Origin of the sequence: Corynebacterium sp. HMSC072A02, from assembly GCF_001810085.1 — a bacterium.
Lineage (GTDB): Bacteria > Actinomycetota > Actinomycetes > Mycobacteriales > Mycobacteriaceae > Corynebacterium > Corynebacterium hesseae.
The window spans coordinates 57,672-172,235 of the sequence record NZ_KV799873.1 but is presented as its reverse complement, the minus strand read 5'-3'; the positions used below and the strand labels follow the sequence as shown (position 1 = coordinate 172,235).

Below are 114,564 nucleotides of genomic sequence, written 5' to 3'. Positions count from 1 at the left end.
GCGGCCAAAAGTACTTCAGCTGACGGCGCGCCGCGGCGTGAAAGGTTTGGGCCTGCACTCCCCCGACGCCCATGTGATTGAGACGCTCACGCATTTCGCTTGCGGCACGAGTAGTAAACGTGACGGCCAGAACGCGTTGTGGGTTGACGAAGCCCTGGTCCACCATGTGGGCGATGCGGTAGGTAATCGTGCGCGTCTTGCCCGTACCGGCACCCGCGAGGATGCAGACCGGACCGCGCGGCGCCGTGGCTGCGGCCCGCTGGTCTTCATCGAGCAGGGACAGATCCGGTCTCATCACCGTGGAACCACTCCATAATCATCGTGTGTGCAATTGAGCCCTTGCGGGCAATGGTCAGTTCTGGCAGCTCAGCGCGGGACACCCACCGCACTTCCGCGAGCTCTCCGTCAATATCGCACACGGGCCGGACATCCTCCGTGACCGCGGAAAAGCCCACCATCAACGAACCACTCGGTGGCCAGGGTTGCGAGCCCCAATAGGAAACTGATTCAACGCGGCGACCGGTTTCTTCCAAAGCCTCGCGGACCATGGCCTCTTCGAGGGTCTCGCCGGGATCGACATAACCGGCAATGAGTGAAAAGAACCCTGAACGGTGCCGGTTGCGAGCCAGAAGAATACGGTCCGTTTCTGGGTGGCGGATGATGCCGATGACGGCCGGATCGAGGCGCGGGAAAACGAGGCGCTCGCCGTCGTGGCCCACGGCCCCCGGGGCAGGATAGGACAGCTCACGCCCAGTGCGCGGATCAAAGCGCGCTTCACGACGGTTGCGAATCAGGTGCAGCGCTTTGAGGATATCGCGCTGCCCGTTGAAAAAGGTGGCATCGCGCAACGTCCCGAGCCGCTCGGCGGACTCAGTGCCCACGAGGAAAGCATGGATGGACCCGGCTGTCACCACGATATCCCCCGCCGGCTCAGCCAGGTAAACAGGTTGCCCTTGAGGCGTTACCGGAACGCGGCCGGCTTCGGTGACGGGCAGGAACATTAGTTGCCTTCGTCCTCATCTTCATCGGTATCTTCCGCGGCTTGCTGCATCTCGTGCTTGATGTAGAGCAGGCGGTCACCGGGCTTGAGCGCGTAGGCATCTGCCGTGTCGACGCGGTGCAGCTCGTTATTACGCAGGACTGCCAAGACGATGTCCGCGAGGTGGCGCGGGTTGGAGCCCACCTCGAATTCGCGTACAGCGCGCTCGGCCACGGAAAAGCCCTCATTCGGAGAGAGGAGGTCCTCCATCATCTCCACCACCGTTGGGGTGACGGTGGCAAGGCCCAGGAGGCGGCCGGCCGTTTCCGCAGAGGTGACCACCGAGTCGGCACCGGACTGCAGGAGAAGGTGGCGGTTTTCGGATTCACGCACAGACGCGACAACCTTAGCCTTCGGATTGAGCTCGCGCACAGACAACGTGCACAGCACCGCGGTATCGTCCGTGGACGGCGTCACCACCACGGAGGAGGCGTGCTGCGCTCCGGCGATGCGCAGGACATCCTGCTTGGTTCCGGAGCCATAGATGGTGACAAGGCCATGATGCTCGGCGCTAGCTAGGGCCGCACGGTTATTGTCTACGACCACGATTTGGGAGGCTGGGACGTCATCGGCGATAAGCGCGGCGACCGCACCGGCGCCCTTGGTGCCATAGCCGATGACGACGGTGTGGTTACGCAATTGCTTTCTCCAATTCTGGATTTCAAACGTGCGACGGGCTCGATCCGTCAGAACCGACAAGGTAGCACCGACCAACAAAACAAGGAAGAGCAGGCGGGCCGGAGTAACAATAACGAGGTTGATAAAGCGCGCCGTGGGGGTCACAGGGACGATATCGCCGTAGCCCACAGTGGTCAACGACACCGCTGAATAATAGGCAGCATCGAGGAAGGACAGGTCTTCGCTGTAGCCATCGCCGTCGAAAAAGACGACGATGGTGACGAAGACCAACAGCCCCATGGCCCAAATAACGCGGCTTGCCAGCTGTTTCCACGGGCTGGTGCTCTGCGTGCGCGGAATCGTGATGACGTCGATCAGCGCATGATCTGGCTGCGAGGTCAGCTCAACCTGCGACAAGAAACGCGATGTAAAGCGTTTACCTAAGTGCTTAGGCACGAAGTGCCAACCTCCCTAGACAGTGCGGATTTCCTCGTGAGACTACCTTAGACTCAACCCCGGTGGCGTGGAAACTGCGGAGCTTAAAAGCTCAGCCAACCGTGCTCCGGTGGGCAAGTCATCCGGCTCCAAGAGATAATTCTCATGCACGTAGAAGAACGCCGCGCGGACGGTCTCCACGCCGTGGATGCGCCGCCATGCTTCTGCGTATACAGCCAGCTGAATCTGCGCCGAGGCCAATGCGGCGCCCTGCGGGCGGCGGCCGGTCTTCCAGTCCACGATGAGCCAGGAGCCATCCGGCTGCTGGAACACCGCGTCCATGCGGCCGCGGACAACCGAGTCCCCAATGGTGATCTCGAAGGGGGCCTCGACATAAGCGGGAGTGCGCTGTGCCCACTCGGAGGCCAAGAAAGACTCCTTGAGGGATTCCAAGTCATGGTCCGGTTCGTCGTGCGAGCCTGGCAGCTCGTCCTCCCCCAGCAAGGCTGGAGAACCGAAACGATCCTCCAGCCAGGCATGGAAAGCTGTGCCGCGCTTGGCATAGGAATTGGGCTTGAAGGGAATGGGGCGACGCTGGCGGCGTGCGAATTGAGTGGGATCCGCCGACATAGCCACCATGTCGGAGGCCGTCAGCTCGCCAGGCAGTTCAACATCGACCACGGGGGCTTGAAGGGCCTTGTGTTCTTCGATGAGTGCACTCGCCTCCTGCTCCCAGAGCCCAAAGACTTCGCCATCACGCAGCGCCGGTAAGTCTTCCATCGCCGCGCGCACCGCGTCTGCTGCTTTCAGCGCTTCCGCTTGCGGGGTCAGCGAGGGGAAAGACGCCTCTTTAACCGCGCCTTCCGCTTCTTCTTCCGGAACCTCGGGGACCTCCCAATGGACCACCAGATCTGGGTGCTTATCCGCCAGCAACTGCAGGTAGGAATAGGGTCCCTTCTTATTCTTTCCCTTCATCCTGTTGGTGCCGGAGCCCGTCACCGTCAACGTGGACTCGGTACGGGTCATGGCCACATAGAAAAGACGAGCTGCTTCCTCTGCTTGGAACTCGCGGTTTAGTTCTTTGAATGCTGTGCACGCCTTGTCGAAGTCGGTGCGTGTCACCGCATCCTCGGGGACATCAATGACGTCCTCATCGCCCGGGGCCTTCTCGATCTTGGTCAGGAAGGTTTCCGCCTGCGCCTTGTAGCTCGAGGAATCCGCATGTGCCACGCAGACGTGCTCCCATTCCAAGCCCTTGGCCTTGTGCACCGTCATGATCTGCACGCGGTTGCGCACAAGCGGGACCTCTCCCAGCTCGAGTCCATCTTCCTTCTCCTTCGCCAGCTCAAGGTAGTCCAAGAGGCCCGCCAGGCCATCCCCGTGGAAGCCCGCGACGAAGTCAGCGAAAGCGTCGAGGTGCGTAGTCCCACCAGCCTTACCGGAAGCGAGGACTTCGGTGCGCAGGCCGAAGAGCAGCTCAATGTCGGCGATGATGTCATTCAATGACTTCCCCAGGGAATAGGTGCGCAAGTAACGCAGCTTGGAGGAGACCTCCTCCATGCGTTCTAAGCCTTCCGCGCTGTAGCGATCGCGCTCGCCGAGGTCTGCGAGGGCGTCGGCAAGCCCCAGCACCTGGTCCGGGCCCTCCGCAGTGATCTCCTCGACCTGGATAGCCAGGTGCTCCAAAGGATCACCGCCCTCCCACCGCATGCGGCCCTCGGTGGCGCCTGCCAGGTTACGCTGACGCGAATGCAGCGCCTGGATATCGGCGATGCCCAAGCCGCACATCGGACCGGTCAGCACACGCAGTGCCGCCGCGCTGTCCTGTGGACGCACCAAGAGCGTAGCCACCGCCACGAGGTCTTGGATCTCTGGCTGCCAGAGCAGGCCACCCAGGCCGAAGATCTCATTAGGCACGCCAGCCTCATCCAAGGCGGCGGCGATCAAAGGCGATTGCCTATTGGTGCGCACGAGCACGGCGGCGCTGAAATCCTCGCCTTCCGGCGTGGACTCATAGAGCTGACGAAGGTGCTCAGCGATGAAGGCGCGCTCCTCGTCCTCAGATGCGAAGTAACCCAGCTCAACCGTGCCAGCCGGTGCCGTGGGCTTGGGCGACAGCTCATCCACGGGGCGCTCGCCGGGGCTTGAGGAGAAGAGCTCCGAAGCCACGTCATTGGCCAGCCCCAGCACCGCCGAAGGGTTGCGCCAAGAGGTAGTGAGCTGATCCTTCGGCGCCGGGGTGCCATCAGGCTGCGGAAAGTCCGTGACAAAAGCCTCCAGGTTTTCGGCCGTCGCGCCACGCCAGCCATAGATGGACTGCATGGGATCACCAACCGCAGTAACAGATAGTCCCTCGCGCTCGCCACCAAAGAGGGAGCGCAATAGGATGCGCTGCGCGTGGGAGGTGTCCTGGTACTCATCCAACATGATGACGCGGTAGCGCGCGCTTTGTTGCTCACCCAAAAGCGGGAACTTTTTGGCCAGGGTGGCGGCGATGGACATCTGCTCACCGAAGGTGATCACCCCGCGCTCCGCTTGCTCTTTCTTGAGAGCTTCCACCAAGGGCAGGTACTCCAAGCGCAGGCGCTGGATATCCAAGTACTTCTGCAAGTCTTTGCCGAACTCACCTTTAGTCCGGTTGCTCTTTTCTAGATCCTCAGCGGTCTTTCGGAAGATGTCCTCGTGCTCATAGAGATCCTGCGGATCCTTGAGCTCCCCGTCCATCGTTTCCGCGAGCTTGAGCAAGGTCGCGGTCACCGTGGCCACCGCGTTATCGGTGCTCAGCGAGCCCGTGTAGTTGCTGACCACCTCGTGGGCGATGGCATAGCGTTCCGCCTCCGTGATGATGCGGGCATTCGGCTCCACTGGCATGAGCAAGCCATACTCGCGGACGAGATCGCCTGCATAGGAGTCATACGTGGACACGTTGGGGGCGATATTCTCCACGGCCTCAGCCGCTGGGCTGCCTGGGGCAAGGATTCCAGAAGAACGCAGCGTCAACAGCTGGCGGCGGATGCGTTGCTCTAGTTGCTGGGCGGCCTTGCGGGTAAAGGTGAGGCCGAGGACCTGCTCCGGCCGCACCAGACCATTCGCCACGAGCGAGACCACGCGTGAGGCCATCGTTTCCGTCTTACCGGCGCCGGCGCCGGCCACGACGAGTTTCGGACCGAGCGGACCATCGATAACAGCGGCCTGTTCCGGGGTGGGAGGAAAAGGCTTGCCCAGCGCGGCAGCAAGCTCCTCAGAGCTGAAGTGTTGAGCCGGATTCTTAGGCATTGGTCACCAGACCTCCTTCATTCATCACGGGGCAAATAGAGCGAATTGGGCAGCGATCACAATCGGCATTCTCGCGCGCGGTCAGATCCGGTCCGCGCAGCTCAGCCACGAGTGCGGGCAGCATTTGTGCAAATTCCGCAAGCTCTTCTGGGGGCTTGGTGGCTTGTTCTCGGGTGGGCACGGAGGCAGCGCTCGACCGCGGGAACACCAGAACACCACCGCCTCGCGACAGGCCATCACCGGTCCGGATGGACACGTCATGAGATTCGCTACCTGGTTCTGCTGCAGCCCCGACGAGCTGGCCGTGTGCTAGCGCCAACTGATACGTCATGAGCTGAGTGTTGTCCTGGGCACTGGTCGCCGACGGGACTTTTGTCCCCGTCTTGAGATCCACCACAACATAGTCCTCGCCGGCTTTTGCCAGCCGGTCGATGAACCCACGGATGGTGACATCAGGACCGATATCCACGGTGACGGGGACCTCGACGCCCACGGGCTCGAGCGAGACTGAACTCGAGAGCACCCAGCCATGGGTGCGGTCGATGAGGCGTTCAAAGTCTGCACGCTCAGCCTCCCGGTGCCACGCGGGGCCTTCGAGGAGCGCGTCGAAGGCATCGAGCACCAGCTGCTTCGCAGGCTCAGCGGCCGCGCCGCGGCCTAAAGCCTCCAAGAAGGCATGCGCCAGGTTGCCCCGCACGAGGTTGATGTTCGAGGAATCATCTTCCACCAGCTGCCCCAACACGGCGTTGAGCGGGCATGTGAGCAGGGCATCGACCCGGGACGGCGATACTGTGCTCGAACCACGCAGCGGAAGCTCGGAGGCCACGCCGCGCGCGGCCCACCAGTGATCCGGATGCGCCCCTGGGACCCCAGCCTTTGCCAAGCGTGCCAACTGCCGTACCGCTTGGGAGCGCTCCGCCTCTCCGGTTTCCGGATCGGTAGCGCAGCGGCGTAGCTGCGCCACGAAGGAAGGCACTGACAACACCGAGACATCGAGGGGATCCACTTCCTCATCACCACGTGAACCGCTGTGCAGTGTGACCGGGCTCGGATCCGGAACCTCGAGGCCCAACTCGCGCGGCCAGGCCTGGCGCGCCAAGCGCTGGCCGGCCTCCCGGCGCGCTTGTGCACCGGGAACATCGACTCCGCGTGCAGAAAGGAATTCGTCGATGAAGCGGGAGGGTTCCTCCACCACATCGCCCTCCGGCGAATCCACCGCCACGATGAGCAGGCGGCTCAAGTGGCGGGTGGTAGCCACGTGGAAGAGGCGGCGCTCCTCCGCTAAGCGCCCGGACACGTGGCTCACCGGTGTGCCGGGCGTAATGTCGCGGTCGATGAGATCAATGAGGTCTTCTTGTCCAAAGAGGGAGCCGGTCTCCCCCACCGAGGGCCATGTGCCCTCTTGAACGCCCGCCACAATGACGGTGTCCCACTCGCGCCCCACCGCGCCGTGCGCAGTGAGGATCTCTACAGCATCGGGCAAGGCCGCGCGGCGGTCGCGCACGCCAGTAGGCAGCTCCTGCTCCGTGATGTGCAAGATGAAGGATTCCAACGATGCCGCCGGACGGCGCTCGGCGTAATCACCGGCAGCGTCGAACAGCGCCATCATCGCATCCAGGTCGCGATCTGCCTGGGAGCCCGCGGCACCACCGCGCAGAGCCGCTGCCTGCAGGCGCGTGTCCAAACCGGTGGCCTGCCACACCTCCCAGAGGACTTCCTCAACGGCAGCTCCCGCACGCAGGGCCGCACGCCCAGCAGACAGCACCCCGCGAATGCGCGCCAGAATCGCTTCCTCGCGCTCCGTGAGAAGGTTATTGAAGTCCGGCAACTCACCGTCCAGCAGCTCACGCAGCGATTCCATTCCGCGCTGCTCCGGCTTCCAACGGCGCAGGCCGCGGATGAGTCGGCGCAATGTTACCGGGTCAGCTCCACCGACAGGCCCAGTAATCAGGTCCTCGAGCTCTGCAGGATCGAGTTCATTCTCCAAGGCGCGCAACGCCAGGAGCACTGCTTTGACCAAGCGCTGCTCAGCAAGCACGACGTCCGTGGGATTGATATGTACCGGCACGCCAGCGCTAAGCAGTGTGCGACGGGCGGGACCAATATCCCCGGTGGAGCGCACTATCACCGCGATATCGCGCCATTGCACCCCGTCTTCGAGGTGGCGGCGGCGAACCGTATTAGCCACAACATCACGCAAAGTACCGCGGGAATCCACAACGCTGACGCACGCCGGGGAAGGCGTGCGGTGCGTAGAGCTCAGACGCAGCTCGTTCTCTGCCTCCCAAGTGGTGAGGAATTCCGAGTTGGCACCGCGGAAGGCAAAGACCGCTTGGTCGGGGTCACCACCAATCACTGTGAGTCGAGCGGTCTTCGCCAGCTCAGCAATCAATTGCCCTGAGGTCGGGTCCAGCAGCTGGGCATCATCAACCACGATGGTGTGCCATGGATGCTCACGCAGCAGCTCCGGGCGCAGAAGAACCTGGCTAACCAGCTCCGCAGCGGAGTAGGAATGCGAACCCGCCAGCGCCTGGGTGCGCTCATATTCGCGCAGGAACTCGCCCGCTGCCGCCCACATGGGCCGGGAGTAGCGCTGTCCCAGCTCCTCCAAATCTGAAGGCCCCAGGCCGCGTTCGATGGAGCGCAGCAACAGGTCACGCAGTTGGCGCGCAAACCCCACGTACTCAAGGGCTGGGCGCATCTCCTCCGGCCACGCGCCCCTGCCATCGGCAGCATGCCCCTGGAGCAATTCACGGATCACCGCATCCTGCTCAGCACCGGTAATGAGGCGCAGCTCTTCCTCGCTGCCTTGGCGCAGGAGCGCAAAAGCCAGCGAGTGTACCGAGCGCACCATCGAGGTCTGCGCGGCGTAGTCATCGAGGTTTTCAGCTAACTCGCGGCGCAGCAACGAGCCGGATTCCTTGGACGGGGCAACGACAAGGATGCCGGAGGCATCGGCGCCGGCGTTCAGTTGTGCCAAGACAACGTCGATAAGCAGGCTCGATACTCCCGATCCCGCCGCTCCCAGGACTCTCCACGTGCCCTGTTGCGGCAATGGCACGTCCCACGTGCGCGAGGCAGCACGACGTCTTCGGGGAATAAGGCGGACATCCGGCGAGGGGGGAAGCGTGACGCCGGTACGTGTGGGGGATTCGCTGCTGTACTTCACGCCCTACAGTCTGTCAGATGTTGCGGACACGAGGGCCGCTTCTACCCTTTCGATGTTCGAACGCACGGTCGCCTTTGACCGCGGGTGCAGGATATTGACGTAACGGCGGTATGCCACAGCACGCAAGAGCAACTGCTGTATACCGGGCACTGACGCAAAGCGAGCACAAATCTCATCGTCCACCGCCCCCGCAATGAGGCCATCCACCATGACCACCGCGGCGGACCAGCCCGCCGGGCGCGGGGCCGCGGAAGGCACAATATCAGTCAGCGCCGGCGGGTTAGCCCCGGAGAACACCGTGGTCCCCAGGACATCCACGTGCGCGGTGACCAGCGGAAGCCCTGCAAGCTCAGTATCGGAATAGGCCTCACCGCTCTCCTCCCAGGCAGCCCTCTCCGCCCGCGCAAAAACATCTTCGCGCCTATCCAGCGTGGGCAATGGCGCCAGCGCTAGGGCCTCATCGAGCCGCAGCGCCAACTGGGCAGTCTCATCAATGCGCCCGCGCAACTGCCCCTCCACGAACTGCGTGGCCTTCCACCCGGCAGCCGTGTAGCGCCCATCCGCCGTCAGCACCGGGCGGGCAATGCGCGCTCCCGGCAGACTGAGCTTCTCGCGCACCTTGGCGGACCAGCCAGTCCACGGCCGAGCCTCGGCGAAGACAATATCGCCCACGCGGATCCCGTTATCCCACGCAGGGCCCACAAGCTCACCCTGTGTTCGGCGCGGGTGAAATTCGGCGTTGAAAGCGGCAAGAACGGGCTCAGGTGGCAATGGCATGGGAAAATAATCCTTAGGTTTGGGGCGACCTACTCGGGCTTAGCGTGATCAGAATTAGCCGGGTTCGGGTAGGGCCACGGGTTCGGCTCGCACGTAACGTCCTCGTCCGGATAAACCTCGTTGGGTTCCTTCTCAAAAAGCTTGGCGTTGTTCAAGCTCAGCGTTTGCTGCATCATGACCGGCGCGAGTTTACCGTCCCCGCCACAGGGCTGGTGGGACGCAAAACCAATGGCATGGCCAAATTCATGGTTGATCAGGTACTGGCGGTAGTTGCCCAAGTCCCCCTCAAACGGCGCCGCACCGCGCACCCAGCGCGATTCGTTGAGGTTCACCGTGGACTCCCCGGTAATGGTGGTATGGCACGAGGTTTCTGATTCCAACTGCGCGCCGCACAACTTCGCCGTAGTCCCCAGCGAGGTGAGGCGGATGTGCGTATCGGGATTGTCATCAGCCTTGACGTGGATGAACTCAAAGTCGCCGTTGGCGGTCCACCCGCGGGGATCGGCCAGGGTGGCGTCGACCAGCGCTACGACAGCACTGTCACCACCATATGCGGAGGTGTCGATGCCATTTTCAATCTCGACGGAAAAGCGGATGGTTTGCTTCCCGCCCTTGCCCGCATGCATGGAGGACGGCCCTGCATCGCGGTAGGTTTCATCCCCCTGCTCGGTAAAGTCACCGCCGGCGGGCAAGCCATCCTTGGCCGCGGCAACTGCACTGGCATTGGCGGGATCAGGCCCCTTGGGGGAGGGTGCGTCAGCAGCCGCAGTGCTTGCCGACGTCTCCCCTGCCGCCGACACCTCCGCATCCTGGGCTGGGGAACGAAAAACATCAACCAGCACCCACACCGTGATGACGACCATGACGGGGATCGCCACCACTCGCCACCAGCCGTACTCGCGAGCGAAACGCTCCACCGCCGAGACGAACTGTGGGCGCTGCTTAAGTTCCGCGGGATTATCCATGGCCATTTAGGCTACCCGCTGAGGCAGCGAGCGCGTACTTAGCCTGCGAATCCAACGGTGTGGGCGCGCACGGTGCCGATTTCCACGTAGACCACACGCTCGGTCCGCACGATATAGGTGCGGCCCTTGGTGTCCTTCAATTCGAGAGTGGAGTTCTCCCCCAAGGCGTTGTTGATGGTCTGGGTCAGCTCTTCTCGCTCACCATCCGCGTGAATGACCAGTTCGCGGGCGGTATCGGCGAAGCCAAACTTGATGTCCATGTGGTGTCTACTCCCTTAAATCGTGTTCTTTAGTCTGTGCCGTGAGGCCTGCGCCCCCGGCGCTCTAATGGCCCCACTATAGCCACGTCCTCTACTATCAAGGTGTGCTTGCCCCGAAATCATCCCGCGATTCCCGTGAATCCCCTACCTTTGCCGAGCTCGGCGTCGCCGTAGAGATCTGTGATGCCCTCGCTGAGAACGGGATTACGCACACCTTCGCCATCCAAGAGCTCACCCTGCCCATCGCCCTGAATGGCCACGACCTCATTGGCCAAGCGCGCACCGGCATGGGCAAAACCTATGGTTTCGGTGTGCCGTTGCTGGATCGCGTTTTCGATGACGCCGACATCCCGGAGCTCGACGGCACTCCCCGCGCGCTGGTCATCGCGCCGACCCGTGAGCTGGCCATCCAGGTCAGCGGGGACCTCAAGGTTGCTGCCGCCAATCTTCCGCTCAGCATCGTCACCCTGTGCGGCGGGCGCCCCTATGAAGAGCAAATCACACAAATCAAGAGGGGCGCGGACGTCGTCGTGGGCACTCCGGGCCGCCTGCTCGATCTCTGCCAGAAGAAGCACCTGTCCTTCGAGCAGGTCAGCGTTCTGGTTCTGGATGAGGCCGATGAGATGCTGGACTTGGGCTTCCTGCCGGATATTGAGAAGATTCTCTCCCTCCTGCACGGCAACCCGCACCAGACCATGCTCTTTTCCGCCACCATGCCCGGGCCCATCGTGACGCTGGCCCGCACCTTCCTCACCAAGCCGGTCCACATTCGCGCCGAGTCCGGCGATGCCCAACAGACCCACTCCTCCACGCGCAAGGTCACCTTCCAGGCACACCGCATGGACAAGATCGCGGTCTTGGGAAAGATCCTGCAGGCAGAAGGCCGCGGGCGCACCATCATTTTCACGCGCACCAAGCGCTCGGCAGCCGCCGTCGCAGACGAGCTGGCGCAGCGCGGCTTTAGCGTGGGCGCGGTCCACGGCGATTTGGATCAAAAGGCTCGCGAGCGCTCGCTCTCGGCTTTCCGCGAAGGCACCGTGGAGATTCTGGTGGCCACGGATGTTGCTGCTCGCGGCATCGACGTCGATGATGTCACCCATGTCATCAACTATCAGGTGCCGGATGACCCCATGACCTTTGTCCACCGCATTGGCCGCACCGGCCGCGCTGGCCACACCGGCACGGCGGTAACGCTCGTTGGCTACGATGAGCTGAGCAAATGGCAGGTTATCAACGATGAGCTTTCTCTGGACCAGCCCGAGCCGCCACAGTGGTTCAGCACCTCTCCTGAGCTTGCGCAAGCGCTCGATATTCCCGAGGGCGTTTCTGACACCGTTGGTCCGCCCACCAAGGTGCTGGGCGCAGCGAAGCGTTCGGGCTCGCGCGGGGAATCGCCGCGTGGCGGCTCCTCGCGTTCCTCGGCGGCTTCCGCCCGCGCCTCTCGCCGCACCCGTTCCCGCAAACGCAATCCCCGTCAAGGAGGGCATCGATGAGCACCGAGCACACCCAGGAAGCCCAGCTGGATAAGGCCCGGGCAAAGGTCGACTCGTCGAAGAAGGCTCCCATTCTGCGCTCCACGAAGGCGGACTGGATTGCCGTGGGCGCCATCAGTGCGGTCTGCGCCATCGCCATCGGCGGCGCGGTCATCACCGCACCCATTCATAAGGCGGAGCTCACCCCGGCGGTGGACGCCGCGTCCGGCGATGAACCGGCGCTTCTCGATGCCATCCCGAGCTCCCTCACCGAAGCCTTCAGCCTTCCCAATACTCTCGTGCCGGGACAGGCTCGCGCGGTGTCCTCAAACGGCCTGTTAATCACCCATGACGGCGATATGCTCAGCGCCTCGAACGCCTCCGGCGACGAAGTGTGGACCTATCAACGCCGCGATGCCGACCTGTGTTCGCTCACCACAGCGTGGAACAAAATTGTGGCTTCCTATGACGCAGGCAATGGTTGCGGCGATGTAGTGGCGATCGATGCCGCCACCGGCCAATACTCCGATACCCGCAGCGCCCGCAATTCCGAGGAGGTGGTCCCCATCATGTCGAATGACCGCGTGGGCACCGTTTCCGCAGAGCGCGTAGAACTCTGGCGCTCGGATCTCGTGCGCTCGGTTGAGTACGGTGATGTCGACGCCAAACAGGAGCCAAACCTCCAGCCCCACGAGGACTGCGCCATCACCTCAGCGCTGACCCGCACCGAAACACTGGGTGTCACCGAAACCTGCCCAGATTCCCCGGACTCCACCTGGCTGCGCATTCAAAATACCACCCCTGAGGATTCCCGTTCTCCGGAAATTACAAAGGACATCGAAATTGAGGACCCTGGTGCGCGCCTCATCGCCTACGGCCAGGAGGCGGCCGCAGTCTTCCTCCCTGGCGATTCACCGCGCATCGTTTCTTATAGCTTTGAAGGTGAAACACTGTCTTCCACGGACGTTGAGCCTTCGAAGTCCATCACCAACGCCGCGTCCCCCTTTGCGCCCGCGATTGCGGACCTGCCGCACCACATGTCGTGGTTCGACGGCGAGCGTCTCTATCTCTTTACCCCTACCGAGCTCAAGGTGGATCACATTCTCGAGCAAGCGGTGGGAACCGGCGTCGCAGTCGACGAACGCCTACTCGTCCCCACTGAGGAGGGGATCGACGTGGTGAACTGGTCTACCGGGAAAACCGAGAAGACCATCCCCGTTGACCGTGACGGCTATTCCGGCCCGATTTCGCTAACGCTAGCGGGCACGGTCATCGTTGAGCAGCGCGGCGACACCGCTGTGGCGCTCACCGCCGCCTAGGCGTGCCCTACTAAAAGTGGCTTTCAGCCCACTGCGCCGTCTCGGGCCGCGCCATAAGCAGGTATAGGACGAGCCCGGCGCTTGCCAAGGTCACGATGCCTAGCAGCGCTGAGCCGCCGCTAAACATCTGAAAAGCCATGGCGCCCAGGATGAATTCCACCAGCACGATGGCTCCGCGGCCCCAGCGTTTGCCTTTGACGAAGGCCCACGAGCCGACGATGACAAAGCCAAACACGATAAAGATGAAGATGGCAGTGCCCAGGCCCACGAAGCTCGATGCGCCGGAATCAGACACCATGGAGCCGTTCTCAGCGCCAGCAACCTCACGGACTATGAGGAAGATGCCGAAAATGATAACCGCGATGGATTGGACCACGGCGATGCCGGCAGCCGCCATCACCGTACGCGGTGCACGGTTTTCGGCAGCTCGGTCAGGTGTCGTTGAGGGCTGGTTCTTCTTCTTATTCACGGGCGTTTAGTCTACTTCCCTGCCCCATGGTTTAGGCAGTCTCCACGCCAAAGCTTCACCCACTGCCAATTCAATTGCCCAATTCAATTGCCGCAGTACTCGCACGTCCTGTACTCAGCTTCGACTTTCCTCCTGCTGTGTTTTCGGGGGCAGCGAGGAGGTTGATGGATTTGACGCGATCCAGGTCACCACACTCACCCCAATCTCCCCGTCGCCGCAGGTAGGGGAACTACTGACAGGCTTCTTACAGCCGCCCACCCATTAGAAAAGTGCAAATTGGAAGAATTTATTTAGTGACGTTGGACACTTTTCGCCCTTTACCCCTAGCGGACTTTGAGTAAACGTGTCATTATTCTCAGGTAGCAAAAACAACGAGCTGTTAAATCAGTTCTTAACTCGGAGAATCCTTCGAGTTAACAGAAAGTGAACCACGGCGGCGTCGACGCTGGCCCTAACTCGAGACAGGGCCCCACTGACCGCAGACCAGTCCACTTACACCCAGTAGCACTCAGTTCAGTTCACCACCGTGGACTGCCCTTGGTGCGCCTACTTCGCCCACTGCTGTCAAAAATTTGTTAGGAGATTTCAATCATGGATTGGCGCCACGAAGCCGTTTGCCGCGACGAGGACCCGGAGCTCTTCTTCCCTGTCGGTAACTCCGGCCCCGCACTCACCCAGATCGCTAAGGCCAAGCTGGTCTGCAACCGCTGCCCAGTTGCCTCTTCCTGCCTCAGGTGGGCCCTCGAGTCCGGCCAGGATGCCGGCGTGTGGGGCGGCCTTTCTGAGGAGGAGCGCCGCGCTATCAAGCGCCGCAACCGCAGCCGCGGCCGTGCCCGTGTATCTGCCTAAACAGACACACCCCCGATTAACCCCCAGGCATACCCTGCCGCTACAGTTGAATAAGTTCATTTACCCTTAACAGAAGGAGTACGCGATGAGCAAGCGTGGCCGTAAGCGCAAGGATCGCCGCAAGAAGTCCGCTAACCGCGGCAAGCGTCCTAACGCATAACGTCAGCATTCAGGGCTCGTTCCTCACCCCACCACCGTGGGCGGGAACGAGCCCTTTGCTTATCCCCAGGTAATTTCAGTCCTCGTAATCTGCACGCTAATGCGCTGGCGCAGCGACTGCGGCGCGGCCTGTCCCCCACAGCACTTGCGTACGAGTGCTCGAACTACTTCCTCGCTCTCAAGGCGTTGCTGGCAGGCATCGCACTGCGCAAGATGCTCGCGGATTGCCATAGCCCGCGCGTAGCTCGTCGATTCATCGAACAGTTCCCTAAAGAGCGCTTCAACCTCCGGAGAGTTACACGCACCGCAATTGCGTCCTGTTGCGCGTTCCATTACTTCTCCTCCATCTCTGGGTGGTTGCGACCAATGCCTTTTTCTCGTGCTACGTCCTTCAACGCCGCGCGAAGCAGTTTTCTTCCGCGGTGGAGGCGGCTCATCACCGTTCCCAACGGTGTACCCATCACATCCGCGATTTCCTTATAGGCCAGGCCCACTACATCCGCGTAGTACACCACCATGCGGTAGTCCTCCGGTAGGTCATTCATGGCCTCGGAAATCTCCGAGTCCGGCATCTGCTTGAGGGCCTCGACCTCCGCCGATTCCAAGCCCGTGGAGTCATGCCCGGCCGTGGTATACAGCTGAAAGTCGCTCAGCTCATCCGCTGAGGATTCCAGCGGACGGCGCTTGGCCTTCCGGTAGGAGTTGATGTAGGTATTCGTCATGATGCGATACAGCCAGGCCTTGAGATTCGTCCCCTGTTTGAAGGAATCAAAATTGCTATAGGCCTTGAGGTAGGTCTCCTGGATGAGATCCTCTGCATCCTGGGGGTTGCGCGTTAGGCGCATCGCTCCGCCATACAGTTGATCCAGCAAGGGCAAGGCTTGCTCCTCAAACAATCGCTGTTTCTGAAGCGTCTCGCTCGTCGTTTCGGTGGCCATGCTCACCATCCTAGCGCTCCGGACTAGGGTGGATTCTATGGCCAAGAAGACCCCGCACGCCGCTACCCCCGCTCTCAAAATCCTCGAAGAGGCAGGAATCGACCACAGTGTCTCCACCTTCGACGGTGGCCGCGAGCACTTCGGCGACGCAGCCGCGGCGGCGCTCGATGTCGAGCCTGAGCGCATCTTCAAAACCCTCGTCATTGATCTGAGCGCCGGCAAAGGCCCCAAGCGCCAGCTCGCCGTGTGCGTCCTTCCGGTTACCAACCAGCTCAGCCTAAAGAAGGCCGCCGCTGCCTTCGGCGCTTCTAAGGCCACGATGGCCGCGCCTGCCGACGCCTCCAAATCCTCCGGCTACATCCCCGGCGGCATCTCCCCGCTGGGACACAAGCACATCCTCCCGACAGTGGTTGATGAAACGGCGCTGCTTTTCGACACCATCTTTTTCTCCGGCGGCAGACGTGGCCTCGACATCGAGATGAACCCGGAGGATCTCCCTCGTGTGCTCGACCTTTCCTTCGCTGACGTGCTCGCCGCCTAAACCTCACGCGCTAGAACTGTGATGTCTAGTGGCTTTTTGGACGTTTACGGCAGTGAAATAGCCGTACTAGTCAAAAATCTTGACATCACGGGGACGTGCCACCTATAGTCAGAGTCAGAAAGTAAGGACATGGTCCCTTGCTATGACTAAAAAGGGTCTTCTGGACGTATGCGCCAGATGGCTCTTTTTTATTGACCAGGACGCTTATTAAATACCTTTGATACCTGGCTTCGGGACGACACCCACGTTGCAATTTGGTGATCCATCGAATCAATCAATTCAAACGCTCTCCGCGATTCGACAATCACGTTCACATTCAGAAGACTGTCCATGTGAGCGACTTTATTACGCAAATCGTTACAGTGCGATACGTTCCAATACGTAATCGATCCGTCGGGGTCGGTCACATTAGGGAACGCAGACTTAATAGCCTGATTCCATAAAACTTGTCGTCCTACATTCTCGGGTGCAGCGTGATTAGCGTTAGGGTGATGATTCGGTAGTAGCGTACGCCAAAGACCGAAAGTCGTATGGGAAAGCACATCATCATGAGTGATAGCACAACCGTGACGAGGATGAGATGAAGGACGGCAATCTACCGCTGCTTGTGCACGCCTAATCGCCGTTTCCCTCTGGGAGCCGACAATCGAACGCAAGGGGCGAGGAGGCGGATCAAGTAGCCAGCTTTGAGGACCATTATTACGGGCGTTCCAAGCAAGCAATTCCTTGTCAATTGCGTTTCTCAGAAAGATTTCTGTTAACGCCAAAACATCTTTAACAGCAGACGATAACTCTGCATGCCATCCATATAACGCCAGCGCGCGCTTACAGTTCCCGCCACACTCATCCAAAAACGGTTGCATGCGAGCATCCGACAATCGGTCGACAATATGCCTTCTATCCATGCCAGTATCCAACCACATGTCTGGCAGATTCCACCGGCGTTAGCCGGTCGCCTAACACTCACACGCTAGGACTGAGTAGCTAGAACAGGGTGGTTGACGGTGGTTCGTCGATAAGCTCTGCGTAGTCGTTGCGCACATTACCCACCGCCGGGTCCGCGGGGCGTGCCTGAAAGCCCCGCACGGTGCTCGGCTCCAGAAGCGCCTCCCCCGCCAGCCAGGGCGCGATTTCCTCCGTGGTCAAAAACTTGGGCAGACGGTGGTGCAGCCATGCCATCTCCTCCGTGGCATCCGTAGTCACCATCGTGGCCGACAGCCTATCCATACCCGTGGCCCACAGCCCTGCTGCCCACAGCAGGCCATTAGGGCCGGTGACGTAATAGGGCTGCTTCTTGGATTTCTTGTCCTCCCCGGCCTTCCACTCGTAATAGCCGTCCAGCGGGATGACGCAGCGCTGTGCCTTGAAGGCATCGCGGAAGGAGGGCTTCTCCGCCACGGTCTCCGCGCGTGCGTTGAATAGCGGCGGGCCGTCCAGATCTTTTTTCCAGTGCGGAATCAGCCCCCAGCGTGCGGGCTCCACGCGAGCGGTATGCTCCTCGGTTCGGACGATGGCGATGGGCTGGGTTGGGGCGATGTTATACCGCGCCGGTGGCAAGCCTTCCGGCGCGTGGACCTCCGTGATGGACCCCCACGCGCCTACTTCCTCCAGTAGGGACTCGGTGAACAGAACAAATCTTCCGCACATGCCCTTTATTATGGACTACATGTCTGATTTCTGGAGCGCACCCCAACCGTCTGGGCCCTTGTCCTGGACGCAAAACCTCCCCGGGTCAAAATCGATGACCAACCGCGCCCTCATCCTTGCTGCGCTGGCTGACTCCCCGTCTATCGTCTATAACCCGCTGGTCTCCCGCGATACCAACCTGATGAAGGAGGCCTTGCAGGCCATGGGCGTGGGTATCTCCGAACAAGGCCCGCATCTTCATGTGACTCCCGGAAAGCTGCATGGAGCGAAGGTAGATTGCGGCCTGGCCGGCACAATTATGCGCTTTTTACCACCGGTGGCAGCGCTAGCGGATGGCCCCGTTGTCATCAACGGTGACCCATATGCCCGCAAGCGCCCTATGTCCACGATGACCGCGGCTCTGCGTGAGCTGGGCGTGGACATTGTGGGCGACAGCCTGCCGCTGACCATCACCCTCCACGGCGTTCCGGAGGGCGGCGAGGTCACCATCGATGCCTCCGCCTCCTCCCAGTTCGTCTCCGGTCTGCTCCTGGCCGGAGCACGCTACCGCAAGGGACTAAGCGTGCGCCACGAAGGCGGCACAGTGCCCTCCCAGCCACACATCTTGATGACCGTCAGTATGCTGCGCGAAGCCGGTGTCCGCGTCGAGGTGGGCAAGGACACCTGGGACGTGCACCATGGTGAGATTGAGGGCCGTGAGTGGCGCATTGAACCGGATCTTTCCAATGCCACTCCGTTCCTTGCCGCTGCCGCCGTCTCTGGCGGCAGCGTGAGCATTCCGAACTGGCCGGAGGAAACCCACCAGCCGGGTGACGCCTTCCGAGGCATCCTGGAGCAGATGGGCGCGAAGGTCGAGTATGTCCCCCAGGCTCCCGGCGAGGCGTCTTACTTAAAGGTGACCGGCCCGCAGGAAGGCCCGCGCAGCCTGCGCGGCATCGACCTCGACATGGGCGATATCGGTGAGCTCACCCCCACCGTGGCTGCGCTGTGTGCTCTGGCCTCAACGCCATCGACGCTGACTGGCATCGCACACCTGCGTGGCCACGAGACGGACCGCCTGGCGGCTCTCGCTGCGGAGATCAACGCCCTTGGTGGCAACGTCACCGAGCTTGACGACGGCCTCCGCATCACCCCTGCCCCACTCCACGGCGGGGTATGGCATTCCTACGCGGATCACCGCATGGCGACAGCCGGAGCCATTATCGGATTGGCCGTTGACGGCGTCCAGGTCGAGGATATTGATACCACGTCCAAGACTCTGCCTGGCTTTGCTGATATGTGGGAGGCCATGATCCGTGGCTAGGCGCGCAAGTAGCTACGACGAATCCGACGTCCGCATCCGGCCCGGAAAGGGGTCGCGACCGCGCACGAAGGACCGCCCGAAGCACAAGGATGCCAAGTTTGGCATGGTCATCACCAAAGACCGCGGGCGCTGGGGTGTCGCGCTTGATAACGACGGCCCCGTGGTTACCGCTATGCGCGCCCGCGAGATGGGCCGCACTCCGGTCGAGGTTGGTGATCGGGTCGGCGTCGTAGGCGATACCTCGGGTAAGAAAGACACCCTCGCACGCATCGTGAAGCTCGAGGAGCGCCGCTCCGTCCTCCGGCGCACCGCAGATGACACCGACCCTTATGAGCGCATCGTGGTAGCAAACGCCGACCGCCTACTCATCGTGAGCGCCGTGGCCGATCCGCCGCCGCGCTCCGGGTTCGTGGAGCGTGCTTTGATCGCTGCCTTTGCCGGAAATATCCAGCCGGTGCTGTGTCTGACGAAGACAGACCTCACTGATCCCACCCCGTTTGCACAGGAGTTTGCGGATCTGGATGTCACCGTGGTGGAGGCTGGCGTCGACGACGGGCTGGAGCACGTCTGTGCGGCCATCGACGGCCACGTCACCGCTCTCATCGGCCACTCGGGCGTGGGAAAGTCCACCCTGGTGAACCGGCTTGTCCCCGATGCCAACCGGGAGACCGGCGAGGTTTCCGCCGTGGGTAAGGGAAGGCACACGTCGACGCAGTCGGTGGCGTTGCGTTTGCCCGCTGAAGGAAGCACGCCACACGGCGGCTGGATCATTGATACCCCCGGCATCCGCTCCTTCGGCTTAGCCCACATTGACGCGGAGAACGTCATCGAGGTCTTCGACGATCTTGCCGAAGCCATCGAGGACTGCCCGCGTGGCTGCACGCATGCTGGGCCACCTGCGGACCCCGAATGCGGGCTCGACCTAAGCATCGAAGAGGGCACGGCTTCTGCGCGCCGTCGCGATGCAGTGCGCACCCTGCTGGCGTCCCTGCGCACCAATGTTGACTGGGCTTAAGGCCCAAAGGGCCTTAAGCCCGAAGCTTCCTAAAGGAAGGGGCTTGCGCGTTCTTTAGGCACCGAGGCTTTAGATCGGGAGCATTGCCGTCAGCTGCGGCGGCAGGACGGTCTTCAGGTAGGGGCCTGCCGCGCGAAGAGCCATGAGGATCACGGCCAAGCCACCGGAAACCCCGAGGATGACAGCGCCGCCCGTGTCAATGTTGGAGGAGGTGTTGCCACCGCCTTCTTGTTCCTTATTGAGCTCTTCTTTCTTCGCACAGGCGTTGAGAGCTTTAACGTAGTCGGGTGCAATCTTGCGGAAGGTCTCCGCCACCGCAATGTTGTTCTTGGCGCGCTTGGCGGATTCCTCACCACCGAGTTCAGCATCTACCTCATAGCCAGCTAGGGCACGGTAGAGCTCTTCCGACTGATTCTCCACGTCACGTGCACGCTTTTCGGCGTCCTTGGGAAGAATCTTAAGGCCATCCTTCAGCAGGCTGCTATCGACATCGTTGTCCTTCGACTCCGCATTCTTAAGATCGCTCGCCTCCTCCTCGCTCAAGGTAATGGTGCACTTTTCATCCTTGATGGAAGTGGTCACGGCTCCGGCCGTGGGGGCAACGACACCGCTGGCTAGGACAGCAACAGACACGGTAGAGACGGCAACTACCCGGCGAAGACGAGAGGAAGACATGCTGAGGGGACCTTTCGATCAGGCTGACTATTACCCCTGCAGGCTATCAGCATTTAGCCCAGCTTGGGCAGGTAATCACCGAACTCCTTGTACGCGGCCAGACCGATGCTCACGATGCCGAAAAGGATGGCGATAATAACGCCTGTCGGCCCCTGCGAAGAGCCCTCAAGAATTCGCAGCCACGGAGTCTTAGGCATCACGGCCATGTCGGGGTCCGGATTGCTGGGGTCCGGTTTGTTGTTAGCAGTTCCTTGAAGAGAGCTCCCCTGCGCGGTCTGGTTAGTCTGCACTGTTGGCGCTACTGCTTCCTCAGCTCCGGCAGCTGGCACTGAGACGAGAGATGCGGTGCTCAGGGCCGCAGCGGTGACAAGGCTAGCTAAGCGAGTTGCCTTCATGGTGGTGCTCCTTTTCTGGCGACGACAATAAAGGCTCAGATTAGCACCATGCATGAACCCACGGCGATGAAAGCCCAGAAAATACTTAGAGAAGCTCCACGAGGATAGGCAGTTCAGTCGGGTCATAGAAGGCCATGAAATTATCCAGGGCATCACCGACGGCGAGCTCAGCATCTTCGTCACCAAGGTCGGCGTTATCGATGGCGTCGATAGCCTTGGCAGTAGTGGCTTCGGACTCTTCGATGTCCACGTGGATGGCCTGAAGATTGTCCTTCGTGATGGTCGCGGGATCCAGCGCCACGACCGGTTCCCCCATGTCCGGCTTCGGGGTCACCACGGACTCGTCCACGTCGACGGAAATGACGACTCGGCGGTGCGGAAACTTCTCCTCATCACCGATAGCCAAGAGCCTCAGCGAAGCCATAGATGCTTCGAGGAAAGCGGAGTATTCGATCTCTTCCTCGTCACCCTCGGTGTAGAACTCGCGCAACGCGGGGGTTAGCGCAAAACCCCAGCCGCTGCGGGCAGTAAGCTGGCCGGTTTCCTCGAGCTCAGCCAGCATGGAAAAGGTTGCCGGCAGGAAGACGCGCACATCCTTCGACACTTAGAACTCACCTTCAATGTCGAAGACTGCCTGAACCTCTACGCTCGTGCGGTCGAAGACGGTGTAGAGCATGCCGACCATGCCGTTTTCCACCGCCGCACGTACGTTAACGATGGAGTCATCCACCATGACACAGTCATTAATCGGCAGATCAATGGCATCCGCTGCGGCTTGGAAAGCAGCGCGCTCCGGCTTCTCAGCGCCGACCTCACCAGAAAGCACAACGGCATCAACGATGCCGCGGTATTCCCACTCACGAATGTGCTCAGCGCCCGGGCCGCCCGGATCGTTGGAAAGGATTGCGGTGGCAACTCCGTTTGATTTCGCGGCGGCGAACAGATCCCGCCAGCGCTTGACGTCTTCTTCGGTGCCGTCAAGAACGCCTACAAAATCGACGATGAGTCCACGCATATTATCTACCCTTCGCATTGAACTGTGTTTATCGTCCGAAAGTATAGCGAACATACCGCCCGCCCGCTCTCACCGGCTTATGCACTGCAGTGCTCTGGCCGCATATAGGCCTACCGTGGCACAATGAACGTGCGTCCACCTTCCTTCACCGCGCCCGCCCCGAACCTAGCCTTCGCGCACTCCTCCGCCCCGCTTATCGCGGAAGAGGACGCGATCCCCATGTACACCCCCATCCCTGGGATGAGCCATTTGCAGCTGTATGTTGCCCCACAGCGTATCCGTTACGAGCGTCAACCTACTGCGGGTGACCTCGCTACGCGGAAAGAGATCCACGGGCTTGTAGTCATAGTTCTAGAAGTTGCCGCCGCGCTGCGGCCTTTAAGCCACCTCAACAACCCACGTTTTGCACCGGAAATTGCAAACCATGTCCGCGCTTGGCGGAAGGCCCAGGCGTCCTCGGAGTGGCGCGGAGGGATGGCGCTGCGTAGCTTGCATGCGCGCTCGAATGGCGAGTTCTTCGGCTCGGTGCTCATGGGATCGACGCGACGCGCCTTTACCGGCGCCGCCGTTGGACGGCACCTGAGTTCCTTCCGGTTGCTTTCAGTCGGCATACATCCCCACGGCAACGGGGAGCCGGAAGTTTAGAAAAGCGACCCCAGCTTGATCAAGATTGGCGTCCAGTCGATGCCCGCGAATGCAGCGGAAGCACTCACCAAAGCCAAACTGATACCGCCGAACATCGTGGCCCCCACTACCGGTGATTTCTTGGTGGTTTCTTCCGCACTTTCCGGCGTGGCCACTGCGCCACACTCGGTGGGAACAATGTCCTGGGAGCTGAGTACCGTGTCTTTGGCGGATTCATCTCCATGCGAGCTCAAAACGGAAGAGAGCTGGCACTGTTCTTCGGGAGCAAGCTCCACAGCAGATGCAGCCGCGCCGCCACCCAGCAGGGTGGCAGATGCGAACACGGATAGACCTACTCGCACAGACAAGCGGCGCATACTCACTCAACCTCCGAAGAATAATAATTACTAATTTGCCAGTATATACCTAAGTGCCTCCAATAAAAAAGACGCCGCGGGGAGCACTTCCCACACGGCGCCTCGCTGCACCTCAGCGCTCAATAACGCTGTGGTGTTGGCATTTACTAGGCTTCCGCCTCGTCCGCGGCGTTCGCCTCTTCCTGAGCCTTGAACTGTTTACGCAACATAAACAACTGGCGCACAGTTTCTTCCTTCACAGCTTCGTTCATGGCGTTGAACATGTCGCCGCCCTCCTTCTGGTATTCCACCAGAGGATCACGTTGTGCCATTGCACGCAGTCCAATGCCCTCCTTGAGGTAGTCCATCTCATAGAGGTGCTCACGCCACTTCTGATCAATGATCGGCAAGATGATCATGCGTTCTGCATTGCGCATCTGGCTCTCGCCGCCGATGGCGCTGACGGACTCTTCAAGTTTGTCGTACTCGGAGTTGGCATCAGCCACCAGTGCATCGCGCAGCTGCTCGGCGGAGATTTCGCCGGCGGAGCCGTACTCGGTACCGTCGACAAGCTCCTCATGCGTCTTGGTCGGCCCATACAGGGACTCCAAGGCATTCCACAGCTCGTCGAGGTTCCAGTCCTCCACATAGCCGGTGGCCGTAGCACCCGCCACGTAGGCAGACACGGTGTCGTCGATCATCTCACGGATGTTGTCCTTGATGTCGCTGGCCTCAAGGATGTCGTGGCGGGTAGCGTAAACCACCTTGCGCTGTTCGTTCAGCACCTCGTCGTACTTGAGCACGTTCTTACGCATCTCAAAGTTCTGGTTCTCAACCTGCGCCTGTGCGCCCTTAATAGAGTTGGACACCATCTTGGCCTCAATTGGCACGTCATCCGGCACGTTGAGGCGGTTCATCATGTTCTCCATGGACTGGCCCACGAAGCGCACCATGAGCTCATCACGCATGGACAGGTAGAAGCGGGTCTCGCCCGGGTCACCCTGGCGTCCGGTACGGCCGCGCAGCTGGTTATCAATACGACGCGACTCGTGGCGCTCGGTACCCAGCACGTACAGGCCGCCGGCCTCGCGGACCTGGTCACCCAGCTTCTTGGAGTGTTCCTTTTCGCGATCGATTTCGGCGTCCCAGGCCTCTTGGTACTTCTCTTCATCTTCGAAGGGATCGAGGCCGCGATCGCGCAGCTTTTCATCCAGGATGACCTCGGGGTTACCGCCGAGCACGATATCGGTACCACGGCCGGCCATGTTGGTGGCTACGGTAACGGTGCCGGGGCGGCCGGCACGGGCGACAATCTGGCCCTCTTCCTCGTGGTGCTTGGCGTTAAGCACCGAGTGCTTGATTCCGCGCTTGCTCAGCAACTGGGAGAGGTATTCGGAGCGCTCCACAGAGGTTGTACCCACCAGCACCGGCTGACCTGCGGCGACGTGTTCCTCAATGTCATCAACCACCGCGGCGAACTTCGCCTCTTGGGTCTTGTAGATACGGTCGGAGTGATCGATACGTTGGTTCGGCTTGTTGGTCGGAATCGGCACCACATCGAGACCATAGATGGAGTGCAGCTCGGCTGCCTCGGTCTCTGCGGTACCGGTCATGCCGGAAATCTTCTCGTACAGGCGGAAGTAGTTCTGGAGCGTAACGGTGGCCAGAGTCTGGTTCTCGTTCTTAATCTCCACATCTTCCTTAGCCTCAATGGCCTGGTGCATGCCCTCGTTATAGCGACGGCCAGCAAGCACGCGGCCGGTGAAGCTATCCACGATGAGAACCTCGCCGTTGCGGACGATGTAGTCCTTATCGCGGGTGAAAAGCTCCTTGGCCTTCAGGGCGTTGTTGAGGTAGGACACCAGCTGGGAATGCTCTGGGGCGTAGAGGTTCTCAATGCCCAGCTGATCCTCAACGAATTCCACGCCTTCCTCCAGCACACCGATGGTGCGCTTCTTGTGGTCCACCTCGTAGTGGATACCTTCGCGCATCTTCGGCGCCAGCTGGGAGAAGACGCCGTAGAACTGGGAGGAGCCGTCAACCGGACCGGAAATAATGAGCGGGGTACGGGCCTCATCGATAAGGATGGAGTCAACCTCATCCACGATGCAGTAATTGTGGCCGCGCTGGACCGTGTCATTCAGCGAGCGGACCATGTTGTCGCGGAGGTAGTCAAAGCCCAGCTCGTTGTTGGTGCCGTACGTAATATCGCACGCATATGCTTCCTTGCGATCCGCAGGGCGCATCTCAGAAAGGATGACGCCCACGGTAAGGCCTAGCCAGCGGTGGACACGGCCCATCATCTCGGCGTCACGCTTGGCCAGGTAATCGTTGACCGTCACGATGTGCACGCCCTTGCCCTCCAGCGCGTTGAGGTAGGCCGGCAGCAAGGAGGTCAGGGTCTTGCCCTCACCGGTGCGCATCTCGGCGACGTTGCCGAAGTGCAGGGCTGCACCGCCCATGATCTGCACCTTGTAGTGCTTCTGGTCGAGCACGCGCCAGGCTGCCTCACGCACGGTGGCAAATGCTTCGAGAAGAATGTCATTCATCTTCTCGCCGTCCGCCAGACGCTTCTTAAACTCGTCAGTCTTAGCCTTTAGCTCATCATCCGACAGCGCCGCGAATTTATCTTCTAGGGCAATAACATCATCTGCAATTTTAGCCAGGCGCTTGACGGTGCGTCCCTCACCGGCACGGAGCAGCTTGGAAAGTCCAAACACGTCTAGATAATCCTTCTTGTCGCGACAAATAAGTTAACTCGTCGCCATTGTACTCACTAGCTTTTCTGTAATGATTCGCCACCCAACCCAAAGTGCGAATCCGGCCACTGCCCGGCACCCCTCTTGCGGCCGCCTCCTCCCCACGCAAAGCTCAGCAGACAGGGATTAATGGATGTTAATAGAGACTTAAGAAAGCTCCCTGTCCCCGCTGCGCGCGTGCGCTGCGGGGCAGGGAGCCTGTGGGTTAGGGCGCTAAGGCCCTTGGAGGCTTAGGCCTTAAGCATCAGCATCCGTCAGGGAGATGAGACCGTAGTCGAATGCGTGGCGGCGGTAGACCACGGAAGGCTTGTTGTTCTCTTCGTTGATGAAGAGGTAGAAGTCGTGGCCAACCAGCTCCATCTCACTGAGTGCATCATCAACAGACATCGGGGTGGCGGGGTGCTCCTTGAAGCGCACAACCTGGCCCGGGCGAACATCCTCGACGGTCTCTGCGTAGGGGTCGATGTAGCGCTCTTCCTTGGCCGGCTTGGCTGCTTCAGCCTCGGCGACCAGCTCAGCGGCAATCTCACCAGTACCCTTCTGAGCGCGGTGGCCGGACTTCACGTTCTCGCGACGTACCTTGACCTTGCGCAGGGAGCGCTCCATCTTGCCCAGGGCGGTTTCGAGCGCGGCGTAGAAGGAATCTTCCTTAGCCTCGGCGCGTGCGATGTGGCCCTTACCAGTGGCGGTGATCTGCAGGCGCTCAGCCTCGGACTCGCGGCGCGGGTTCGGCTCGTGCTGCAGCTCCACGTGGAAGAACGTCAGGGTCGGATCAAGACGCTCGATCTTGGCCAACTTTTCAGTGACGCGGTCCTGGAAGTGCTCCGGAACCTCCACGTTGCGGCCGGTGATGGTGACCTGAGCGTTGGTCTGCTGGGACATGAAATGCCTCCCTATTCTCGTGGGGACTGAATGACTGCACATTCTGCGGACGCTCACAGCCCTGTGATGAGGGGCTTGATGCCCGCTTCCCTGTGACACCCCTCATGCTACCACTGGTCATAACCAACCCTGTCAGTGGCCCCCTCTGCGCATGCTTGGCGACGCCCCTCCCTACGCATCTGCCAGCACAATCGCGCCGGCCACATCACCCCCGATGGCCCACACGCGAGCGGCGCTGGCGCGAAGAGTTGCGCCGGTCGTGATGACGTCGTCGACAAGCAGCACACTGCGTCCCACCAGTTCGCGGGCACAGGGCCGCAAGAGCACTGCCCTGCGCATATTGTCGGCGCGTTCCGCCGCGCCGAGCTGCGACTGGTCCGCACTACCTTCGGCTGTGCTCAAGGCATTGACCACGTCCCAGCCCGGAAGCCGGGCGGACGCCGCCTGGCACAGCGCAGCGACGGGATCACCACCGCGCTGGCGGGCCGACGACGCGCGTGTGGGTGCCGGCACGAGCAGCGCGGTCTCCGGAATATCGCCGCGTGCGCGCAGGTACTCGATGCCGGCAGCCAACACCGCACCGAGGTGAGCTCGCACCGCCTGGTGCCCGCGTTCCTTCATAGCGATGATGACCCCACGGCGAGTATCGGAATAGGGGCCAAGGGCCCAGGCCGGGAAACCTAGGGGTTGCGGGCGTTCCACGCGGCGTGGCACCTGTCGAAGGTGTTCCTGGCAGGCCGTGCACAGCACCCCGCCTTCGGTGGTCTCACCGCCACACCCCGCGCACGGGCGCGGCAGGAACAGTTCCAGAAGTGCGGCGGCGGCCTCCCCTATCCCCCGGTTTTTCGGCATGCGCCCCACTCTAGCGCGACTCTAGCGCGCGATGATGGGTGAGGAGCGCACGCCCTGCAGACCTTCGACCTCACGCCAATAGGAGCGCTCGGACCCGCCCGCAGGAAGCTGCAACAGGGCGTGCGCATCGGTGACGTAGTGCGTCGACGGTGAGGACGCCACCGCCACCACGGGCGCGGTAATGTTTCCGGTAGGCAGTGTTGTTGCCGAAGAACCATCTTGCTCGATGCGCCACACCGGAGAGTTCGAGGCGGAGGTACCCACGAGCAGGGAGCCGTCCGTCTGCCACTCCACCGACAGCGCCGAACCGGTCAGCTCCGGGCCTACTTGGTGGACGTTGACTATGCGGCGCTCTCCCGACGTCGCGCGGGCAACCACGCCGGTGTACACGCTGCCGTCGATAATCATGGCGATGCGCGCTCCCGTGAGTGACAGACGGATGACCGAAATCTCTCCCTCCACGTTCTCCAACGCGGAGGTGTCAACCTCGGCGGTGCTCAGCTCTCCGGTGGCCGGAGAACGCGTCACGCGGACCACGTGTTTGCCGTCGACGACGGTCCACGCCACCTGGCCGCCCACCTCAAAAGTGGGGCGGGCCAAAGTCTCGCCCTTGATCGAATTCTCGAGCTCGTGGCCCAGCTCGCCCATCGTTAGCTGCGACTCCTTCTCGGAGCGCTTGCGCACGGCGGCCACCATCCCCTCATCGGAGATATCGGCGGACTGAATGTCATGAATCTGTCCGGCCATGCCCGGCACCTCGGCGCTGCCTTCACCCTTAACCTCAAGCAGCGAACCATCGTTGACTGCATAGAGCTTGGGCACCGATTGGGCGGCTACCTCGGGGTTAAACTCCGCGAAATCATCAATGGTCATCTCCTCCATGCCATCCACGAGCGGGCTGCCATCGATGGTGGCGCGGACGGAGTTCGTGATCTCGGCGTTGTTGAGGGTCCACACCAGCTGGGCGGCGAACTTAAGGCGCTCCTCCTGAGTCATCGAGGCCATGCCGCTGAACTCATAGACTCCATCATTGATTCCCAAGAAGGTGGCGTCCTTGGGGATCAGGCTGGAGGTTGCTGGCGCGATATCGGAAGATGGCCCCTGCAGCAAAAGCGTGACCAGCTCCGAGGCAATCGAATCCTTTCCCGAATAAAGCCAGCGACGATCCGCCACAAGCAGGCGTTGAGTCGTATCGAAAAAGTACAGCGACTGCGGGCGATAGCGATTGCGCAATTCGGTGCGCTCAATCACGGCACCGGTAGGCAGATCCGTAATGCGCCATTGCCCATTGAATTGGCGCAGCCGAACGGTCGCCTCAAGACGCGAGTTATCGGGGACATAGGCCCCGCCGTTGGCCAGACGGCCGATGATATTGCCACGCACCGAATACTCCAGGGCACCGTCCTCCATGTTCGAGGTCACCAGATCGATGGAATCCACCACGAGAACGGTGTCAGTAGGGTCCCAAGAATTGGCTATCTCAGAGGAAAGGAAGGTGCGTGCGGCAGCGTAGTTTCCGGTGGGAATCGCCACGGCCGAATAAAAGTCACGGACAAGCAAATCAGGTTCGCTATCGGCGCGCGGCTCGACGACGGCATCGTCGGCCCGGTCATGCGGTTCGAAGGTACTAATCACCTGCGGATCGGTGTTATGCGGCAACGTCGAACAACCAACGAGAGCGGTGAGTGCGACGCAACTGAGTACTGCGAGCGGGCAGCGGGCTGGAATCATCGCTGAGCCTCCTCCTCGAAGTCGGACACGCTGTCTTGGTTAAAAGGCGGATCCACGGCGCGGGCCTCACGCTCGGAGGGCCACACAATCCCGTTGTCCGTTTCTGCTTTAACCGCAGGAGCCTCCGGATCAGCGCTCAGCTCAAGAGCGAATTGTTCCTCTGCTTCTATGGGCTTCGGTGCCCCCGGCACTTCCAGAGCAATGGGCTCGGACTCCACCTGCTGCCCCGGAGTGCGTGGAAGGATCAATCGGAAGCGCGAACCGACGCCGTAGTAGCCGATGGCGTCGAGCGTGCCCCCATGGAGCACGGCATCCTCGCGAGCGATGGCAAGGCCCAAGCCGGTTCCACCAGAATGGCGCTTGCGCGAAGAATCCGCGCGCCAGAAGCGGTTGAACACCAGCTCTTCTTGGCCTTCCTTGAGCCCCACACCGGAGTCGGTGACGGCGATGCCGACGGCATCCTCAGTCGCGCCGACGTCCACGATGACGGGATTGCCCTCAGAGTGGTCGATGGCGTTCGCAAGCAGGTTGCGCAGGATGCGCTCGACGCGACGCGAATCGCATTCCACGGCGACGGGTTCCTCCGGCAAATGAAGGACGACCTCCACTCCGAGCTCCGAGGCGAGGTGCTCCACTTGGCTCAGCGCGGAGTCCACGCAGGAGCGAATGTCGATGGAAGCCGTGGAGAGGTCAGCCACGCCGGCATCGTGGCGAGAGATCTCCAACAGGTCCGCGAGCAAGTCCTCGAAGCGATCCAGCTCCTTGATGAGCAGCTCCGCCGAGCGCTTGGTGTAAGGGTTGAATTCATCCGCATCTTCCGCGATGACATCCGCCGCCATGCGCACCGTTGTCAATGGCGTGCGCAGCTCGTGGGACACGTCGGAAGTGAACTGCCGCTGGAGATCGCCATACTCCTCCAGTTGGGTGATCTGCTTAGACAGCTTATCTGCCATGTCGTTAAAGGAGGAGGCGAGGCGGCCCATTTCATCGTCTGAGTTGACCACCATGCGCTCACGCAGGTGGCCGGCAGCAAAGCGCTGCGCAATGCGCGAGGCGGAGCGAATCGGGACGATCACCTGCTGGGTTGCCAGCCAGGCGATGCCGACGAGGAGGACAACCACCACCACTCCGGCAGCCGAGAGCAAACCACGCATGAGAGCCATCGTGGATTCCTCAGATTCCATGGACAACACGAGGTAGACCTGGGTATTCGGAATGTCGCTTTCAATGGGCGTGCCCACCATCAGCGCGTTATAGGTTGCTCCCGATTGCTGGTCCACCGTGGCGTATTGCTGCACGACTTGGCCCCGGCCAACGAGCTCGCGCATCCCGCCGGGGATGCGGTAGCCCTCCGGGGACGTTGTGGCCGTGCCGTCGGAATTCTCCACGACGATGACCGGTTCATACACGGCCTGGGCGTCGGGTTGTTGCGCCGATAATTGGCCCAAGGCGGCGCGTGCAGAATTGATGCGCACCTGCGTTGAGTTTGCCGTACCGGTGGCATCGATCTGCTGTTCCACGGCCACGCGGGCGCGATCAAGCTCCTGAAGCGCCGTGTCCTCCTTCTGGCTCACCAGCTGCTGCGTCAGCACCGACACCAGCGCGTAGGCCAGGATGATCATGACCACCGTGGAGGCCACCAACATCATGCCCAGGACACGTGTCTGCAGGGAGGTGCGCCAGCGCTCGACGACGCCATCCCGGACTCGCCTTAACCAACCAAAAATAGCGGCAGTCCTTTACTCGGCGGTTTTTCCAGTCTTGTACCCCACGCCGCGCACGGTGAGGACGATACGCGGATCCTCGGGGTCGTGCTCAATCTTCGCGCGCAGGCGCTGGACGTGCACGTTGACAAGGCGCGTATCGGATGCGTGGCGGTAACCCCAGACAGATTCAAGCAGCGCCTCGCGAGTATGCACCTGGCCGGGCTTGCGCGCCATCTCCAGAAGAAGGTCGAACTCCAGCGGAGTCAGCGAGATTTCCTCGCCGCCCTTGCGGGTAACGGTGTGCTCGGGGACGTCGATAAGCAGGTCCCCCACCTCAATAATTTCTCCCGTGCCCCCATCGATTCGACGCAGGCGCGCGCGGATACGGGCGATGAGCTCCTTCGGCTTGAAGGGCTTGGTGATGTAATCATCCGCACCCGATTCGAGGCCGAGAACCACATCAACGGTGTCTGTCTTCGCCGTCAGCATGACGATGGGCACCGAGGACTCAGTACGAATGGCGCGGCAAATATCCACGCCATTCATGCCCGGAAGCATGAGATCCAACAGGATCAGATCCGGGTCATGCTCGCGGAAGGCCGGGATCGCCTCATTTCCATCGTTAACGGCAATAGGCTCCAGCCCTTCTGCCTCGAGCACGATGGTGAGCATTTCGGCGATTGCCGGGTCATCATCCACGACCAAGATTTTCGGTGCCACTTTATTGTTCTCCTACAAGCTCCTTGACAGCTTGGATAATCATATCGGCATCCGCGGTGGCGATCCACCGCCCTGCCCACTGCTGCTCTGCTAAGCGACGGTAGGCGGCCGCCGTGCGAGACTGCAACGCGGCATCGCGCTCATAGCGGTCGCGGTTGCGCCCTTCATCCTCTGCTGCACGGGCCACGGCACGCTGACCGGCAAGGGCGACGTCGGTATCCAAAAAGATCTGCAGCTGCGGCACCGGCAGGCCGAAGCGTTCAAACTCGAGCTCATAGATCCAATCGACGATGAGCTCACCGCCGACCCGCGCGGCGGAATACGCAGCGTTGGACGCCACATAGCGATCCAAGATGAGCAGGCTATCCGTGGACTCAGCGGCGGCAAGGAGCTGCTCTTTGGCTCCGTGCCGATCCAGCGCAAAGAGCGTAGCCATTCCATAGACCGAATCGGTCAGATCCCCCATACGCCCATACAGGGCCTCCTGCGCGAGCTGCGCATGGATGGACTCTTCGTAGCGGGGAAAGCTCAAGACTTCGACATCGCAGGCTAGTTCTTCCCGCAGGCGCTGGGTAATGGTGTTTTTACCCGCGCCATCGATTCCTTCAATACTGATCAGCATGCTGTTATATCTAGCGTGTACCTAGTGCTGCCGTTAGGACAAGGCCTCGATGAAGGGCTCGAGGTCGTAGTCTTCCTCGACCTCTTCGAGCAACTCCAGGGCATGTTCGTTGAGGTTTTCGCTGCCGGATCCGGCGAGATCCCGGATGAAGGGATAGTCTTCGACGACTTCTCCGGCGCTGAACGGGGCGCCTGCCCAGATCGCGGCTATCGTGGCCGCCGCCAAGGCGTTACGCTGCTCCTCCTCGGTCTGTTCTTCGCCCGAGACCGCAAGCGCGCAGGCATCATCTACCGCGGCAACGATTTCTTCATCCTCAAGGTCTGCCAGTTCATCCAGGAAGTCGACGTTGACCTCGTCGGCGAAGATGTCCTCATCCCATGAGCTCATTGCTTTCTCCTTCATCCTTAAGTGAATTAGGGGTCTGTGTTTTTATCCGCGTTCGTGTATCCACGGTGGGCCGGTGCAGCTTCGCGGGCGGGCGCTCCGCGCAGCCGGTATCTAATCCAATTTCTACCATTCTTTAGATGCCCTCATGCAAGGCTTCGGTCAAGAGCGCGGTTTTATTACGGTCACATCGCTCCGTGCCGTCTTCCGACTGCCTCTCCTCCTGTCCTCCTCCATATGCTGCATTTCGCCCACTGCCCTATGCCACGCCTAAACGGGGAATTTTGCCCAGGCCATTTACTATCTCCGGATTCGTGTTATCGTTGTTACCGACTTGTGACATTTACGCAGGCTTTTGTGCAGGAAGGAGAGCACCCCGCATGACGAGCAGTTCACGCCGCATCTTGGTCTTTGTCGCGGCCGGCCTCCTCTGTGCCGTCGCCGTAGGCGTCGCAGTGTGGCGCATGAGCGCGCCCGAATCCGTCGTGTCTAAGCCCTCCGCTGCCACCGCCGTGTCGAGCACCGCGTCTTCCGCTCCCTCGACAACGCATTCCTATACCACCACGGCTGCCCCGACATCCACGCAACCGAAGCAATCGAAAACTAATGTCGCCGCGCCGGCGGAGGATCCCTACCTGGCACCGAATGCCGTGGTGAACCGCACGGAGCCGGTTGGCCCCACGGCCGTCTACCGCCCGGACAATGTTTCCTCACTGCAGAACCAGCAGCCGCAGGCAACTCCGAACAATCCGTACCCGCAGGCGCCGGTCAGCACGGCCCCTGCCGTGCCGCCAACGGACGGCTCTACTCCGGCCTCCGAAACACCGATTCCGGGTACTCCTCAGCAAAGCTCCGAGCCCACTCAGCCGTCGGCCACGCCGGAATCTCAGACCGCCGTGCCGCAAGAGGGCCCAGTGGAGGACCAGGACGGCAACCAGCCCGCTGAGCAGCCGCAACCCAAGGAACCTACGCCCTCGCAGAACACTGGAGTTCCTGAACCGCTTGGCTCCTTCATCCCGCACCCCGCCGGGTTCACTCAGAACGCGCCCGCGCCTGATGCGGAGCCGAAAGCGCAACAGGGCGAGCCTATCGATGCCGCTCCACAGGGCGGCGAGGTACAAGGCGCCGATGTAGTGGAAGCAGTGGAGCGCGAATCCGCGGCTTACCGCACCAACGAGGCCGCCCCGACTCCCGCCGCGCCGACGGATGATGCTCCCGCGGCGGAAGAGCCTTCCGCAGCGACCCCCACCGCTGCTCATTTAGCCGACAACGGCGAAACTACCGCCGCATCAGCATTGACGCAGTCCGCCTAATACCCGCGCCGTTAACTCAACGGCAGCAGAGTTAACGAAACAGCCGCAGACTAAACGCGGGCGATAAACACCTCGGCGTCTTCGCCACCGGTGGAACGAACGATGGCGGCCGGGTCGCTAGCGGGAATCCACGCCGCGTGACCCGCGCCAAGGCTGACGTTTTCTGCCTCGGCATTGCTCAGTGCCACCGAGCCGGAGGTGCACAACACAATCATGGGGCCATCGCTGTCGACCTCGACGCTCTCCTCACCAGAAAGCTCGACGCGATCCAGCAGGAACTCCTCAATCGGCACTGGGTAGGACCATGCCTCTGCACCCTTTATGCCTCCTGTCTCGGCTGCGTCTTTCAGGTCCACGCGCGGATCTTCTGCCGCCTGGTAGGTGAGGACTTTAACCAGCTCGGGGACGTCAACAAACTTCGGGGTCAGGCCACCGCGCAGCACGTTATCGGAGTTAGCCATGATCTCTACACCCAGGCCAGAGACATAGGCATGCAGCTGCCCAGCGTCAAGGTAAATCGCCTCCCCCGGCTGCAGGACGATGTGATTGAGCAGCAACGCGCCCAACACGCCGATATCCCCCGGATATTGCTCGTTGAGCTTGGCCACGGTTGCCATCACGGTGGCCATCCACGGCTCGCCCGCCTGGTTGCCGCGCAGGCGCTCGCCCGCCGCTACCACCGCGCTGATCAGCTCCTTGCGCTTGGCACCCGGGATCGTAATCCACGTGGTAAACAGCGCGCGGAGGCTGTCGCCTTCAGCGGCAGGATCGGTGTCGAGCATGCCCTCGTAGTGAGCCAGTTCTTCGCAGTCCAAGGCCGCAAAGAGGCTGCGGGTCTGCGCTAGCGGACGGAAACCCGCCATGGCGTAGAACTCCGTGAGCGCCACGATGAGCTCTGGCTTGTGGTTGTCATCCTTGTAGTTGCGGTTTGACGCCGTGAGGTCGATTCCCGCCGCGTTCTCGCGGGCGAAACCTTCCTCGGCCTGCTGCTTCGAAGGGTGCGCCTGCAGCGACAGCGGCTCTGCAGCCGCCAAAATCTTCAGCAAGAAGGGAAGGCCGGCGCCATACTTGTCAGCCACCCGCTGCCCCAGCTGGCCTTGCGGATCCGCCGCGATGATCTCATCCAGCTTTTCTCCCTCAATCGTTGAGGGATCCGCCGGGTGCGCACCAAACCACAGCTCAGCAACCGGGCTTTGAGCCTCGGGCTCGCCGAGCAGCGTCGGAATCAGCGTGCGCGAGCCCCACGAGTAATTGCGGGCAGCACTGGTGAGCAACTTCATTGACTTCCTCTATTTCACGTCGTAGGCGGTCGCGGCATAACTGCGCGTAATCAACTGCAGCGCGCGGGCCAATTCCCCACAGGAGGTATCGGCGCTCGCCGCTGCGAACGAGTGGGGAAGGTTCGCCTCTTCCTGTCCCCATAAAACAATTTTCAAGGGTACCAAAGGCTCTTCCGATTCAAACGGGTCATAGAAGATGTCCGTCGGATTTGTCTGCAGAATCGGCCCTAAGCCTTCCGCGTCGACGACGGTCCCGCCTAGCCCATGGACTGCCCACAGCGTGCCCGCCATGCGGGCAACGAGAGCGTCGAGGTGCACCCGCGTGCGCTCCTCCGAGAACGCATAGGGATCGGGTCCACAGCTGTGGATGATTCGTCCGCCTTCCACAAATTCACGCAACGCGCGCCCGGGGTTCGTCGTGGAATCGCGCTGCGGTGACAGCGCTTCCAGCTCGCGGTCCACGGCATCGGCAACGTCCTCCAACCGGCGGGAGACCAACACCGGGTCTTCGCTTAACACCGCGCTCACCGCATGCACTGCCGTGATGGCGCGCACCGGTGAAATCCCTTCGGCCGTGGGAAGGGTGTCGATGACGACGGTGTCCTCGGGAGCATCCTCGATCTCATTCAGCAGAATCGTCGACGCCCCTCGGCGCGCGGCGTCGTGCAGCGCGCGCTCTGCCCATGGGCTATCCCCCGCCACCACCACGACGTCGAGGGCACCGACAAAGAGCGGCAGCGATTCGCTGACCATGATGGGAACCTCAGCGGGCTCGGCTAGGCCCACGGCAACGTGGGCAGCGGCGCGGGAAACCTGGTCCGCGGCAAGGACGACGATACTGCGCGGGCGCAGCCCACCCAACACGCGAGCCAGCTCCGGTACGGCGGCGGCCACCACGCGAGCTTGGGCACCTTCGTGGGCGATGTCGAAGAAGCTCACGGATTCGGGGTCATAGAAAGTCATAGGCCCGAGCATAGCTAGGATGAGTGGCCATGAGCATTCATCCGGTAGTCCTTGTCGGCGGCGGCCCTGGCGCGTGGGATCTCATCACCGTGCGCGGCATGCGGGCGCTGCAGGAAGCCGAGGTCATCGTGGCTGATCACCTCGGCCCCACCGCCCAGCTGGATAAGCTGTGTGATGTTGACGCCAAGGAGCTTATCGACGTCTCCAAGATCCCCTACCGCGCCCAAGTGGCCCAGGAGCGTATCAACGAGATTCTCATCGAGCACGCCCGGGCAGGCCGCCGCGTGGTGCGTCTGAAGGGCGGCGATCCTTATGTATTTGGTCGCGGCTTCGAAGAGCTCACCGCCCTTACCGCCGCGGGTCTCCCGGTGGAGGTCATCCCCGGCGTGACGTCGGCTGTGGCCGTCCCCGCGCTGGCAGGAACGCCGGTGACCCACCGTGGCGTCGTCCATGCCTTCACTGTAGTCTCCGGGCACCTGCCGCCAGGCCACCCCAAGTCCTTGGTGGATTGGGCAGCACTCGCGCGGTCTGGGGCCACGCTTTCGGTCATCATGGGTGTGAAGAACGCGGCGGCCATTGCCACCGCGCTGATCGACGCCTCCCTTTCCCCCCACACCCCCGTGCACATCATCCAGGAGGGCTCCCTCGATGGTGAGCGGGCCTTCCACTGCGAACTCGCCGAGCTAGGCGCAACCATGGAGGAGAACTCGGTGGCTCCCCCAGCGGTCATCGTTATCGGCAAGGTCGCCGGACTCTAGTCAACGCCAATACGGCACGTTCCTAGGATCGCGGCGAGCTCACTCCGACGGGTTCTGAGTCCTCCGCTGGAGTGCCGGCCGGAAAGCCATCGCGTCCGGTCGGCTCCGTGGTTTCGACAACGCGGCTGCCGCCCCGCTGGGGCGCGGTGCTGGAACCGCTGTGCTCGTTTTCCTTGCCGCTAGCGCGGCGCGCACGGCGGGCATTTCCCCACACGGTCACCGCCACGCCCAGAACGAACGCGATGGACTGCACGATGAGAGTCTGCGGGTGCTGCAGGGCCCACCCCAAAGCTTTGGGGATGTTGAGCGCCACGATGGCAGTTCCGACGAATCCACCGAGGAGTGTGGGATTGATGCGGGAAATGAGCCACGCCGCAACCGGCGCAGTGATCGCCCCGCCGATAAGCAGGGCCACGACCGCGGCAGCGTTGGCCACGATTTCTTCCCAGAGGCCAACGATGAAGCCTGCCGTCGCGCCAAAGGTAACAAGGAATTCTGCGGTGTTGACGGTGCCGACAATGCGCCGCGGTTGTTCGCGGCCGACCGCCAACAGTGTCGAGGTGGAAATCGGGCCCCATCCGCCGCCACCCGAGGCGTCGACGAAGCCTCCCAGCACTCCGAGGCCGGCGAGGAAAGGAGTCGAATGCGGCCGGGATTCTCGCGGTGCGGCGCTGCGCGTTCGCGAAAAGCGCCAGACCAGGTTGATGCCCAAGACGATGAGGATGGCGGAGGTTACGGGCGCGGCTGCTTCCAGTGAGAGGTTGGACAGAACCGTCGCCCCGACGAAGGCAGACAGGCCTCCCGGCACACCGAGCTTGAGCACGGTGGGCCAGTGCACGTTGCCGAAGCGCCAGTGGCTGATTCCGGAGACCAGGGTGGTGCCGAGCTCCGAGGTGTGTACCACGGCGGAGGCCGTTGCTGGGCCCAGACCAGCCAGCAGCAGGATGGTCGTGGAAGTTACGCCAAAGCCCATGCCGATGCCGCCGTCGACAAGCTGCGCGGCAGCACCCGCCAGCGCGATGAGGATGAGGCTACGCATGGGCCACCTCCGCATAGCGGTGCGACACAATTCCGGCGAGCGCCTCCCCCAGGGGCGGGAGCACACACCTAGACTGGCCGCCGCCATCCCCGGAATCCGTGTCGAGTCGGTCTAGGAGCAGTCCTGGGCTCACGAAGAGCGGCACGACGACTTCCTGATTCCCCTCCGGCCCCACGGGCCGGCGCTCGCCGCGCGTAGCAAAAGAGACCTCCGCCGCGCAGCCGGTGAGCTCGCCCACGCGCCGCGCCAGATCAGCTACCGCAGCATTAGCACGCTCATCGGAGGAACCGACGGAGTACACCACGACGGTATCCGTTCCTTCCGGCACCTGCTGCGCGAGCAGCCTTGCCATATCCTCCCCGGTGCCGAGGCCGCGTGCTTGGCGGAGGGTGACTCCGGAGGCCGCGGAGGCCTGGGCCAGTGCAGCGGGGACGTCGACGCGCTGGTGGTAGCCCTCTGTAAAAAGCAAGGGCACAACAATCGCCTCGCGCACGCCTTGTTCAGCAAGGTTGTGCGCGGCCTCTTCGAGGGGAGGATCGTTGAACTCGAGGTGCGCGGCGGTGGCTGGCGCACCGGCAAGCTCGCCGGCAGCGCGGGTCAGGGCCGCCACGCTCGCTGCGGCCGCGGGATGGCGCGAGCCGTGCGAGAGGGTCAGCAGTGCGGTGGTGGAATTCGGGGCTGTCATGACTGGGCGGTGTCCTTTTCCTAGGCGGTGGCGGTGGAGTGGCCGCGGCGAGCGAGGGAGCGCTGCAAAGCCTCCGTTGAGGACACCGCCAGCGCGGGCGCTACCGGGGCATCGTCTTGGCCGTGGAAGCGTACGGAAAAGATGCGGAGGCATTCTTCGCACTTCCAGGCGAAGTCATCTTCTTCATCGGGGAACAGGTTGGTCCCAGCGCAATAGGGGCAGTAGGCGGGATGGTTGCGGTTGGGGTTGGGCTTGCGGCGGAAATTCATTGCAAGTCCTCCTCGTCCGCGCGCAGCACCCAGTGGCGGAACTGCTCGCCGTCCTCGCGCTGCTCCTTGTATTTATTGACCAAGCGGATGACATAGTCGGGGACTTCATCGGCCACCACCTTGTGCCCGCGCAGCTTGCGCCCCCAGTCTGGGGATAGGCCGAGGGCACCACCTAGGTGAACTTGGAAGCCTTCAACGCGATTGCCATCAGAGTCAGTGACTATCTGTCCCTTCAACCCAATGTCCGAAACCTGCGAGCGAGCGCAGGCATTAGGGCAGCCGTTGAGGGCGATGGACAGCGGCACGTCAAGGTCGCCAAGGGTATCTTCCAGGATATCGACAAGCTCGATGGCGCGGGCCTTGGTGGTCACGTGCGCGAGCTTACAAAACTCCAGGCCGGTGCAGGAGATGACGCCGCGGCGAAACTCCGAGGGCTGTGAGTACAGGCCCGTCTCATCCAAGGCACGGGACAGGGCGGGGATATCCTCTTCTTCTACGTCGAGGAAGAGCAGCTCCTTCATCGGGGTCGTGCGGATGCGAGTGATTCCGAATTTCTCGGCCACGTCGGCGATGGCGATGAGCTGCTCGCCGGTGGCATGCCCCACGGTGGGTTTCACGCCGACGTAGAACTTGCCGTCCTGCTGGCGGTGCACGCCCACGTGATCGCGGTTGCCGGGTGCGATGGGGAGCGGGAGGCCGTCGAGAAGCGGCGCGTCCAGATACTCCTCTTCTAGGACTCTGCGGAACTTCTCAATGCCCCACTGCGCCACGAGGAATTTGAGGCGCGCGCGGTTGCGGTTGCGGCGGAAGCCATAATCGCGGAAGATGCGCGCGACACCGGCCCACACCTCCGGGACACGCTCAAGCGGGATCCATGCGCCGAGGGATTGCGAGAGCATCGGGTTGGTGGACAGGCCACCGCCCACAAAGCAATCGAAGCCTGGGCCATACTCCGGGTGCTCCGTACCAACGAAGGCGACATCCTGGATCTCGTGGGTCACGTCCTGACGCACATTGCCGGAGATGGCGGACTTGAACTTACGCGGAAGGTTGTGGAATTCATCGCGCAGGAGGTAGTCATTCTTGATCTCCTCGATGGCCGGGGTGGCGTCGATAATTTCGTCAGCAGCCACTCCCGCTACCGGTGAGCCCAGGATGACACGGGGGACGTCGCCGCAGCCCAGCAAGGTATCCAAACCAACAGAGCGCAGTTTCTCCCAAATGGCGGGGACATCCTCAATCTGGATCCAGTGCAGCTGGATGTTCTGGCGGTCCGTAAAGTCCGCGGTGGAGCGCGCATAGTCGCGCGAAATCTCTCCTACGGCGCGCAACTTGGCGGGATCGGCGCGGCCGCCGTCGAAGCGCACGCGCATCATGAAGTATTCATCCTGCAGCTCGGTGTTGCTGAGCTTGGAGGTCATCTCCCCGCCCAGGTTCTGGTTGCGCTGGGTGTACAGGCCCAACCACTTGAAACGGGGAGCGAGATCCTCGGCGGGGATGGAAGAAAACCCCTGCTTGGAATAGATATCGATAACGCGCTGGCGCACGGCCAGGGCATCGTCGGCCTGCTTGATCTCCTCGTCGGAGTTCAGCGGCGCGGTGCCATCAATCTTCCACTGGCCTTCTGGCTTCTTTGCGCGGGCTGGCCGCTTCGTCGCGGTGGTCATAATCTGCTGCCTTTCGTCGGATACTGAAAACCTACCGGTCTAGCTAAAACAGACAAAGCAGTCTTTTTTATTTTCTCCCGAATATGCAAAGCACGCTGGGTTTATGCCACAATGTTCTCCGAATGTAATTAGGCCCAGTTGCCCTACAGCAGACAAGCCGGTTCAATGAAACCCACGCTTGTTTAGACCTAAGCTTTCGTTAGTTACTACAACATTCCGAAAGGCCATCATGACCCAGCAGCCCCTGAAAGTAGCCGTCATCGGCGCCGGCCCAGCCGGCATCTACGCCTCCGACATCCTGGTGAAGAAGACCGGCGGCAACGTTCAGATCGATCTCATCGAGCAGATGCCAGCCCCCTTCGGGCTCATCCGCTACGGCGTGGCTCCGGACCACCCGCGCATTAAGGGAATCATTAACTCCCTGCACCGCGTGCTTGACACCGACCAGATCCGCCTTCTGTCCAACATCACCGTGGGCCGCGATGTCACCGTCTCCGAGCTTGAGGAATACTACGACGCCGTCGTCTTCGCCACCGGCGCCGTTGGTGACCGGGGCATGCAGATCCCGGGCTCCGATCTCGAGGGCGTCCACGGCGCCGGCGAGTTCGTCGGCTTCTACGACGGAAACCCGCGCTTCGAGCGCTCCTGGGACCTGTCCGCCACCGACGTCGCCGTGATCGGCGTGGGCAACGTGGGCCTCGACGTGGCCCGCATCCTGGCCAAGACCGGCGATGAGCTTAAGGAAGCCACCGAGATTCCCGATAACGTCTACGAGTCCCTGGCCAAGAATCAGGCCACCACCGTGCGCGTCTTCGGCCGCCGCGGTCCGGCACAGGCTAAGTTCACGCCGCTGGAGCTCAAGGAGCTCGACCACTCCCCCACCATCAACGTGGTGGTGGACCCGGAGGACATCGACTACGACGAGGCCTCCCTCAAGGCCCGCGAAGAGGCCAAGTCCTGCGATCTGGTGTGCCAGACTCTAGAAGGCTACGCCATCCGTGAGCCCAAGGATGCCCCGCACACCCTGCAGATTCACCTCTTCGAGCAGCCTGTCGAGTTCATCGGTGAGAACGGCAAGGTCACGGCGGTGAAGACCGAGCGCACCGCCCTCAACGGCGATGGCTCCGTCACCGGCACCGGCAAGTTCACCGAGTGGCCGGCACAAGCCGTCTACCTGGCCGTGGGGTACCGCTCCGATGCCATCGAGGGCGTTCCCTTCAATAAGCAGAAGAACGTCATCAACAATGACGGCGGCCACGTCATCGACCTCGACGGTGACGTCGTGCCTGGCCTCTACACCACCGGCTGGATCAAGCGCGGCCCGGTCGGGCTCATTGGCAACACCAAGTCCGATGCCACGGAGACCATCGGCATGCTGCTTGCCGACGCCGATGCGGGCAACCTCTCCCACTCCCGCGAGGAGGACATCGTGGAACTCTTCAAGTCCAAAGGCTTGGAGCACCTGACCTGGGAGGGCTGGAAGAAGCTCGACGCCGCCGAGCGCGCACTGGGTGAGGCCGAGGGCCGCGAGCGCAAGAAGTTCGTCGAGTGGGAAGAGATGGTCACCCACTCGCGTGACTAAGGGCCAACCCACGGCTGGGCCACTCGGCCCAGCCCCCATGGCCCGGCCCCTCTCTACGGCTGAGCGCCCCACGGCCCCCAACCAGACCAACTAAAACTGCCCTATCTGACGAAGTTATCGCTCTCGCCGCAATGAACGCGGGGAAAATCGTCAGATAGGGCAGTCTTTCTTCAAGGAATTAGTGCGTCACACGCTAGGCGCGGATGATACCGAGGACCTCGTCGACGATGGCCTGCACCTCGTCAGCGGTCTTGGCCTCAACGTTGAGGCGCAGCAGCGGCTCGGTGTTGGAGGCGCGAACGTTGAACCAGGCATCGGTGCCCTTGAGCTGTACGGTCACGCCATCGAGCTCGTCGACGGACTCAATCTTGTCCGCCAACTCATCGAGCACGCGCTGCGTCGTAGCCTTCTGGTCATCCACGGTGGAGTTGATTTCACCCGAGGCCTCGTAACGCGAGTACTGCGCCATGAGCTCGCTCAGCGGCTTGTCCTGCTCGCCCAGAGCAGCCAGCACGTGCATGGCAGCGAGCATGCCGGAGTCCGCATTCCAGAACTCCTGGAAGTAGTAGTGCGCGGAGTGCTCGCCACCAAAGACCGCCTTCTCCTTGGCCATCTGGGCCTTGATGAAGGAGTGGCCCACGCGGGTACGCACGGCCTTGCCGCCCTTCTCCGCGATGAGCTCCGGAACGGTCTTGGACGTAATCAGGTTATGGATGACGGTGGCACCAGGGAACTTGTCCAGGTAGCGCTCCGCCACCAGCGCACAAATAGCAGAAGGCGAGACCGGCTGGCCCTTCTCATCCACCACGAAGCAGCGATCCGCATCGCCGTCGAAAGCAAGGCCGATATCCGCCTTCTGTTCGACGGTGAACTTCTGAAGATCCACCAGGTTCTTCGGATCCAGCGGGTTAGCCTCGTGGTTGGGGAAGGTGCCGTCGAGCTCAAAGTAGAGATCCCGGACGTCGAAAGGCAGGCCCTCAAAGACCGCCGGGACGGTGTGGCCGCCCATGCCATTCGCGGCGTCGACAGCCACGACCAGTGGGCGGGAGTTCTCCAGCGGCACCAGGCCGCGAAGGAATGCCGCGTAGTCCGGAAGAACCTCACGCTCAGTGACGGTGCCCGGCTCACCGTCGAAGGCCGGGGTGCCGTCGATCAGCATGTCCTTGATCTGCTCCAGCCCCGTCTCCTGCCCCACCGGAACAGCGCCCGCGCGGCAGAGCTTGATGCCGTTGTACTTAGCCGGGTTGTGGGAGGCGGTGAACATAGCGCCCGCGCAATTGAGGTGGCCGGCGGCAAAGTACAGCTCATCGGTGGACGTGAGGCCGAGCTGGATAACATCAAGGCCCTGCGCGGCAGCGCCCTCAGCAAAGGCGGCTGCCAGCTGCGGGGAGGACGGACGCATGTCGTGGCCCACTGCCACGGTGGTCTCCCCTTCCCCGCGGAGGATGGCGGCGTAGGCCGCGCCAGTATCGCGCACGAGGGTTTCGTCGATGTCCTCACCCACGACGCCACGGACGTCATAGGCCTTGATCACTGCATTGAGCTGTTCACGAGTTCGCATAGCCCACAAGCATACCCCCGTCAGTCGCGGTAATCCGCGTGCGACGAACTAGTCGGCGTCCGGAACCACCGTCAGGTGAGCGCGGCGGCGCTGGCGGGCATCGTGGACGCGGCGGGTTCGGAACACGGGGTGGTTCGAATTCCGCGGATCCGCGCCGTCGAAAGTAGCGGAATAGTCAATGGGATCGGCGCCGGAACCAGCAGTGGAATCATCCACCAAGCCAGTGGTCACGCGCCCAGCCTCACGGACCGCCTCGGCGAGAGCTGTAAGGTCATCATCCTCATCGAGCTCGATGCGGTCAACGCGCACCATTTCCCATCCTTGCGGGGCGGTAATTCGTGCGCTGTGCTTTTCGCACAGATCCCAGGCATGGGGATCGGTTTCTTCGGAGAGCGGGCCCACGACGGCGGTTTGCTGCGCATAGGCATAGGTCAACGTCGCCACGGCGGGACGGCCGCAGCCGGGGCGGGAGCAATGGCGAGAGCTATTCACGGGCCCAAGTCTAAACCCTAACTTGAGATTTAGATAGTTCAGCGCGGCGCGTCTCGCCGCGAGCCCACCTCGATGCGGCTTAGACTAAGCCGCATGACCACGCCTCGCCCGCATATTCGCCCGGCCCGCCACCGCCATGGCCGTGGTGCCCGCGGGCCGCTGTTGCCGCAGAATACGCCGCGCTACCGCAGCAGCGCCGAGCGCTTCGACATGGCCGTGCTCGAGGCCTACTCCCCCATTCACAATGCCTTTGCCGAACAGCTCACCGGACTCGATCTCGCCGTTGATACCGTGCCCCGCATGCGCCTCTCAGTTGATATGACTGTGTTGCCGGATGAAATCATCGCGGATGGCCCCGTTCCGCTCGGGCGCATCGTCCCGGCGGGCGTGGATTCCGAAGGCCAACCCACGCGCGCCCGACTCGTCATTTTCCGCATGCCCGTGGAGGAGCGCGTGCACTCCGCGCAGGAGCGTGAAGAGCTACTGTCCACGGTGCTAACCGCTCTGGTGGCCAATTACCTCAACGTCGATCCCGGTGATATCGATCCGCGTTTTACTTGGTAAAGGCTAGGGGTGCAGAGCGCCCCTGCCCTAAAACCACTACTCCCCCTCACCGCCGAGACCCGAGCCAAATGACATAGGACTGTGCAGTGAGGGGGAGCACTGATGCTGGTTAGTAGCTGCTTTGAGCTCTAACCAATCTCACGCTTGAGGCGGCGACGCTCACGGTCCGAAAGCCCGCCCCAGATACCGAAGCGCTCGTCATGCTCCAAGGCATACTCGAGGCATTCATCACGCACCGCGCAGGCCTGGCAGATACGCTTAGCCTCGCGGGTAGATCCTCCCTTTTCCGGGAAGAATGCTTCTGGATCCGTCTGGGCGCACAGCGCCTGGTCTTGCCACTCCTGCTCGACGGCACCAAAGAGTTCATCGAGCGACATCTCTGCAGCAGCACCGCCACGGAGAATAGCGCTGTTATTCGTTGTATTGTCCACGCCGCTTCCTTTCTCCGAGGTCGTTTCTCTCTTAATTCGATGGCACCGACCCTACACCGAAAAGATTTTTCGGTGCCGTGCCCGCCGTGCCGTTGATTACACTGATGTCATTTCACACCGAATCACTAAATATCGTCAACCTGTCGCGAGAGATTTTTCGGCGGCTCCAGCGAAAACGCTGTACAGCATCCCCAACTTTCACATCCGTCACAGATCGCCCATCTAGGGGGCAATCATCGGGGGTACTACATGTAGTGGCCACCCCCAACCCTGTGAACAATTCTAAGGTTGCTTCGGCGTGTCGCCACCCAGTTGGGCAAAACACATGGATCTCATTCGCACCATGAAAACCATGCGTCACGCCCAAAAGATACGGAAAGCACCGAGAAGGTTCCTTCCTCCTCGGTGCCTTTTCCTCCTTTTACGGCGCAGCGCTTAGGCGTCGGAGCTGAAACGCACGCCAGCGTCCGGAATGCTCACGCCCGGGAAGACGCGCATGCCGCCCTGCAGTTCGCAACGCGCGCCAATGGTGGCGCCTTCACCAATAACGCAACCATCAATATGCGCGTTGGCACCGATGTGCGCGCCCGAGGCAATGATGGAGTTGTTAATGATGGCACCCGGCTCAATGGTCACGCCGTCAAAGACCACCGTGCCGTCCAAACGCGAACCCGCCCCAATGACAGACCCGCGACCCACAGCCGTACCCGACAGCAACAGCACGCCACCGGCAATACCCGCGGACTCATCCACCACGGACTCGCCCGTGCGGCCCACCAGCAACGGTGAATGCGCAATGCCGCGCACCAGATCGGAAGAACCACGGACGAAATCATCCGGGCGGCCCATGTCGCGCCAATAGGAGTTGTCCACATGCCCAACCACTAGGCGGCCAGACTCCAGCAGCTGCGGGAAGGTCTCGCGCTCCACGGAAACCACACGGCCCTCCGGGATGGTCGCAATAACATCCTTCTTAAACACGTAGCAGCCAGCGTTAATCTGGTTCGTCGGCGGATCCTCGGTCTTCTCCAAGAAAGCGGTCACCCGCCCGTTGGAATCCGTCGGGACGCAGCCAAACGCGCGGGGATCGGCGACGTTGAGCAGGTGCATCGTCACGTCGGCATCCTTCGAGTGGTGAGTATCGAGGATGCCGTTGAGGTCCATACCGGACAAAACGTCACCGTTGAACACCATGACCGTATCCTGACGCAGCTTGTCGTAGACATTGCGGATACCGCCGCCCGTACCCAGTGCGGTTTCCTCCACGACGTACTCGATCTCCAGACCCAGATCTGAGCCGTCCCCGAAGTACTCCTCAAAAACCTCCGCCTTATAGGAGGTGGAGAGCACCACGTGCTCAATCCCCGCGTCCTTGATGCGGGCGAGGAGGTGCTGAAGGAATGGGTAGTTGGCCGTGGACAGCATCGGCTTCGGTGTGCCAATCGTCAGCGGGCGCAGGCGAGTGCCGCGACCTCCCACCAGAATGACGGCATCGGCCGTCGATCCCCACTGGGGCGCTGATTCAGTCATATCGTTCCTTAATCTCTTTTCAGATAAGCCACCGTTAGTGTATAGGCGCACCTAGCTCAGGAGCCGTCGCGGCACGCGCTTAATACCAGCCCACGTACGCGCAGCCCCAGCCACAAGGCCACGCGCAGGGGCGCTTGGTACCAGTGCGGGTGCCTGTCCGCCTGGAAGCGATAGGCCGAATCATGGTGCGCGCGCAGCATTGCGCCGCGGTGCGCCTGCGTCGAATGGCCTTTGGCGTGGGTAATCACCGCCGTGGGGCAGAAGATATTGCGCCAGCCGGCGCGGACGAAGCGGTCACCTAAGTCCACATCCTCCAAATACATGAAGTAACGCTCATCAAAGCCGCCAATCTGTGCAAAAGCCTCCCAGCGCACCAACAGACAGGAGCCGGATAGCCAGCCGGCGGGGCGCTCGCTGTCCATGTCGGCGTCATCGCGGTAGGCGCGCGACCACGGGTTGGAGGGCCAGATCGTTCCGAACAGCGCATGGCCAATTCCCGTGAGCAACGTGGGCACTGCGCGCGCCGAAGGATAGTTACTGCCGTCCGGCTCCACGATGCGCGGCCCCACCGCCGCGGCATCCGGGTGACGGCGTGCGCACGCAATCAGCTCATCCAGGGAGCCTTCGCTAAAGGTCACGTCCGGGTTGGCGATGAGGAAAAATTCGTCATCGACCCCACGCGCACGCACAAAGCGCGCGCCGGCATTCATCCCCGCGCCGTAGCCGATGTTGCCGCCGGTATCGAGGAATTCCACGTCCACGTGTTCCCGCGCGGCGGCTTCCGGCACCCCGTCGGTCGAGCCGTTGTCGGCAAGGATGGTGAGGGTAGGGCGGGACGTCGCCAAGCGCAGCGATGCCAAGAAGTCGCTGAGGTAACGGCCAGGAGAAAAGGTCACGGTGACCACGGCCAGGGGTTTCTGTAAATTCTTCACGATGAATCTGAGCGTACCCAACGCCAACGCGCGCACGCGCCCGCGACACTGCTTCACGTTTTTGCAGCGAGCTCACCTAAACTAGTCCCGTGACTTCCCCGAACTCCCCGCGCGCCGCCCGCCATATCCAGGCCGCGCCCTCGCAGTCCGCGCCCACCGCCCAACGAGGATCGACGCCGGTGAAAGCCATCGTCGCTTTCTTGTCCGCCGTTGTCCTCGTGGTCTCCGGCGTGGGTTACTTCACCGTGGGCAAGCTGGGAAATGACATCTCCTCTGCGTCGAACCTGGCACTGGGTAACCAGGGTGGTTTCAAGGACAGCAGTCTCGATGGCGCGGTCGATATCCTGCTCGTGGGCAAGGACTCCCGCACCGATGCCAAGGGGAATCCGCTTTCCGAACAGGAGCTGGCAGATCTGCATGCCGGCGTGGACGAAGGTGAGGAAAACACGGACACCATCATGGTGATCCGTATTCCGAACGACGGCTCGCGCGCGACTGCCGTGTCTATCCCGCGCGATACCTATGTCCACGACAGCGAGTTCGGAAACACCAAGATCAATGCTGTCTTCGCGCTCCACAAGTCCGCCAAGATGGAGGAGCTCCAGCAGGAGAACGCTGAAGCTGAGGCAGCAGGTAAGAAGCCTCCCTACACGGAGAAGGAGATGGAGAAGGAGAGCACGGAGGCCGGCCGTGCTGGGCTCATCTCGATGGTGCGCACGCTTACGGATGTCAGCGTTGATCACTACGCTGAGGTGGGGCTCTTGGGCTTTGTGCTGCTTACCGACGCCGTCGGGGGCGTCGATGTCTGCCTCAACAATGACGTGGATGATCCGATGTCCGGTGCGAAGTTCCCGAAGGGGCGCCAGACCCTCAAGGGCTCCGAGGGCTTGTCCTTCGTGCGCCAGCGCTATGACCTGCCGCGCGGCGACCTTGACCGCATCGTGCGCCAGCAGGCATACATGGCATCCCTGACCTCGCAGGTTTTGGATTCGGGAACGCTGACGTCCCCGGGCAAGCTCAACAAGATTGCCGATGCCGTGGAGCGCTCCGTTGTCATCGATGATGGCTGGGACATCATGGGATTTGTCACCCAGCTGGCCGGGCTGGCCGGCGGCAACGTGACCTTTACGACGATCCCGGTGACCTCAATTACCGGCGTGGGTGACTATGGCGAATCGGTGGTGACCATCGATACTGCGGAGGTACATCGCTTCATGGATGATCTGGCCAAATCCCAAGAGAAGGCTGAGGAAGAAAAGAAGTCTGAGGATGCCCCAGCCGACCAGGAAGGTGAAGACGGCGAAAAGCCCGTGGCCGAGGACCTCAACCTCCACGTCCTGAATGCAGGCACCGTCGACGGCATGGCCGGCGGAATCGGTGCGTGGTTGAAGAACGTGGGCTACACCGTTGAGCGCACCGCCAACGCGCAGTCGGGCCTGTATACCGAGTCCCAGATTGTGGCCGCGGATGCCAACGATGAGCGCGCCCAGGCCTTGGCTGAGCAGCTCGGCGGCCTGCCGGTCACGGCCAACGAGGAGCTCGAGCCGGATACCTTCATCGTGGTGGCTACGGATGATTACTCTGGCCCGAAGGATGACTCCGCGCAGGAAGAGGAGGCTTCCGCCGAGACGAGCGAAGGCGGCGACACCCAGCAGGTGGGTACTCCGGGCGATGACTTCGGTACCGCGGAGGTGGCACCGGAAATCGACGCCGGCGGCGACGGCCCGCGCTGCGTGAATTAACAGCGTCGTGGCGGGCTGAGCGCCCGCCACCTACGATGGGCGGACATGGAACTCCTTCAGCATCTCTTGACCGCCGATGCCTCCGCTCCCCGCCTCAGCGTCTACAACGAAGCTGACGGCACCCGCATGGACTTCTCGGCGCAAACGCTGGAGAACTGGACCTCCAAGATTGCCAACATGCTGTTGGAAGAGCTCGACCTTGAGCCCGGCACCGATGCCCGCATCCTCATCGACCTTCCGGTGTCGTGGCAGGCTGCCGTCATTGCGCTTGGGGCACTAGCCGCGGGCATCCCCTTTGACATTACGGATGGTGCGGCTGCCCCAGAGCCGCACGTCGATGATGTCGCCGTAGTTTTCACCTCCCCGGAGGCCTACCTCGAGGCCACCGCCGGCTCGGCTTCTACCCCACTGGTCGACACGGTGCTGGTCACGCGAGATCCTTTTGGCCGCGGCGTTGTCGAAAGCGGCGGCGAGTTGCCGCTCGGCACCATCGACTTCGGCCCCACGGTGCGCTTTTATGGCGATCACTTCTATGGTTCTACCACTCCGCTTCCGAAGCTTTTCCCCACGGATTTGGGCGCTGAGCGCGTGTTGTCTCCAGGGTGGAGCGACACCGCCTCCTTCCAACGTGCTGTGTTAGAGCCACTGGCTGCGGGTGGCTCGGCCGTCATCGTGTCCGGATTGTGCTCGGCGGACCGCTTGGAGGAAATCGCGGCCAACGAGAAGGTCACTGTCCGCGCTTAAAGCTTGTCGTGAGATAGTAGAGCGATGTTCAGCTGGCTCTACGTCTTCATCGGCCTACTCATCCTTGTGGGCACAATCTGCCAGGGAACCATCGGATTCGGCCTGGGCACCATCGCCACCCCAATCTTGGCGCTGATTAAGCCGGAGCTTGTTCCCACGCTTATCCTCCTGCTGGCCTTCGTCATTTCAACCACGACAATGCTCAAGTCACGCTCAGCGGTGTCGTGGGACATCGTGGCCATTTCCTCCATCGCGCGAATACCCGGCTCCCTGCTCGGCGCGTGGGCCATTGCCTCCCTCTCCCACCGCGGGCTCTCCCTTTTCATCGGCTGCGCCGTCATCTTTGCCATGACCTTGTCTAGTCTTGGCTGGTCGCCGAAGCGAACCACCACCAACATCGCGGTCGCGGGTGCTGCTTCCGGGCTCCTGGGCACGTCCACCTCCATCGGTGGTCCACCCATGGCGTTAGTACTCAAAGGATACGACCCCACCCGTGTGCGCGGCACCCTGTCGGGCACGTTCATCATCGGCTCCACCATCTCGCTAGCCACCTTGGCCTTGAGCGGGCAAATCACCAGCCTGCAGCTCACCGCGGCCGCGGCCTACCTTCCGGTAGCCATCGTCGGCCTCATCGCTGCCGGATACCTCAACCGATTCATCAACGCCACGGTGCTCAACCGCATCGTCATCATCGTGGCCATCAGCGCGGCTGTGGCGCTCATTGTTGAGGGGCTGGTTGCTGCCTAGCGTCCGCGGCCTACTGCCACGACCACGCTCCGCACTGCCCGTTCTGCCAAAGTTCTCGCCTCCGACTCAAGATCTGGCAATAACTTTGTCAACTAGGGCAGTTGGGTGGCTCCGGGAAATCTGGCGGTTCCGGGTAATCGGGTGGCTCAGGCAAGTCGGGCGGCAGATACCCTAAGTGCTCGCTGTATTCCCAGGGCTTTGGCTTGGGCGGCAACACTCCCTCATGCCAGAAGCCGATGAATTTGAAGTAGCGCTTCTCGAAGTCCGGATTCCTGGCATTGGCTATCTGGTCGATGACATAGTCCAGATGATGTGCCACGCAATGACCTGTGTAGCGCAACGTGAGCCACCCAATCAGCGCACCCTCGTTGTTCTTCCAATGGTCTCGTAGCCATGCCTCTCGCTGGGAATGGAATTTCATCCCGTTGATTTCTACCGCAACCTTGAGCTCTGGGAGCACGATGTCCCAGGTGTAGTGGCCGATAACAACGTTGCACTCAACTTTGAGCCCACGCCTCTTCAGTCCCTTCGCCACCTTGACCTCCGCACCGGAATCCGTGAACAGGGCGGCTTGCTCCAGCATCCGTTGGCTTGCAACAGGGATGACATTGAGTGCTTCGCGGTGGCTGTCCAAGCGAGCACGCCCCGACTTCGAAGAATAGATAGATTCGAAGACGCGAATCCCCAGATCAGGACTAACGGACTTCATAGCGACAAGAGGATTAAGAATCCGGATCCCCGACAAAGTGACAAAACTAGTGACGCTCACCCGCGAGTGCACATAAAAGGTCGATGTCGGCATCCTCTCTGCACTAGCGAGCCTCAGCGGAAAAGTGACAGGCTCGCCAAGGAGTACCTGGGCAGCCGTTGTACCTGTCGCCTTAAGGTATGGACGGTGCTCCTGCAACAGCTTCAAAGCTCTAAAGGCTCGGGCCTGCCCCAGACGTAGATTCCCTTGGCGATTCTCGCAATCTCCCCACGGCTCACGCGAGTTGCAAGCGCGCCTTTAGATAGGCCGCGCACAACGCCATGGTTCATGTTATTCCCCCCGGAAAGTTTGGCCTTCACGCTAACATGGCGCGCTGCCACATGCCGAGCAACTGCCCGTTCTGCCAAGGTTATAGCCTCTGATTCAAGATCTGGCCTGATCTTTGGCAACAACGGCAGTTATCCCCAATGCAAACTAAGCAGGCCCTAGCGAAGCGACCCCTCAATAAAACTGCGGAACCGCCGAGCAATCTGCTCTATCTCCTGCCCCGCGAAGTGGCCCGGGGACCATGCCGCCACCAGTGGCACACCGCCCAGCGCGCGCTCGCCATCAACGACATCAAAGCCCACCAGCCGCGCCGGCTGCAGCTCCGTCATTAAAGCTACAGCTCGCCCGGCACGCGCCAAGGCGCATAACGTCGCCGTATCATCGCACTCCACGTGCGAGCCCAGGGCATAGCCAGCCGTGCCCACGAAGGAATCCACCACCCCGCGGGACACGCTGCGCCGCGAGGGCAGCGCCACATTTTCCTGCAGCAAGCGCTCAACCTCCACGCTTGTCGAACCCGCGCACTCGAGCGCCAGCGGGTGCGTTGGCGGCACCCAGGCGCGCACCGGAATCGTGCCCAGCGGCAAGGAAGCCACGTCATTGCCCGGCGGGATGGTAGCAATCACCACGTCGGCGGTTCCTTCCAGAGCGTCGAAGACGTCGTAGTGCGAGACCGGAGTCGTCGTAAGCAGAGGAATCGACGAGCCGGCGGCCTCTATAAACGGAGCGAGAAGCGTCGACATCGTCGTCGGCGTGGCCGCCACGCGCAGCGCCGGAATTCTGCCAGCCCGAAGTGCCTCCACCGCCTGCCCGGCGCGCGCGGATGCAGCGAGGAGGCGGCGGCAGGTAGGGATGAGGGCATGCGCTGCGTCGCTCAGCACAAGCGCAGATCCAGCCCGCACGAAGAGCTCAAGGTCCAGCTCCTTTTCAAAGCGCCGCAGTTGGCGGCTCAGCGCCGGCTGAGTAATTCCGAGGCGTGAGGCGGCAGCGGTCACCGTCCCGGCCTCAGCCACCGCGAGGAAATATTTGGCCTTCACCATGTCCATTCCCCTACTTTTACCAGCCCCCATGCCCTATATGCATGGCTTTAGAGCTTTAGCAACATTAGACAACATGACATCACCAAAGAATAATGAGACCACTACCACAACGAAGTCAGGGAGGTTCTCCATGTCACATGTCGGCGCCGCCATTGCCGCATCACTTGCCGCGCACAATGTGCCCCGCGCATTCCTCGTACCCGGCGAAAGCTTCCTTCCCGTGTTGGACGGACTCTACGATTCCCCCGTCGAAGCCATCGTCTGCCGTCACGAAGGCGGCGCCACCTACATGGCTGAGGCCCACGGCAAAGCCACCGGCCAGCCCGGCGTAGCCATGGTCACCCGCGGGCCCGGCGCGGCCAACGCCTACGTCGGCATCCACACCGCTTGGCAGGACGCTACCCCGCTCGTCCTCTTCGTCGGCCTCATCCCTACCTCGGACCGCGACCGCGAATCCTTCCAGGAATTCGATCCCAAGGCGTGGTTCGGCACCCAGGCCAAGCAGGTCTTCGTCCTCGACGATCCGGAGCGCGCCTCTCGCGTCGTGGCCGAAGCATTCTTCCAGGCCCAGCAGGGCCGCCCCGGCCCCGTCATCGTAGGGTTGCCGGAAGATGTTCTCCACCAGGAGTTCACCGGCACCATCCACTCACCCATCCCGGTTGCGGAAGGCGCGCTTTCCGACGATCACCTGGACCTCCTCTCCCGCGAACTGAGCCGCGCAGAGCGACCACTCATTTTTGCCGGCGGTCCGCGCTGGACCCCGGAGGCCGCGGAGAAGATCACTCGCTTCGCCGAAGAGCACCGTATCCCAATCATTCAAGACTTCCGCGCCGCCGACCGCGTGCCTTTCGACTCCCCCGCCAACGCCGGCTGGCTCGGCTACGGCCGCGACCCCCGCGCGGCACAGCTGCTCGAGGACGCCTCCTTGGTCATCGAGGTGGGCGCAGTGCTTGGCGACGTCCCCACAGACGGCTATACCTTGCGCCAGTCACCGCAGGCGCGCAACATCGCCATCAACCCCGATACCAGCCTGCGCGGCCACTCGGTGGCGCTGCTAGAACACATCGTGGCAAGCCCGGCCGCCTTCGCGGAGGCCGTGGACCGCCTAACCGTCGAGGGCACGGAGCAGCGCGGCGAGTGGTTTGATTCCGCGCACGCGAACCACCTCGACTTCGCCACCCTTCCCGAGCCGGCGGACTACCGCCCGGGCAAGGAGGGCACCGCCCACATGGAGGCCATCCTCGCAGCGCTCCACGAGCAGTTGCCCAAGGATTCCATCTACACCTTTGGCGCCGGCAACCACTGCATCTGGGCCCAGCAGTTCCTGCGCTCCTCGGTCTACCCGTCCCAGTTCAGCGTGCGCAACGGCTCGATGGGCTACTCCATCCCGGCCGCAGTTTCCACCAAGCTGCAGTTCCCGGAGCGCACCGTGGTCACCATTGCTGGCGATGGCGAATACCTCATGAACGGCCAGGAGCTGGCCACCGCGCTGCAGTACGGCGCGCCTTTCCTCATCATCGTGATGTCCAATGGCGAGTTCGGAACCATCCGCGACCACCAGAAGAAGCACTTCCCCGATCGCGTCTCCGGCACGCAGCTGGTGAACCCGGACTTTGCTGCCGTCGCCCGCGGCTTCGGTGCCCACGGCGAGCTCGTCACCGATGACGCACAAGCCCCGGAGGCCGTGGCCCGCGCTTTGCACGCCATCGCCAACGACAGGGTACCGGCACTGATCAACGTCATCACCGATCAAGAGCATTCCCTGCCTATTCCGCCCACCAACTAAAGGAGGCTCACCATGAGCTCTACCAACACTCCCCCAACAACCACGCCACCCACCACTGAGCTGAAGGAGGGCGAGCACATTGTGGGCGATGGGGTCGTCGCCAAGCAGCGTCCCGCCGCCTCCACCGCATCGTGGATCATTACGCTCTTCGGTACCGCCGTGGGTGCCGGCATCCTCTTCCTGCCGCTCAACGCCGGTGGTTTCGGGTTCTGGCCGCTGGTCTTCGCCACGGTCTTCATTTTCCCGCTGGTGTATTTTTCACACCGCACCTACGCGCGCATCGTCGCGGGCGCGCCCAAAGAGGACCACGGCAAGGACATCCTCGAGCTGGTCTCGCAGTACCTGGGCAAGGGTCAAGGAATCGTCTTCGCGGTGCTGTATTGGATCACGGTCTTTTCCACCGTCCTGATTTACGGTGTCTCCATCACTAACGCGGTGGATAGCTTCATCGTCAACCAGCTGGGCGGGCCTTCGCTCGACCGGTGGCTACTGGCCATGCTCTGCGTCGGCGTCATGACCGGCGCCTTCGCCATCGGCCGCAAGCCCATGATTTGGCTGGCCCAGGTGCTGGTGTACCCGCTGATTATTGCGCTGGCAATCACCTCCATTTACCTCATCCCGCGCTGGGACCTGCAAAGCTTCCTTCACTTTGATGACGGCTCGGATGGCTACGGCGGCATTTTCAAGGGAATTTTCCTCATCCTGCCGGTGCTGGTCTTCTCCTTCTCCCACATGGCAGCGCTGTCGCAATTCGCCCTCGATATGCAGCCGCAGTACGGCGAGAAGACCGAAAAGCGCGTCTCCCGCACGGAGTTCTACACCTCCATCCTGCTCGTGGTCTTCACCATGTTCTTCGTGTGGTCCTGTGTCCTCGCGCTCGGCGCCGACGGCATGAATGAGGCTCTCGAGCAAAACATCCCGGTGCTCTCCTACTTCGCCAACGTCACCGGCACGCCGTTCATGGCCTACATGGCCCCCATCGTGGTCATCTGCGCCATCGTGTCTTCCTACTTCGGCCACATGCTCGGCACAGAAGAGGGCACGGAGTACCTGCTGAAGAACGCCGCTCCACAGCTGGCGGAGAAGGTCTCGCACCGCACGCTGCTCAACATCATTTATGTCATCGCCTTCGTGTGCACCACGCTCGTGGCGATCTTCAACCCCTCCATTATTTCCATGATTTCCGTGGTCTCCGGTGTCTTCGTGGCGTTCATCGTTTACCTGGTTCCGGTGTACATGTTCAAGAAGTTGGACGTGTACAAGCACTTCCGCAATGACCCGTGGAACTACTTCGTCTTCGGCATGGGCCTGCTGATTATGGCCGTGACCATCTGGGACATGATTTAGAAAGGACGTGATTATGCTTCGCAATGATCTCTCGAGCTTCCCCGAGTACAAGGTGGGCAAGGACTTCCCCAACGCGCTCAAGCTCTCATCCAATGAGGTCCCCTTCCCGCCAGCTGAGGACATCATCGCCGCGGTTGCCGACGCCGCCCGCACCACCAACCGCTACCAACAGCCCGGCAGCCTGGAGCTCACCAATGCACTGTGCAACTACTTGGGCGTGCCAGCGGATCATATCTTCGTCTCCGCGGGCTCCACGCCCATCCTGCAGGCCACCATCTTGGCGTCTTGCCACACCGGCGATGAGGTCATCGTGCCCTGGCGCAGCTTTGAGGCCTATCCCCTGTACGTGCGCATGGCCGGCGCGGAGCCGGTTCTGGTCCCACTCACGGAGGATTACCGCGTCGATCTGGAAGCAGTACTCGAGGCGCTAACGGAGAAGACCAAGCTCATCATCCTGTGCAACCCCAATAACCCGACGGGCACCGTGATTACCCGCGGTGAATTCCGCGCCTTCATGGACAGGGTGCCCAAGGACGTGGTCGTGCTGCTGGATGAGGCTTATTGGGAGTACAACGACGCCCCCAATACCCCGGATTCGGTGGAGGAATACCAGCGCTACCCCAACCTGCTCGGCGTGCGCACCTTCTCCAAGGCGTGGGGTTTGGCCGGCATGCGCGTGGGTTACGCGGTGGCAGGCGAAGAGATCATCAATGCTCTGCGTCTGCTCTCCCTGCCGCTGACGGTGACCGCCATGGCGGAAACCGCGGCCGTGGAAGTGCTCAAGCGCCACGACGAGCTTGCCGACGCCGTCGAGATCACCAAAGCGCAGCGCGACCGCGTCTGCGCGGAGCTAGGGGCCGAGAAATCCTACGGCAACTTTGTGTGGCTGCCGCGTGCGGATGCCTCGGAGGTAGAGACGAAGATGCTCGATGAGGGCGTGGTCATCCGCCGCTACCTCGACGAAGGCGTGCGCGTGTCCATCACCGATGAGGCCGAGACCACCCAGTTCTTGGAGGCCTGGCGCCGCGCGGGCATTGAGCCTTGGAGGGATTAGCCGAGGTTTCCCGCAACAACTCTCGCTAGAACCATCCCTAACGTGAGATTCGCTCCATAGATTTAATAATTGTTGCCATACGTCACACTCGTCCGCATAATGGGACGTGTTCATATACGCACACCACAAACTGGAGGATGAATAATGTCCGGAATTCGCGTAGAAAACCCTGCAACTGGCGAGGTACTCGAAACCTTTGATCACGTCACCGAGCAGGAAGCCCTTGCCGCTGTAGATACCGCGCACGAGGCATTCCTCAGCTGGCGAGAGACCCCGATTGAGGAGCGCGCCAAGGTAGTTACCCGCGTTGCTGAACTCTTCGAAGAGCGCAAGGACGAGCTCGCAGAAATCATCGCTACCGAAATGGGTAAGCCGATCTCCGAGGGCCTTGAGGAGGCCGAGTTCAGCAGTGCCATCTTTGGCTACTACGCAGATAACGGCCCGAAGTTCGCCGCCGACGAGGAAATCCCGGTGGAAATGGATGGCAAGGGCTATATTCAGCGCCTTCCCATCGGCGTCCTCCTCGGCATCATGCCGTGGAACTTCCCCTACTACCAGGTAGCGCGTTTCGCCGCTCCCAACCTGATGCTGGGTAACACCATCATCCTGAAGCATGCAGAGATTTGCCCGCGCTCCGCACTCGCCATCCAGAAGATCATGGATGATGCCGGCGTTCCCAAGGGCGTGTACACCAACATCTTCGCAACCCACGACCAGGTAGAGAAGATCATCGAGCACAAGGAGCTGCGCGGTGTTTCGCTCACCGGCTCCGAGCGCGCTGGTGCTGCGGTGGGCGCTATCGCTGCGAAGAACCTTAAGAAGGCAGTTCTCGAACTGGGCGGCTCGGATCCTTACGTCATCCTTGACACGGATGACGTCAAGCAGGCAGCCAAGGATGCGTGGGAAACCCGCATTTACAACACCGGTCAGGCTTGTAACTCCAACAAGCGCCTCATCGTCATGGAGGACATCTATGACGAGTTCCTTGCAGAGCTGGTTGAGCTGGCTAAGGCCATGAAGCCGGGCACACCGCAAGAGGCTTCCGAGACCATCTACACCCCGCTGTCCTCGCGCGGCGCTGCGGAGAATCTCAAGGACCAGATCGATCGCGCCGTGGCCGCCGGAGCAACCCTTCACGTCGGCGGCGAGCTCGTGGATGAGAAGTCCTCCTACTTCAGCCCCGCCGTGCTGAGTGACGTCCCTGTTGGTTCGGACATCTACTACGAGGAACTCTTCGGTCCCGTCGCCACCGTATACAAGGTCAGCAGCGATGAAGAGGCGCTGAAGCTGGCCAACGATACCCAGTACGGCCTCGGTGGATGCGTCTTCTCCAAGGACGTCGAGCGAGCAGAAAAGGTTGCTCAGCGCTTGGAGGTCGGCATGTCCAACGTCAACACCTACGCGGCTGAAGGCGCCGAGGTTCCGTTTGGTGGCGTCAAGAACTCCGGCTATGGCCGCGAGCTGGGTCCCTACGGGATGGATGAGTTCGTCAACAAGCGCACCTACTTCGTGGCCAACTAAGGAGATTTCATGACTTCACTAGGAAACTTTGTTCTCGAGGTTCACACCGCGCTTTTCGACGGTCACGATACCTCCGTTCTGGACAAGCACTTCGCCGATAGCTTCGTGGAGCACTCTCCCCTCATCGCTGACGATGCAGAAGGGCTCAAGAAGTTTGTCGCGGATCTGGGCGAGGGATTGAAGTACACCAACGCCCGAGTGATTGCGGATGAAGCCAACGGCCTCGTCGCACTGCACGGTCGTTTTGATGGTATCGAAGATGAACCCTTCGTCGGCTTCGACATTTACCGCGTCGAGGGTGACAAAATTGTCGAGCACTGGGACAACCTCGTTCCCAAGGCAGAGCCAAATGAGAGCGGCCGCACGCAGCTCGATGGCACCACCGAAGTGGGTGATGAGAGCCTGACCGAGCAGAACCGTAAGTTCGTCATCGAATTCTTCGAGCGTTCGCTCATCGGCGGTGACTACTCCGGCTTCATCGACAACACCCGCGATGATCAGTTTGCCCAGCACTCCCCCGATATCGCCGACGGCGCCCAAAACTGCGTCGACTTCCTCACCAAGCTGAAGGAGGATGGCGAAGGGTTGGAGTATGAGCGCATCCACCGCACGATTGCGCAGGGACAGTTCGTTCTGACGCATTCCGAGGGAAGCATTGCTGGTGCGCGCCACTCCTACTGCGAGCTGTGGCGCGTTGAAGACGGCAAGCTCGTCGAAATGTGGGATGCCATTTCTGAGGTCCCCTCCGATAATGAGGCGCTTCATAGCCACGGCATCTTCTAGGAAATAACCTAGGTTGCACGCCTAAAGGCTGGGCCGCTCCCGAAATGGAGAGTGGCCCAGCCTTTTGTGTTTTCGGCACCAGCTAGAACTGGGTCTGGGGCGCAACTGCCCGTTCTGCCAAAGTTGTCGTCCCTGCCTCAAGATCTGGCCGGAACTTTGGCAACAATGGCAGTTCACCCTTAAGAGCTGCCCCCCACACCATGTTCGAGGCCGCTGGCTGCAGGCTTTAAGCCCAACCCGCCGGCACCAGCCCGACGATAGAAATGATCGAATAGATGAAAGCCAGGAAGTACACCACGATGATGGTGCCCTGAATAACCGGGTGCGCAAGACCACCCACGGTCCAGCCGGGATCGCGGTCGCCCTTCTTGCGGGAGGCGTGCAGCAGCATCACCGGGATGACGGACATGATGGCACCCGCAAAGCCGCCCGCATAGGACAGCGCCGCAACGAAGCCACCGAGGCCTGCAATCGAGATCACCAGCGGCGGTACAACCGTCAGCGCCACCGCGACGATGCGCTGTCCCTTCACGCCTTCCCAGTGGAAGATGTCTAGGACGTTGCGCATGGTGGTAAAGCCAATCGCCAGGAATGACGTCAGCATGGCGGCCAAGGCAAAGATGTTGGCCAGGTAGTAGGCAACCGGGCCCAATGCCTCACCCCAGGCAATGGTCACCACTTCGGTGACTTCCATACCGAGCAAGCCGAGGGCTGCAAAAGGCACCAGCGCCAGGGTAAAGCCCGTGATGACCATGCCCACGACGATCGCACGCGCGGTCTCCTGCGGCTTCGACGGATCCATGCCTTGGACCAGCTCCGGAACCACATACTGCGCCAGGAAAGAAAACACTGCCAGGTTCAGAATCGGGACGATGAAGAAGGGGTGAAGAACCAAAAGGTTTTCCACCTTGATGCCTGGGCCCAGGATGGTCCATCCGCAGAGGACAGCGATGATGATGGCCATACCGGCGGTAACGGCGCCCTCAGTGGCACCTGTGGTGTGCAGACCGCGGTACATCACCCATGAGCCAAACCCAAAGAAGATTAACGTGCCCAGAAGCGGCGGCAGGCCGAAAATGTTGTTGATCAAGTCACCGGAGCCGGCAGCATAGGCAATGAGCGCACCGATACCGTTGACGATGATGGCAACGAAGACCAGCCACCGCCCCCACTGCCCCAGGTAATGCTCGGCCAGTCCCGAGACTTGCAGCTTGGCTTTGGTGCGCATGGCGGACTCGGCCACGTACAACATGGAAATGGTCGTGAGCGTGCCAGCCACGAGCAGGGCGATAACGAGCGCGAGGAATCCACCGTTGCGAGCGGCATAAGGAATGGAGAGAACTCCAGCGCCGATGTTGGTGCCGAAGATGAGGGCAATGCCCTGTACGAAGGACAGCGCGGGCTTGAATTCCTTCGTGGATTCATCCTTCTGCGGCACAGTAATGTTGTTGGACAAAGACTTCTCCAATGACTACTAAATGGCTATTAAAACGTGAACTCACCCGGCCATCGCCGGGTGAGAACTGCATTCGCCTTACTTGTATTCGTTGAACTGCTTGACGACGACCTGCAGCGCCTCACGCCACAAGTCCTCCGGGATGGACAGCGAAGGCAGGAAGCGAATGACGTTGTGGTCCAGGCCGCAGGTCAGCAACAGGACGCCTTCGGCCTTGGCACCGTCAGCAATCTTGTGCACCAGCTCGGAGTCCGGCTCGCCCTCAGCGGTCACGAACTCGAGTGCGAGCATGGCGCCGCGGCCACGGAAATCTGCGACGCGCTCATCGCCCAGGATGGGCTCCAGCTCCTCGCGGGCGACCTTCTCCAGGTTCTGAGCACGCGCACCGAAGTCCTTCTCCTCAAACTCCTTGAAGGTTGCCAGCGCAGCCGCGCACGCCACCGGGTTACCGGTGTAGGTGCCGCCCAGGCCACCAGGCTGCGGGGTATCCATGATTTCCGCGCGGCCGGTTACTGCGGACAGCGGCATACCGGAGGCAATGCCCTTCGCAATGGTCACCATGTCCGGCACGATGCCCTCGTGGTCGGAAGCGAACCAGGTACCGGTGCGCATCATGCCCGCCTGGATCTCGTCGATGATGAAGACGACGTCATTGTCGTTGCACCACTTCTGGATTGCTGCGAGGTATCCCTCCGCTGGGACGACGAATCCGCCCTCGCCCTGAATCGGCTCTGCAACCACGCAGGCCAGGTTGGCCGCGCCGACTTCCTGCTCGATCATGGTGATGGTCTTCTTGGCTGCCTCGGCGCCGCTCAGGCCATCGCGCAGCGGGTAGGACATCGGTGCGCGGTAGATCTCCGGGGCGAAGGGGCCGAAGCCGTTCTTGTAGGGCGACTGCTTGGCGGTCATCGCCATGGTCAGGTTAGTGCGGCCGTGGAAGGCGCGGTCCATGACCACCACACCACGCTTGCCGGTGTAGTTGCGGGCAATCTTTACTGCGTTCTCGACAGCCTCAGCGCCGGAGTTGAACAGCGCGGTCTTCTTCGGATGGTCACCCGGGGTGACCTCGTTGAGCTTTTCGGCCACGGCCACGTAGGACTCGTAAGGAGAAACGGTGAAGGAGGTGTGGGTGAAGTGCGCGACGGCCTCCTGGACCGCGGCCACGACGGCCGGGTTAGAAGCGCCAGCGGAGGTCACGGCGATGCCGGAGGCAAGGTCGATGAAGCGGTTGCCGTCGGCGTCGGCAAGAATGCCGCCATCCGCATCCACTACGTAGCCCGGAAGCGAGGGCGCCATGCCCGCGGGGAGGGCGTTCTTGCGACGCTCATCCAGGGCGGCGCTCTTCGGGCCCGGGACCTGCTGGCCCAGGTGGCGGGACTGCTCAATGTGGTACTGAAGTTCCTGCATGGTCTTCCTTTTGTGCTCGGATGAATAGTGTGCCCCTTAGTGTGGTCTCCACCACCCACTGCGCACTATGGACGCAGTGTATAAATTTTCTCCGCTTAACTGTGTACTCTGTCCACCATGCGTGAGATTTCCTTCCGCTGGCTGCTCAACCAGCGCTCATTGAACCTGCGAAGCATCGTCACCGGTAGCGCCACATTCAACACCATCCACGCTTCCGAGCTCGCGGACCCCAGCGAGTTCACCTCCCCCGGCGCGCTCATGCTCACGTTGGGGCTTGCCTTCCAGGAGGAACCGGAGGGCTTCGAACGCTATGGTGCGGCCCTGGCCGCGGCCGGCGTGCAGGGCATCGGCTTCGGCACCGGACTGGCCTTTAGCGAGGTCCCCACCGCGCTCATCCATGCCTGCTCCCAGCACAATCTCACCCTCTTTGAGGTCCCACGCGCCACCCGATTCGTCTCCATCACCACGGCCGTGGCTCAAGAACAGGCCCGCTTGGACAACAACGCGCACTTTGCACTCCACCGCCAGCAGGAGCGCCTCAACCAGGCCGCGGCCACGAGCATCGGGGCGCTCGTCATGCAAACCAGCAAAGAACTCGGCGCCGCAGTGGCGGTGGCCAGTTCCTCCGGAGCGGTGGTCAGCCGCAGCGATCGCGGTCAGCTCAATGCGGCCGACGCCGCGGTGGAGGCCGCGGAGCAGACGGGGCGCGGAACGGGGACGTCGACAACCACAGGCGCAACCATCACCAGCATCTTCGGCTCGGCGGGACGGCGCTGGGCCATCGCGGTAACGCGTGCAGAGAAGTTCGATTCCTACTCCCGCGCGCTCATCCGGCACCTCGCGGGCCTGGCCAGCCTGCTCTTAGATCATCCCGACACCACTGCACACACGATCCTCGGGGCGTTGGCGCTTGACGCCCAACTGGCCGGGGTTGACTCCCCGGCCTTACAGGCGGCCTTCCATACGGTCGATAGCCACGACCTCGTGGATGTTCTGTTTCTCACGGCACCATCACCCTCCCGCCTCGCGCGGGCATTAAGCGAGATTGGAAAAGCCGAGCCTCTCAGCCTCATCCGCCCGGAACACGATTCCGCGCTTATCGCTCTTCCCCCGGGCACCGCACACCCGAACTTGAGCGGGAAACACACCCGCTACCTCCGGACTTCCATCCTGCAGCGCATCCAATGGCAAGCGTTGACCCCGACGCTCTTGTCCTCTCTCCAGAGCCACGCGCGCAGCCTGCCCCTCGGTACTGTGGCGACCTTCGATTCGGCTGCCCCTACCTGGCTGGCAGAACCCGGCGTACCCGAGGCCCTCGCTGCCCGGCGCGCGGCGACGGTCAGCCTTCTTGCCGAGCACGATGCGCAGCACAACACAGAGCTGTGCGCCACGCTGCGTTGCTTCCTCGTGGGCAACGCCAACTTGGCCACCGCCGCCGCGGAGCTCGGCGTTCACCGCCACACGGTGCGCGCCCGCTTGGACAAGATCGAGCAACTCTGCGGCGTGGACCTGAGCAATCCCGTCACCCGCGCGGAGTTGCTCTTGCTCAGCCTTGATTCTTAAGAACTCAGTCCGGAACGCTCACGCCCAGGATGAGAAGCTCCGCCGCCACGAGAGGATCCTTAAGATCAACCTCCAATAATTCCTCCAAGTCCGCGATGCGCTTGCGCACGGTGTGGCGGTGCGAATGCAGCTCCTCAGCGGTGCGGCTTACATGCCCGCCGGCGCGCAAGTAAACCTCCAGTGTTTCCGCCAAGTCGGTGCCGTGCTCGGCGTCAAAGGAACGCACCTTGCCCCAGGTCTCCTTCGCGCGGTTGTGCACCGCTCCTTTAACCCGGGGATCCCTAGTCCAGCTCAAGGTGCGCGATTCCGGCCCCGCGAGCATCCCCGGCTGCAGCCCGAAAGCGAAAGACTCCAGCTCGTGGACAATCCCCACCCCCAGCTCGGCCCACGGCATGGGTTGGCCCACGACGATGCGCTTGCTCCCGCGAATATCGCGCAGCAAATCCTGCAGGTTTTTCATCGTTCGGCTTCCCCTAAAGAGCAGGAGGCTGGAGGACTTATCCAGCGCGTACTCGAAGAGCAAACGCCCGTGGTCTTGGAGGCGGGCATCCAGGGCCTGGATGAAGCGCTGATGGGCGCGCTCGCCTTCAGATTTCACTAGGACTGGCCGTACCCTCCCCTGCGCATCGCCCACGAGGTGGAAGATGCGCCGCATGGGATCTTCGGGTTCGTCCAACCCCAGCTGAATGGCCAAAGCCATGGAGTTGAGCTCATTCTGTGTGCGCCGCAGCTCTTGTGGGCGCTTCACGCTAAGCTCCGCTAGGCCCGCGGCCTGCTTGAGCAGCGCGCGCTCGTTCACACCGAAGCCATCACGCGACACTGCCAAGAGCCCGAAGGAGCGCGCACCGTGGTCGGCCAAGCGCTGGGCCAAGACACTCCACCCGCCCACGCGGCGCGCGGCGTAGAAGTTCTGGGCGCGCGTATCGGCGATCACCGGCGCCCAATCCACCGGGGGCAGTCCCGGGTAGCTCGACTGCGCAAAGACGCGCCCGTCTTTATCGACGAGACAGGAATGCGCGCCTAGGAGGCGACTGGTCTTGTCCACGAGGGCATCGAGGCCGGCCACGGCAGCGTCGTTCAGCGCGCCCTGCTGAGCAATGAAACGCTCCAACCCTTCCTCGCGCTGGCGCTGCAGCTCGTCGTGCAAACGCGCGAGCACCGAGACGAAGGGAACGCGCCGCGCCACAGTGAAGAGCGAAATATCGCACTCCCGGGCGGCCTCCACCATGGCGGGTGGGACCTCAGCAAAGGCAAGGCCAACGCCGAAGCCCACCCCCGTTACCCCACCCTCGGCCACCCTGTGGATGTACTCCGTCAGCTCTTCCGGCTTTCCTTCAAAGGCCATGCCCGTGAGCAAGATGACCACCCCAGAGCCCACAAACTCACGGGGATCGCGCAGCTCACACGGGTGCATCACGGAAAAAGTACGCCCACAATCGTGCAGAATTTCTATCCCCAAATCAGGCTGATTAGCCAACCATCTCAGGGAAACGCTTCCCTCTTCCAGCCCGACCGCTACTCCCGTATCCAATGTGGACAAATTCTCACCATTCTTTCACCCAGTTGTCTATGGCCCTTATGAAGTTTAGCCGCCAGAATGACCTACGTCATAAAAAATCCCGAGTATTAAGGAGCAGACAGCATGCAGGATCTCAAGCACCGCCTCCCCCAGGAGCGGAATGTCTCCAGCGCAATCCCTGGCCCCCGCAGCCAGGAGCTGAATGCCGCCCGTGAAGCAGACGTCGCCGCTGGCGTCATCCCGGGCTACCCCTCCTACATCACTGACGGCGACGGTGGCGTGCTTGTCGACGTCGACGGCAACACCATCGTCGACTTCGCATCCGGCATCGCCGTGACTTCCGTCGGCGCCTCCAACCAGCGCGTTGCCAAAGCCGTCGCCGAGGCTGCTAGCCACCTCACCCACACCTGCTTCCTCAACGCTCCTTACGAGGGCTTTGTCCAGGTAGCCAAGAAGCTCAACGAGTTGACCCCGGGCACCCACGAGAAGAAGTCCTGCCTCTTCTCCACCGGTGCTGAGGCAGTGGAGAACGCCATCAAGATCGCTCGCCGCTACACAGGCAAGAACCGCGTCGTGGTTTTCGACGGTGCCTTCCACGGCCGCACCAACCTGACCATGACCATGACCGCCAAGAACAAGCCGTACAAGTCCGGCTTTGGCACCCTGGCCGCTGACATCTACCGCGCGCCGATGTCCTACCCGCTGCGCGACGGCCTCGACGGCAAGCAGGCAGCAGCGCGCACCCTGCGCTACATCGAGCAGTACGTCGGCACCGAAGAGTTGGCTGCCGTCATCATCGAGCCGGTTCAGGGCGAGGGCGGCTTCGTTGAGCCGGCCAAGGGCTTCCTCCCGGCACTGCAGGAATGGTGCACCGACAACGGCGTTGTCTTCATCGCCGATGAAATTCAGGCCGGTATCTGCCGCACTGGATCCTGGTTCGCCTGCGACGATGAGGGCATCATCCCGGACCTCATCACCACCGCCAAGGGCGTGGGCGGCGGCATGCCGCTGTCCGCTGTGACCGGCCGCGCCGAGATCATGGATGCCCCGGACCCGGGCTCCCTGGGTGGCACCTACGCCGGTAACCCGGTGGCCTGTGCTGCTTCCCTGGCAGCTTTCGAGGAGATGGAGGAGCTGGATCTGGCTTCCCGCGCCCGCGAGATCGAGGCCATCACCCGCGAGGAGCTGGAGCCGCTGCTCGAGCTCACCACCGTCGCCGAGGTCCGCGGCCGCGGCGCCATGATCGCCATCGAGCTGGTAGACGACAACAACCAGCCGAACGCTGACCTCACCGCCAAGGTAGCCAAGACCTGCCGCGAGCAGGGCGTGCTCATCCTCACCTGCGGCCTCGACGGCAACGTCATCCGCCTCTTGCCGCCGCTGGTCATCAACGAGTCCACCCTGCGTGACGGCCTCCAGGTCCTGGCTGAAGCCATCCGCGCGAACTAACCCGAACCACCAACGTCTTAAAGGAGACCCACCACTATGAAGATCTACGATTGCATCATCCTCGGCACCGGCTACGGCGGACTGGGCATGGGCGCCCAACTTGTTCGCGACGAGCAGCAGGACTTCCTCATTCTCGAAGCAGCCGACGAGGTCGGCGGCGTGTGGCGCGACAACACCTACCCGGGTGCTGCCTGCGATACCCAGGCTCTGATCTACTGCTACTCCTACTTCCTCAACCTTGGCGTCTCCCGCATGTTCGCCGGTCAGGACGAAATGCAGGGCTACCTCAAGGCTCTTGCTGAGGAATTCAACCTCTACGACCACATCAAGTTCAACCACCGCATCACCAACGCCGAGTGGAAGGAAGACCTCAAGGCATGGGAGATCGAGGCCAACGGTGAGACCTACTACGGCCGCGTCTTCGTCGGTGCGTGGGGCCAGCTCTCCAAGCCGAAGGTTCCGAACTTCCCGAACCGCGAGGCATTCCAGGGCGTGCAGTTCCACTCCGCCGAGTGGAACCACGACGTTGACCTGGCCGGCAAGAAGGTCGCCGTCATCGGAAACGCGGCTTCCGCTGTTCAGCTGGTTCCGGAGGTAGCAAAGGTGGCGGAGAAGCTCTCCGTGTTCCAGCGCTCCGCTAACTACATCCTGCCGCGCAACCAGGTCATCTTCACCGATGAGGAACTTAAGGAGTTCCAGGAGAACCCGGATTCCTACCGCGCTATCCGCCAGGAGATCCACGAGGTCCGCGAGGAGGGCTTCGACCGCACCCGCAAGGGCACCGATTCCGCTGCTGAGGGTGTCGAGCAGGCCATGGAGCACCTGCGCTCCCAGGTCAACGACCCGGAGCTGGTGGAGAAGCTCACCCCGACCTTCGCCTTCGGCTGCAAGCGCATCCTGCGCTCCGATGACTTCTACCCCACCTTCAACCGTGACAACGTAGAGCTCATCACCGCTGGCATCGAGAAGTTCACCGAGACCGGCATCCGTACCGATGACGGTGCAGAGCACGACTTTGACGTGGTCATCTACGCCACCGGCTTCCACTCCCAGGAGTTCCAGGGTGATTTGCCGATTGCTGGCCGCGATGGCGTCGACCTGCGCGAGCGCTGGGGTAACTCCCCGGAGGCTTACCTGGGCATGACCGTGGACGGCTTCCCGAACTTCTTCATGCTCTATGGCCCGAACACCAACCTCAACCACCACTCCGTGGTGGCCATGCTCGAGGCACAGGATCGCTACATCTCCCAGGCCGTTGCTTACCTGCGCGAGAACCCGGAGGCAGCCCTCGACGTGAAGAAGAACGTCATCGACGAGTTCAACACCAAGATCCAGAAGGAGCTCGAGGCATCTGCGTTCTCCGCTGACTGCTCCTCCTGGTACAAGAACGAAGAAGGCCGCGTCATCAACAACTGGTCCGGCAACGTCGCTGAGTACTACGAGCTGACCGACAAGCTCGAGCTCAACGACTACGAGCTGGTCTAGGAGGTAGTTCACAATGCACACTCTGCACGACGATTTTTCCGGGCGTCCCGTCGCTGAGGATGCGTGGAAGGCGCTGAAACCTTTCCGCGATGGTGGGGCGAAGTCCTTCCATAACTTCCCCATCCCGCAGGTGCGTGAGAACTACGTAGCCTCGGCCCACGCCAACCCGCTCCACGAGGAGAAGGAACCCGCGACCACGGATTTCCAGGTTGACCAGTTCCAAGTTCGCCTCTACGACCCCCGCCCGGAGGCGGAGCGCGGCCAGGAGACCCCAGCGGTGCTCTACATGCACGGCGGCGGCTGGCTCATGGGCAACCTGGAGACCCACCACTCCTCGGTACGCCGTATCGCGGTGCTGACCGGTCTCCCGGTCGTTGCGGTGGACTATCGCCTTGCCCCGGAGCACACCTACCCGGCGGCTATCGACGATTGCCGCGCTGCCTACCGCTGGTTGTCCAACCCTGAGGCCGAGCACGGCCTGACCGTGACCTCCATCGCGGTAGCGGGTGACTCGGCCGGCGGCCAGCTCGCCGCTACCCTGGCGAACGAGTTCGTGGGCGAAGAAGACGTCGCCAAGCTCAGCTCCCAGATCCTGCTCTACCCCATCACGGATTGCTCCCGCGAGCGAACCGAGAACGGTGCCTCCTACAAGCGCTTGGAGGAGGGCTTCCCGCTGGCATCTGACACCATGCGCTGGTTCATCGATACCTTCGTCACGGAGGAGGCACAGCGCACGGCAACGGATCTCTCCCCGCTGTTGCTAGAAGAGCTGCCGGAGGGCCTGCCCCCGTCACTCGTGATCACGGTGGATAACGATCCGCTCGCGGACGAGGGCATCGAGTACGCCGGCAAGCTGGCGAAGGCGGGCGTCGACGTCACGCACAAGCACCTTCTGGGCTACCACCACGGGCTGTTCACCTCCGCCGGTGTCATTGACCGCGGCGAGGAAGAGCTCGCAGTCGTCGCCGAGTTCATCAAGGCGGCAGCGAACTAGAAGCTTCCGCTCCATCACGCACGGGGCAGGCACCTTCAAAGGCAGCCTGCCCCGTTTGCATAAGTAGCTATTTCTGTCCACCTAAAGTTAGGTTCACCATGCTTAAACGCTCATTCGGCATCGCGATGGCCTTCATCGGCGTACTCGCGGGTGCCTCCTTCGCTTCCGGCCGCGAGGCCCTTCAATACTTCGTTGCCTTCGGCAACATGGGCATCGTCGGTGCCATCGTTGCTGCACTGGCCATGACCATCTCCGGTATCACTATTCTCCAACTAGGTTCTTATCACCGTGCCAAGGAGCACACCTCCGTCTTCAACGCGGTGTCCACCCCCATTGTGTCGAAGGTCCTCGACTTCGCCACGCTGACCTGTCTTTTTTGCATCGGCTTCGCCATGTTCGCCGGTGCCGGCGCCAACCTTAACCAGCAGTGGGGCTGGCCAGTATGGATCGGCGCGGTTCTCATGCTCGTGCTCACCCTGCTAACTGGCCTGCTTGACGTGGACAAGGTAACCATCGCCATCGGCGCTATCACCCCGTTCATCATCGTCCTGCTCACCATCGGCACGGTCTATACCGTGCTCACGTCCAACCCCGATTGGTCGCACCTCAACGAGCAGGCACAGCAGCTGCCGACGACGCTGCCGAACTGGTGGGTCTCCTCTATCAATAACCTGGGTCTTAACGTCATCGTCGTGGTCTCCATGATGATCGTTATTGGCGGTAACTTCCTCGATGCTAAGGAAGTGGGCTACGGCGGCATCCTCGGCGGCCTGTGCTTCCTGTTCCTGCTGGCGGTCCTCGTCGGTGGCCTCTACGTCTCCGTGGGCCCGATCACCGAGGCTGAGATGCCAACGCTGGCCATGATTGAGCAGATTCACCCGTGGCTTGGTGTCGCCATGTCCGTTGCTATTTACGGCATGATTTATAACACCTCCATCGGCATGTTCTATGCCTTTGCCAAGCGCCTCACCCGCGGCAAGCCGCAGCACTTCTACAAGGTCTATGTCATCTCCGTGCTCATCGGCTTTGTCCTCTCCTTCATTGGCTTCTCCAACCTCATCGGCTGGGTTTACCCGATTCTGGGCTACATGGGCATCGCCATCATGTTCATCATCGGCTTCGCCTGGCTGAAGAACCGCGGGGAGCTGCAGTCCGAAGCGGACCTGCGCCGCCGCGCACGCGAGCTCCTCAAGAAGCGCTTTGAGAATGACAACCACCTCTCCGATGAGGAGATGCGTGAACTCGTGGCCATTGCTCGCAACTCCTCCATCCCGGAGTCTGACTTCATCAAGGAAATCATGACGGAGGTTGATTCCGCGGATCTCCCGGAGGACATGCAGATTGGCGATGGCAAGCTCCACGCGCTCATTACCGGCAAGCCCATCCCACGCAGCAAGAAGAAGGTGTAGTTCTCTCCCCTCCCCCTCTCACTCTCTGCCCTCACACCTTCTCCGTGCCCCGCATCCAGCCGCCTAGCGCTGCATACGGGGGCGCAGCGCTTTCCACAGCGCCCACAGGACCAGGTCTGCATCGGAGAAGCGGATGCGTTCCGCCAGTGCCTCCAACCGGTGCCGGACCGTATTGGCATGTACACCCACGACCTTGGCCGCGCGGGCGACGGAAAACCCTTCGGCCTCATAAGCATGGAAGATTTCTTCCCCATCTTTAATGGAGCCGATGGCGCGGTCGAGCTGCCCCACTGCATCTTCGAGGCCGCGCTGCCCCAGGTAGGCCGCTGCCTTCTCAATGGCACTGCACTGAGAAAACTCCATGCTCTGCAGGTGCAAAGAATGTTTCCGTTCCACCCCCACAGCGGCAAGCAATGCCTGCAGCCACGCCTGCGGGCCTTCCTCGACGGTATCGAAGCCGTCGGAAAGCCCCACTGAGCCGAAGAGCACATCCGCAATCTTGGTCTCAGTACCCGATTGCGTCGTCAGTACGCAGGTACGACCAGCCACATATCCCAGCACCAGTGGCACGCCCGCATCTTGGGCCACGGCGAAAGCTTTGTCGCGCACATCACTGCGATAGGAATCCTTGATGGAATCGGAAACGATGAGGCGCATTTTCGCGTGTTCCGAAAAGCCCCGCCTGCGCAACGTGGTGGCCACTTCTTCCCTATTCGAATTCTCATCGCACAACGCCACCATCAACGCGCTCGATTCGGCAACGTGGTTGCGCAGGATGTTTCTCTGCGCCATGAGGGAAGCGGTGAGTAGTTCCTCCAGCGCTGCGAAAGCGGGGTCATCGAAATCTGCATCCTGACTGGTCTGCCGCCCCCGGATCAGCCAGTAGCCATGGTCGAAGGAGGGGCTCTCACCAGCAATGTCAAGCCACCGAGCAAAGACCTTCCAACGCCCCACGTGCATGCTCGTGGTGCTGTGGTTGACCACCACCGACAGGGAACGTGCAATACTCCGCGCAGGCAGTTCGCCGGCGGCGGCAATAACCCGACCATCAACGGTCAACAACAACAAGGAATCTCCACTAAACCTAGCAAATCGCGCGAGGATCTCGGACTCCGGCGCCGGGTTAACCAACCCGGGGCTTAATTGCCCGATGGTGCTGAGCTTGCGCCAGGATGCCAGGTTGGGTTGGCGCCGCAAAAGCTCATCCACCGCGCGCCGGATATCTTGGCGCGTGATCCCATCGGTGCCGTACAGGAGGGCGCCGGTTCCCTCTACCGAGTCCAGGACTTCCTGCTCATCGAACTCGGAGTCGAGGAAGATGACCCCGGCGGCGTCGACCAGCCGGCGCTGGATGGCGCGTGGGCTTCCCTCCGGCTGGGGAAGGACTAGCCAGCCCGCCACGTCCCCATCGCCCTCGGCGCACAGCCCCACAAAATTCTCATCCTCGAGCGTCTTGCTCAAGCGGCGCAGCCGCGGCTCCATCACGACGAGATCGGCGATCCGCAGCACCGGACTTTCATGTGACGCCACTTAATCCTCCGAAAAATAGTGTCCTATCTTACTTTTAATCAGGTAATTCTAGCGCCCTTCAACCTGGCTTTTTGGAGTTTCCTCCACCGTTTTCCATCTTGATTCACCGTTTCTCCATTGCTCCCCTCCTCGTGCCATATCAAGATTCCTCTCAACCGAATTCACCATCTTTTGAAAGAGAGGTCCACACCATGACGGAGACCAAGCCTTTTCGCGTATCCGTTGACGTCGGCGGAACGTTCACCGACGTCGCGATTGTTAACACCGAGACCCACGAGTTGTCGGTAGCCAAGGTTCCCTCCACCCCGGATGACCCGATGAAGGCGGTGATGAACGGCCTCAAGTCGGCCGACGTCCAGCTCAACCAGGTCGAGGTGTTCTCCCACGGCACCACAGTGGCCACGAATGCGTTGATCCAGCGCCGCTTCCCGCCGGCAGCGCTCATCACCACGAAGGGCTTCCGCGATGTGTTGGAGATCCGTGACGGCACCAAGGATGAGCTCTGGGATGCCTACCACGACGTTCCGGAGCCCTATATCCGCCGCCGCGACCGCTACGAGGTCGAAGAGCGCATCGACTTCGACGGCGCAAAGGTCACCCCGCTCGATGAGGCAGAGGCACGCCGCATCGCCGGCATCCTGCGCCGCAAGAAGATTGAGACCGTGGCGATCTGCTTCATCAACTCCCACGCCAACGCCTCCCACGAGGAACGCATGGCGGAGATCCTGCGCGAGGAGCTTCCCGACGCCGCTATCTCCACCTCCTCCGAAATCCTCCCAGAGATCTTCGAGCACGACCGCTTCTCCACGACCGTCGCCAATGCGGTCCTAGCCCCGCTCGTCTCCGGCTACGTCAACCGCCTATCCCGCCAGCTGGAGGAAGGCGGCTACGACGGTGACCTGCTACTCCTCCACTCCGGCGGCGGTTCCATGACCCCGGAGATGGTCTCCCGCTACCCGGTCCGCCTGGCCGCCTCCGGTATCGCCGCCGGCGCCATCGCGGTGCAGGACATCGCTACGCGCTGCGGCTACTCCAACGCCATCGGCCTGGAGATGGGTGGTACCTCCACCGACATCGCCTTGGTCTACGAAGGTGATATTCGCATTACCAAGCAGTGGCAGGTCGAGTACGGCTTCCCCATCTGCTTCCCGTCCATTGAGGTGGGCACCATCGGTGCCGGTGGCGGTTCGGAGGCCTGGATCGATGAGGCAGGATCCCTGCGCAATGGTCCGCAGTCGGCCGGTGCGGATCCGGGGCCGGTCTGTTACGAGCGCGGCGGCACCGAAGCCACGAATACCGATGCCAATGTCACCCTCGGCCGCCTCGGCACTGAGCTCATCGGCGGCGCGCTGAAGCTCAACCCGGATGCCGCGCGTGAGGCCGTCAACAAGACCGTCGCCGATCCTCTGGGCCTCGATACCGAGACCGCCGCGGAAAACATCGTCCAGGTGGCCAACGCCAACATGGCCGACGCCGTTCGTCTGCTGTCCATCCGCCGCGGCTACGACCCGCGTGACTTCGTCCTCGTCGTCGGCGGCGGCGCCGGCGCACTGCACGGTGCCGAGGTGGCCCGCGACCTCTCCATCCCCCCCGTCGTCGTCCCGCCGCACCCGGGCGTTACCTCCGCACAGGGCTGCCTGCTCGTGGATATCCGCCACGACATCACCAAGATGTACCAAGCACCCGTGGACGAGGTAGACACCGCGGACCTGCGCAAGGAATTCCAAGCGCTCATCTCCGAGGCCCGCGAGCGCCTCCACAAGGAGCACGTGCCTGAGGAGCGCATGAAGTTCAAGCTGACTGCGTCCATGCGCTACCGCGGCCAGTGGCGCTCCCTGACGGTGGAAATCCCCGAGTCCGATAACCCGCTCGATGATGCCGTCGCCATGTTCCACGATGAGCACGAGCGCGAGTACTCCTTCGCCGACCGCGAAGGCGCTGTGGAGTTCTACCAGATTGGCCTCATCGCTATCGGTGAGCTGGAGAACCCGCCTTTCAAGCACTATGACGTCGAAGAGCACGAGGCAGAGCTCCCGGAGACCACCCGCCCTGTGTACTTCTCCGCGCACGGCGGCTGGGCCGATGTCCCGATTTACCACCGCCCGGATCTGAAGGCCGGCGCAAAGCTCAACGGCCCCGCCATCATCGATCAATTCGACGCCACCACCGTCATTCCGCCTGGTGACCGCGCAGAAATTGATGAGTGGTCCAACATCCGCATCCACATCGGCAAGGCGACCAACGCCTAAGACGCTCGCCTAAGACTCTCCTTTGAAAGGAATCGACATGACTACTACTCAGACACAGCCACAGAAGCCGTCGCCGTCTTCTTCCAGCCGCCGTACGCTCGACCCGGTTACCTTCGAGGTACTCAAGAACGCCTTTGCCACCTCGGTCAACCTCATGTCCGAACAGATTCTTCGCACCTGCTATTCCTTCGTTATTTATTCGCGCGACTTCTCCTCCGCGCTCTGCGACGCCGAAGGCAACACCGTCATGCAGGGTGACCAGGACATCGCCGTCCACGTCGGCACGCTGCACTTCCAGTGCCAGGCCGTGCTCGAGGAATTCGGCGATGACATCCACGAAGGCGATGTTTTCGCCATCAATGACCCCTACCAGGGCGGCACGCACATGAATGACGTGTCCTTCCTGCGCCCCATCTTCTACGAGGGCACCCTGCTGGCCTTCGCGCAGAACAAGGGCCACTGGGCTGATGCCGGCGGCTCCGTCCCGGGCTCCTTCGATGTGTCCGCCACTAACTACTACACCGAGGGCCTGCGCATCACTCCGGTGCGCGTGTGGTCCAAGGGCGTGTTCCTCAAGGACGTGGCCAAGCTCCTAGCAGGCAACACCCGCAGCCCAGAGATCGTCATGGGTGACCTCAAGGCTCAGGCTGAGGCGACCGCAGTCTGTGAGCGCGAAATCCACCGTCTCGTGGACAAGTACTCGGTCGACATCGTGCGCACCGCACTGCGGGAGGTCCAGGACTACGTGGAGGACATCGTCACCGCCCGCGTCGCCGAGCTTGACGACGGCGAGTGGTCCACCACCGACTACCTCGACCTCGACCCGGCAAAAGAAGAGGGCTTGGTTCCCATCAAGGTCACGATGCGCATCAAGGGCGGGCGCCTGTCCTACTCGCTGGATGGATCCGCGCCGGCAGTCGCCAGCTTCCTCAACGCGGGCTATGGCTCCGCGTTCTCCGGAATCGTCGCCGGTACCAAGACCTTCTTCCCCGACGTGCCGCTGAACTCTGGCCTCTACCGCGCCATGGACATCGACCTGGGTCCGGAAGGCACCGTGGTCAACGCCGGAATCCCGCACGCTGTAACCGGCTTCTGTTCCGGCCCCTTCGAGAAGATCATGAACGCCGTCTTCGAGCTGTGGTCCCAGCTCATGCAGGAGCGCGCCATGGCTTGTGCCTTCAACCTGGAATACCTCCTCATCGGTGGTTGGGATACACGTGATGCGAAGAAACCGCAGGATAAGGGCGATTTCTTCATGTGGTACGACTGGATGGCCGGCGGCTGGGGCGGGCGTGTCGACCGCGATGGTTCCTCTGCCACAGCACCGGTCTTTGGCCCGGGCCTGGCGGTCCAGCCGGTAGAAGGCCAGGAGCGCCTCTCTCCGGTCCTCACCAGCCACCATGCTCTGGTCACCGACTCGGCCGGCCCCGGCAAGTACCGCGGCGGCGTCGGCGTATCCAAGGGCGGCGTGCTCACGGATGCAAACCAGACCGTGATGAGCTACTGCTGTGATCGCGCGCGCTCCGTTACCTGGGGCATCGACGGCGGGCTGCCGTCCATCCCGCAGGGCGTCTGGCTCAACCGTGGAACCCCGGATGAGAAGTTCCTCGGCGCGCTCTTCTCCAATGTTCCGGTGGGTCCGGGCGATACCTTCGAGCGCCCCTCTGCCGGTGGCGGTGGATTCGGCGATGCCCTGGAGCGTGACCCGAAGGCTGTACTGGAGGACGTCATCGACGGCTACGTCTCCGTGGGCCGTGCCGCCAAGGACTACGGCGTTGTCATACACGCCATCGATCCGGAAATCGACGAGTACGAGCTCGATGAGGATGCAACGAAGACGCTGCGTGAGGAGCTGCGCTCCACCCGCCTGGACAAGCTGGCGGAGTCCCCGGAGTCCGTGGCTGAGCGCTACAACGCGGGCGAGCTGGACCAGCTCGACCTGGTCCGCCACTACGGCGTCATCCTGGACTGGGCCACCGGTGAGCTCCTGCCCACCACCACCCAGCAGTACCGCGAGCAGATGACCAAGCGTTCCTCTTCCCACTGGAAATAGTAAGCGCCCTGACTGCCCCCTAAACTAGGGGCATGTCTCTCCTCGGCACCGTACTCTCCCACCTCGCCAGCGGCACCCGTGTCCCCGACGAGCTGCGAGAGCAACTGGATGCCGAGGAGCTCAGTTCGCTTCGGGCCGTTGAGGAGACCATGCGCGCCAACCACACGTGGCGGGTGATGTCGACCAAGCTGCTCGATGTTTCCCAGATGCTCAACTCGGGCCGCGAATCCACTGATATCTTCCACGCCATCGTGCGCCACGCGCGCACCACTATTGGCACGGACGTGGGCTACCTCAGCCTCAACGATGAGGACACCGGTTTTACCAAGGTGCTGGCCACCAGCGGTGTCGTCACTGAGGAGTTCCGCACCATCAACATGCCGATGGGATCTGGAATCCTCGGCATTGTGGCCGCCACCAACCGCCCGGCGTGGACCTATGACCATTCCGCCGACCCCAACGTCACGCACGTGGATTACGTGGACCGCGCGGTGGAGGCCGAAGGCATCCGCGGTATCCTTGGCGCTCCGATTCGCATTGCCGGGCGCACCATCGGCGCGCTCCTTGTGGGCGACCGCCACCCCCGCCACTACACTCACGAGGAAATTGCCGCGCTCGAGGTGCTTGGCTCTATTACCTCTGTGGCATTGGAGAATGCGCAAGTCATCGAGAGCCAAGGCGAATCCGTTGCCGAGCTAACCCGCTCGCAGATAGCTCTGAGCCGCCATGTGGAAGAGCTGCAGTGGCTCAATGAGGTCAACGCGAAACTGCTCCACGTGCTCATGAACAATGCCAGCTTCGAAGAGCTGGAACGCGTGCTGGCTGAAAGCCTCGATGCTCCGGTGATGCTGTGGACCACGGAGGATGCCCCGGACACTTTCCCAGCAAGCACGTTCCCTGTGGAGTTTAATGGCCGCGCACTAGGAACGATTGGTGTGGACAAGCAGCTCAGCGACGCCGAATTGCGCGTCATCAGCCATGCTTCCGCAGCCTTTACGTCGATCGCCCTTTTTGCTGAGGCGCTTGTCGACGCCACCGCGCGCAAAGTCGATGACCTGGTCTATGCCGTAGCCCTCGGCAATGCCGGGCGCGAAGAGATTGCCCGCCTGCGACATCTGACGGGTATCAGCCTGAACTCCTCAGCACAGCTGTATTTCGTCGGCCTGCACTCAGCAAAGGGCCTGCCCACTCGTCCGCAGCTGGAACACCTCTTGCCGGGTAATGCCGCTATTACGCACCACGATCAGCACGTGTGCGTGCTGTACCAGCCGGATCGAGGTATCGATGCGGCGCTGGCCCCGCTGCTATCTGAGTTCCCCGATTTAGCGGTCTCCGCCATCGGCTTTGATGGCCTGAGTGAAGCACGCAGCGCACATGATTCCGCCATGTCTTACCTGGAATCAGCGCTCGCCCTGGGAGTGCGCGGCCGTCTGATCACCGAGGACTCCCTGGGCACGGTGGGCCTCATTTTAGGCGCGGACCCACACGCATTGAACGCTCTTTCCACACGCACCATCGGCCCGCTGCTGCGTTATGACGAGGAGCATTCCACGGAGCTGACCGATACCGCCCACCACTACCTGCTCTCTGGACACAGCATCCCGCAGACCGCCCAGGCGATGTTCATCCACCCCAATACGGTGCGCCAGCGGCTCGACCGGATCTCGGAGTTGATGGGTGATGAGTGGGCCGTCGGCCAGCGCGGGCTCGATGTCTTCGTGGCGCTGCGCGCCCACACGCTCAGCAAGTAGAGAATTCCCTATCTAAATAGCTGTCTGATGTAGATTCCCCCATACCGTTCCCGCCCTCACCGACATCCTGTGGCGTACATTACGTTGCATTAACCCCACCCGATGTCTGGAGGTAGATATGTCTGACACGATTACCATTCGCGGCGCCGTCCTGGAGCGCTCCGGCGATGAGCGTCCCTACGCCGACTCCAAGCCCATTACCGTGAGCGAGCTCGAGCTCACCGCCCCCGGCGAGGGCGAGATCCTGGTCAAGATCACCGCCGCTGGCCTCTGCCACTCCGACCTCTCCGTGGTCAACAACAACCGCCCCCGCCCGCTGCCGATGCTGCTGGGCCACGAGTCCGCAGGCATCGTCGAGGAGATTGGCCCGGGCGTTACCAACGTCAAGGTCGGCGACCACGTGGTCATGACCTTCCTGCCGCGCTGCGGCGAGTGCGCTGGTTGCAAGACCGACGGCAAGATGCCGTGTGAGGTTGGCTCCAAGACCAACAACGAGGGCACCCTCATCCGCGGTACCCGCCACCTCACCCGCAATGGTGAGATGGTCCAGCACCACCTCGGCGTTTCCGGCTTCGCAACCCACGCAGTGGTTTCCGAGCTCTCCGTCGTACCGGTTGGCTCCGATGTCCCGGCGGACATCGCCGCTATTCTCGGCTGCGCCATCCTCACCGGTGGCGGCGCCATCCTCAACGAAATCGATCCGAAGCCGGAGGACAGCATCGCCGTCGTCGGCCTCGGTGGTGTGGGCATGGCCGCCATCATCACCGCCGCTGCGCTCGGCGTAAAGGAGATCGTGGGCATCGACATGCAAAAGGACAAGTGCGAAAAGGCCCTCGAAATCGGCGCCACTTCCGCCATGACCCCGCAGGAAGCTGAAGAGTCCGGCAAGAAGTTCACCGCCGTCGTGGAGGCCGCCGGCCACCCGAAGGCATTGGAGACCGCCTACAAGGTCACTGCACCGGGTGGCCTGACCGTCACCGTTGGCCTGCCGGCACCGGGCTCCACCATCACCATCGACCCGCTCGTGATGACCGGTGAGGCACGCCGCCTGCACGGCTGCTACCTGGGTTCCTCCGTTCCGTCGAAGGACATCCCGAAGTACGAGCAGCTGTGGCGCGAGGGCAAGCTCAACGCCGAGGCCCTGATCTCCGACCACATCAAGCTCGAGGACATCAACACCGCCATGGACCGCCTGTCCGACGGTGTGGCGCTGCGCCAGATCATCGAGTTCGACTAATCAAGACTCGTCTAAACCTCAACCACTTCACCTTTCCTCACCAAGCCCTGCGCGGTTCGCGCCCGTAGGGCTTGGTCCCTTTTTCTTTGAAAGGAGGCCGTCATGGCCGCAACCACCGAAGCCGCCGAACCCGAAGAACAGGGAATCGGTCAAGCTTCGCCCCACTGGAAGATGGGGCCATTTGATGTCCGCTTGCCGTTCGTGCACTACCGCATTGAGTGGCCGGACTTTGCCCAAGGCCTGTTCATGTGCGTGGTCGATCTGGGCGCTATCCCCCTGATGACTGAGGCCCTCGGCATGCCCTATGAGGCGGCACTGGCCGTCGTCATGCTCAACGGCCTTCTCTACCTGACTCACCACCTCTTGGGTGACCCGGTTGTCCCGGGCTGGATTACCCCAGCTATTCCGCTGCTGACGGTCTACATCCAGACCTTCCCGGAAGGAGAGCAGCGAATCTGGGCGCTGATCAGTTTCCAGCTCTTGCTGGGCATATTCTCCTTAACACTGGGTATAACTGGGTGGGCGTCAAAGGTCGTTCGCCTCATTCCTTCAGGTCTGCGCGCCGGTATCGTGCTTGGTGCCGGTATTGCAGCGATTATCTCGGTATTTCAAGAAGACGGACGTTTCCACTCCTTCCCTATCACCATCACCATCGCGGTGGCCGTGGCCTTCTTCCTCATGTATTCGCGCGGCTTCCAGGCACTGCGGCAGAAGGCCGCCGGCTGGCGCTTCCTGGCTTCGCTAGGCATCCTGCCTGCAATCTTCGTCGCGGTTTTCGTCGCACCGCTGGCCGGCGAGGCACCGTGGCCGGACGTGGAATGGGGCTTCTCCAAGCCTGACTTCATCACGCTGTGGTCTGAGTACACGGTCTTCGGCGTTGGCTTGCCGCCGGCGCACATGTTCCTTACCGCCATCCCCACAGTGTTGGCTGCCTACATCGTCGTCTTCGGTGACGTCCTGCAAGCCAACGCCGTTCTCAAGGAAGCCGACCATGTCCGTACGGATGAGGCCGTGGTCTACAGCCCGTCGCGCGCACACCTCCTCTTCGGCGGCCGCAACATGCTGATGTCCATCATCGGCCCAGACATCGCCATGTGTGGTCCACTGTGGGCGGCGATGCACGTGGTCATCGTTGAGCGCTACAAGCAGGGCAAGCGCGCCATGCGCACCATATTCGGTGGCGCGGGCTCCTTCCGCTGGGGCACCAACACGGGCCTCCTCCTGCTACCGATTACCTCTTTCGTTGAGCCTATCCTGCCGGTGGGCTTGGCACTGACGCTCATCATCCAGGGCTTCGTATCCGTGCGTGTGGGCATCATGGAGGCCAAGAACCAGAAAGACCTCGGCATCGCAGGCATAACCGCTGGCGTGCTGGCCACCCAGGGCGCCGCGTGGGGATTCGCCGCCGGCATCATTATGGTGCTGGTCATCTACGGCAAGGACATGTTCAAGGACGAGCGCGACGGCACCATCCGCAACTTCGATGAGATCGATCCGGAGGAAGGCTTCGCCGACGCGCAGGCGGATTTCACGGAGCTGGCAGAACTCAATGATCTAGACGCTGACGGGCACCCGATCGATCCGAACGCCCACCGCACAGGATCCAAAGAATCTCCAAAATCTAGCGAGACCTAAGCTCAACCAGCTTATTCCCCAAGGTGCTTCCCTCCCCAATAGCAGTTCACCCCTAGCTGCAGGGGAGGGTTTCGCATTTCATCCTTCTATGTCAGCTATTCGAGAGGCTGCTGGATGGAATCCGTTTTATCCGTGGGGCTGTATTCTCTAAATAGACGTCACAAATTTAAGCCTCATTTGATGATAGGAACTGTTCCAACAGGGCTTCCAAACCAGTTTCAAACGACTTGTCCGCACGAAGTTTAGATTGTTCGCTCTCCTCCGAAGACTGCTCTCGGAATTGAGCCAAGTAGATGTCATTCATCTTGTTCAATGGACTATCTCCAGGCCCAGGCGATTCAAAAATATTCAAAGGCGCATGAACGTCGTAAGCAGAACCAAAAACAAGAGACTCTACTGCGACAAGCCTCGTAATAACTTCCGGTTCGGGAACTCCAGCGAGTGCAATTACTTGGACGAGCAATTCGTACATCGAAATCGTTTGGGGCGAACCATAAAGTGGAAGCTCAGTAATTACGCGAATCAGCGGAATATTATCAGCCAGAATATCCCGATACGACCATGCCCATTGCCGAAGCGCATCAGCTGCTGGTAGTTCCCCTGCAAGGGCGTGCTTCAGCGACGAAGTATCGACCTTTGCAATGATGTCATCTTGTACCAGAGCCAGCAGTTCTTCTTTATTCGAAATGTGATTATAGAGCGCTGCGGTACTGACCTTCATTGACCGAGCTACCGCTGACATCGATAGGGCTTCAAGCCCCTTGCGCTCAACAATTTGCAGTGCGGCTGATGCTATTTTTTGCCGGTTCACCAGCGCTTTCACTGGCCGCCCTTTGGGGCGCGAAACATTTACCACTGTGATCCCTACAATTCTTTCCGCGCGTTTGTTACTGTAGTCACAACGTTAAATTAAACCCTTTAATTTAACGTTGAAACACCATCGTCCATACGAAGGTCTCACTCACCGCATACCTACTGCACGCGAAGGAGAAACGCTCCAATGGTCACGCAACGTAATGGTAATCCCAACGCCGAAGAGCGCACAGTCGATGTTGTAATCATCGGCGCCGGTGCTTCAGGGCTAATGGCTGCCCGCACTCTCAAGAAAGCAGGAAAATCAGTCTGTGTTCTCGAAGCCCGCAATCGCGTGGGCGGCCGTACCTGGAACGGAAAGGTACTCGACGACCAAGGTACTGAACACTTCATTGAGATCGGCGGCCAGTGGATTTCCCCCGATCAAACGCGCCTCACCGAACTCGTCCAAGAGCTCGGACTCGAGACTTTTGATCGGTACCGCGAAGGAAAATCAGTCTACGTGTCCCCAGACGGCACGCGCCACGAATTTGAGGGAGATACCTTCCCAACGTCAGAGGAAACCGCCTCCGAGATGAATCGATTGATCGCTGAGCTCAATCAGCTGGCCGAGGAAGTCGACGCTAACGCCCCTTGGGAGCACCCACGAGCCAAAGAACTCGATAGCCAATCCTTCCGTGACTGGTTAGAAAGCCTATCTGACGATTCTGAGGCAATTGACAACATCTCGCTTTACATTTCCTCTGGAATGCTTACTAAGCCTTCCCGCACCTTTTCCGTACTTCAAGCAGCTCTGATGGCTTCATCTGCTGGTTCTTTCGACAACCTTGTTGATGAAAACTTCTTGCTTGATAAGCGAGTTGCCGGCGGCATGCAGTCAGTTTCCATAACGATGGCAGAGGAACTCGGCGATGACGTCATTCTCAGTTCACCTGTTCGCACTCTCGAATGGGCTACGCCAGATCCTTCTACGGCAGACGCCCCCAACAATGTTGAAGCGGACGTCCGCAATGGTGTGGACAACAATGGTGGACCGGGAACCGTAACTGCCTATTCTGATCGCGCTGTTGTCCATGCTAAAAACGCTATCCTTGCGGTTCCGCCAAACCTCTATAATCGCATTTCCTACGTGCCTCCCCTGCCGCGAGAACAGCATGTTGCCCATCAGCACATTTCCATGGGTCTCGTCATCAAAGTTCATGCAGTCTATGAAACTCCCTTCTGGCGTGAAGAGGGACTGTCCGGTACTGCATTCGGTGGCGATCGACTCGTTGCCGAAATCTATGACAACACCAATTACGGCAAAAACTTCGCAGGCGGTGAGGAAGGAAAAGAAGACGCATTCGGCACATTGGTTGGCTTTGTTTCCGACGTTTACGCCGAAGAGATGTGGGCTCTCCCCGCTGAAGAACGCAAAGAGCGCATCCTCGATGCAATGTCCATTTACCTTGGTGACAAGGTGAAGAAGCCAATCGCATTCTTCCTCTCTGATATGGCGGCCGAAGAATGGACTCGCGGAGCCTACGCAACGTCATACGATTTGGGTGGACTATCGCGTTGGGGCCATCTTCAGAACAAACCAACCGGCCCTATCTATTACTCCTCTTCTGACATCGCTGGTGCAGGTTACCAGCACGTCGACGGCGCGGTGCGTATCGGTGAAGCCGTTGCGAAACAGATTCTTGGGCAGGGATAAGCGGTGACTGTTCATGAATCCACCCACAGATTTTCCGCGCCGCAGGGCTAACGGCTCTCTGCTAGTCGCATACATCGACACCTCTGACGGTCATGATGCTCTCCATTTAGGAATTGCTCTCGCGCGTGAGCGCCAGGTCAACCTGAAGATAGTCTCGGTTATTCCTCCTGTTAGTCCTCAAGGTTTTGGTGTTCAGACTCAAGATCCTGGTTACAACGCGATTGTGCGAGAACAAACCGAACAGCGTCTCGCCAGTGCGTTAAATAGTCTTCCCGCTGACATTTCTGCGACATGGCACGTCGTCGAGGGGACAGAACCCGCTCTTGCCTTGAATGATGCCGCGCAAAAACTTGAGTGCGATTTAATCGTCGTCGGAGCACGCTCAGGCGGACTTTTGAACCGATTCCGCATCGGTACAGTACCCAGTTCATTGCTATACACAGCACAAACACCAGTAGCGCTAGCTCCTCAAGACTATTCATATCCAGGACCGATAACGAGTATTTCTGCCCTTGTTGGCCCGCGCCGAGGACGATCAGATGTCGCGGCAATCGGACTGGACCGCGCAAACCGCCGAGAGATTCCATTACGCATCATTACCTTGAAGATCTCCGGAGAAGATGCCGGGCACGGATTTGAGCTCCCACTCTCGGAGGCAATCGAAGAAGCGGTTTCCAAGGGACAAGCGTCACGCATCACTACTTCGGGATCAAGTGTCCAGTCAGCGCTGCGAAACCTTAGCTGGGAAGAGGGCGAAGTGGCAGTTCTTGGTTCTGCGCGTATTGCCGGCGATGGTCGGCTCTTCCTTGGCACAACTGCTCATCGAATCCTCAAGCACTTACCAGTTCCAACCATTGTTGTCCCTTCGGGCTACATGTCGCTGAAAGGAGGTGCTCCCTCATGAGTGAACAACCAGCAGTTTCAGAGAAAGGATTGGCAGTCGGCAAAGTCGGTTTGCTCGGAGCTGTCGTCATTGGCATTAGTTGTTTGGCGCCAACTTACACACTCACTTCGGGAATCGGTCCTGCCATCTCGGCCGTGGGCGTCTTCGTTCCAGCCGTTCTCATTCTGGGGTTTATCCCCATGCTGCTTGTGGCCTTTGCTTACCGCGAGCTCAACAACCGTGCTCCTGATTCAGGAACCACTTTTACATGGGCGACCAAAGCCTTCGGCCCGTGGGTCGGTTGGATGGGTGGCTGGGGTCTGATCGCCGCCACGATATTGGTCCTATCGAACCTTGCCGCAGTGGCCGTTGACTTCTTCTATCTGCTCATCGCACAGCTTGCCGGTAGACCAGAGCTCGCTGAACTCACACGCAACCTCTGGGTAAATATTCCAACCACACTTGTGTTCTTAGTTGCTGCAGCTTGGGTCGCGTATCGAGGTATGGACACAACGCAGAAGATGCAATACATCCTCGTTGCAATTCAAATCATCGCAATTGTCTCCTTCGATGTCGCAGCATTATGGAGGGCTTACAACGGAGATGGATTCGATTTCACCCCGATCCAATTCAGCTGGTTCAACCCATTTGAAATCAAGGACTTCTCGGTGGTTGCTGCCGGAATCTCACTATCCATCTTCATGTTCTGGGGCTGGGATGTCACCCTAACTATGAATGAAGAAACGAAAAACCCAGAAAAAACTCCTGGCCGGGCGGCTACCGTCGTCATCGTCATCACGATCATTTTGTATGTACTTACAGCGGTAGCCGTTATGGCATGGGCGGGCATCGGCGAAAGCGGACTAGGCGCCGGTAACCCAGACAATCAGGAATCAATTTTTGCAGTGCTTTCTTACCCGGTTATGGGCCCATTTGCCATCCTTATCTATATCTCGGTTCTAGCTAGCTCTTTTGCATCCTTGCAATCCACGCTGGTTAGCCCCGCCCGCACGATTCTGGCGATGAGCTATTACAAAGCTCTTCCCCCACAATTGGCTCGAATCAGCCCACGATTCCAAACTCCAACCGTCGCAACGATTGTCGCAACCGTCGTTTCTGGAGCCTTTTACGCCATAACAAGAGTGCTCTCAGAGAATGCACTTTGGGACACAATTGCTGCTCTTGGTCTCATGATTTGTTTCTATTACGGCATCACAGCAGTTGCCTGTCTGTGGTATTTCCGAAAAGAACTCTTTACTTCAGTAAGGAACTTCCTGTTTAAGTTTCTATGCCCGTTGCTGGGCGGTGGCTTCCTTCTATTAATGTTTTTCATCACCGCTTATGACTCCATGGACCCGAGCTTTGGTTCCGGTTCTTCTCTTGGAGGGGTCGGAATCGTCTTCATCCTGGGCGCCAGCATCCTCGTGCTCGGTTTAATCCTCATGTTCATTACCCGACTCCGCAACCCAGATTTCTTCACGGGCTCAGTAATCAGCCGTAGTGAATCCAGTTCAGATACAACAACCCCAAACTTTTCCTAGGAGGAAAAATGTCTCAGTACCGTGTACAGAATCCAGTCAACAACAAGATCATTGAAACTTTCGATGCTCTCGATGATGCTGCTATTGAGCCAATCCTCGAAGCTTCTTCCGTAGCTTTCACCGAATGGTCTGGAACTCCAGTCTCACAACGAGCAGAAATTGTGGCCAAGGCAGCTTCACTCTTTGAAGAACGCAAAGAAGAACTCGCTGCCATCATTGCTGAAGAGATGGGGAAGCCACTTCCGGAAGGCGTTGAAGAAGCCGAGTTCTCATCTGCCATCATCCAGTACTATGCGGACAACGCGGAGAAGTTTCTCGCGGATCAAGAGATCCCTACGGAGGCGGACGGTAAGGCATTCATTCGCCGCCGCCCATTCGGGCCTCTGCTCGGCATCATGCCGTGGAACTTCCCGTACTACCAGGTAGCGCGATTTGCAGGACCCAACCTTGTCGCAGGAAACACCATCATCCTTAAACACGCGGAGATTTGCCCGCGTTCTGCTCTGGCGATCGAAAAGATCTTTCTCGATGCCGGCCTTCCGGCAGGGGTGTACACCAATGTTTTTGCTACCCATGAGCAAATCTCTACCTTGATCGCAGATCCCCGCGTTCAAGGAGTTTCTCTTACCGGATCCGAGCGGGCCGGAGCTATCGTTGGTGCACAGGCTGGCCAGCACCTCAAGAAAGCCGTACTCGAGCTTGGAGGTTCAGATCCATATGTCATCCTCGACACGGATGATGTTAAGGCTTCAGCCGAACTCGCTTGGGGTACGCGTATCTACAACACCGGCCAAGCCTGCAATTCAAACAAGCGGCTTATTGTCGCAGAAGACATTTATGACGAGTTTGTTCAAGAACTAGTTAATCTTGCACAACAAATGGAGCCAGGACTACCGGATACTGCCGGGGAAACTGTGTATGCCCCGCTATCTTCCCGTAGCGCTGCAGAGAACCTCAAAGAACAGCTCGAGCGCGCTGTTTCTGCTGGAGGCCAGCTACTGGCGGGTGGTGAACTCTCAGAGGAGGGCGCCTACATCTCCCCTGCAGTAATCACAGATATCCCTCGAGGTAGCGATTCCTATTATGAGGAATTCTTTGGACCGGTCGCCACGGTCTACAAGTTTAAGACTGATGAGGAAGCGCTCGAGATAGCTAACGACAATGTCTTCGGCCTTGGCGCAGCAGTGTTCTCTCAAGACTCCAAGCGAGCCCAAGCAATTGCTGAGCGCATCGAATCTGGCATGAGCAACGTCAATACACCAACTGGTGAAGGTCCTGAACTCCCCTTTGGTGGTGTCAAGCGTTCAGGTTTCGGTCGCGAGCTTGGTTCACTTGGTATCGAGGAGTTCATCAATAAACAGATGTACTTCATCGCCAACTAAACACAGCTAGGCCCGAAGCCTCTTCATCAAGGGACTTCGGGCCACTTTTAGCTAAACGCCTGCTCCCCCGTCAGCACGCGCCCCAGAATCAGCGTGTGGATCTCATCCGTGCCCTCGTAGGTGCGCACCGATTCCAGGTTGGCGACGTGCCGCAGCGGCGAGTAGTCCGCGGTGACGCCGTTGCCGCCCAAGACGGTGCGAGCTTGGCGGCAGATCTCGATGGCGGTGCGGCAGTTGGCCAGCTTGCCCACCGAGATTTGGTAGGGCTCCAACGTTCCCGCGTCCTTGGCGCGCCCCAGGTTGAGCGCCAACAGCTGCCCCTTGTTCAGCTCCACCGCCATATCGACCAGCTTTTGCTGCGTGAGCTGGAAGGATGCCAGCGAGCGGTCGAATTGCTTGCGCTCCTTGGCATACTTCAGCGCCACCTCCAAGGAATCGCGCGCAGCGCCCAAAGCACCGAAGCTGATACCGAAGCGCGCCTCATTAAGGCACATGAACGGCCCCTTGAGGCCAGGGTGCTTGGGCAGCAGGGCGTCACCAGGCACGGTCACACCATCCAGCGAAATATCGCACTGGATGGACGCGCGCATCGACAGCTTGCGGGTGATTGGCGTCGCCTTAAACCCCGGCGCGAACGTCGGCACGATGAACCCGCGCACGCCCGCCTCCACCCCGGCGGCGGAGGCATCCTCCTCGGACACCTTGGCCCAGATGATGGCCACCCCGGCCACGCTTGCCAGGCCAATCCAGCGCTTCGCGCCATCCAGAACCCACTCGCCTGAGCGGTAGCACGCCACCGTCGCCATGCCCGCCGGGTCCGATCCGGCGGTCGGTTCCGTTAGCCCGAAGCAGCCAATGACGTCACCGGCGGCCATCTTAGGCAACCATTGCTGCTTCTGTTCCTCCGAGCCGTGCTTATAAATGGCCGACATCGCCAGCGAGCCCTGCACCGAGACCACCGTGCGAATTCCCGAATCGCCGGCCTCTAGCTCCTGCATGGCCAGCCCGTATTCCACGGCAGTGCGCCCGGCGCAGCCGTAGCCTTCCAGGTGCATCCCGAACAGACCAGCCTCCGCGAGCACCGGGAAGATCGACTCCGGCAGCACCGCGTCCTCGTACCACTGCGCCACGTGCGGGCGGATATGTTCATCCACCAGTGCGGCCACGCGGTCACGCGTGGCTTTTTCTTCTTCGCTCAGGAGGGCGTCGATTCCCAGCAGATCTGTCATGGCATTCTCCTCACGGTTCGAGTGACGAACCACAATTCGTATGTATAGTAATACGCATCACTCTACCCGCTCCCTCAAGGAGGAACAATGCGCGCGCCCGCCAACGCCATCCCGGTGCCCCTCGCTTTACGGTGGTCCGACCAGGACGCGAACGCCCACGTCAACAACGCCACGATAGTCACCCTCCTCGAGGAGGCCCGCGTCCGCGCAGCCGCCGCACTGACCGGACCCGTCGCCACCGATACCTACGCTCACGTGGTGCGATCCCTCGAAGTGCAGTACGAGGCCGAGCTCACCTACACCGATTCCATCGAGGCGCGGGTGTGGATTTCCCGCATCGGAACCACCTCCTACCAGGTGGCCCACGAACTCATCCAGGACGGCACCTCGTGCGTGTTCGCCACGGCGACGCTGGTGCTTATCGACGTCTCCGCGCGCCGCCCCATCCCCCTGCCCGACGACCTCACCGAGCGCCTGAGCGCTCATTTCTCCGAATAGCCATTCACCGCCTTTAGCCCAGAACTTCCATCCACTTCTCTCCAATTTCTAGTCACTCACAAAGGAGCACAACCCTCATGATTTCCACCCGCGTTACCGAGATGCTCAGCATCACTCACCCCATCATCCAAGGCGGCATGCAGTGGGTCGGCCGCGCCGAGCTCGCCGCTGCTGTATCCAATGCCGGCGGCCTCGGCGTCGTCACCGCGCTCACCCAGCCCACCCCGGAGGATCTCCGCCACGAGATCCGCCGCACCCGCGAGCTCACAGACAAGCCCTTCGGCGTCAACCTCACCATGCTGCCGGCGATTACCCCGCCGCCCTATGCGGAGTACCGCGACGTCATCATCGAAGAAGGCGTAAAGATCGCCGAAACCGCCGGCAACAATCCCAAGGAGCACATGCCGGCCTTCAAGGACGCGGGTATCACCGTCATCCACAAGTGCACCTCCGTGCGCCACGCGCTCAGCGCGCAAAAGGTAGGCGTGGACATCGTCAGCATCGATGGCTTCGAATGCGCTGGCCACCCTGGCGAGGATGACATCCCGGGCCTAGTCCTCATCCCCGCCGCCGCGGATCAACTCGATATCCCCATCATCGCCTCGGGCGGTTTCGCGGATGGCCGCGGCCTGGCCGCCGCGCTCGCTTTGGGCGCCGAGGGCATCAACATGGGCACCCGCTTCGTAGCCTCCGCAGAGGCGCCGGTGCACGAGAACGTCAAGCAGGCCATCGTGGAGCGCTCCGAGCTGGATACCCAGCTCATCCTCCGGGAGCTGCGCAATTCCACCCGCGTGGCCAAGAATGCCGTGAGCGATGAGGTAGCCGAGCGCCTCGCTCAAGGCGCGGAGTTCGGCGATATCCGCCACCTCGTTGCCGGCAAGCGCGGCCGCGCGGTCTACGAGACCGGTGACTTGGATGCGGGCGTGTGGACCTGTGGTACCTCGCAGGGGCTTATCCACGACGTCGCCCCGTGCTCCGAGATCGTCTCCCGCATTTCCGCCGATGCCCAGCGCATCATTTCCTCCCTCACCGAACTCGTTAAGGACTAACCATGACCGACGCCATCCTCACCCGCCGCGAAGGCTCCGCCCTTATCGCCCAAATCAACAACTCCGCGCGGCGCAACGCCATTGCCAAGGAACACTGCGAAGCACTTTCGGCCGCGCTTGCCGACGCCTCCCAAGACCCCTCCATCCGCGCCCTCATCATCACTGGTGATGAGACCGCCTTCTGCGCGGGCGCGGACATCGTGGCGGCGGCACAGGCTGCGGCTGCAGCGCAGCAGTCGGGCGAGACCCCCAACCCGGCTGAGTCGACGATGCTGCCGCAGCTCAACGCGCTCGTCACCGAAATCCAGGCCGCCGAGATTCCCGTCATCGCCGCGGTCGAAGGCGCAGCCGCCGGCGCTGGGGCATCGCTGGCCTTCGCCTGCGATCTCATCGTGGCTGCTGAAGAATCCTATTTCACGCTGCCCTTCGGCAAGATCGGCCTTATCCCGGACGGCGGCGTAAGCCTCACCGCACTCGCCTCCGTGGGGCGCCACCGCGCTCTTGCCTTGGCACTGCTGCAGGACAAGCTCGGCGTCGCCGAAGCGGAGGCGGCTGGGATCGTCGCCAAGCGCGCGCCCCAGGGCCAAGCCCTCGAGGCCGCGCTGCAGCTAGCCCAACGCCTGCATATCGCGCCACGTGACGCCCTGGCCAAGGCCAAGGAAGCCATCAACCGCACCGCACTGGGGCAGCTCGATGAGCAGCTCGCCTGGGAGGAGCCCACGCAGTACGCACAGATGGATTCGGCAGGCCACAAGGAAGGCGTCATGGCTTTCCTGGAGAAGCGGCCCGCGCGCTTTGATTAGCGGCGGTTTTGACTAGTAGAAAACTGCCAGGGAGACCACATGGTGAATCCAGCGTCGCCCGCCATACTCTGTCTTGTGCGTTTGAGAGAGCGCATGCGAGAGAGAACCCCTCACCCTCCAGAGGGCGGCCAGTGGCCGATACACGGAGGGACTTGATAGAGACGCCGTTGGGCCCCTTTCTTCGAGAAATCGAAAAAGGGGCCCAACGGTGTTTTCACCTAGTGTGGACCTCATGAGCACCGCTGCCCTAGACCTCAATGCCTGCGCCACCGCACGCGCTGCGGAGCTTCCCGGCGCCACGCTGACGCACCCCTTCGGGCCGGACTGGGACGTCTTTAAGGTGCGCGGCAAGGTCTTCCTCCTTCTCACCGCCGTGACTGGTTCCCAGCAAGCCATCCTCAAGGTCGAGCCCCTCGATGGCGAAGCGCTGCGCAGAGAGTATTCCTTCATCGCACCTGGCTACCACATGAATAAGCGCCATTGGGTTTCCGTGTATCCCGACGCCAAGCTCACCCCGCAGCTGCTGGCCGAACTCGTGACGGACTCGTACCGCCTCGTGGTGGAGAAACTCCCTCGCTCGCAACGGCCCATCGATCCCTCCACCTTTGGTTAGGGTTGTCAACGTAAACATTTGCGGACGCGAGTCCTCAACTCTTACGCTGGATCGCGTGAGCAAAAATGAGCTAATCGATGAGACCATTGCGGAATATCGCCGCTTCGAGCGCGCCCGCGCGCGGTTCGATACGGAAGCGCGCCGCGAATACGGGATCACCGGCTCCCATCTTTCGCTTCTCCGGCTCATCGATAAGAAGAGCCCCATCCCCATCCTGCAGCTGCGCAAGGAGTTGGGATGGCAGCCCGCCACCATCGGGCAGGCGGTCAAGCGCTTGGTGCGCGATGAGCTTATCTCCATCGATGATGATCCGGAAGATCTTCGCCGCCGCCTGTGCAGCATCACCGAGGAAGGCCAGCACTTCTTGCTCCACGTCCCCCTCACCGGCCCGGTGCGCCTGCGCACCTACGAGCACAGCGAGGAAGAGCTGAAAGCAATGAAGCGCGGATTCGAAATCGCGATGAAGGCCTTCGGGTATGAACCGTGGAGCGATAACGACTAGCGCTCGCCGCACCCGGATTCCACGATGCGCTGCGCCACGTGCGTCAACACGTCCACGCCGGCCACGCAGTCTTCCTCCGTGGTGAACTCCTTTTCGTTGTGGGAGATGCCGTCGACGGATGGGATGAAGAGCATGACCGTCGGCACCACTTCTTTCAGGTTGGTCGAGTCATGCCCGGCCACCGTGTAAATCTCTTGGTGCGGGTACCCCAGCTCCTGCACGACCTCACGGGCTAATTCCACGCCGGCGGCCGGGTAAGGGTTGAGCGCCCACTCGTGCGTCGGGGTGAGCTCAACCGAGGTGCGTGATTCCTCCTCTGCTTCAGCGATGATCTCCTGCAGACGCACTTGGGCTTTCTCCAACACCTCCGTGGAGGGTGAGCGCACATCCACGTTGAAGCGCACCTCGCGGGCGATGGTCACGGGGGAGTTCGGCTCCAGTGTTAGCTGCGAGACCGAAGCCTGCAGCTGGCCTTCGGCAAATTCGTGGGTGAGGCGCTCTACTGAAGCAATAATGAGGGAGGCGCCGAAGAGCGCATCCTTCCTATCGGCCATCAGAGTGGAACCGGTATGGCCCTGCTCACCGGAGACCACCGCCTGGAATTTCTTCGCACCCCACGTGGCGGTAACCAAGCCAATCGTGTTGCCGGCAGCTTCAAGTTCCTTACCTTGTTCGACGTGGATCTCCGCATAGGCCGCGAGCTTCGGGGCTTCACCGCGCGGGGCCCAACCGGCTTCCTCCTGGGCCTGCGCAACGGTGACGCCGGCAAGGTCGGTGGCGGAGTGGGCGCGGTCAAGCGTGAGCGTTCCCACGAACACCGAGCTGCCCATCATGGAGGGCGCAAAGCGCGAGCCTTCCTCGTTGAACCAGTTGATAACCGCCAGGTTATAGCGCGCCTTGGCACCCGACTGCGCCACGCGCCCGGCAGCATGGGCTGCAGCCAGCACGCCATAAGCACCGTCGAAACGGCCGGCCAAGGGCTGCGAATCCAGATGTGAGCCCAGGCCCACGTACTCGGCGCCGGGGGCAAGCTCGAAGAGTCCGTACTGGTTGCCAATCTCGTCATAGATGACGCGCGCCCCGAGGGACTCTAGGACCTCGTGGAACCAGGCGCGGTTGAGGTTATCGCCGGAACTGGCTGCCTGCCGTTCCACGCCACCGCCCGGGGTGGCACCGTTGGCGGACATGGCTTGGAAATCGGCCAGGAATTGTTCGTTGGTGGTTGCTCGCATGTCTACTCCTTAAATACTTCCGTAGCGCAGCTCGCCGCCCACGATGGTGGCGGCCACGTCGATGGTGGATAGGTCATCAGTCTGCAGCGGGTCCTGGGAAAGCAGCACAAAATCTGCCAGCTGCCCCGGCATCACCTGCCCCTTGCGTCCGGCCCAGCCGGTCGCCGCGGCGGAGCCAGCGGTATAGGCATAGAGGGCCTCGGCTGGGGTCAGACGGTCCTTAGGCCCATAGTCCCGGCCCGAGGCGGTGCGCCGCTCCACGAAGGCCTGCATGACCTCCAGCGGCACACCGGGCGCCACGGGTTGATCGGAGCTGCCGGGGAGGATGAGAGAGGCGTCGAGAAGCCGCTTGCCCGGGTAGCTCCACGCGGTGCGCTCCGGGCCGAGGGACTCCGCCATCGCATCACCGAAAGCCGGGATGAACAGCGGCTGCGGCACCACCACGATGGGCTGGCCGCGCAGGCGCTCAATCTGGTCGGGCCGCACCACGCCGCCGTGTTCGATGCGGTGCGGCATCGCTGGCGCACCGTGCTTGGCGACGGCCTCCCCCAGCGTCTCAATCGCAAAATCCACTGCCGCATCACCAATAGCGTGAATGGCCAAAGACCAGCCGGAATTCGCCGCCTGCAGCGCACGTGCTCGCATCTGCTCAGGATCGCCCTGGAAGTATCCGTGATGGGAGCAGCAGGCGTAATTCTCACTCAGCGCGGCGGTGGTGCCGAGCAGGGAGCCATCGCTGAAGATCTTGACGGGGCCGACCTGCAGCCACTCGTCACCAAACCCGGTGCGCAGGCCACCGTCGAGGCCCCAGCCGGGACCGTCGGAGGCGTGGCCGGGAATCTCGTGGAGCACGTCCATGGTCACCATCACCTGCATGCGTGTGTGCAGGGTGGCGTTTTGATAGGCGGCGATCTCGCGCGGGCTGTGCCCGATCCAGCCGCCGGCCACCCCGGCATCCGTGACGGAGGTCAGACCGCGCTCCAGGTAACGGCGCGTGGCCAGCTCTAATGCGCGGCCGATTTCCTCCCCGGATTCCGGCAGGGTCACGTTCTGGATGGCGCGCATGGCGTTTTCGTCGAGCAGCCCCGTGCAGTGCCCGTCGGCATCGCGGACGAACTCGCCGCCGTCCACCTCGGGCGGGTTGGTGGGATCGACGCTCGCCGCGCGAAGGGCCGCGGTGTTGACCGTGTAGGCGTGGCCCGAGTTGTGCTTGATCAACAGCGGAGCGTCCCCTGTGGCGCGGTCGAGTTGTTCTATCTCCACCGGGGCATCTAGCCCGGAGGGACGGAATCCGGAGGCCACCACCCAACCGTCGGGGTTCGACTCGGCGGCGCGCACGGCGGCGTAGACCTCCTCGGGAGTTGTGACCTCGGAAAGATCCACCTCGAGCAGCGTCTGGCCGAACCACACGGTGTGGGAATGCACATCGTTAAAGCCAGGGGTGAGCGTGCGCCCGCCGGCATCCCACGTCTCGTCGGCGGGCAGGGCGTGGGCGGCCTCCCCCACCGCGAGGATGCGCCCGTTGGCAAAAGCCACCGAATCCGCAACCGGCCGCGCGGGATCCTGGGTCAGGATGTGGGCGTTGTCGATGCGCGTGATCATGCGTCCTCCTGAGTTCTCCTGTTTCTCCGGCACACTGCACGCGGCGCGTGCTGTGCTAGTCCCCACATGCTAAACGCAGCAGTGATACACCTCTCCACATAGAGGGCAATTCACCAGCACCCAACGTGTAGCGTTGTGCACATGCACGAGAAGCGCTGGCACGATATCGTCACGAAGGTCCATGGCACCATCCCCCACTTAGTTGAGGATTTCCTCGCCGCCTTTTCCCGCTCGGGGCGCTACGGCGATTCCTTGGTGAGCGAGGACGAGCTGCGCCTGACCGCCTTCGAGGTTTTCGCGCGCATCACTGACGTGCTGGTTGGGGCGATGGATGAGGAGGAACTGCGCACCCACGCCCAGAGTTTGGGCCGGCGGCGCGCGCACCAGGGCGTGGAGCTAGCCACGCTGATCGACGCCATCCAGCTCGACTTCACCGTCCTCTGGGAGCACCTGCGCCGGGCCGCCGGCGCGGATCAGGAGGCGCTCATCGACCACGTGGCGCAGGTGCATTCCGTTGTGACGATGTACAACCTGGTGGTGCGCGATGCCTACCGCTTGGAGGAGGCTCGCGGGCAGCACGACGTGCACCGCGCCCACGCCCGGCACTTGGAGAGGCTCTTCGCCGCCGAATCCCTGGGCGCGCTCGGCATCGCGGAAATCACCCGCGCGCTCAACCTGGATGCAGATTGCCACTTCGACGTCGCGGTGGCCCACCCCACCGCTGCGGTGGAGATGCGCGCGTTTCTCGACGAACCCATCTCCTCCGGCGAAGCCTTCGGCCATGGCGCGCGTGGGATGTTCGTTGCCTTCTGGCCTAGAGACCAAAGGAACAGCGAGCATCCCACACTGGACACCGGCGCAGAGCTCACGGAGATCTCGGGCATACTTTTCCGCGACGTCATCGGCTTAGCTGGAGTTCGCGCGGCGGCGCAGCAAGCGCCGCGCATCTTTGACGCCACCGGGCCGCTGGACCACTTAGCCGAAGCGTCCGACGCGCTCTGGGCCGTCGCCGGCGATGCCATTGCAGACTTCCCAGCCAGCGGCATCACGGAGCTCACGCAGGAAATCACCGAGCTGCGCCTAAGCAACGCGCCGCTCTACCAAACCATCACTACTTACCTGGATTGCGGCTCTATCAAAGACTCCGCCGAGACGCTGCACTGCCACCGCAACACGGTGCTCAACCGCCTGCGGCAGGTCACGGAACTCACGGGACTCGACATCACGCGGCCGAAAGACGCCGCGCGAGCATTGCTGGCGCTGCACCGGACAAAGCGATAGCTCTTGTGCAGAGTAACAAGGTTCCCTCTCTGTAGATGGGTCGATGCATAGAAAACTCTTCAAACCATTCACCGGAAGGTGACGTGCACCTAATGTGTCCTAGAAAGGTAATGCGTTTCACATAAGGAGCATTTCGATATGACTACCCACGCACCCCCTTCCAACCCGGCCCAATCCGGCGCCGAGGAAATCCAAGTCGAGTCAAAGGACGTCTTCCGCATCGCCAGTTCCGCGTTCGTCGGTACAGCCCTCGAGTGGTACGACTTCTTCCTCTTCGGTACCGCAGCCGCGCTTGTCTTCAACGATCTCTTCTTCTCGGGAATGTCAGGCACCGGCGCAACCCTGGCATCCTTCGCCACTTTCGGAGTAGGTTTCCTGGCACGCCCTCTCGGCGCGGTCATTTTCGGCCAAATCGGCGACAGGATGGGCCGCCGACCGGCCCTCATCATCTCCATCGTCGTCATTGGCATGGCCACCGGCGTCATCGGCCTGCTCCCCACCTTTGACAGCATTGGCATCTGGGCGCCCATCACGCTGGTCATCCTGCGCCTGCTTCAGGGCATTGCCGTCGGCGGCGAATGGGGCGGCGCTACAACCATGGCCATCGAGCACGCCCCAGCCGAGAAGCGCGGTCGCTATGCCGCTTTCGTGCAGATCGGTTCCCCCGCCGGCACGCTGCTTTCTTCCGGAGCCTTCGCGCTTGTGCTCATGCTGGACGATGCCACAGTGAGTTCCTGGGGTTGGCGTGTGCCTTTCCTCATCGCCTTTCCTTTCCTAGCGGTAGCACTGTGGATTCGCACGAAGGCTGAAGAATCTCCTGTTTACAAGGCCCTTGAAGAGGAGGCAGAAGCAGACGAGGCAGCTCACCAGGGCTCACTGAAAGAGCTCTTCACTGAGCATTTCTCACAGCTGTGCCTGGCTTCCGCGGCCGCTTTCCTGGGCATCGGCGGATTCTTCGTCATGAGCACCTATGTCCTCTCCTACGCCACGACCACGCTGGACTTCCCGCGGCAAACTGTCGTTAATGCCACCCTCCTCGGCGCCGTGTGCCAGATCTTCATCAACATCATCTTCGGCCGCATCGGCGAAAAGATTGGCCCCGGTCGAGTTATCGGATACGGCGCGCTTGCCACCGCCATCATGGCGTGGCCGCTGTGGGCAATGATCGACACGGGGAACCCCGTACTCCTCACGCTCGCCGTCTGTCTCGGCCTGTCGCTAGTTACGATCACCTATTCCGTATCTGGAGTCCTCCTCTCGGAGGTCTTCCCTGCGAATGTCCGCTATTCCGGGGTGGCTATCTCCGCCAACATCGCGTCGGCAGTATCGGGGCTGCTACCCTTCCTCGCCACCGCATTGAACGCATCCAATGAGACCCCCAGTTCTATACCGGGAATCATCATCTTGGCCGTCACCGCCTTGATCACAGCCTTCGGCGGTTTCGCCGGCGAGAAGCACCGCCGCGAAGACGACGTCACCATCGTCGACTAGCCCGAAACAGTTCATAAGAAAAACAAGTTGGGACACGGCGCTCAAGCCCATTAAGCTCAGGTACCGTGTCTCACAATCTCTCCTCCTCCACCCTGAACGCACGCGCCCGGCGGGTTGTCGCCTGGGTCGCTGCCTTGAATCTCTTTGGCTTCTTCGTCGAATTCGTCGTCGCCTGCATCATCGGCTCGGCCTCACTCTTCGCTGACGCAGCCGATTTCCTCGAGGACTTTCTCATCAACGCGCTCGTGCTCTTAGCGCTGCGCTGGTCGGTAGAGGGGCGTCGCAAAGCAAGCTATGGCCTAGCCGGGCTCATCCTGATCCCCGCCGTGGCGTCCTATGGCATGGCGATATGGAAGATCATCAACGGCGCCGTTCCTGAGCCACTCACGCTTTCCGGCACGGCCATTTTCGCCATGCTCATCAACCTGCTCTGCGCGGTGCTGCTGGTGCAATTGCGACACGGAGGTGCGCTCACGCGTGGGGCGTGGTTGGCCGCACGCAATGACGTCGCCGCCAACATTCTTATCCTCGGCGCAGGCCTTCTCATGCTGGCGTGGGCGAGCCCCTGGCCGGACATCGTGGTCGGCCTCATCATCGGGACTATCAACCTGCGCGCGGCGGCTGAGGTCTTCGAACAGGCACGCGCGGAAGACCCAGAGATCGAAGAAGACTAACGCGCCGTTCTTAAGAATTACTTAAGCAAACGGTGGTCGGTTGGGTTCTACCCCTTAGACCACAGAGGCTGAAATTGAGCGTGACACGACCCCACAAACACCCTTTCACTCCCCCTAATGGGGTCATTCTTTAGTTTGTGCACGAACGGTCAAAGAGACGTTTTCCCAGAATACGGTCTAGTTAGACAAAACCAAGGTCGGCGCAAATTTCTTAGTCAATTGTTCACCCGGGAGCCACCCGATCGAAATGTATTTCTACATTCGAAAATATAAACAATTCAAGGGGTGCGCGATCCTGAAAAGGGCCTTATTGTTGCAACACGTCACGCACTGGGCACTACAGCGCAAACACAGTGTCACCACAGTGCGTCACCGCATTGCCCCAAACTTTCATCCAGGAGAACAACAATGACCCAGCGTCGTCGTACCGCCGGCCTCATCGCCGGCCTTGCGATCGCAGGCACCGCCCTCATCGCACCGGCTGCCTCCGCAGCCACCCAGACCGAGTCCTACCCGGAGACCCCGGCCGTGAACGCAAAGCTGCCTATCGTTCACACCACCCACGGCTCCGACCACATGAAGGCCAACGTGCTCAACCCGCGCCCGGTGTGCAACCCGTGGGAGGATCACCGCACCGTGGTCTACAAGGTGACCGATAACTTCATGCCGGCAGGCACCATCTCCACCACCAACCAGACCAAGAAGGACATCCCGCTGCAGCAGGACCTGTCCAAGTCCCAGTCCATCACCCTGTCCGTCAACGGTGACCGCACTGAGACCACCTCCATGAACGCTGGCGGCAAGGGCTCCGGCAAGAACTCCGAGGGCTCCTTCGGCATCTCCCACGAGATCGCCACCAAGCTCGGCGCTTCCGCTTCCTACTCCCTGTCCTGGGAGGCTGGCCAGTCCATCGGACCGTACGATGTTCCGCCGAACCACACCGGTGAGGCCACCTACGGCTTCCGCGTCCTGAACATGACCGGTACCCAGCAGTACTGCAAGCCGAACGGCACCTGGTCCACCCCGACCTTCTGGTCTGCAATGCAGCCGATGAAGAACGAGGTTCGCGTCAAGCTGTACGACGACATCGCTGATTCCTACGCTCCGAACAAGGACGCTCAGAACACCACCGACGTCAACGACCCGAAGGTTGTTGAGGAGGAGAAGTCCCCGGAGGCTGACGCTGAGGTCATCAAGGACAACGAGGTCACTCCGGAGGAGAAGGCCGTGTCCGAGTCCGAGGGCAAGAAGGAAGAAGAAGCCGACAAGAAGGTCCAGGAGGACGTCGAGAACGGCAAGACCGACGAGGCCAAGCAGAAGCTGGACCTGAAGCCGGTTCTGACCACCTCCGGCGCTAAGCACGCTGGTTACGCTGGCACCGTTGCTCTCCGCCTGGAGAACGTCGGTTCCGAGCGCTACTACGGCGACTTCCCGGCTGTCCAGTACCGCGTTGATGTGAAGACCGCTGAGGGCCCGAAGGGCGTTGACCGCCTCATCACCCCGCGTTCCTCCAACGGTGCTCACATCCGTGACCTGGGCTTCGACGAGAAGTCCTCGACCCGCTCCTTCGAGGTCACCCTGGCCAACCCGATTAACGCTGGCGAGTCCGCTCGTGTTGCCAACCTGGACTTCGGCGACGGCAACACCAAGGAAGGCCGCCTGAAGAACTACATCGAGGTCACCCAGATTTCCCGCCTGAAGGGCGACAACTCCACCGACAACGACCAGAACGTTGACTCCCGCGAGATCACCGTGAAGGACACCGGCAAGAAGGCTGAGGGCCTGTTCTAAGGAACACCCCTCGCCCACTGCAGAGAGTGTGCACAGCCCGCCGGCGCTTAGTCCGGCAGTGAGAGAGTGAGAGGACCCCGACCGCTGTGAAAGCGGTCGGGGTTTCTTTATGCCCTTAATCCGCTTCCACCAACTACCCCGCAGTTCTCCCGCTGCCCCGCCTTCGTTAACGCCGGGGAAGTTCTGCGCCGCAGGGTTAGTTGGCTATTGTGAACTAATGAAATTCTTTCGCTCCGCACTTGCGGGCATTCTCTCGGCGGGGTTGATCATCTCCCCCGCCCTCGCACAGCCGGCACACGCACAAGCACTGGATACGATGAGCAGCGATGCCGCCAACATCGATCAGCACTCCAGCGCCCTCGATCCCATCGCCCTGGGACCGCTGGCACCTCTACTCTTCGCCGACAACATTTTCGCCGCCTGGGCACAGGTGCTTCAGCAATTGAAAGTCCCGGTGTTGGCACCAGACGCTACGCGCCCACCGGCGACGGCAGCCCCGGCACAACTGCGCGGACTGCGTCACGTCCAGGACAACGTGTGGGAGCTAAAAGCCTATTCACCGGCCATGGACCGTGTCATCACCAACGACATCATTCTTCCTCCAGGAGGATTGGAGAACACGCAACCCCGCCCGAGCTATTACCTACTGGGTGGTGCCGGCGGTGGCGAGGACGCACTGTGGTGGGACGGCGGCGGGGCCTCCGAGTTCTTCCGTGACAAGCAGGTCAATGTCATTTCCCCGCGCGGCGCATATGGCTCAATGATGTCCGACTGGGTGCAGCCCCATGACGCCCACGGAAAATACAAGTGGGCCACCTATCTGACCAAGGAACTCCCGCAGCTTATCGACGCCGAGTTCCACGGCAACGGCCGCGACGGAATCGCGGGTCTAAGCAACTCCGGCGGCCCCGCATTGGAGCTAGCCACGTTCGATCCGCGCTTTACAGTGGCTGGTTCCCTCTCCGGTTGTCCCTCGACCACAGGTGTTCTCGCGCAGTCCTTTGCGTGGGCAAGTGCTGCGTTCTACGGCACTGACCCGGCTCGCTCCTTCGGCGCGCCGTGGGATCCGGCGTGGGCGCAACATTCGCCGGTTCTCAACCTCGATCAGCAACGCGGCCGCAAGACTTTCGTCATCGTCTCCCGCGGCGGCCCGGCAGACTTTGACGTTGATATTGAGGACTCACCACTTCCCGCACTGGGCCTCAACGAACGCGTGGATTATTGGTGCAGTTCCTATTACGCTAAACAGGCCACCGCAGCTGGCGTAGACCTTGACTATTACGAGCTTCCCGCGGGACGCCACACATGGGGGCTGTTCCGGCGCGAGCTGGCCATCAGCTGGGCCACGGTTGGCCCAGCGCTCGGGGTGTGACCCCTAGATCACCGCAGGCTGCAGAAGTAAAATCAACATTCATGAATGTCATGGATACTTGGGAGCCCACGCTGGGCACCGGACCACTGTTAGGGATTGCGGTTGCGGCCATCGCCGTCATCCTCGTCCTCGTCATCTACTTCAAGGTGCACGCTTTCGTCACACTCGTCACGGTCTCCGCGCTCACCGCCTTGGCCGCTGGCATCCCGCTGGATGGTGTGGTTCCCACCATGACGAGCGGCTTCGGCTCAACCTTGGGATCCGTGGCCTTGCTGGTGGGGTTGGGCGCCATGATCGGGCGTCTGGTAGAAACTTCCGGCGGTGCTAAAACGCTTGCCGACGCCCTCGTGAAACTCTTCGGCGAAGACAAAGCGCCCCTAGCACTCGGCGTGGCCTCCCTCATCATGGGCTTCCCCATCTTCTTCGACGCGGGGCTCATGGTGATGCTGCCGGTCATCTTTGCCGTCGCCAGGCGCCTGGACGGCCCAGTTCTGGCCTACGGCATCCCCGCCGCCGGCGCCTTCTCCGTCATGCACGTCTTCGTGCCACCGCACCCGGGCCCTGTCGCGGCCGGTGAGTTCTTCAGCGCGGATATCGGTCTCATTCTCATTTTTGGCCTCCTCGTTGCGCTGCCCACGTGGTATCTCTCCAGCTACCGCTTCGGTCTCCACCTGGGAAAGAAGTATCCCTACCGCCTCGAGGAAGCCATCACCGGCGCGTTGGTCAGCGATGCCGAACTCCCGGATCGCCCGGCCTCCCCGGCCTCAGTAATTGGCATCCTGCTCATCCCCATGATCCTCATCTTCGGCAATACCGGGTTGACCACGCTGGGCACCGCTGGTGTTGTTGATCCTTCCGCCACGTGGGTTCGCTTCTTCGTCTTCCTGGGCCAGACGCCCATCGCGCTGTTGATTACCACTCTGGCGGCGATGGCCGTGCTGGGCCTGCGCCGCGGGGAGGGTAAGAGCGCGATTGAGAAGACCGTGGAGTCTTCGCTCGGACCGATCTGTTCCGTCGTCCTCATCACCGGCGCGGGCGGCATGTTCGGCGGGGTGCTGCGCACCAGCGGTATCGGTGATGCGCTGGCGGACTCCATGTCTAACCTCGGCGTCCCCGTTATCCTGGCCTGCTACCTCATCGCGGTAGCCTTGCGCCTGGCGCAAGGCTCGGCCACCGTTGCGCTGACGACGGCCGCCGCGCTCATGGTGCCTGCCGTGGAGGCCGGCGGCTTCAGCGAAATCCAGCTGGTCCTCATCACGCTCGCCACCGCAGCCGGCTCCGTCTTTGGCAGCCACGTCAATGACTCGGGCTTCTGGCTCGTTGGCCGTCTCATGGGCATGGACGTGTCCACCACCCTGAGGACGTGGACCGTCAATCAGGCGCTGATCTCCTCGATTGGCTTCGGCATCGTCCTTATCTTCTACGGCGCCGCCGCGCTGTTCTAGGCCTGCAGGTACTCGGCCGCCGCGGCGGCCAGCTCCTCCGGCGTGGCGCTGACGTCGAGCACCAGCCCTGCTTCCTCCGGCCGCAGTTCCTCCAGAGTCTCGAACTGCGAATCCAGCAGAGACACCGGCATGAAGTGTCCGGTTCGCCGGCTCATGCGCTCCTTGAGCAATTCATAGGAGCCGTGCAGGTGGATGAAGACCGTATCGGGTGCTGCGGCGCGGATGATGTCGCGGTAGGAATGCTTGAGCGCGGAACAGCCCACGATGGCCCCGGATTCCTGCTCGGCTAGAAAGCGGCCGATGGATTCGAGCCAGGGTTTCCGGTCATCGTCGTCAAGCGCCTGCCCCGAGGCCATCTTTTCGATGTTCGCCGCCGGGTGCATATCGTCCCCATCCCGGAAGGGCAGTCCGGTGCGCTGCGCCAGCAACTCCCCGACCGTCGATTTGCCGCAGCTTGAGACTCCCATGATAATCACGTGCTTGCGCATCAGCCCTCCTTAAGACAGCACCCGATCCTACGCGCTACGTGACGTAGCGCGATATAACGTTGCGCTCTTAGCGCAGCGGCCCGTAACCAAAGTCGCCGCGCTGCACCTCGCCGCGGGCATTCGGATCAAAGGTGGCGCACAGGGCCGCCGCCACGTAGCGCACGCCGCCCTCCGGTGCGGAGGAGCCGACGCGCTCTGCACAGTTTTCAAGAGCAGGCATGCCGATGCTCTGCCCCGGCATAGTCATGGAGAAGAAGGACGCCGCCATCATGGTGTTGCCATCGGCGCGGACGTACTCTGAGGAGCCCTTGATGGCTTGCCAGGCAACTGCCCCGACGGGATCGGTGCGGAACTGATCCCGCTCAGTCTGGGTCAGCTCGGCATTGGCGGCGGGCACGGACAGCGTTGTGATGAGAAGTGCAGCGGATGCGGCGAGTAGAGAAGACTTTTTCATAGGAACACTCTATCCTCTCGCCTGAGGATTGTCGCGGCGTTTTCTATTTGCCTTCGAAGCGGATCGATCGACGCAGCTGCCGAATCTCATCGGGCCGCACGCGGCAGCAGCCACCAAGAAGGCCGACCCCAGCCGCGCGCATTGGTGCTGCCGCCTCAGTCAATCCCACCGCGCCGGTGGGAGCAGGACGCCAGCCGCGGGCGCCGTCATCCCAGATCTCCCCACTGTTGGGACAGGCTAAAAGCGGCTTATCGGTTCCAGCGCGCAATGCCTTCACCGCCGCCCATGCCTGCGGTGGGCGCACACAATTCACACCCACCGCACCCAGCAACGGTGTCTGGTTGGCCAGCGCGATCACCTGCGAGAGCTTCGTCGGGTCGGCCGCGATGGCGCCGGTGATGCTCAACGCAAAGGGCTTGGGCTGGGCCGAGAGCAGCTCCAGAAGCACCGCGGCCTCATCGACATTCGGGATGGTTTCAGCAAGAAGGAAGTCGGCCTCCGTGTCCGCGAGCACCTCTACCCTGCGGGCATGCCAGCGGCGCAATTCGTGCGCCGAAAGACCATAGGCACCGTCGTACTCGTTGCCCCGGCCCGGGCCTGCTCCATACGGGCCAATGGATGCGGCAACCAGTAGATCACCGTGGGCAGCATGTCTGTCGCCGGCCTTGCGGGCGGCGTCACGCGCTACCGTGACGCTGCGGCGCAAAAGAGACTCCGCCTCCCCGCCCAGCACATCGAAGGTGATTTGATAGGAGGCCGTGGTGGCAACCTGGGCACCGGCGGCAAAGAAGTCCGCATGGGCAGATTCGATGAGGGCAGGGGTCTCACGCAGCACGCGCGCCGACCACAGCGGGCCCGAGATGTCGTGCCCCAGGGCTTCGAGGTGGGTTCCAAGGCCGCCGTCGAAAAGCAGCGGCGCGTCAAAGAGGGCCATGACGCACGAGCCTAGCAATGCGTGGGCAGCCGACCCCCACCATGCCAATAGGTTTCATTAATAGTTGCATTACTTTTCTTAATCTTTTACCTTCTGGCACTGAGCCTCAACAGCCCTTCTTCCTGCTCATTGCCATGCTTTTCGACGTTCCCCTCTCACTCAGGTTCCTCACCGGAGGATAAACGCAAACTATACTTTCCCAGCCTTAATCCAGGGATTTTTGAAGAATTTCCTGAGTTTTTGAGAATAGTTGACACGTCACCAGCACTTTCTTGGGAAAGCTTTCCATCAACCTAAGAAGCCACCCCCAAGTACTACCCCCGCCGTCCGTCGTTTCTAAAGAAAACTATGCGAATTCAAGCCTTCAAGGCGGCAAACCCAAAAGAAACTTAAGCCCGCCACGCGAAGACGCAAAAACTCACAGGCAAACCTTAAAACTGCTGGTCAAGTGGCTTTTCAGTACCCCGAAGAGCTTTAATTTTAAGTGAAAGTACCGCTCGGTACGAGGTCGAAAAAGCCTCCACTTAACACCTGAAGCAGAAAGAGGTGCCCGCCATGTTCCGTTTCCCATTCGGACATAAAGCCACAAAGATCGTCGCCCCGGTTGCTGCCGTTGCAGCACTCTTCGCCGGCTCCATCAATGCTCCTGCTCAGGCTGGTAGTTCCTTCGGTGCATTCAACCCGGCTGACTTCGGCTTCACCATGCCGTCCGTTGCCGGCCCGGTAGCCCCGGCTCCCCACGCTGCAGCCAGCGTTCAAGGCCTTATTAATCAAACCAATGCGCAACGTGTGGCCAATGGCCTCGCGCCGCTGCGCGTTGATCCGAACCTGACCAACCTGGCACAGGATTGGGCAAATACCTTGAGCCGCGATGGCCAGACCCGCCACCGCCCGAACTACTGGACCTTCTATCCCGCCGGCCTGCCCGCTGGTGGTGAGAACGTCCTCCAGGCATGGAGCGACTACTCCGATGCCCAGCTGGTGAAGCTGTGGATGGATTCCCCCGGCCACCGCAAGAACTTGCTCGACCCCCGCGCTAAGTCCGTGGGTATCGGCCTGACCGTCGCCCCCGACGGCCGGTTGTACGCCGTGCAGAACTTTGGGCGGTAGTCTCGCACCTTCTACCGCTGATGCGCGCCTGTGAAGATGAGGTTGTCACTCTTCACAGGCGCGTCAGCCGTTGTGAGCGTCCGGAGCCATGCTGTACGTACGCTCGTTTTATCCTCTAAACTTGCTTCCAACACGCAATTACCAGGGCAGTATGCATCGATAGGAGGGGCTATGACCGTGCGCGTCCCCATGTCCCCGCCTGTCCTTGAATGGGCAGTTGAGAGAACGCAGCTCCCCATCAATGAATTGGAAAAGAAGCCTGACTTCCACTCCTTGCGCTCTTGGCTAATAGGTGAAAGTACCCCAACATTCAGGCAAGCACAGAAGCTGGCCAAACTTGCTGGGATCCCTTTTGGCTATCTACTACTCGAAAAGCCCATCCAACGCACCCCTCGCCTTCCTGATTTTAGGACTCACGGGAGCACTCCGTTGTCCGAATGCAGCCCTGCGCTTGAGCAGACGATCTATGCCTGTGAACGACGCTTAGAGTGGTACGCAGAGGATGCCCTCGCCAACGGTATTGCAGGGCCTAGTTTTATCGGTCGGTTCTCTACAGATACGCCGGCGCAAGAGGCCGCCGACTGGTCAAGCACTCTTCTGAATTGGGTTCCAGGTAAGCATGAGCGTAACCGGAGCCGCGTAGCAACGCTGGCTGATGCTATTGAGCGCGCCGGTATCTTGGTTATGCGCAGCTCCATCGTGGGCAATAACACCCACCACAAGCTCGATCCTGATGAGTTCCGCGGTTTTACGTTGATCCGGAATTCCTATGGCCTCATCTTCATCAACACCAGTGATTCTGGAGTGGGCAAATTGTTTAGCTTGGCCCACGAGTTCGGCCACGTACTTCTTGGCGAACAAGGTGTTTCCGGCGGCTCTCTCAATCAGCGCGCTGTCGAGCGTTGGTGCAATCAGTTCGCTGCAGAATTTCTTGTCTCTGCCAAGGACTTGCTCACAAAATGGTCCGAAACCAAAGACTTAGAAGCGGTGTGCCATTGGGCATACAAAACTTTCGGGGTCAGCCGTGACGTCACTGTATGGCTGCTCGTAGGAAACGGCGCGCTCCCCCGAGAAGCTGGTCAGCGCTTCATCAAAGAAGCCCCACGTCCAAGGACAACGCAACAGTCTGGCGGTGGTGACTTCACTCTTGGCCTACGTTCCCGTTTGGGCGGGCTCTTTCTCGAAGCGGTCACTGGAGCGCTCGCTGAAGGCAGAATTGGTGAACGCGAAGCATCCCGTCAGCTTGGTATCAAAAAGATCAGCACTATTGAGGCTTTGGTGGATCGCTATCAGGGGCTGCCATGACGCGCTACCTAATTGATTCCAATATTGTTATCAACGCGGTTCGAAGTTATCCTCGCGACGTGTTTCCAAGTTATTGGAGCTCTTTCGAAACCTTCGTGGCCACTCAAACGTTTTTCTTCCATGACACTGTGCAAGAAGAACTGGAACGGAGACAAGACTCTGTTTCATCATGGTTCCAGGACTTCGTCCCTCATGACCAAATCTTGCACGTAGACGACGCTGAAATTGAGTCATACCGTCTTTTATCCAAATGGGCAGCCTTCCAGCGCAAGCCTCGGTTTGATGAAGCGGCAGTACAAGAATTTCTCAATGACGCTGCCGATTCATGGCTCGTGGCTTCTGCTCATGCTCGAGACCTCTCAATCATTACCGATGAGAAACCCCAACCGCGCAGAGTCAACAGAGTAAAGCTTCCCGACGCCGCCGCAGCACTAGGGGTTCACTGCTCCACTTACTTGGATTTCCTTCGGTCACGAGGAATCACGTATTAGGTGGGGATGCGGCCAGGGAAGTGATCTTCAAGAAACTTCCGCTTTTCACCGCCGTACCACTTACCCCGGCAACAGCTCAGAGGCCTCCCCCACCACGCTCACCACGAGCACATCGCGCGCACGCGAGGCCGCCACGTAGAGCAAAGCCCGCTCCCGCTGCAGCGCCTCGTCGGCCTCGGCTGGTGCAAGTCCCTTCATCAGGTAGCGCTGCGGCAGCGCCTCGCGGCTTACATCAAGCAAGATGACATGCGTGAACTCTAAGCCCTTGGCGTTGTGCATCGTCATCACCGCCACCGGGCGCTCCCGGGAGGTGCGCCGCCCAGTGCTCACGGCCACGCCCAGCTCGCCCAGCTGCGTGGCGATCTCATCCTTGCGGGCATTAGTCCGGGTCAGCACACCGATGGAGACATCCTCATCCCCGGAGGTCCAGTCCCGGATGCGCGCGGCCAAGGCCTCAGCCTCTTCCGCCTTGCTCGCAGAATTCACCACAACCGGCGCCGGACCCTGGCGCACCGAACGGTAGCCATGCAGATCGTCGATATTCTCTTCCGAATCCACCCACTCGGCACCGTCCAGAATCGCCGTGGCATAGCCCAGGTTCTGCCGGGTCGTGCGGTAATTCACGCGCAGCTTCGTCGTGGCGCGGCCGCGGGTTTCAATCCCGTAATCACGCAGCACCAACCGCTGGCCATAGATGCGCTGGTGCGAATCCTCCGCAATGAAGATGTCATTCGGCCCGCGCTTGGCCACCGCCCGCAGAAACTTCCAGTGGCCGGCGTGGAAATCCTGGGCTTCGTCGATAAGCACGTGGTCAAACATGCCCTCAGTGCCCGTGCGGTGCTCCACGATGTGCGCGGCCACCACCGCCGCAGCCGCATAGGTCAGCTTCCCAATCGACGCGCACGCCGCGTGGAAGTACTCCACAATCGCCCACACCGCCTTGCGCTCAGCGCGGTTGAGCGGAGTCCCCCGCCCGGTGCGCCGCGCACGCAGGTAGGTCTTCTCATCCGTGATCCCCTGCGTGAGGATCACCGCCGAGTACTCCTGTGCCAAAAACGTCGGGTGGGATTTCTCCCGCGGGAGTGAGCCACCTTTCAGCTCCGCGGCCTCCTGCCACTGCCGCTTTTCCTCCACACCATCCAAGCCTCGGGGCACAAAGTCCCCATCAATGTTGAGCACCGCAGCCATCGCGGCGGCGCGCTCGGCTGCCTGTGCGTTCGCCAGCACATCGAAGACGAGCGCATCAACGCCACTGATCCACAGCCCCGGCGCGCCATGCACGGAAGCTTCCGGGAACGTCGGGTACAGCTCATTCATCTGCGCCTTAAGCGCGTTGGCCAGCTCACGCGTGTAGGTGGTCAAAAAGACGCGCGCCTTCGGGTTCTTCTGCAGCAGGTACTTCGTGCGGTGCACCACCACCACGGTCTTGCCAGTACCAGCACCACCCGTGATGCGCGCGGAACCCGAGTGCTCGGCCTCGACCGCGCGACGCTGGCTCGGGTGCAGGAACACCCGCCACTCGGCAAAGGAGCCCTCGAGGATGGCCGCCAGCTCCTCCTCGCCGGGGTCGATGACGAAGGCCCTGCGGCCCGCCGGGGACTTGATGCCTTCCACCAGTGCCTTATCCGAGCTTGCCTCAGCCACCGCGGACTGCGCCAAGCCCAAATCTTCGCGCACCTCAGCAACGCTCATCCCGGACAGCAGCCCGACCACCGCATCTTGTTCCCATTCAGGCGCGCCCGCCAGTGCTGCCAACGCTTCCTCCGTTGTGGCGGCGCGCTCCAGCACCGCCACCGTCTGCGGGGAAAGACCGAGTTCATCGCTGAGCGCCTGCTTGTCGACGCCCACCGCATCCCACGGCCTCACTCCCTCACCGTCCGCTGGGGCATCCGCCGAAGGCTCAGCATTCGACTCGGCTTCGGCCTCCGCTTTCGCCGCTGCTTCCGCAGCGCGCTGCTCGGCCGCCAGGCGCTTGGCGCGTGACTCAATCTCCGCCTGCGGTATCGCCGTCGAGGCCTCTGATGCCGTGGCATCCACGAGCGACGGAACGCCGGAGACCCCGTTGACCACGAGCGTCTTCGACGTGGCGAGTGCGTAGGCATCATCGTGATTGAGGATGTCAATGAGAACGAACATGGTGTCGTTGCCATCGTGCAGCTCGAAGAGCACAGCGCGGTACTTGCGGTTGACGCGGGCTGTGCGCACGCGCTTATCCACCGCATCCTTGACGGGCTCCACGTGCAGCGACGGGTTCGTGGGATCGTCCACCAGCTTGTTATAGAACTCTAGGATCTGGTTTCCCAGGTTGTAGCGGTCCTCAATGCGGCGGTAGAAGGACAGGCTCGTTGCCATTGCTTTCCTCTCTTTTAAAGTCAGCGGATCAGGAGGCGCTCAGCGCCGCGGTCAGGGAATCAGGAACGGAATCAAAGTCAGCGCCGAAGACGGCATAGCCCTCGGCCTCGAAGCTAGCGCGAAGGTCGTCGGCGTCCTCGGCAAAGAGCAGCAGCACCTTGTACTGCGGCCACTGCGCCACCACCGGAACACCGGAAACCTCACCGCCCACGGAATCAGCATCCGGCTCGGGCAAGCCCGCCGCCGCCATAACTCGCAGCGCTGCCGCCACCTCCGGCTCGTCGGCGAAGGCATCCACTGCCTCGGCCCACCCAAGAGTCATTTCGACCACTGCCGCTGGCTCGGTAGGCTCTGAGACTGGAGTATCCGGAAGCACCTCGCGTGCCACAGCATCTTCCACTGCGGACTCAATCACTTCTACCTGTGCAAGCATCGGGTCCAGATATGCCATGTTGCTTAAGCTCAAGAACAGCCTCCAGGCACTTAAGTTTTCTGAGACATTGGTGGAATCAAATCGAACGCGACGACGCATCTTTGCAGCACCGACGGTGACAGTACTGAGATATGTCTTCTCAAAACCGTCTACGACCGCCCTTCCTCCGTGAGCTGCTTGAGCAAATGCCGCTTCACTGAAAAGCGACCATTTTTGTTCCGGATGCATCAATAGTTCTAGCAGCTGTGTCATAGGATCTTTCTCCAATTGGAGAAGATCATCCAATGACAAGTCGCTTCCTTCGACCATTGGAGAATAAAGTTTCGGCTCTGTCCACAGCGGCGCGACCGGCGGATCCTCGCGCACTGTTGCCTGCCGGGCATCAATGTCCTGCCACGTCAGCGACCACGGCAGGTAACCCAACTCGTAGAGCCCGTTGCGCTTATCAAAGTCATCCTTCACCCGGTTGTGCACCGCACTGGCGTGGAAGGCTTCGCCATCGAGGTAGACGGCGATATCACGGATGGCACTATCGCGCGTGGAGAAGACGAAGTCCGGGATGGTTCCGCCAATCTGCTTTTGCTCCTCCATGACCCAATCATGGCGCGAGTCATCAAAGCTGATGTCCCACTGCGCGTGGTTACCCTTCATGGATTCCACCACCGTGGCGCCTTCCTCCTTCAAGTCCGCACGCAGCTGTTCCACAAAGCGCTGCTCCAGCTTGGACTGCTCGCTGCGCTCCGGGCGCTCCTCGGTGAGATGGCCCTCCCACGTAAAGGAAGCCGGATCAGCATCAGTAGAGACCTGGAGGTCATCCGCCAAAATCTTGCGCAGCGCCACCACCGCGGCCTCACGGGAGGTCTGCGGTATCTGGCTGCTGCGTGCAAAGGGCAGCAAACACGACGGGCAGCACTGCCGCGCTTCCTCAGCACAGTGGCAGGAGGCCAAGCGCCGGTAGGCCACGAGCAACATCTGGCGCACGTGCGCCGGTTCCGTGAACTGCGCCAGGTAACCAGTACCGCCCGGCACGGTGTCATGAATAAGCAACATATCCACTGGGCTGCCATCGGAATCCACGCGCACCGGCTCCACATCCAGGTGGTCCGGGTTGCCGCCCAGGTACTCCTTAAAGCCCAGCTTGAGTGCGGCCACCAAGGAGGGCAGCGTGGTGGATTCCACCATTCCTAGCAGCGCCGGCAGGTGCACGAGAACCGCCTGCGTGCCCAGGCTGCGCCCCAGCGCAAAGCTAATGGAGTGCTCCTCAGCCGCGTTACGGTACTCGCACCACGGCGCGTGGTCCTGCCAGCGGTTAGCGCCCACATCGGAATCCAAGTGCCCGCAGCGCTCGCATACTCGGAACAGCGGCGCCTCGCGCTCTACTGCCGCAAAGGTGCGCTGGCTGCCGCCGCCCATGCGGCCCAAGTTCAGCCACCGCATCTCCACATGCGCCAAATACTCCATGCCGAAGCCGGAATCAGACAGGTACCAAGCCTTACCGCGCCCGCCCTCGGGCACATCAAAACTCAGCTGCGTGTGGAAGCGCAGGGAGGTGCGGTCATCGGTGATGTCATTGATAGCGGAGCGCGCCGCGTCCACGGTGGCATAGACCTTGGTCATCTCCACCACATCAATGAGCTGGTTCCGATCCGCAAAGCCCTTGGCCCCACACTCCGGGCACGCACCTACGCGCGGGGCGGCCACGGCTACTTCCTCATCGCTGGAGAGCACCGCACCGGTGGCTTCCGAATAGGAGCACTCCGGGCACAGGCGCCATTGAGTCAGCGCCGAGTGGTGCTCACCCAACTCCACCGAGTCCACCTTCGCGCCCACGCCCTGCACGTAGAAGGTGTTGCCGGGGGCTAGCTCCGTCAGCGCTGAGGAGACACCGCGGCTATAGCTATAGGTCTCCGTCTCAAATTTCTGTACCTCCTCGTTGAAGGAGGAGACAGCCAGGTTGAACTCCACGGCATCATCCAACAACGTGAAGTTCGGCAGCAGCCCGAAGCGCTCCAAAGCGCTAATCCAGTACTCATCGGCGTGGTCCTCCAGCTGCTTGCGCACAAACCTCTGGGAAGCCACCGTGGCATCAAACTGGTTCTTCAGCTCATCATCCTCCACCGCGGAGGCCTCCACGCGTGCCTTCAACTCCGTCACGCGCTTGCTCAGTACCTCCCGGCGGGACAGAAGCAGCTTCTGCGTTGCACCCCAACGCTCGCGTGCGGATTGCAAGTCCGCCACCATGCCGGACGAAGCACCATCCTCACCCGGCAGGCACCAGCCGCGTAGCTCTTCCAGTACCTCCGCCGAAGCATGCTGCGCCACCGTAGAAGCAAAACGCTCATAGGCCGCCAACACCACTGAAGGCGAAAGCTCAACCAACGCATCCACCACGGAGTAGCTGGCATACGTAAACACATCACGCGCGCTGCGCAGCTGCTCCACCGAGCCCGCCACATCAGTGCTATCCAGCAGGTAGGCCACGAACTGGCGGTGCATAATATCGCGCGCGGACAGATACGCCGCGGGCGCTGTCACCGAACCAGCGATGGTCTCCAGCGGATGCTCCAAGGTGGTCAGGGCACGCCCGCGCCCGCGCACCAGCGCCACGATGAGGGAGTTACCCGTCAAACGCCCGGCGCGTCCCACGCGCTGCACGTAGCTGGCCACCGTGTGCGGCATGGAGGACAGCATCACCGTGGACAGATCACCGATGTCGATGCCCATCTCCAGAGTCGGCGTGGCCACGAGCACGTTCGGCGCCGAGGCGGACTGCTGCGCAAAGGGCCGCTTGAACTCATCCTCCAACTCCTTGCGCCTAGGTGTGGGCACCAGGCCCGTGTGCTCTTCCGCCACCACGGTGCGGGTATTCGCGCTGCGGTAGAGCCGCTGGTAGTAGTTGTCCTCCACGCCCACCGGCACGAAGTGCCCGGTACAGGACAACGTAAAGCACGCCACCGAAGACATCGCCTCACGCGCCGCCGCATCCACGCCCACGCGCAGGTGGCACACCGGGCATTCCAACAGCCCCGGCTCGGCTTCTTCGCGCACGATGATGTTGCCCGGGTCCAGCGCATACACGCGCCCGCCCGTGGCCGTCGGCACGGAGAACACCACTTCCTCGAACTCGAGCTGCTTGAACAGCTCCGCCACCTGGTTGGCTGCATCGAAGGCGCTGCTTGTCGACGCCCCCAGCGCCGCCTTCGTCCACCGTGCGTACCAGCCCTTCTGGGAGTCCAGCGGCATCGTGGCATTATTATCGCGCTTGCCCAACGCCCCCTTGAGCGCCGCCCCCGCACGCGGGAATTTCGGCGCACCACCGCGCACGAACGCGGGTATTCCCTTGGCACGTGCCTGACGGCGGTTAAGCAACCACGGGTTGCAGTCCTGGCGCAGGTAGTCCTTGAGCCACGGGTGGGCAATGCCACCGGCAATGCGCAGGTACTCCACCACACCACGCGCCCACGCCAAGAGCTCCGCATCCGTGGCCAGCGTTCCCGCCACCGCACGCGCCGCCGACAGCAGCAC

At 61.4% G+C, this 114,564-nt stretch carries 100 protein-coding genes (2 of these 100 running past the window's edge); 48 read left to right on the top strand and 52 right to left on the bottom strand.

Annotated features, from left to right (window positions below):
* The 8 genes in view from HMPREF2698_RS11780 to HMPREF2698_RS11745 are tightly spaced (at most 42 nt apart) and all read right to left on the bottom strand, a layout consistent with a single transcriptional unit that may run on beyond the window.
* Positions 1-295, bottom strand: the 5' portion of a protein-coding gene (locus HMPREF2698_RS11780) for an ATP-dependent DNA helicase UvrD2 (protein ID WP_210384682.1). It extends 1,757 nt beyond the left edge of the window; only the first 295 of its 2,052 coding nucleotides appear in the window; it begins with the start codon at positions 293-295; the stop codon falls past the left edge of the window.
* A complete protein-coding gene (locus HMPREF2698_RS11775) occupies positions 267-1,001 on the bottom strand; it encodes an NAD(+) diphosphatase (RefSeq protein WP_070564935.1) in 735 nt (244 codons plus the stop codon). The genes HMPREF2698_RS11780 and HMPREF2698_RS11775 overlap by 29 nt, the downstream gene beginning before the upstream one ends.
* Positions 1,001-2,113: a potassium channel family protein gene (locus HMPREF2698_RS11770; protein WP_070520204.1), complete on the bottom strand. Its 1,113-nt coding sequence runs from the start codon at positions 2,111-2,113 to the stop codon at positions 1,001-1,003. Before HMPREF2698_RS11770 ends, HMPREF2698_RS11775 begins: the two co-directional genes overlap by 1 nt.
* 42 nt (positions 2,114-2,155) lie before the next feature.
* The gene (locus tag HMPREF2698_RS11765) at positions 2,156-5,368 is read right to left on the bottom strand and encodes an ATP-dependent helicase (protein ID WP_070564932.1); all 3,213 of its coding nucleotides are present in this window, start codon (positions 5,366-5,368) and stop codon (positions 2,156-2,158) included.
* The gene (locus HMPREF2698_RS11760) at positions 5,361-8,537 is read right to left on the bottom strand and encodes an ATP-dependent helicase (protein WP_246818415.1); all 3,177 of its coding nucleotides are present in this window, start codon (positions 8,535-8,537) and stop codon (positions 5,361-5,363) included. Before HMPREF2698_RS11760 ends, HMPREF2698_RS11765 begins: the two co-directional genes overlap by 8 nt.
* Before the next feature lie 3 nt (positions 8,538-8,540).
* Complete coding sequence (locus tag HMPREF2698_RS11755; RefSeq protein WP_070564929.1) at positions 8,541-9,314, bottom strand: hypothetical protein; 774 nt, start codon at positions 9,312-9,314, stop codon at positions 8,541-8,543.
* 29 nt (positions 9,315-9,343) lie between these two features.
* Entirely contained in the window at positions 9,344-10,285 is a 942-nt protein-coding gene (locus HMPREF2698_RS11750; protein WP_070564926.1) for a DUF3152 domain-containing protein, read from the bottom strand.
* Positions 10,286-10,317: 32 nt separating this feature from the next.
* Positions 10,318-10,539, bottom strand: a complete 222-nt coding sequence (locus HMPREF2698_RS11745) for a DUF3107 domain-containing protein (RefSeq protein ID WP_070520196.1) — start codon at positions 10,537-10,539, stop codon at positions 10,318-10,320.
* 104 nt (positions 10,540-10,643) lie between these two features.
* Between HMPREF2698_RS11745 and HMPREF2698_RS11740 the strand changes: the two genes are divergently transcribed.
* Both HMPREF2698_RS11740 and HMPREF2698_RS11735 read left to right on the top strand, forming a co-directional pair.
* Positions 10,644-12,032, top strand: coding sequence for a DEAD/DEAH box helicase (locus tag HMPREF2698_RS11740; protein ID WP_070564923.1), 1,389 nt, complete (start codon positions 10,644-10,646; stop codon positions 12,030-12,032).
* Entirely contained in the window at positions 12,029-13,330 is a 1,302-nt protein-coding gene (locus tag HMPREF2698_RS11735; protein WP_070564920.1) for an Rv3212 family protein, read from the top strand. Before HMPREF2698_RS11740 ends, HMPREF2698_RS11735 begins: the two co-directional genes overlap by 4 nt.
* A 10-nt stretch (positions 13,331-13,340) precedes the next feature.
* Here HMPREF2698_RS11735 and HMPREF2698_RS11730 read toward each other — a convergent pair whose 3' ends face one another.
* Complete coding sequence (locus tag HMPREF2698_RS11730) at positions 13,341-13,799, bottom strand: hypothetical protein (RefSeq protein ID WP_070564918.1); 459 nt, start codon at positions 13,797-13,799, stop codon at positions 13,341-13,343.
* Positions 13,800-14,390: 591 nt separating this feature from the next.
* On the opposite strand from HMPREF2698_RS11730, the gene HMPREF2698_RS11725 reads away from it, so the two are divergent.
* Both HMPREF2698_RS11725 and HMPREF2698_RS13775 read left to right on the top strand, forming a co-directional pair.
* A complete protein-coding gene (locus HMPREF2698_RS11725) occupies positions 14,391-14,648 on the top strand; it encodes a WhiB family transcriptional regulator (protein WP_070564916.1) in 258 nt (85 codons plus the stop codon).
* Between the two features lie 85 nt (positions 14,649-14,733).
* Positions 14,734-14,808 (top strand): 50S ribosomal protein bL37, encoded by a 75-nt coding sequence (locus HMPREF2698_RS13775; protein ID WP_100227335.1) that lies wholly within the window; start codon positions 14,734-14,736, stop codon positions 14,806-14,808.
* 59 nt (positions 14,809-14,867) lie between these two features.
* Here the strand turns inward: HMPREF2698_RS13775 and rsrA are convergent, their stop codons facing one another.
* Positions 14,868-15,140 (bottom strand): mycothiol system anti-sigma-R factor, encoded by a 273-nt coding sequence (gene rsrA / locus HMPREF2698_RS11720; protein WP_070520186.1) that lies wholly within the window; start codon positions 15,138-15,140, stop codon positions 14,868-14,870.
* Entirely contained in the window at positions 15,140-15,745 is a 606-nt protein-coding gene (locus tag HMPREF2698_RS11715) for a sigma-70 family RNA polymerase sigma factor (RefSeq protein ID WP_070564913.1), read from the bottom strand. The genes rsrA and HMPREF2698_RS11715 overlap by 1 nt, the downstream gene beginning before the upstream one ends.
* A 37-nt stretch (positions 15,746-15,782) precedes the next feature.
* On the opposite strand from HMPREF2698_RS11715, the gene ybaK reads away from it, so the two are divergent.
* Entirely contained in the window at positions 15,783-16,286 is a 504-nt protein-coding gene (gene ybaK / locus HMPREF2698_RS11710; RefSeq protein ID WP_070564910.1) for a Cys-tRNA(Pro) deacylase, read from the top strand.
* Between the two features lie 188 nt (positions 16,287-16,474).
* Here the strand turns inward: ybaK and HMPREF2698_RS13065 are convergent, their stop codons facing one another.
* A complete protein-coding gene (locus tag HMPREF2698_RS13065; protein WP_210386602.1) occupies positions 16,475-17,209 on the bottom strand; it encodes a hypothetical protein in 735 nt (244 codons plus the stop codon).
* 61 nt (positions 17,210-17,270) lie between these two features.
* Positions 17,271-17,933 (bottom strand): SOS response-associated peptidase, encoded by a 663-nt coding sequence (locus tag HMPREF2698_RS11705; protein ID WP_070564908.1) that lies wholly within the window; start codon positions 17,931-17,933, stop codon positions 17,271-17,273.
* On the opposite strand from HMPREF2698_RS11705, the gene aroA reads away from it, so the two are divergent.
* Positions 17,932-19,236, top strand: coding sequence for a 3-phosphoshikimate 1-carboxyvinyltransferase (gene aroA / locus HMPREF2698_RS11700; protein WP_070564905.1), 1,305 nt, complete (start codon positions 17,932-17,934; stop codon positions 19,234-19,236). The genes HMPREF2698_RS11705 and aroA overlap by 2 nt on opposite strands.
* Positions 19,229-20,251: a ribosome small subunit-dependent GTPase A gene (gene rsgA, locus HMPREF2698_RS11695; RefSeq protein WP_070530831.1), complete on the top strand. Its 1,023-nt coding sequence runs from the start codon at positions 19,229-19,231 to the stop codon at positions 20,249-20,251. Before aroA ends, rsgA begins: the two co-directional genes overlap by 8 nt.
* Before the next feature lie 69 nt (positions 20,252-20,320).
* Here the strand turns inward: rsgA and HMPREF2698_RS11690 are convergent, their stop codons facing one another.
* The 4 genes from HMPREF2698_RS11690 to HMPREF2698_RS11675 form a co-directional block, all read right to left on the bottom strand.
* Complete coding sequence (locus tag HMPREF2698_RS11690) at positions 20,321-20,926, bottom strand: hypothetical protein (RefSeq protein WP_070530833.1); 606 nt, start codon at positions 20,924-20,926, stop codon at positions 20,321-20,323.
* 53 nt (positions 20,927-20,979) lie between these two features.
* Positions 20,980-21,321 (bottom strand): hypothetical protein, encoded by a 342-nt coding sequence (locus tag HMPREF2698_RS11685; RefSeq protein ID WP_070530835.1) that lies wholly within the window; start codon positions 21,319-21,321, stop codon positions 20,980-20,982.
* Positions 21,322-21,406: 85 nt separating this feature from the next.
* Positions 21,407-21,913: a DUF6912 family protein gene (locus HMPREF2698_RS11680; protein ID WP_186312152.1), complete on the bottom strand. Its 507-nt coding sequence runs from the start codon at positions 21,911-21,913 to the stop codon at positions 21,407-21,409.
* A 12-nt stretch (positions 21,914-21,925) separates the two neighbouring features.
* Complete coding sequence (locus HMPREF2698_RS11675; protein ID WP_070522579.1) at positions 21,926-22,336, bottom strand: HAD-IA family hydrolase; 411 nt, start codon at positions 22,334-22,336, stop codon at positions 21,926-21,928.
* A gap of 123 nt (positions 22,337-22,459) precedes the next feature.
* Here HMPREF2698_RS11675 and HMPREF2698_RS11670 point away from each other — a divergent pair, with 123 nt between their 5' ends.
* Positions 22,460-22,981: a hypothetical protein gene (locus tag HMPREF2698_RS11670; protein WP_246818414.1), complete on the top strand. Its 522-nt coding sequence runs from the start codon at positions 22,460-22,462 to the stop codon at positions 22,979-22,981.
* Here HMPREF2698_RS11670 and HMPREF2698_RS11665 read toward each other — a convergent pair.
* From HMPREF2698_RS11665 to HMPREF2698_RS11625, 9 genes are all read right to left on the bottom strand, one after another.
* Positions 22,978-23,304, bottom strand: coding sequence for a hypothetical protein (locus HMPREF2698_RS11665; protein ID WP_246818413.1), 327 nt, complete (start codon positions 23,302-23,304; stop codon positions 22,978-22,980). The two genes, HMPREF2698_RS11670 and HMPREF2698_RS11665, sit on opposite strands and share 4 nt — an antisense overlap.
* Before the next feature lie 179 nt (positions 23,305-23,483).
* Positions 23,484-26,036 carry a preprotein translocase subunit SecA gene (secA, locus tag HMPREF2698_RS11660; protein WP_070522573.1) on the bottom strand — a complete coding sequence of 851 codons (2,553 nt, stop codon included), beginning with the start codon at positions 26,034-26,036 and terminating at the stop codon, positions 23,484-23,486.
* A 276-nt stretch (positions 26,037-26,312) separates the two neighbouring features.
* Complete coding sequence (hpf, locus tag HMPREF2698_RS11655) at positions 26,313-26,957, bottom strand: ribosome hibernation-promoting factor, HPF/YfiA family (RefSeq protein WP_070522571.1); 645 nt, start codon at positions 26,955-26,957, stop codon at positions 26,313-26,315.
* Between the two features lie 171 nt (positions 26,958-27,128).
* Positions 27,129-27,809: a ComF family protein gene (locus HMPREF2698_RS11650; protein ID WP_070564899.1), complete on the bottom strand. Its 681-nt coding sequence runs from the start codon at positions 27,807-27,809 to the stop codon at positions 27,129-27,131.
* Between the two features lie 21 nt (positions 27,810-27,830).
* Positions 27,831-29,540 carry an MtrAB system accessory lipoprotein LpqB gene (gene lpqB, locus HMPREF2698_RS11645; protein ID WP_070564896.1) on the bottom strand — a complete coding sequence of 570 codons (1,710 nt, stop codon included), beginning with the start codon at positions 29,538-29,540 and terminating at the stop codon, positions 27,831-27,833.
* Positions 29,537-31,189 (bottom strand): MtrAB system histidine kinase MtrB, encoded by a 1,653-nt coding sequence (gene mtrB, locus HMPREF2698_RS11640; protein ID WP_070522563.1) that lies wholly within the window; start codon positions 31,187-31,189, stop codon positions 29,537-29,539. The genes lpqB and mtrB overlap by 4 nt, the downstream gene beginning before the upstream one ends.
* A 90-nt stretch (positions 31,190-31,279) precedes the next feature.
* Positions 31,280-31,966 carry an MtrAB system response regulator MtrA gene (gene mtrA / locus HMPREF2698_RS11635; RefSeq protein ID WP_070522560.1) on the bottom strand — a complete coding sequence of 229 codons (687 nt, stop codon included), beginning with the start codon at positions 31,964-31,966 and terminating at the stop codon, positions 31,280-31,282.
* A gap of 1 nt (position 31,967) precedes the next feature.
* Complete coding sequence (locus HMPREF2698_RS11630; RefSeq protein ID WP_070530849.1) at positions 31,968-32,588, bottom strand: dTMP kinase; 621 nt, start codon at positions 32,586-32,588, stop codon at positions 31,968-31,970.
* Positions 32,589-32,621: 33 nt separating this feature from the next.
* Entirely contained in the window at positions 32,622-32,975 is a 354-nt protein-coding gene (locus HMPREF2698_RS11625; RefSeq protein WP_070522555.1) for a DUF4259 domain-containing protein, read from the bottom strand.
* 377 nt (positions 32,976-33,352) lie between these two features.
* On the opposite strand from HMPREF2698_RS11625, the gene HMPREF2698_RS11620 reads away from it, so the two are divergent.
* On the top strand, positions 33,353-34,285 hold the full coding sequence (locus HMPREF2698_RS11620; protein WP_070564893.1) for a DNA-directed RNA polymerase II: 933 nt from the start codon (positions 33,353-33,355) through the stop codon (positions 34,283-34,285).
* Between the two features lie 50 nt (positions 34,286-34,335).
* Here HMPREF2698_RS11620 and manA read toward each other — a convergent pair whose 3' ends face one another.
* Both manA and HMPREF2698_RS11610 read right to left on the bottom strand, forming a co-directional pair.
* Positions 34,336-35,565 carry a mannose-6-phosphate isomerase, class I gene (manA, locus tag HMPREF2698_RS11615; protein WP_070564891.1) on the bottom strand — a complete coding sequence of 410 codons (1,230 nt, stop codon included), beginning with the start codon at positions 35,563-35,565 and terminating at the stop codon, positions 34,336-34,338.
* A gap of 9 nt (positions 35,566-35,574) precedes the next feature.
* On the bottom strand, positions 35,575-36,528 hold the full coding sequence (locus HMPREF2698_RS11610) for an exopolyphosphatase (protein ID WP_246818412.1): 954 nt from the start codon (positions 36,526-36,528) through the stop codon (positions 35,575-35,577).
* Positions 36,529-36,557: 29 nt separating this feature from the next.
* Between HMPREF2698_RS11610 and cobA the strand changes: the two genes are divergently transcribed.
* Positions 36,558-37,286 (top strand): uroporphyrinogen-III C-methyltransferase, encoded by a 729-nt coding sequence (gene cobA, locus HMPREF2698_RS11605; protein ID WP_070564881.1) that lies wholly within the window; start codon positions 36,558-36,560, stop codon positions 37,284-37,286.
* Between the two features lie 22 nt (positions 37,287-37,308).
* Here cobA and HMPREF2698_RS11600 read toward each other — a convergent pair whose 3' ends face one another.
* From HMPREF2698_RS11600 to HMPREF2698_RS11585, 4 genes are read right to left on the bottom strand one after another with little or no spacing between them, the layout of a single operon-like run.
* Positions 37,309-38,325, bottom strand: a complete 1,017-nt coding sequence (locus HMPREF2698_RS11600; RefSeq protein ID WP_070564878.1) for a sulfite exporter TauE/SafE family protein — start codon at positions 38,323-38,325, stop codon at positions 37,309-37,311.
* Positions 38,318-39,010 carry a sirohydrochlorin chelatase gene (locus HMPREF2698_RS11595; RefSeq protein ID WP_070564874.1) on the bottom strand — a complete coding sequence of 231 codons (693 nt, stop codon included), beginning with the start codon at positions 39,008-39,010 and terminating at the stop codon, positions 38,318-38,320. Before HMPREF2698_RS11595 ends, HMPREF2698_RS11600 begins: the two co-directional genes overlap by 8 nt.
* Positions 39,011-39,030: 20 nt before the next feature.
* Positions 39,031-39,279 carry a hypothetical protein gene (locus tag HMPREF2698_RS11590; protein WP_070530860.1) on the bottom strand — a complete coding sequence of 83 codons (249 nt, stop codon included), beginning with the start codon at positions 39,277-39,279 and terminating at the stop codon, positions 39,031-39,033.
* Positions 39,276-40,946 (bottom strand): nitrite/sulfite reductase, encoded by a 1,671-nt coding sequence (locus HMPREF2698_RS11585; protein WP_070564870.1) that lies wholly within the window; start codon positions 40,944-40,946, stop codon positions 39,276-39,278. The genes HMPREF2698_RS11590 and HMPREF2698_RS11585 overlap by 4 nt, the downstream gene beginning before the upstream one ends.
* 229 nt (positions 40,947-41,175) lie before the next feature.
* Here HMPREF2698_RS11585 and HMPREF2698_RS11580 point away from each other — a divergent pair, with 229 nt between their 5' ends.
* Positions 41,176-42,528: an FAD-dependent oxidoreductase gene (locus HMPREF2698_RS11580; RefSeq protein WP_070564866.1), complete on the top strand. Its 1,353-nt coding sequence runs from the start codon at positions 41,176-41,178 to the stop codon at positions 42,526-42,528.
* A 193-nt stretch (positions 42,529-42,721) separates the two neighbouring features.
* Here HMPREF2698_RS11580 and HMPREF2698_RS11575 read toward each other — a convergent pair whose 3' ends face one another.
* Both HMPREF2698_RS11575 and HMPREF2698_RS11570 read right to left on the bottom strand, forming a co-directional pair.
* Positions 42,722-44,089 (bottom strand): phosphomannomutase/phosphoglucomutase, encoded by a 1,368-nt coding sequence (locus tag HMPREF2698_RS11575; protein WP_070530873.1) that lies wholly within the window; start codon positions 44,087-44,089, stop codon positions 42,722-42,724.
* A 48-nt stretch (positions 44,090-44,137) separates the two neighbouring features.
* Positions 44,138-44,581, bottom strand: a complete 444-nt coding sequence (locus HMPREF2698_RS11570; RefSeq protein WP_083299235.1) for a DUF3499 domain-containing protein — start codon at positions 44,579-44,581, stop codon at positions 44,138-44,140.
* A gap of 93 nt (positions 44,582-44,674) precedes the next feature.
* Between HMPREF2698_RS11570 and HMPREF2698_RS11565 the strand changes: the two genes are divergently transcribed.
* The gene (locus HMPREF2698_RS11565) at positions 44,675-45,145 is read left to right on the top strand and encodes a metallopeptidase family protein (RefSeq protein ID WP_070564863.1); all 471 of its coding nucleotides are present in this window, start codon (positions 44,675-44,677) and stop codon (positions 45,143-45,145) included.
* 128 nt (positions 45,146-45,273) lie between these two features.
* On the opposite strand, the gene HMPREF2698_RS11560 is transcribed toward HMPREF2698_RS11565, so the two are convergent.
* From HMPREF2698_RS11560 to HMPREF2698_RS11550, 3 genes are all read right to left on the bottom strand, one after another.
* Positions 45,274-45,522, bottom strand: coding sequence for a WhiB family transcriptional regulator (locus HMPREF2698_RS11560; RefSeq protein WP_005528147.1), 249 nt, complete (start codon positions 45,520-45,522; stop codon positions 45,274-45,276).
* Between the two features lie 489 nt (positions 45,523-46,011).
* Positions 46,012-47,106, bottom strand: coding sequence for a mannose-1-phosphate guanylyltransferase (locus tag HMPREF2698_RS11555; protein ID WP_070522520.1), 1,095 nt, complete (start codon positions 47,104-47,106; stop codon positions 46,012-46,014).
* Between the two features lie 56 nt (positions 47,107-47,162).
* Positions 47,163-48,038, bottom strand: a complete 876-nt coding sequence (locus tag HMPREF2698_RS11550; protein WP_070565257.1) for a glycosyltransferase family 2 protein — start codon at positions 48,036-48,038, stop codon at positions 47,163-47,165.
* An 89-nt stretch (positions 48,039-48,127) separates the two neighbouring features.
* On the opposite strand from HMPREF2698_RS11550, the gene HMPREF2698_RS11545 reads away from it, so the two are divergent.
* Genes HMPREF2698_RS11545 through HMPREF2698_RS11535 form a run of 3 tightly spaced genes read left to right on the top strand, consistent with a single transcriptional unit; the run spans position 48,128 to position 51,271 of the window.
* Entirely contained in the window at positions 48,128-49,780 is a 1,653-nt protein-coding gene (locus HMPREF2698_RS11545) for an LCP family protein (protein WP_210384679.1), read from the top strand.
* Positions 49,781-49,825: 45 nt separating this feature from the next.
* On the top strand, positions 49,826-50,524 hold the full coding sequence (locus HMPREF2698_RS11540) for a TIGR03089 family protein (protein ID WP_070564858.1): 699 nt from the start codon (positions 49,826-49,828) through the stop codon (positions 50,522-50,524).
* Between the two features lie 24 nt (positions 50,525-50,548).
* Complete coding sequence (locus HMPREF2698_RS11535; RefSeq protein ID WP_070564855.1) at positions 50,549-51,271, top strand: sulfite exporter TauE/SafE family protein; 723 nt, start codon at positions 50,549-50,551, stop codon at positions 51,269-51,271.
* Between the two features lie 88 nt (positions 51,272-51,359).
* Here the strand turns inward: HMPREF2698_RS11535 and HMPREF2698_RS11530 are convergent, their stop codons facing one another.
* Positions 51,360-51,980, bottom strand: a complete 621-nt coding sequence (locus HMPREF2698_RS11530) for an endonuclease domain-containing protein (protein ID WP_246818411.1) — start codon at positions 51,978-51,980, stop codon at positions 51,360-51,362.
* Positions 51,981-52,465: 485 nt separating this feature from the next.
* Positions 52,466-53,347, bottom strand: a complete 882-nt coding sequence (locus tag HMPREF2698_RS11525) for a LysR family transcriptional regulator (RefSeq protein ID WP_246819469.1) — start codon at positions 53,345-53,347, stop codon at positions 52,466-52,468.
* A gap of 130 nt (positions 53,348-53,477) precedes the next feature.
* On the opposite strand from HMPREF2698_RS11525, the gene HMPREF2698_RS11520 reads away from it, so the two are divergent.
* From HMPREF2698_RS11520 to HMPREF2698_RS11500, 5 genes are all read left to right on the top strand, one after another.
* A complete protein-coding gene (locus HMPREF2698_RS11520) occupies positions 53,478-55,133 on the top strand; it encodes a thiamine pyrophosphate-dependent enzyme (protein ID WP_070564849.1) in 1,656 nt (551 codons plus the stop codon).
* Positions 55,134-55,145: 12 nt separating this feature from the next.
* Positions 55,146-56,480, top strand: a complete 1,335-nt coding sequence (locus tag HMPREF2698_RS11515; protein WP_070564846.1) for an aromatic amino acid transport family protein — start codon at positions 55,146-55,148, stop codon at positions 56,478-56,480.
* Positions 56,481-56,493: 13 nt separating this feature from the next.
* Positions 56,494-57,534 carry a histidinol-phosphate transaminase gene (locus tag HMPREF2698_RS11510; protein WP_070564843.1) on the top strand — a complete coding sequence of 347 codons (1,041 nt, stop codon included), beginning with the start codon at positions 56,494-56,496 and terminating at the stop codon, positions 57,532-57,534.
* 144 nt (positions 57,535-57,678) lie between these two features.
* Positions 57,679-59,055, top strand: a complete 1,377-nt coding sequence (locus tag HMPREF2698_RS11505; protein ID WP_070564840.1) for an NAD-dependent succinate-semialdehyde dehydrogenase — start codon at positions 57,679-57,681, stop codon at positions 59,053-59,055.
* Positions 59,056-59,064: 9 nt separating this feature from the next.
* Positions 59,065-59,838: a nuclear transport factor 2 family protein gene (locus HMPREF2698_RS11500; RefSeq protein WP_070564837.1), complete on the top strand. Its 774-nt coding sequence runs from the start codon at positions 59,065-59,067 to the stop codon at positions 59,836-59,838.
* Positions 59,839-60,064: 226 nt separating this feature from the next.
* Here the strand turns inward: HMPREF2698_RS11500 and HMPREF2698_RS11495 are convergent, their stop codons facing one another.
* Positions 60,065-61,294 (bottom strand): aromatic amino acid transport family protein, encoded by a 1,230-nt coding sequence (locus HMPREF2698_RS11495; RefSeq protein ID WP_070564834.1) that lies wholly within the window; start codon positions 61,292-61,294, stop codon positions 60,065-60,067.
* A 78-nt stretch (positions 61,295-61,372) separates the two neighbouring features.
* Positions 61,373-62,701 (bottom strand): 4-aminobutyrate--2-oxoglutarate transaminase, encoded by a 1,329-nt coding sequence (gene gabT, locus HMPREF2698_RS11490; RefSeq protein ID WP_070564831.1) that lies wholly within the window; start codon positions 62,699-62,701, stop codon positions 61,373-61,375.
* A 117-nt stretch (positions 62,702-62,818) separates the two neighbouring features.
* On the opposite strand from gabT (HMPREF2698_RS11490), the gene HMPREF2698_RS11485 reads away from it, so the two are divergent.
* Positions 62,819-64,264, top strand: coding sequence for a PucR family transcriptional regulator (locus HMPREF2698_RS11485; protein WP_070564829.1), 1,446 nt, complete (start codon positions 62,819-62,821; stop codon positions 64,262-64,264).
* Positions 64,265-64,268: 4 nt separating this feature from the next.
* On the opposite strand, the gene HMPREF2698_RS11480 is transcribed toward HMPREF2698_RS11485, so the two are convergent.
* Positions 64,269-65,678: a helix-turn-helix domain-containing protein gene (locus tag HMPREF2698_RS11480; protein ID WP_070564826.1), complete on the bottom strand. Its 1,410-nt coding sequence runs from the start codon at positions 65,676-65,678 to the stop codon at positions 64,269-64,271.
* Positions 65,679-65,906: 228 nt separating this feature from the next.
* Here HMPREF2698_RS11480 and gabT (HMPREF2698_RS11475) point away from each other — a divergent pair, with 228 nt between their 5' ends.
* The 4 genes from gabT (HMPREF2698_RS11475) to HMPREF2698_RS11460 all read left to right on the top strand — a co-directional run bounded on the left by gabT (HMPREF2698_RS11475) (position 65,907) and on the right by HMPREF2698_RS11460 (position 71,120).
* Complete coding sequence (gene gabT, locus HMPREF2698_RS11475) at positions 65,907-67,232, top strand: 4-aminobutyrate--2-oxoglutarate transaminase (RefSeq protein WP_070564823.1); 1,326 nt, start codon at positions 65,907-65,909, stop codon at positions 67,230-67,232.
* A 36-nt stretch (positions 67,233-67,268) separates the two neighbouring features.
* Complete coding sequence (locus HMPREF2698_RS11470) at positions 67,269-68,717, top strand: flavin-containing monooxygenase (protein ID WP_070564820.1); 1,449 nt, start codon at positions 67,269-67,271, stop codon at positions 68,715-68,717.
* A 13-nt stretch (positions 68,718-68,730) separates the two neighbouring features.
* Complete coding sequence (locus HMPREF2698_RS11465) at positions 68,731-69,711, top strand: alpha/beta hydrolase (RefSeq protein ID WP_010189241.1); 981 nt, start codon at positions 68,731-68,733, stop codon at positions 69,709-69,711.
* A gap of 98 nt (positions 69,712-69,809) precedes the next feature.
* Positions 69,810-71,120, top strand: coding sequence for a YkvI family membrane protein (locus HMPREF2698_RS11460; protein ID WP_070446244.1), 1,311 nt, complete (start codon positions 69,810-69,812; stop codon positions 71,118-71,120).
* Positions 71,121-71,183: 63 nt separating this feature from the next.
* Here the strand turns inward: HMPREF2698_RS11460 and HMPREF2698_RS11455 are convergent, their stop codons facing one another.
* A complete protein-coding gene (locus HMPREF2698_RS11455) occupies positions 71,184-72,650 on the bottom strand; it encodes a helix-turn-helix domain-containing protein (protein WP_070564817.1) in 1,467 nt (488 codons plus the stop codon).
* A 191-nt stretch (positions 72,651-72,841) separates the two neighbouring features.
* On the opposite strand from HMPREF2698_RS11455, the gene HMPREF2698_RS11450 reads away from it, so the two are divergent.
* The 5 genes from HMPREF2698_RS11450 (at position 72,842) to HMPREF2698_RS11430 (ending at position 81,575) form a co-directional block, all read left to right on the top strand.
* A complete protein-coding gene (locus HMPREF2698_RS11450) occupies positions 72,842-74,899 on the top strand; it encodes a hydantoinase/oxoprolinase family protein (RefSeq protein ID WP_070564814.1) in 2,058 nt (685 codons plus the stop codon).
* A gap of 37 nt (positions 74,900-74,936) precedes the next feature.
* Positions 74,937-76,952 (top strand): hydantoinase B/oxoprolinase family protein, encoded by a 2,016-nt coding sequence (locus HMPREF2698_RS11445; RefSeq protein ID WP_070564811.1) that lies wholly within the window; start codon positions 74,937-74,939, stop codon positions 76,950-76,952.
* A gap of 32 nt (positions 76,953-76,984) precedes the next feature.
* On the top strand, positions 76,985-78,703 hold the full coding sequence (locus HMPREF2698_RS11440; protein WP_070564808.1) for a helix-turn-helix domain-containing protein: 1,719 nt from the start codon (positions 76,985-76,987) through the stop codon (positions 78,701-78,703).
* Between the two features lie 118 nt (positions 78,704-78,821).
* A complete protein-coding gene (locus tag HMPREF2698_RS11435; RefSeq protein ID WP_070564805.1) occupies positions 78,822-79,940 on the top strand; it encodes an alcohol dehydrogenase catalytic domain-containing protein in 1,119 nt (372 codons plus the stop codon).
* 102 nt (positions 79,941-80,042) lie between these two features.
* Positions 80,043-81,575: a permease family protein gene (locus tag HMPREF2698_RS11430; protein ID WP_070530937.1), complete on the top strand. Its 1,533-nt coding sequence runs from the start codon at positions 80,043-80,045 to the stop codon at positions 81,573-81,575.
* A gap of 166 nt (positions 81,576-81,741) precedes the next feature.
* Here the strand turns inward: HMPREF2698_RS11430 and HMPREF2698_RS11425 are convergent, their stop codons facing one another.
* Positions 81,742-82,398, bottom strand: a complete 657-nt coding sequence (locus HMPREF2698_RS11425) for a TetR/AcrR family transcriptional regulator (protein WP_141748954.1) — start codon at positions 82,396-82,398, stop codon at positions 81,742-81,744.
* A 177-nt stretch (positions 82,399-82,575) separates the two neighbouring features.
* On the opposite strand from HMPREF2698_RS11425, the gene HMPREF2698_RS11420 reads away from it, so the two are divergent.
* Genes HMPREF2698_RS11420 through HMPREF2698_RS11410 form a run of 4 tightly spaced genes read left to right on the top strand, consistent with a single transcriptional unit; the run spans position 82,576 to position 87,890 of the window.
* A complete protein-coding gene (locus tag HMPREF2698_RS11420; RefSeq protein ID WP_070523376.1) occupies positions 82,576-84,084 on the top strand; it encodes a flavin monoamine oxidase family protein in 1,509 nt (502 codons plus the stop codon).
* A gap of 13 nt (positions 84,085-84,097) precedes the next feature.
* The gene (locus HMPREF2698_RS13060; RefSeq protein WP_083303840.1) at positions 84,098-84,988 is read left to right on the top strand and encodes a universal stress protein; all 891 of its coding nucleotides are present in this window, start codon (positions 84,098-84,100) and stop codon (positions 84,986-84,988) included.
* Positions 84,985-86,508 carry an APC family permease gene (locus HMPREF2698_RS11415; protein WP_070523379.1) on the top strand — a complete coding sequence of 508 codons (1,524 nt, stop codon included), beginning with the start codon at positions 84,985-84,987 and terminating at the stop codon, positions 86,506-86,508. The genes HMPREF2698_RS13060 and HMPREF2698_RS11415 overlap by 4 nt, the downstream gene beginning before the upstream one ends.
* An 8-nt stretch (positions 86,509-86,516) precedes the next feature.
* Positions 86,517-87,890 (top strand): NAD-dependent succinate-semialdehyde dehydrogenase, encoded by a 1,374-nt coding sequence (locus tag HMPREF2698_RS11410; protein ID WP_070564799.1) that lies wholly within the window; start codon positions 86,517-86,519, stop codon positions 87,888-87,890.
* Between the two features lie 47 nt (positions 87,891-87,937).
* On the opposite strand, the gene HMPREF2698_RS11405 is transcribed toward HMPREF2698_RS11410, so the two are convergent.
* Positions 87,938-89,119, bottom strand: a complete 1,182-nt coding sequence (locus HMPREF2698_RS11405; protein WP_070564797.1) for an acyl-CoA dehydrogenase family protein — start codon at positions 89,117-89,119, stop codon at positions 87,938-87,940.
* Between the two features lie 87 nt (positions 89,120-89,206).
* On the opposite strand from HMPREF2698_RS11405, the gene HMPREF2698_RS11400 reads away from it, so the two are divergent.
* From HMPREF2698_RS11400 to HMPREF2698_RS11380, 5 genes are all read left to right on the top strand, one after another.
* Positions 89,207-89,617 carry an acyl-CoA thioesterase gene (locus tag HMPREF2698_RS11400; protein ID WP_070564794.1) on the top strand — a complete coding sequence of 137 codons (411 nt, stop codon included), beginning with the start codon at positions 89,207-89,209 and terminating at the stop codon, positions 89,615-89,617.
* Positions 89,618-89,661: 44 nt separating this feature from the next.
* Entirely contained in the window at positions 89,662-90,666 is a 1,005-nt protein-coding gene (locus HMPREF2698_RS11395; RefSeq protein ID WP_256375534.1) for an NAD(P)H-dependent flavin oxidoreductase, read from the top strand.
* A 2-nt stretch (positions 90,667-90,668) separates the two neighbouring features.
* Positions 90,669-91,469 carry an enoyl-CoA hydratase-related protein gene (locus HMPREF2698_RS11390; protein WP_070564788.1) on the top strand — a complete coding sequence of 267 codons (801 nt, stop codon included), beginning with the start codon at positions 90,669-90,671 and terminating at the stop codon, positions 91,467-91,469.
* A gap of 232 nt (positions 91,470-91,701) precedes the next feature.
* Positions 91,702-92,082 (top strand): MmcQ/YjbR family DNA-binding protein, encoded by a 381-nt coding sequence (locus HMPREF2698_RS11385; protein WP_246819468.1) that lies wholly within the window; start codon positions 91,702-91,704, stop codon positions 92,080-92,082.
* A 55-nt stretch (positions 92,083-92,137) separates the two neighbouring features.
* Complete coding sequence (locus tag HMPREF2698_RS11380) at positions 92,138-92,584, top strand: MarR family winged helix-turn-helix transcriptional regulator (protein WP_070530955.1); 447 nt, start codon at positions 92,138-92,140, stop codon at positions 92,582-92,584.
* On the opposite strand, the gene HMPREF2698_RS11375 is transcribed toward HMPREF2698_RS11380, so the two are convergent.
* Positions 92,581-93,816 (bottom strand): M20 family metallo-hydrolase, encoded by a 1,236-nt coding sequence (locus HMPREF2698_RS11375; RefSeq protein WP_070564781.1) that lies wholly within the window; start codon positions 93,814-93,816, stop codon positions 92,581-92,583. The genes HMPREF2698_RS11380 and HMPREF2698_RS11375 overlap by 4 nt on opposite strands.
* 9 nt (positions 93,817-93,825) lie before the next feature.
* On the bottom strand, positions 93,826-95,418 hold the full coding sequence (locus HMPREF2698_RS11370; RefSeq protein WP_070564778.1) for an amidohydrolase: 1,593 nt from the start codon (positions 95,416-95,418) through the stop codon (positions 93,826-93,828).
* 141 nt (positions 95,419-95,559) lie between these two features.
* Between HMPREF2698_RS11370 and HMPREF2698_RS11365 the strand changes: the two genes are divergently transcribed.
* The 6 genes from HMPREF2698_RS11365 (at position 95,560) to HMPREF2698_RS11340 (ending at position 103,472) form a co-directional block, all read left to right on the top strand.
* Positions 95,560-96,699 carry a helix-turn-helix domain-containing protein gene (locus HMPREF2698_RS11365; RefSeq protein WP_070564979.1) on the top strand — a complete coding sequence of 380 codons (1,140 nt, stop codon included), beginning with the start codon at positions 95,560-95,562 and terminating at the stop codon, positions 96,697-96,699.
* Positions 96,700-96,837: 138 nt separating this feature from the next.
* Positions 96,838-98,190: an MFS transporter gene (locus HMPREF2698_RS11360; RefSeq protein WP_070564775.1), complete on the top strand. Its 1,353-nt coding sequence runs from the start codon at positions 96,838-96,840 to the stop codon at positions 98,188-98,190.
* A 65-nt stretch (positions 98,191-98,255) separates the two neighbouring features.
* Positions 98,256-98,864 (top strand): cation efflux transmembrane domain-containing protein, encoded by a 609-nt coding sequence (locus HMPREF2698_RS11355; protein ID WP_070523415.1) that lies wholly within the window; start codon positions 98,256-98,258, stop codon positions 98,862-98,864.
* A gap of 408 nt (positions 98,865-99,272) precedes the next feature.
* Complete coding sequence (locus HMPREF2698_RS11350; protein ID WP_070564772.1) at positions 99,273-100,655, top strand: hypothetical protein; 1,383 nt, start codon at positions 99,273-99,275, stop codon at positions 100,653-100,655.
* A gap of 217 nt (positions 100,656-100,872) precedes the next feature.
* A complete protein-coding gene (locus tag HMPREF2698_RS11345) occupies positions 100,873-102,027 on the top strand; it encodes an alpha/beta hydrolase (protein ID WP_070564769.1) in 1,155 nt (384 codons plus the stop codon).
* Between the two features lie 50 nt (positions 102,028-102,077).
* A complete protein-coding gene (locus HMPREF2698_RS11340; protein WP_070531104.1) occupies positions 102,078-103,472 on the top strand; it encodes a GntP family permease in 1,395 nt (464 codons plus the stop codon).
* Here HMPREF2698_RS11340 and HMPREF2698_RS11335 read toward each other — a convergent pair.
* The 3 genes from HMPREF2698_RS11335 to mmuM all read right to left on the bottom strand — a co-directional run bounded on the left by HMPREF2698_RS11335 (position 103,469) and on the right by mmuM (position 105,348).
* Positions 103,469-103,960 carry a gluconokinase gene (locus tag HMPREF2698_RS11335; RefSeq protein ID WP_070564766.1) on the bottom strand — a complete coding sequence of 164 codons (492 nt, stop codon included), beginning with the start codon at positions 103,958-103,960 and terminating at the stop codon, positions 103,469-103,471. The genes HMPREF2698_RS11340 and HMPREF2698_RS11335 overlap by 4 nt on opposite strands.
* A 67-nt stretch (positions 103,961-104,027) precedes the next feature.
* Positions 104,028-104,414 (bottom strand): hypothetical protein, encoded by a 387-nt coding sequence (locus tag HMPREF2698_RS11330; protein ID WP_070564763.1) that lies wholly within the window; start codon positions 104,412-104,414, stop codon positions 104,028-104,030.
* A gap of 43 nt (positions 104,415-104,457) precedes the next feature.
* A complete protein-coding gene (mmuM, locus tag HMPREF2698_RS11325; protein WP_070564761.1) occupies positions 104,458-105,348 on the bottom strand; it encodes a homocysteine S-methyltransferase in 891 nt (296 codons plus the stop codon).
* 555 nt (positions 105,349-105,903) lie between these two features.
* Between mmuM and HMPREF2698_RS11320 the strand changes: the two genes are divergently transcribed.
* The 3 genes from HMPREF2698_RS11320 (at position 105,904) to HMPREF2698_RS13055 (ending at position 108,254) form a co-directional block, all read left to right on the top strand.
* Positions 105,904-106,458: a CAP domain-containing protein gene (locus HMPREF2698_RS11320; RefSeq protein WP_070564758.1), complete on the top strand. Its 555-nt coding sequence runs from the start codon at positions 105,904-105,906 to the stop codon at positions 106,456-106,458.
* Between the two features lie 171 nt (positions 106,459-106,629).
* The gene (locus HMPREF2698_RS11315; protein WP_070564755.1) at positions 106,630-107,763 is read left to right on the top strand and encodes an ImmA/IrrE family metallo-endopeptidase; all 1,134 of its coding nucleotides are present in this window, start codon (positions 106,630-106,632) and stop codon (positions 107,761-107,763) included.
* Positions 107,760-108,254, top strand: a complete 495-nt coding sequence (locus tag HMPREF2698_RS13055; RefSeq protein WP_083303838.1) for a DUF4411 family protein — start codon at positions 107,760-107,762, stop codon at positions 108,252-108,254. The genes HMPREF2698_RS11315 and HMPREF2698_RS13055 overlap by 4 nt, the downstream gene beginning before the upstream one ends.
* 60 nt (positions 108,255-108,314) lie before the next feature.
* Here the strand turns inward: HMPREF2698_RS13055 and HMPREF2698_RS11310 are convergent, their stop codons facing one another.
* Positions 108,315-110,606, bottom strand: a complete 2,292-nt coding sequence (locus HMPREF2698_RS11310; protein ID WP_070564752.1) for a 3'-5' exonuclease — start codon at positions 110,604-110,606, stop codon at positions 108,315-108,317.
* 28 nt (positions 110,607-110,634) lie between these two features.
* Positions 110,635-114,564: the 3' portion of a DEAD/DEAH box helicase gene (locus HMPREF2698_RS11305; protein WP_070564749.1), read on the bottom strand. The gene runs 2,658 nt beyond the window's last position; only the last 3,930 of its 6,588 coding nucleotides appear in the window; its start codon lies beyond the right edge, outside the window; the stop codon is at positions 110,635-110,637.

What these genes read in the sequence shown, in the direction of transcription:
- HMPREF2698_RS11775 (WP_070564935.1), bottom strand. Translation starts at nt 1,001, where the DNA reads ATGTTCCTGCCCGTCACCGAAGCCGGCCGCGTTCCGGTAACGCCTCAA.
- HMPREF2698_RS11765 (WP_070564932.1), bottom strand. Translation starts at nt 5,368, where the DNA reads ATGCCTAAGAATCCGGCTCAACACTTCAGCTCTGAGGAGCTTGCTGCC.
- HMPREF2698_RS11755 (WP_070564929.1), bottom strand. Translation starts at nt 9,314, where the DNA reads ATGCCATTGCCACCTGAGCCCGTTCTTGCCGCTTTCAACGCCGAATTT.
- HMPREF2698_RS11750 (WP_070564926.1), bottom strand. Translation starts at nt 10,285, where the DNA reads ATGGCCATGGATAATCCCGCGGAACTTAAGCAGCGCCCACAGTTCGTC.
- HMPREF2698_RS11745 (WP_070520196.1), bottom strand. Translation starts at nt 10,539, where the DNA reads ATGGACATCAAGTTTGGCTTCGCCGATACCGCCCGCGAACTGGTCATT.
- HMPREF2698_RS11735 (WP_070564920.1), top strand. Translation starts at nt 12,029, where the DNA reads ATGAGCACCGAGCACACCCAGGAAGCCCAGCTGGATAAGGCCCGGGCA.
- HMPREF2698_RS11725 (WP_070564916.1), top strand. Translation starts at nt 14,391, where the DNA reads ATGGATTGGCGCCACGAAGCCGTTTGCCGCGACGAGGACCCGGAGCTC.
- rsrA (WP_070520186.1), bottom strand. Translation starts at nt 15,140, where the DNA reads ATGGAACGCGCAACAGGACGCAATTGCGGTGCGTGTAACTCTCCGGAG.
- HMPREF2698_RS11715 (WP_070564913.1), bottom strand. Translation starts at nt 15,745, where the DNA reads ATGGCCACCGAAACGACGAGCGAGACGCTTCAGAAACAGCGATTGTTT.
- ybaK (WP_070564910.1), top strand. Translation starts at nt 15,783, where the DNA reads ATGGCCAAGAAGACCCCGCACGCCGCTACCCCCGCTCTCAAAATCCTC.
- HMPREF2698_RS13065 (WP_210386602.1), bottom strand. Translation starts at nt 17,209, where the DNA reads ATGTGGTTGGATACTGGCATGGATAGAAGGCATATTGTCGACCGATTG.
- aroA (WP_070564905.1), top strand. Translation starts at nt 17,932, where the DNA reads ATGCCCTTTATTATGGACTACATGTCTGATTTCTGGAGCGCACCCCAA.
- HMPREF2698_RS11705 (WP_070564908.1), bottom strand. Translation starts at nt 17,933, where the DNA reads ATGTGCGGAAGATTTGTTCTGTTCACCGAGTCCCTACTGGAGGAAGTA.
- HMPREF2698_RS11690 (WP_070530833.1), bottom strand. Translation starts at nt 20,926, where the DNA reads ATGTCTTCCTCTCGTCTTCGCCGGGTAGTTGCCGTCTCTACCGTGTCT.
- HMPREF2698_RS11685 (WP_070530835.1), bottom strand. Translation starts at nt 21,321, where the DNA reads ATGAAGGCAACTCGCTTAGCTAGCCTTGTCACCGCTGCGGCCCTGAGC.
- HMPREF2698_RS11675 (WP_070522579.1), bottom strand. Translation starts at nt 22,336, where the DNA reads ATGCGTGGACTCATCGTCGATTTTGTAGGCGTTCTTGACGGCACCGAA.
- HMPREF2698_RS11670 (WP_246818414.1), top strand. Translation starts at nt 22,460, where the DNA reads ATGAACGTGCGTCCACCTTCCTTCACCGCGCCCGCCCCGAACCTAGCC.
- hpf (WP_070522571.1), bottom strand. Translation starts at nt 26,957, where the DNA reads ATGTCCCAGCAGACCAACGCTCAGGTCACCATCACCGGCCGCAACGTG.
- HMPREF2698_RS11650 (WP_070564899.1), bottom strand. Translation starts at nt 27,809, where the DNA reads ATGCCGAAAAACCGGGGGATAGGGGAGGCCGCCGCCGCACTTCTGGAA.
- lpqB (WP_070564896.1), bottom strand. Translation starts at nt 29,540, where the DNA reads ATGATTCCAGCCCGCTGCCCGCTCGCAGTACTCAGTTGCGTCGCACTC.
- mtrB (WP_070522563.1), bottom strand. Translation starts at nt 31,189, where the DNA reads ATGATGTTGGTGGCCTCCACGGTGGTCATGATCATCCTGGCCTACGCG.
- HMPREF2698_RS11630 (WP_070530849.1), bottom strand. Translation starts at nt 32,588, where the DNA reads ATGCTGATCAGTATTGAAGGAATCGATGGCGCGGGTAAAAACACCATT.
- HMPREF2698_RS11625 (WP_070522555.1), bottom strand. Translation starts at nt 32,975, where the DNA reads ATGAGCTCATGGGATGAGGACATCTTCGCCGACGAGGTCAACGTCGAC.
- HMPREF2698_RS11620 (WP_070564893.1), top strand. Translation starts at nt 33,353, where the DNA reads ATGACGAGCAGTTCACGCCGCATCTTGGTCTTTGTCGCGGCCGGCCTC.
- manA (WP_070564891.1), bottom strand. Translation starts at nt 35,565, where the DNA reads ATGAAGTTGCTCACCAGTGCTGCCCGCAATTACTCGTGGGGCTCGCGC.
- HMPREF2698_RS11610 (WP_246818412.1), bottom strand. Translation starts at nt 36,528, where the DNA reads ATGACTTTCTATGACCCCGAATCCGTGAGCTTCTTCGACATCGCCCAC.
- cobA (WP_070564881.1), top strand. Translation starts at nt 36,558, where the DNA reads ATGAGCATTCATCCGGTAGTCCTTGTCGGCGGCGGCCCTGGCGCGTGG.
- HMPREF2698_RS11600 (WP_070564878.1), bottom strand. Translation starts at nt 38,325, where the DNA reads ATGCGTAGCCTCATCCTCATCGCGCTGGCGGGTGCTGCCGCGCAGCTT.
- HMPREF2698_RS11595 (WP_070564874.1), bottom strand. Translation starts at nt 39,010, where the DNA reads ATGACAGCCCCGAATTCCACCACCGCACTGCTGACCCTCTCGCACGGC.
- HMPREF2698_RS11590 (WP_070530860.1), bottom strand. Translation starts at nt 39,279, where the DNA reads ATGAATTTCCGCCGCAAGCCCAACCCCAACCGCAACCATCCCGCCTAC.
- HMPREF2698_RS11585 (WP_070564870.1), bottom strand. Translation starts at nt 40,946, where the DNA reads ATGACCACCGCGACGAAGCGGCCAGCCCGCGCAAAGAAGCCAGAAGGC.
- HMPREF2698_RS11580 (WP_070564866.1), top strand. Translation starts at nt 41,176, where the DNA reads ATGACCCAGCAGCCCCTGAAAGTAGCCGTCATCGGCGCCGGCCCAGCC.
- HMPREF2698_RS11575 (WP_070530873.1), bottom strand. Translation starts at nt 44,089, where the DNA reads ATGCGAACTCGTGAACAGCTCAATGCAGTGATCAAGGCCTATGACGTC.
- HMPREF2698_RS11565 (WP_070564863.1), top strand. Translation starts at nt 44,675, where the DNA reads ATGACCACGCCTCGCCCGCATATTCGCCCGGCCCGCCACCGCCATGGC.
- HMPREF2698_RS11560 (WP_005528147.1), bottom strand. Translation starts at nt 45,522, where the DNA reads ATGTCGCTCGATGAACTCTTTGGTGCCGTCGAGCAGGAGTGGCAAGAC.
- HMPREF2698_RS11555 (WP_070522520.1), bottom strand. Translation starts at nt 47,106, where the DNA reads ATGACTGAATCAGCGCCCCAGTGGGGATCGACGGCCGATGCCGTCATT.
- HMPREF2698_RS11540 (WP_070564858.1), top strand. Translation starts at nt 49,826, where the DNA reads ATGGAACTCCTTCAGCATCTCTTGACCGCCGATGCCTCCGCTCCCCGC.
- HMPREF2698_RS11535 (WP_070564855.1), top strand. Translation starts at nt 50,549, where the DNA reads ATGTTCAGCTGGCTCTACGTCTTCATCGGCCTACTCATCCTTGTGGGC.
- HMPREF2698_RS11530 (WP_246818411.1), bottom strand. Translation starts at nt 51,980, where the DNA reads ATGAAGTCCGTTAGTCCTGATCTGGGGATTCGCGTCTTCGAATCTATC.
- HMPREF2698_RS11525 (WP_246819469.1), bottom strand. Translation starts at nt 53,347, where the DNA reads ATGGTGAAGGCCAAATATTTCCTCGCGGTGGCTGAGGCCGGGACGGTG.
- HMPREF2698_RS11520 (WP_070564849.1), top strand. Translation starts at nt 53,478, where the DNA reads ATGTCACATGTCGGCGCCGCCATTGCCGCATCACTTGCCGCGCACAAT.
- HMPREF2698_RS11515 (WP_070564846.1), top strand. Translation starts at nt 55,146, where the DNA reads ATGAGCTCTACCAACACTCCCCCAACAACCACGCCACCCACCACTGAG.
- HMPREF2698_RS11510 (WP_070564843.1), top strand. Translation starts at nt 56,494, where the DNA reads ATGCTTCGCAATGATCTCTCGAGCTTCCCCGAGTACAAGGTGGGCAAG.
- HMPREF2698_RS11505 (WP_070564840.1), top strand. Translation starts at nt 57,679, where the DNA reads ATGTCCGGAATTCGCGTAGAAAACCCTGCAACTGGCGAGGTACTCGAA.
- HMPREF2698_RS11500 (WP_070564837.1), top strand. Translation starts at nt 59,065, where the DNA reads ATGACTTCACTAGGAAACTTTGTTCTCGAGGTTCACACCGCGCTTTTC.
- gabT (WP_070564831.1), bottom strand. Translation starts at nt 62,701, where the DNA reads ATGCAGGAACTTCAGTACCACATTGAGCAGTCCCGCCACCTGGGCCAG.
- HMPREF2698_RS11485 (WP_070564829.1), top strand. Translation starts at nt 62,819, where the DNA reads ATGCGTGAGATTTCCTTCCGCTGGCTGCTCAACCAGCGCTCATTGAAC.
- HMPREF2698_RS11480 (WP_070564826.1), bottom strand. Translation starts at nt 65,678, where the DNA reads ATGCACCCGTGTGAGCTGCGCGATCCCCGTGAGTTTGTGGGCTCTGGG.
- gabT (WP_070564823.1), top strand. Translation starts at nt 65,907, where the DNA reads ATGCAGGATCTCAAGCACCGCCTCCCCCAGGAGCGGAATGTCTCCAGC.
- HMPREF2698_RS11470 (WP_070564820.1), top strand. Translation starts at nt 67,269, where the DNA reads ATGAAGATCTACGATTGCATCATCCTCGGCACCGGCTACGGCGGACTG.
- HMPREF2698_RS11465 (WP_010189241.1), top strand. Translation starts at nt 68,731, where the DNA reads ATGCACACTCTGCACGACGATTTTTCCGGGCGTCCCGTCGCTGAGGAT.
- HMPREF2698_RS11460 (WP_070446244.1), top strand. Translation starts at nt 69,810, where the DNA reads ATGCTTAAACGCTCATTCGGCATCGCGATGGCCTTCATCGGCGTACTC.
- HMPREF2698_RS11450 (WP_070564814.1), top strand. Translation starts at nt 72,842, where the DNA reads ATGACGGAGACCAAGCCTTTTCGCGTATCCGTTGACGTCGGCGGAACG.
- HMPREF2698_RS11445 (WP_070564811.1), top strand. Translation starts at nt 74,937, where the DNA reads ATGACTACTACTCAGACACAGCCACAGAAGCCGTCGCCGTCTTCTTCC.
- HMPREF2698_RS11440 (WP_070564808.1), top strand. Translation starts at nt 76,985, where the DNA reads ATGTCTCTCCTCGGCACCGTACTCTCCCACCTCGCCAGCGGCACCCGT.
- HMPREF2698_RS11435 (WP_070564805.1), top strand. Translation starts at nt 78,822, where the DNA reads ATGTCTGACACGATTACCATTCGCGGCGCCGTCCTGGAGCGCTCCGGC.
- HMPREF2698_RS11430 (WP_070530937.1), top strand. Translation starts at nt 80,043, where the DNA reads ATGGCCGCAACCACCGAAGCCGCCGAACCCGAAGAACAGGGAATCGGT.
- HMPREF2698_RS11420 (WP_070523376.1), top strand. Translation starts at nt 82,576, where the DNA reads ATGGTCACGCAACGTAATGGTAATCCCAACGCCGAAGAGCGCACAGTC.
- HMPREF2698_RS13060 (WP_083303840.1), top strand. Translation starts at nt 84,098, where the DNA reads ATGAATCCACCCACAGATTTTCCGCGCCGCAGGGCTAACGGCTCTCTG.
- HMPREF2698_RS11415 (WP_070523379.1), top strand. Translation starts at nt 84,985, where the DNA reads ATGAGTGAACAACCAGCAGTTTCAGAGAAAGGATTGGCAGTCGGCAAA.
- HMPREF2698_RS11410 (WP_070564799.1), top strand. Translation starts at nt 86,517, where the DNA reads ATGTCTCAGTACCGTGTACAGAATCCAGTCAACAACAAGATCATTGAA.
- HMPREF2698_RS11405 (WP_070564797.1), bottom strand. Translation starts at nt 89,119, where the DNA reads ATGACAGATCTGCTGGGAATCGACGCCCTCCTGAGCGAAGAAGAAAAA.
- HMPREF2698_RS11400 (WP_070564794.1), top strand. Translation starts at nt 89,207, where the DNA reads ATGCGCGCGCCCGCCAACGCCATCCCGGTGCCCCTCGCTTTACGGTGG.
- HMPREF2698_RS11390 (WP_070564788.1), top strand. Translation starts at nt 90,669, where the DNA reads ATGACCGACGCCATCCTCACCCGCCGCGAAGGCTCCGCCCTTATCGCC.
- HMPREF2698_RS11385 (WP_246819468.1), top strand. Translation starts at nt 91,702, where the DNA reads ATGAGCACCGCTGCCCTAGACCTCAATGCCTGCGCCACCGCACGCGCT.
- HMPREF2698_RS11375 (WP_070564781.1), bottom strand. Translation starts at nt 93,816, where the DNA reads ATGCGAGCAACCACCAACGAACAATTCCTGGCCGATTTCCAAGCCATG.
- HMPREF2698_RS11370 (WP_070564778.1), bottom strand. Translation starts at nt 95,418, where the DNA reads ATGATCACGCGCATCGACAACGCCCACATCCTGACCCAGGATCCCGCG.
- HMPREF2698_RS11365 (WP_070564979.1), top strand. Translation starts at nt 95,560, where the DNA reads ATGCACGAGAAGCGCTGGCACGATATCGTCACGAAGGTCCATGGCACC.
- HMPREF2698_RS11360 (WP_070564775.1), top strand. Translation starts at nt 96,838, where the DNA reads ATGACTACCCACGCACCCCCTTCCAACCCGGCCCAATCCGGCGCCGAG.
- HMPREF2698_RS11350 (WP_070564772.1), top strand. Translation starts at nt 99,273, where the DNA reads ATGACCCAGCGTCGTCGTACCGCCGGCCTCATCGCCGGCCTTGCGATC.
- HMPREF2698_RS11345 (WP_070564769.1), top strand. Translation starts at nt 100,873, where the DNA reads ATGAAATTCTTTCGCTCCGCACTTGCGGGCATTCTCTCGGCGGGGTTG.
- HMPREF2698_RS11340 (WP_070531104.1), top strand. Translation starts at nt 102,078, where the DNA reads ATGGATACTTGGGAGCCCACGCTGGGCACCGGACCACTGTTAGGGATT.
- HMPREF2698_RS11335 (WP_070564766.1), bottom strand. Translation starts at nt 103,960, where the DNA reads ATGCGCAAGCACGTGATTATCATGGGAGTCTCAAGCTGCGGCAAATCG.
- HMPREF2698_RS11330 (WP_070564763.1), bottom strand. Translation starts at nt 104,414, where the DNA reads ATGAAAAAGTCTTCTCTACTCGCCGCATCCGCTGCACTTCTCATCACA.
- mmuM (WP_070564761.1), bottom strand. Translation starts at nt 105,348, where the DNA reads ATGGCCCTCTTTGACGCGCCGCTGCTTTTCGACGGCGGCCTTGGAACC.
- HMPREF2698_RS11320 (WP_070564758.1), top strand. Translation starts at nt 105,904, where the DNA reads ATGTTCCGTTTCCCATTCGGACATAAAGCCACAAAGATCGTCGCCCCG.
- HMPREF2698_RS11315 (WP_070564755.1), top strand. Translation starts at nt 106,630, where the DNA reads ATGACCGTGCGCGTCCCCATGTCCCCGCCTGTCCTTGAATGGGCAGTT.
- HMPREF2698_RS13055 (WP_083303838.1), top strand. Translation starts at nt 107,760, where the DNA reads ATGACGCGCTACCTAATTGATTCCAATATTGTTATCAACGCGGTTCGA.
- HMPREF2698_RS11310 (WP_070564752.1), bottom strand. Translation starts at nt 110,606, where the DNA reads ATGGCAACGAGCCTGTCCTTCTACCGCCGCATTGAGGACCGCTACAAC.